Annotated in this window: 87 protein-coding genes and 1 pseudogene (1 of these 88 only partly in view); 57 read left to right on the forward strand and 31 right to left on the reverse strand. The window is 63.9% G+C overall.

Annotation, left to right across the window (positions count from 1 at the left end; all coding sequences use genetic code 11):
- The 4 genes in view from IVB31_RS00255 to IVB31_RS00270 are tightly spaced (at most 57 nt apart) and all read left to right on the forward strand, a layout consistent with a single transcriptional unit that may run on beyond the window.
- Positions 1-892, forward strand: the 3' portion of a protein-coding gene (locus IVB31_RS00255; RefSeq protein WP_247317221.1) for an ABC transporter ATP-binding protein. It extends 872 nt beyond the left edge of the window; 892 of the gene's 1,764 nt are visible here — the last part of the coding sequence; its start codon lies beyond the left edge, outside the window; the stop codon is at positions 890-892.
- A 57-nt stretch (positions 893-949) separates the two neighbouring features.
- Positions 950-3,154 (forward strand): amylo-alpha-1,6-glucosidase, encoded by a 2,205-nt coding sequence (locus IVB31_RS00260; protein WP_247317222.1) that lies wholly within the window; start codon positions 950-952, stop codon positions 3,152-3,154.
- A 21-nt stretch (positions 3,155-3,175) separates the two neighbouring features.
- Positions 3,176-3,700, forward strand: a complete 525-nt coding sequence (locus IVB31_RS00265; RefSeq protein ID WP_247317223.1) for a PRC-barrel domain-containing protein — start codon at positions 3,176-3,178, stop codon at positions 3,698-3,700.
- Positions 3,701-3,723: 23 nt separating this feature from the next.
- On the forward strand, positions 3,724-5,037 hold the full coding sequence (locus IVB31_RS00270; protein ID WP_247317225.1) for an MFS transporter: 1,314 nt from the start codon (positions 3,724-3,726) through the stop codon (positions 5,035-5,037).
- 8 nt (positions 5,038-5,045) lie between these two features.
- On the opposite strand, the gene IVB31_RS00275 is transcribed toward IVB31_RS00270, so the two are convergent.
- Both IVB31_RS00275 and IVB31_RS00280 read right to left on the reverse strand, forming a co-directional pair.
- Entirely contained in the window at positions 5,046-6,248 is a 1,203-nt protein-coding gene (locus tag IVB31_RS00275; protein WP_247317228.1) for an MFS transporter, read from the reverse strand.
- Positions 6,249-6,332: 84 nt separating this feature from the next.
- Complete coding sequence (locus IVB31_RS00280; protein WP_247317231.1) at positions 6,333-6,815, reverse strand: cupin; 483 nt, start codon at positions 6,813-6,815, stop codon at positions 6,333-6,335.
- A 261-nt stretch (positions 6,816-7,076) separates the two neighbouring features.
- Between IVB31_RS00280 and IVB31_RS00285 the strand changes: the two genes are divergently transcribed.
- Positions 7,077-7,793 (forward strand): peroxiredoxin-like family protein, encoded by a 717-nt coding sequence (locus IVB31_RS00285; protein ID WP_247317234.1) that lies wholly within the window; start codon positions 7,077-7,079, stop codon positions 7,791-7,793.
- 18 nt (positions 7,794-7,811) lie between these two features.
- On the opposite strand, the gene IVB31_RS00290 is transcribed toward IVB31_RS00285, so the two are convergent.
- A complete protein-coding gene (locus IVB31_RS00290; protein ID WP_247317237.1) occupies positions 7,812-8,699 on the reverse strand; it encodes a LysR family transcriptional regulator in 888 nt (295 codons plus the stop codon).
- A 201-nt stretch (positions 8,700-8,900) separates the two neighbouring features.
- Between IVB31_RS00290 and IVB31_RS00295 the strand changes: the two genes are divergently transcribed.
- Positions 8,901-10,037, forward strand: coding sequence for a patatin-like phospholipase family protein (locus IVB31_RS00295; RefSeq protein WP_247317240.1), 1,137 nt, complete (start codon positions 8,901-8,903; stop codon positions 10,035-10,037).
- Between the two features lie 93 nt (positions 10,038-10,130).
- Positions 10,131-11,077: pseudogene (locus IVB31_RS00300) on the forward strand (oxygenase MpaB family protein).
- 122 nt (positions 11,078-11,199) lie between these two features.
- Here the strand turns inward: IVB31_RS00300 and glgA are convergent.
- Positions 11,200-12,615 carry a glycogen synthase GlgA gene (gene glgA, locus IVB31_RS00305; protein WP_247317244.1) on the reverse strand — a complete coding sequence of 472 codons (1,416 nt, stop codon included), beginning with the start codon at positions 12,613-12,615 and terminating at the stop codon, positions 11,200-11,202.
- 206 nt (positions 12,616-12,821) lie between these two features.
- Between glgA and IVB31_RS00310 the strand changes: the two genes are divergently transcribed.
- From IVB31_RS00310 to IVB31_RS00320, 3 genes are all read left to right on the forward strand, one after another.
- On the forward strand, positions 12,822-14,018 hold the full coding sequence (locus IVB31_RS00310) for a CoA transferase (protein ID WP_247317246.1): 1,197 nt from the start codon (positions 12,822-12,824) through the stop codon (positions 14,016-14,018).
- An 80-nt stretch (positions 14,019-14,098) separates the two neighbouring features.
- Positions 14,099-15,166 carry an alcohol dehydrogenase gene (locus IVB31_RS00315; protein WP_247317248.1) on the forward strand — a complete coding sequence of 356 codons (1,068 nt, stop codon included), beginning with the start codon at positions 14,099-14,101 and terminating at the stop codon, positions 15,164-15,166.
- Positions 15,167-15,299: 133 nt separating this feature from the next.
- Positions 15,300-16,379, forward strand: coding sequence for an isocitrate/isopropylmalate dehydrogenase family protein (locus tag IVB31_RS00320; protein WP_247317250.1), 1,080 nt, complete (start codon positions 15,300-15,302; stop codon positions 16,377-16,379).
- Between the two features lie 143 nt (positions 16,380-16,522).
- On the opposite strand, the gene IVB31_RS00325 is transcribed toward IVB31_RS00320, so the two are convergent.
- On the reverse strand, positions 16,523-16,840 hold the full coding sequence (locus IVB31_RS00325; protein WP_247317252.1) for an antibiotic biosynthesis monooxygenase: 318 nt from the start codon (positions 16,838-16,840) through the stop codon (positions 16,523-16,525).
- Positions 16,841-16,896: 56 nt separating this feature from the next.
- Positions 16,897-17,190, reverse strand: a complete 294-nt coding sequence (locus IVB31_RS00330; protein ID WP_247317254.1) for a DUF1330 domain-containing protein — start codon at positions 17,188-17,190, stop codon at positions 16,897-16,899.
- 120 nt (positions 17,191-17,310) lie between these two features.
- On the opposite strand from IVB31_RS00330, the gene IVB31_RS00335 reads away from it, so the two are divergent.
- Complete coding sequence (locus tag IVB31_RS00335) at positions 17,311-18,210, forward strand: LysR family transcriptional regulator (protein ID WP_247317256.1); 900 nt, start codon at positions 17,311-17,313, stop codon at positions 18,208-18,210.
- A gap of 115 nt (positions 18,211-18,325) precedes the next feature.
- Here the strand turns inward: IVB31_RS00335 and IVB31_RS00340 are convergent, their stop codons facing one another.
- The 5 genes from IVB31_RS00340 to IVB31_RS00360 form a co-directional block, all read right to left on the reverse strand.
- Positions 18,326-18,607, reverse strand: a complete 282-nt coding sequence (locus IVB31_RS00340; RefSeq protein ID WP_247317258.1) for a hypothetical protein — start codon at positions 18,605-18,607, stop codon at positions 18,326-18,328.
- A 144-nt stretch (positions 18,608-18,751) separates the two neighbouring features.
- Positions 18,752-19,573, reverse strand: coding sequence for an enoyl-CoA hydratase (locus IVB31_RS00345; RefSeq protein WP_247317260.1), 822 nt, complete (start codon positions 19,571-19,573; stop codon positions 18,752-18,754).
- A gap of 118 nt (positions 19,574-19,691) precedes the next feature.
- Entirely contained in the window at positions 19,692-21,041 is a 1,350-nt protein-coding gene (locus IVB31_RS00350; protein ID WP_247317262.1) for a L,D-transpeptidase family protein, read from the reverse strand.
- Positions 21,042-21,381: 340 nt separating this feature from the next.
- On the reverse strand, positions 21,382-21,753 hold the full coding sequence (locus IVB31_RS00355) for a helix-turn-helix transcriptional regulator (RefSeq protein WP_247317264.1): 372 nt from the start codon (positions 21,751-21,753) through the stop codon (positions 21,382-21,384).
- Positions 21,754-21,782: 29 nt separating this feature from the next.
- Entirely contained in the window at positions 21,783-22,829 is a 1,047-nt protein-coding gene (locus IVB31_RS00360; RefSeq protein WP_247317266.1) for a LysR family transcriptional regulator, read from the reverse strand.
- Positions 22,830-23,311: 482 nt separating this feature from the next.
- On the opposite strand from IVB31_RS00360, the gene IVB31_RS00365 reads away from it, so the two are divergent.
- Complete coding sequence (locus IVB31_RS00365; protein ID WP_247317267.1) at positions 23,312-23,578, forward strand: hypothetical protein; 267 nt, start codon at positions 23,312-23,314, stop codon at positions 23,576-23,578.
- A gap of 206 nt (positions 23,579-23,784) precedes the next feature.
- Positions 23,785-24,516: a cytochrome c biogenesis protein CcdA gene (locus IVB31_RS00370; RefSeq protein WP_247317268.1), complete on the forward strand. Its 732-nt coding sequence runs from the start codon at positions 23,785-23,787 to the stop codon at positions 24,514-24,516.
- On the opposite strand, the gene IVB31_RS00375 is transcribed toward IVB31_RS00370, so the two are convergent.
- From IVB31_RS00375 to IVB31_RS00385, 3 genes are all read right to left on the reverse strand, one after another.
- A complete protein-coding gene (locus tag IVB31_RS00375; protein WP_247317270.1) occupies positions 24,513-25,649 on the reverse strand; it encodes a mandelate racemase/muconate lactonizing enzyme family protein in 1,137 nt (378 codons plus the stop codon). The genes IVB31_RS00370 and IVB31_RS00375 overlap by 4 nt on opposite strands.
- 16 nt (positions 25,650-25,665) lie before the next feature.
- Complete coding sequence (locus IVB31_RS00380; RefSeq protein WP_247319316.1) at positions 25,666-27,123, reverse strand: sensor histidine kinase; 1,458 nt, start codon at positions 27,121-27,123, stop codon at positions 25,666-25,668.
- Between the two features lie 344 nt (positions 27,124-27,467).
- On the reverse strand, positions 27,468-27,812 hold the full coding sequence (locus tag IVB31_RS00385) for a DUF1236 domain-containing protein (protein ID WP_247317273.1): 345 nt from the start codon (positions 27,810-27,812) through the stop codon (positions 27,468-27,470).
- Between the two features lie 138 nt (positions 27,813-27,950).
- Between IVB31_RS00385 and IVB31_RS00390 the strand changes: the two genes are divergently transcribed.
- The 4 genes from IVB31_RS00390 to IVB31_RS00405 all read left to right on the forward strand — a co-directional run bounded on the left by IVB31_RS00390 (position 27,951) and on the right by IVB31_RS00405 (position 31,476).
- On the forward strand, positions 27,951-28,184 hold the full coding sequence (locus IVB31_RS00390; RefSeq protein ID WP_247317275.1) for a hypothetical protein: 234 nt from the start codon (positions 27,951-27,953) through the stop codon (positions 28,182-28,184).
- Between the two features lie 377 nt (positions 28,185-28,561).
- On the forward strand, positions 28,562-29,560 hold the full coding sequence (locus IVB31_RS00395) for a TRAP transporter substrate-binding protein (RefSeq protein ID WP_247317277.1): 999 nt from the start codon (positions 28,562-28,564) through the stop codon (positions 29,558-29,560).
- Positions 29,561-29,644: 84 nt separating this feature from the next.
- Positions 29,645-30,160: a TRAP transporter small permease gene (locus tag IVB31_RS00400; RefSeq protein WP_247317278.1), complete on the forward strand. Its 516-nt coding sequence runs from the start codon at positions 29,645-29,647 to the stop codon at positions 30,158-30,160.
- Positions 30,157-31,476 (forward strand): TRAP transporter large permease, encoded by a 1,320-nt coding sequence (locus IVB31_RS00405; RefSeq protein WP_247317281.1) that lies wholly within the window; start codon positions 30,157-30,159, stop codon positions 31,474-31,476. Before IVB31_RS00400 ends, IVB31_RS00405 begins: the two co-directional genes overlap by 4 nt.
- A gap of 49 nt (positions 31,477-31,525) precedes the next feature.
- Here the strand turns inward: IVB31_RS00405 and IVB31_RS00410 are convergent, their stop codons facing one another.
- Positions 31,526-32,800, reverse strand: a complete 1,275-nt coding sequence (locus IVB31_RS00410; protein ID WP_247317283.1) for a serine hydrolase domain-containing protein — start codon at positions 32,798-32,800, stop codon at positions 31,526-31,528.
- Between the two features lie 174 nt (positions 32,801-32,974).
- Between IVB31_RS00410 and IVB31_RS00415 the strand changes: the two genes are divergently transcribed.
- Positions 32,975-33,892 (forward strand): dioxygenase, encoded by a 918-nt coding sequence (locus IVB31_RS00415; protein ID WP_247317285.1) that lies wholly within the window; start codon positions 32,975-32,977, stop codon positions 33,890-33,892.
- A 24-nt stretch (positions 33,893-33,916) separates the two neighbouring features.
- Here the strand turns inward: IVB31_RS00415 and IVB31_RS00420 are convergent, their stop codons facing one another.
- The gene (locus IVB31_RS00420) at positions 33,917-34,807 is read right to left on the reverse strand and encodes a LysR family transcriptional regulator (RefSeq protein WP_247317286.1); all 891 of its coding nucleotides are present in this window, start codon (positions 34,805-34,807) and stop codon (positions 33,917-33,919) included.
- Positions 34,808-34,910: 103 nt separating this feature from the next.
- On the opposite strand from IVB31_RS00420, the gene IVB31_RS00425 reads away from it, so the two are divergent.
- On the forward strand, positions 34,911-35,780 hold the full coding sequence (locus IVB31_RS00425) for an NmrA/HSCARG family protein (protein ID WP_247317288.1): 870 nt from the start codon (positions 34,911-34,913) through the stop codon (positions 35,778-35,780).
- 40 nt (positions 35,781-35,820) lie between these two features.
- Positions 35,821-36,480 carry an SDR family oxidoreductase gene (locus tag IVB31_RS00430; protein ID WP_247317290.1) on the forward strand — a complete coding sequence of 220 codons (660 nt, stop codon included), beginning with the start codon at positions 35,821-35,823 and terminating at the stop codon, positions 36,478-36,480.
- Between the two features lie 31 nt (positions 36,481-36,511).
- On the opposite strand, the gene IVB31_RS00435 is transcribed toward IVB31_RS00430, so the two are convergent.
- Both IVB31_RS00435 and IVB31_RS00440 read right to left on the reverse strand, forming a co-directional pair.
- Complete coding sequence (locus tag IVB31_RS00435) at positions 36,512-38,242, reverse strand: bifunctional protein-serine/threonine kinase/phosphatase (RefSeq protein WP_247317291.1); 1,731 nt, start codon at positions 38,240-38,242, stop codon at positions 36,512-36,514.
- 66 nt (positions 38,243-38,308) lie between these two features.
- Positions 38,309-39,142, reverse strand: a complete 834-nt coding sequence (locus IVB31_RS00440; protein WP_247319317.1) for a formate/nitrite transporter family protein — start codon at positions 39,140-39,142, stop codon at positions 38,309-38,311.
- 686 nt (positions 39,143-39,828) lie between these two features.
- Here IVB31_RS00440 and IVB31_RS00445 point away from each other — a divergent pair.
- From IVB31_RS00445 to IVB31_RS00490, 10 genes are all read left to right on the forward strand, one after another.
- Complete coding sequence (locus IVB31_RS00445; protein ID WP_247317294.1) at positions 39,829-41,283, forward strand: CmpA/NrtA family ABC transporter substrate-binding protein; 1,455 nt, start codon at positions 39,829-39,831, stop codon at positions 41,281-41,283.
- An 80-nt stretch (positions 41,284-41,363) separates the two neighbouring features.
- The gene (locus IVB31_RS00450) at positions 41,364-42,452 is read left to right on the forward strand and encodes an ABC transporter permease (RefSeq protein WP_247317296.1); all 1,089 of its coding nucleotides are present in this window, start codon (positions 41,364-41,366) and stop codon (positions 42,450-42,452) included.
- Positions 42,453-42,461: 9 nt separating this feature from the next.
- Positions 42,462-44,177 (forward strand): nitrate ABC transporter ATP-binding protein, encoded by a 1,716-nt coding sequence (locus IVB31_RS00455; RefSeq protein ID WP_247317299.1) that lies wholly within the window; start codon positions 42,462-42,464, stop codon positions 44,175-44,177.
- 326 nt (positions 44,178-44,503) lie between these two features.
- Positions 44,504-45,895, forward strand: coding sequence for an MFS transporter (locus tag IVB31_RS00460; RefSeq protein ID WP_247317301.1), 1,392 nt, complete (start codon positions 44,504-44,506; stop codon positions 45,893-45,895).
- A 178-nt stretch (positions 45,896-46,073) separates the two neighbouring features.
- Entirely contained in the window at positions 46,074-46,502 is a 429-nt protein-coding gene (locus tag IVB31_RS00465; RefSeq protein ID WP_247317304.1) for a globin family protein, read from the forward strand.
- A gap of 10 nt (positions 46,503-46,512) precedes the next feature.
- Positions 46,513-47,730, forward strand: coding sequence for an FAD-dependent oxidoreductase (locus IVB31_RS00470; protein ID WP_346730843.1), 1,218 nt, complete (start codon positions 46,513-46,515; stop codon positions 47,728-47,730).
- Positions 47,731-47,744: 14 nt separating this feature from the next.
- Complete coding sequence (locus IVB31_RS00475; RefSeq protein ID WP_247317306.1) at positions 47,745-50,450, forward strand: nitrate reductase; 2,706 nt, start codon at positions 47,745-47,747, stop codon at positions 50,448-50,450.
- A gap of 295 nt (positions 50,451-50,745) precedes the next feature.
- A complete protein-coding gene (locus IVB31_RS00480; protein ID WP_247317307.1) occupies positions 50,746-51,585 on the forward strand; it encodes an aldo/keto reductase in 840 nt (279 codons plus the stop codon).
- Between the two features lie 185 nt (positions 51,586-51,770).
- Positions 51,771-52,712 (forward strand): DMT family transporter, encoded by a 942-nt coding sequence (locus tag IVB31_RS00485; RefSeq protein WP_247319321.1) that lies wholly within the window; start codon positions 51,771-51,773, stop codon positions 52,710-52,712.
- A 60-nt stretch (positions 52,713-52,772) separates the two neighbouring features.
- Positions 52,773-53,852 (forward strand): zinc-binding dehydrogenase, encoded by a 1,080-nt coding sequence (locus IVB31_RS00490; protein WP_247317309.1) that lies wholly within the window; start codon positions 52,773-52,775, stop codon positions 53,850-53,852.
- 99 nt (positions 53,853-53,951) lie between these two features.
- Here IVB31_RS00490 and ppk2 read toward each other — a convergent pair whose 3' ends face one another.
- Together ppk2 and IVB31_RS00500 are read right to left on the reverse strand one after the other, a co-directional pair.
- Positions 53,952-54,866, reverse strand: coding sequence for a polyphosphate kinase 2 (gene ppk2 / locus IVB31_RS00495; RefSeq protein ID WP_247317311.1), 915 nt, complete (start codon positions 54,864-54,866; stop codon positions 53,952-53,954).
- 88 nt (positions 54,867-54,954) lie between these two features.
- Positions 54,955-55,416, reverse strand: coding sequence for an Lrp/AsnC family transcriptional regulator (locus IVB31_RS00500; protein ID WP_247317313.1), 462 nt, complete (start codon positions 55,414-55,416; stop codon positions 54,955-54,957).
- Between the two features lie 135 nt (positions 55,417-55,551).
- Between IVB31_RS00500 and IVB31_RS00505 the strand changes: the two genes are divergently transcribed.
- Positions 55,552-57,915, forward strand: coding sequence for a transketolase (locus tag IVB31_RS00505; RefSeq protein ID WP_247317316.1), 2,364 nt, complete (start codon positions 55,552-55,554; stop codon positions 57,913-57,915).
- Positions 57,916-58,205: 290 nt separating this feature from the next.
- Positions 58,206-59,636 (forward strand): aldehyde dehydrogenase family protein, encoded by a 1,431-nt coding sequence (locus tag IVB31_RS00510; RefSeq protein ID WP_247317318.1) that lies wholly within the window; start codon positions 58,206-58,208, stop codon positions 59,634-59,636.
- A 182-nt stretch (positions 59,637-59,818) separates the two neighbouring features.
- Here the strand turns inward: IVB31_RS00510 and IVB31_RS00515 are convergent, their stop codons facing one another.
- Positions 59,819-60,796, reverse strand: a complete 978-nt coding sequence (locus IVB31_RS00515) for an SMP-30/gluconolactonase/LRE family protein (protein WP_247317321.1) — start codon at positions 60,794-60,796, stop codon at positions 59,819-59,821.
- 89 nt (positions 60,797-60,885) lie between these two features.
- On the opposite strand from IVB31_RS00515, the gene IVB31_RS00520 reads away from it, so the two are divergent.
- Positions 60,886-61,710, forward strand: a complete 825-nt coding sequence (locus IVB31_RS00520) for an NAD(P)-dependent oxidoreductase (protein WP_247317324.1) — start codon at positions 60,886-60,888, stop codon at positions 61,708-61,710.
- 86 nt (positions 61,711-61,796) lie between these two features.
- Here the strand turns inward: IVB31_RS00520 and IVB31_RS00525 are convergent, their stop codons facing one another.
- The 3 genes from IVB31_RS00525 to IVB31_RS00535 form a co-directional block, all read right to left on the reverse strand.
- The gene (locus IVB31_RS00525; RefSeq protein ID WP_247317328.1) at positions 61,797-63,062 is read right to left on the reverse strand and encodes an MFS transporter; all 1,266 of its coding nucleotides are present in this window, start codon (positions 63,060-63,062) and stop codon (positions 61,797-61,799) included.
- 211 nt (positions 63,063-63,273) lie between these two features.
- The gene (locus IVB31_RS00530) at positions 63,274-65,265 is read right to left on the reverse strand and encodes an AI-2E family transporter (protein WP_247317330.1); all 1,992 of its coding nucleotides are present in this window, start codon (positions 65,263-65,265) and stop codon (positions 63,274-63,276) included.
- Between the two features lie 140 nt (positions 65,266-65,405).
- Complete coding sequence (locus IVB31_RS00535; protein ID WP_247317332.1) at positions 65,406-65,822, reverse strand: DUF1236 domain-containing protein; 417 nt, start codon at positions 65,820-65,822, stop codon at positions 65,406-65,408.
- Positions 65,823-66,244: 422 nt separating this feature from the next.
- On the opposite strand from IVB31_RS00535, the gene IVB31_RS00540 reads away from it, so the two are divergent.
- Entirely contained in the window at positions 66,245-66,658 is a 414-nt protein-coding gene (locus IVB31_RS00540) for a hypothetical protein (protein WP_247317334.1), read from the forward strand.
- Between the two features lie 230 nt (positions 66,659-66,888).
- Here the strand turns inward: IVB31_RS00540 and IVB31_RS00545 are convergent, their stop codons facing one another.
- Complete coding sequence (locus tag IVB31_RS00545) at positions 66,889-67,563, reverse strand: GntR family transcriptional regulator (RefSeq protein WP_247317336.1); 675 nt, start codon at positions 67,561-67,563, stop codon at positions 66,889-66,891.
- A 172-nt stretch (positions 67,564-67,735) separates the two neighbouring features.
- Between IVB31_RS00545 and IVB31_RS00550 the strand changes: the two genes are divergently transcribed.
- The 4 genes from IVB31_RS00550 (at position 67,736) to IVB31_RS00565 (ending at position 72,614) form a co-directional block, all read left to right on the forward strand.
- Positions 67,736-69,445 (forward strand): IlvD/Edd family dehydratase, encoded by a 1,710-nt coding sequence (locus IVB31_RS00550; RefSeq protein ID WP_247317338.1) that lies wholly within the window; start codon positions 67,736-67,738, stop codon positions 69,443-69,445.
- A gap of 82 nt (positions 69,446-69,527) precedes the next feature.
- Positions 69,528-70,523, forward strand: coding sequence for a TRAP transporter substrate-binding protein (locus IVB31_RS00555; RefSeq protein WP_247317339.1), 996 nt, complete (start codon positions 69,528-69,530; stop codon positions 70,521-70,523).
- Positions 70,524-70,698: 175 nt separating this feature from the next.
- Positions 70,699-71,277, forward strand: coding sequence for a TRAP transporter small permease (locus tag IVB31_RS00560; RefSeq protein WP_247317342.1), 579 nt, complete (start codon positions 70,699-70,701; stop codon positions 71,275-71,277).
- Positions 71,274-72,614, forward strand: coding sequence for a TRAP transporter large permease (locus tag IVB31_RS00565; protein WP_247317343.1), 1,341 nt, complete (start codon positions 71,274-71,276; stop codon positions 72,612-72,614). Before IVB31_RS00560 ends, IVB31_RS00565 begins: the two co-directional genes overlap by 4 nt.
- Before the next feature lie 9 nt (positions 72,615-72,623).
- Here IVB31_RS00565 and IVB31_RS00570 read toward each other — a convergent pair whose 3' ends face one another.
- The gene (locus tag IVB31_RS00570) at positions 72,624-73,418 is read right to left on the reverse strand and encodes an enoyl-CoA hydratase/isomerase family protein (RefSeq protein ID WP_247317346.1); all 795 of its coding nucleotides are present in this window, start codon (positions 73,416-73,418) and stop codon (positions 72,624-72,626) included.
- Between the two features lie 228 nt (positions 73,419-73,646).
- Here IVB31_RS00570 and IVB31_RS00575 point away from each other — a divergent pair, with 228 nt between their 5' ends.
- On the forward strand, positions 73,647-74,867 hold the full coding sequence (locus IVB31_RS00575) for an FAD-dependent oxidoreductase (protein ID WP_247317349.1): 1,221 nt from the start codon (positions 73,647-73,649) through the stop codon (positions 74,865-74,867).
- Here the strand turns inward: IVB31_RS00575 and rbsK are convergent, their stop codons facing one another.
- Positions 74,868-75,785, reverse strand: coding sequence for a ribokinase (gene rbsK, locus IVB31_RS00580; RefSeq protein ID WP_247317352.1), 918 nt, complete (start codon positions 75,783-75,785; stop codon positions 74,868-74,870).
- Positions 75,786-75,803: 18 nt separating this feature from the next.
- Complete coding sequence (locus IVB31_RS00585) at positions 75,804-76,697, reverse strand: sugar kinase (RefSeq protein WP_247317354.1); 894 nt, start codon at positions 76,695-76,697, stop codon at positions 75,804-75,806.
- 210 nt (positions 76,698-76,907) lie between these two features.
- Between IVB31_RS00585 and IVB31_RS00590 the strand changes: the two genes are divergently transcribed.
- From IVB31_RS00590 to IVB31_RS00630, 9 genes are all read left to right on the forward strand, one after another.
- Positions 76,908-77,756, forward strand: a complete 849-nt coding sequence (locus IVB31_RS00590; RefSeq protein WP_247317357.1) for a VOC family protein — start codon at positions 76,908-76,910, stop codon at positions 77,754-77,756.
- A 36-nt stretch (positions 77,757-77,792) separates the two neighbouring features.
- Positions 77,793-78,530, forward strand: a complete 738-nt coding sequence (locus tag IVB31_RS00595; RefSeq protein WP_247317360.1) for a TetR/AcrR family transcriptional regulator — start codon at positions 77,793-77,795, stop codon at positions 78,528-78,530.
- Positions 78,531-78,838: 308 nt separating this feature from the next.
- Entirely contained in the window at positions 78,839-79,648 is an 810-nt protein-coding gene (locus IVB31_RS00600) for an ABC transporter permease (protein ID WP_247317362.1), read from the forward strand.
- Between the two features lie 62 nt (positions 79,649-79,710).
- Positions 79,711-80,703 carry an ABC transporter substrate-binding protein gene (locus IVB31_RS00605; protein WP_247317365.1) on the forward strand — a complete coding sequence of 331 codons (993 nt, stop codon included), beginning with the start codon at positions 79,711-79,713 and terminating at the stop codon, positions 80,701-80,703.
- Positions 80,700-81,548 carry an ABC transporter ATP-binding protein gene (locus tag IVB31_RS00610; protein ID WP_247317367.1) on the forward strand — a complete coding sequence of 283 codons (849 nt, stop codon included), beginning with the start codon at positions 80,700-80,702 and terminating at the stop codon, positions 81,546-81,548. The genes IVB31_RS00605 and IVB31_RS00610 overlap by 4 nt, the downstream gene beginning before the upstream one ends.
- Before the next feature lie 203 nt (positions 81,549-81,751).
- Positions 81,752-83,149 (forward strand): hypothetical protein, encoded by a 1,398-nt coding sequence (locus IVB31_RS00615; RefSeq protein WP_247317368.1) that lies wholly within the window; start codon positions 81,752-81,754, stop codon positions 83,147-83,149.
- Complete coding sequence (locus IVB31_RS00620) at positions 83,146-84,297, forward strand: Gfo/Idh/MocA family oxidoreductase (RefSeq protein ID WP_247317369.1); 1,152 nt, start codon at positions 83,146-83,148, stop codon at positions 84,295-84,297. Before IVB31_RS00615 ends, IVB31_RS00620 begins: the two co-directional genes overlap by 4 nt.
- Positions 84,298-84,307: 10 nt before the next feature.
- Positions 84,308-85,513, forward strand: a complete 1,206-nt coding sequence (locus IVB31_RS00625; RefSeq protein ID WP_247317370.1) for a dihydrodipicolinate synthase family protein — start codon at positions 84,308-84,310, stop codon at positions 85,511-85,513.
- Positions 85,513-86,376: a sugar phosphate isomerase/epimerase family protein gene (locus IVB31_RS00630; RefSeq protein ID WP_247317372.1), complete on the forward strand. Its 864-nt coding sequence runs from the start codon at positions 85,513-85,515 to the stop codon at positions 86,374-86,376. The genes IVB31_RS00625 and IVB31_RS00630 overlap by 1 nt, the downstream gene beginning before the upstream one ends.
- A gap of 137 nt (positions 86,377-86,513) precedes the next feature.
- Here IVB31_RS00630 and IVB31_RS00635 read toward each other — a convergent pair whose 3' ends face one another.
- Positions 86,514-87,734 carry a cytochrome P450 gene (locus tag IVB31_RS00635; protein ID WP_247317374.1) on the reverse strand — a complete coding sequence of 407 codons (1,221 nt, stop codon included), beginning with the start codon at positions 87,732-87,734 and terminating at the stop codon, positions 86,514-86,516.
- A gap of 107 nt (positions 87,735-87,841) precedes the next feature.
- Between IVB31_RS00635 and IVB31_RS00640 the strand changes: the two genes are divergently transcribed.
- The 9 genes from IVB31_RS00640 to IVB31_RS00680 all read left to right on the forward strand — a co-directional run bounded on the left by IVB31_RS00640 (position 87,842) and on the right by IVB31_RS00680 (position 99,309).
- A complete protein-coding gene (locus IVB31_RS00640) occupies positions 87,842-88,396 on the forward strand; it encodes a phosphonopyruvate decarboxylase (RefSeq protein WP_247317376.1) in 555 nt (184 codons plus the stop codon).
- Entirely contained in the window at positions 88,393-88,983 is a 591-nt protein-coding gene (locus tag IVB31_RS00645) for a thiamine pyrophosphate-dependent enzyme (RefSeq protein ID WP_247317378.1), read from the forward strand. Before IVB31_RS00640 ends, IVB31_RS00645 begins: the two co-directional genes overlap by 4 nt.
- Positions 88,984-89,114: 131 nt before the next feature.
- Positions 89,115-89,816: a TetR/AcrR family transcriptional regulator gene (locus IVB31_RS00650; RefSeq protein WP_247317380.1), complete on the forward strand. Its 702-nt coding sequence runs from the start codon at positions 89,115-89,117 to the stop codon at positions 89,814-89,816.
- A 1-nt stretch (position 89,817) separates the two neighbouring features.
- Positions 89,818-91,011, forward strand: coding sequence for an efflux RND transporter periplasmic adaptor subunit (locus IVB31_RS00655; protein WP_247317382.1), 1,194 nt, complete (start codon positions 89,818-89,820; stop codon positions 91,009-91,011).
- A 74-nt stretch (positions 91,012-91,085) separates the two neighbouring features.
- On the forward strand, positions 91,086-94,181 hold the full coding sequence (locus IVB31_RS00660) for a MexW/MexI family multidrug efflux RND transporter permease subunit (protein WP_247319323.1): 3,096 nt from the start codon (positions 91,086-91,088) through the stop codon (positions 94,179-94,181).
- Positions 94,182-94,322: 141 nt separating this feature from the next.
- Positions 94,323-96,920, forward strand: coding sequence for an ATP-binding protein (locus tag IVB31_RS00665; RefSeq protein WP_247317383.1), 2,598 nt, complete (start codon positions 94,323-94,325; stop codon positions 96,918-96,920).
- Positions 96,917-97,306, forward strand: a complete 390-nt coding sequence (locus tag IVB31_RS00670; RefSeq protein ID WP_247317385.1) for a response regulator — start codon at positions 96,917-96,919, stop codon at positions 97,304-97,306. Before IVB31_RS00665 ends, IVB31_RS00670 begins: the two co-directional genes overlap by 4 nt.
- A complete protein-coding gene (locus IVB31_RS00675; RefSeq protein WP_247317387.1) occupies positions 97,303-98,553 on the forward strand; it encodes an adenylate/guanylate cyclase domain-containing protein in 1,251 nt (416 codons plus the stop codon). Before IVB31_RS00670 ends, IVB31_RS00675 begins: the two co-directional genes overlap by 4 nt.
- A 9-nt stretch (positions 98,554-98,562) precedes the next feature.
- Positions 98,563-99,309, forward strand: a complete 747-nt coding sequence (locus tag IVB31_RS00680; RefSeq protein WP_247317389.1) for a hypothetical protein — start codon at positions 98,563-98,565, stop codon at positions 99,307-99,309.
- Here IVB31_RS00680 and IVB31_RS00685 read toward each other — a convergent pair.
- Together IVB31_RS00685 and IVB31_RS00690 are read right to left on the reverse strand one after the other, a co-directional pair.
- Entirely contained in the window at positions 99,306-100,193 is an 888-nt protein-coding gene (locus tag IVB31_RS00685; protein ID WP_247317391.1) for an ABC transporter permease, read from the reverse strand. The genes IVB31_RS00680 and IVB31_RS00685 overlap by 4 nt on opposite strands.
- 3 nt (positions 100,194-100,196) lie before the next feature.
- On the reverse strand, positions 100,197-100,658 hold a 462-nt coding region (locus IVB31_RS00690), incomplete at its 5' end, for an ABC transporter permease (RefSeq protein ID WP_247317393.1).

A 100,658-nucleotide genomic window follows, 5' to 3' on the forward strand; every position in this document is an offset into this window, starting at 1 on the left:
CCTCTCCATTCTCAATGCGACGCGCGATCTCGCCGTAGCGCTGGTCGATGTCACCCAGCACGTTGCGCGGCTGACGGAGGCGATCGCCACGCTCCTGGTGCCGCACGAGTTGCGCGACCACCCCGAGGCCGAGCCGCTGGTCAAGAGCGGCGCCGCGATCGCGTACAACAATGTCACCTTTGGCTATCCCGGCGGCGAGAAGATTTTCGAGCGGTTCAGCCTGCGGCTGCAGCCCGGCCAGCGCGTCGGCCTCGTCGGCCAATCCGGTGGCGGCAAGTCGACGCTGTTCACGCTGCTGCAGCGCTTCTATGATACCGACGAGGGCAGCATCACCATTGACGGCCAGGATATTTCCAAGGTGACCCAGCTGAGCCTGCGCGAGGCGATCTCGGTGGTGCCGCAGGACATCTCGCTGTTTCACCGCTCGATCCGCGAGAACATCCGTTACGGCCGCCCGAACGCGACCGACGACGAGGTGCTGCGCGCGGCGATCGCGGCGCGCTGCGATTTCGTCGAGAGCCTGCCCGAGGGCCTCGACACCATGGTCGGCGACCGCGGCGTCAAGATGTCCGGCGGCCAGCGCCAGCGCATCGCGATAGCGCGCGCCTTCCTGAAGGACGCGCCGATCCTGCTGCTTGACGAGGCTACAGCCGCACTCGACAGCGAATCCGAGGAAGCGATCCGCGAGGCGCTGTCGCGGCTGATGCGCGGCCGCACCGTGATCGCCATCGCACATCGGCTCGCGACGCTGCGCAATTTCGACCGCGTGGTCGTGTTAAAGGGTGGTAAGATCATCGAAGACGGCTCGCCGGAGCGCCTGATGCAAGGCCACGGTCCCTATCGCGAGCTGGTCACGCAGGAAATGAGCCGCCTCGCGCAGGCTGCCGCGTAAATCAAAAGTCGCGTTCTCGAGTCGGTTGCGTTTCGAAACAAGCGCAGGGAGCAGCTCATGTCGGCGGAAGCCGTAACCCAATTCGTCCCCGTGACGCGAACCTCGGAACAGGTGGCGGAGCAGCCTTTCTATATTCCGATGACGGGACCGTCGGCGCGGCCGCGGCGCTCGCTCAAGCATGACGATACCTTCATCGTGCTCGACAGCCACGGCGACATCGGAGCGTCCGCGGGCGGACCGGACGGCTTGTTCCATCACGACACGCGTTACCTTGCGAGGCTGGAGCTCGTTCTTGACGAGCTTCAGCCGCTGTTGCTTGGCTCCAATCTGCGCGACGATAATTCGGCCCTGACCGTCGATCTCACCAACCCCGACATTTACCGTCAGGGAAGCCTCGTGCTGCAGAAGGATCTGCTGCACATCGTGCGCACGATCTTCCTGTGGCGCGGCACGGCCTATCAGCGCATCGGCGTGCAAAATCACGGCGACCGGCCGGCCGGCTTCACTTTGACGCTGCTGTTCGACAATGATTTCGCCGATCTGTTCGAGGTTCGCGGCGAGCGGCGCCCGCGCCGCGGCGTCGGCTCGAGCCGGCTGCTGGGCCCGACCGACGTGCTGTTCGACTACCGCGGTCTCGATGACGCCGAGCGCACCACCGGCCTGCATTTCGACCCGCGCCCGACGAAGCTGTCGGTGAATGCCGCGACCTGGCAGCTCGAACTCGACCCGCATGAGTCGAAATCGCTGTTCGTGGCCGTGTCCTGCAACCGGCCGATCGCTGAGAAGCCGGCGCGCTTCTTCCGGGGCCTGCTCGCCCATCGCCGCGAGATGCGGCAGTCGACGATCGGCGCCGCCAGCATCGAGACCTCCAACAACATCTTCAACGAGGTGCTGTGCCAGGCCATGGCCGACCTCAACATGCTGATGACGGAGACCCCGCAGGGCCGCTATCCCTATGCGGGGATTCCCTGGTACTCGACGACGTTCGGCCGCGACGGCCTGATCACCGCGCTGCAGATGCTGTGGGTCGACCCGCGGATTGCCAAGGGCGTGCTGCGGCGGCTCGCGCATTTCCAGGCCAGGGCGGTCGATCCGTGGAATGACGCGGCGCCCGGCAAGATCCTGCACGAGATGCGCGGCGGCGAGATGGCCGCGCTACGCGAGGTGCCGTTCGCGCAATATTACGGCAGCGTCGATTCCACTGCCTTGTTTGTCCTGCTCGCAGGAAGCTATTTCGAGCGCACCGGCGACGAGACGACGCTGCTCGAGCTGTGGCCGACAGTCGAGGCAGGGCTGGCCTGGATCGACGGCCCGGGGGACCCCGACAAGGACGGCTTCGTCGAATACCAGCGCGCCACCGAAAAGGGCCTTGCCAACCAGGGGTGGAAGGATTCCTACGACGCCATCTTCCATGCCGATGGCCAGCTTGCGGAGGGCAATCTCGCGCTGGCTGAGGTGCAGGGTTACGTCTTTGCCGCCAAGCGGCTCGCCGCGCGCTGCGCGCTCCGGCTCGGCAAACCTGATCTCGCCAAAAAGCTCGAGGCCGAGGCCAAGGCGCTGGCCGAGCGCTTCGAGACCGCGTTCTGGTGCGAGGAGCTCGGGACTTATGCGCTTGCGCTCGACGGCAAGAAGCGGCCCTGCAAGGTGCGGACATCCAATGCCGGGCAGATCCTGTTCAGCGGCATGATCCGCGAGGATCGCGCCCGTCTCGTCGCTGCCGATCTGATGGGCCCGCACTTCTTCTCGGGGTGGGGCATCCGTACCGTCGCGCAAGGCGAGGTCCGTTACAATCCGATGTCCTATCATGACGGGTCGATCTGGCCGCACGACAACGCGCTGATCGCGCTCGGGCTCGCGCGCTACGGCCTCAAGCACTCGGTCGCGCACGTCTTCAAGGGCCTGTTCGAGGCCGCGACCTACATGGACCTGCGGCGGCTGCCCGAATTGTTCTGCGGCTTCCGGCGCGAGAAGCGGCGTGGGCCGACGCTCTATCCGGTCGCCTGCGCGCCGCAAGCCTGGGCCAGCGCGACGCCGTTCACGCTCTTGGAGGCGGCGCTGGGCATCGAGTTCGATGTGGCGCGCGGCGAGATCCGGCTGCGCAATCCGCATCTGCCGGCGTTCCTGCACGAGGTGATTTTACGCGATCTGCGCCTCGGCGAGTCCAGCGTGGATCTGCGCGTCAGCCGCCATGGCGACGATGTGGCGCTGGAGGTGTTGCGCACGCGCGGCCAGATCCAGGTCTCGATCGTGCTGGCGCGCTAGCGCGCGCCGGGAGGAGGGTGCATGCGTACCGCCGGATGGCTGGTCCTGAGCGTGGCGATCGTCGCAGGATTGACGGTTGCCGTATCACGTGCCGCAGACGAGCCGCCTGCGGCAGCTCCGAGCGAAGCGAAAGCGCCCCCGACGGCACAGCCGCCGGCGTCAGCGGTATCCGTCACGCCAAAAGATGCCGCGCCACCGCCCTCGGTGACCATCATCGGCGCGAGCGATGCCCACGGCGTGCTGGGCCGTGACGTGCTCAGCGCGGCGAACGAGGACATGGGCCGCATCGTCGACGTCATCGTCGACCGGAGCGGGCGCGTGCGGGCCGCCGTGATCGATTTCGGCGGCTTCCTCGGTGTCGGCAGTCGCAAGATCGTGGTGGACTGGAACGCGATGCGGTTCGGCGCGATCGTCAACAAGAAGGACAGCATCACGCTGGAATTGACAAAGGCGCAGGTCGCGGCCGCGCCGGAATACAAGGAGGACACGCCGATGGTGGTGCTCGGCGCGTCCGGCAGCCTGCAGCCGCTGCAAGCGGTCCAGTGAGGCGCGGGGAGGGATGGCCGCCGGTGCTGTTGTCGAGAAAGCCGAACCATGCAGATCGCGAGGGCCGCGTTGAGCAGGACAATTTTGCCGCGCCACGGTCGGCCGACATCCCGGCCCCGTCGCGCCAGAGCCTGCGCGGTCTCGACTGGTTTATCTTCTTCCTCGCCGACGTGCAGACCGGATTCGGTCCCTTCATCGCGGTTTACCTGACGACGCAGAAATGGACCCAGGTCGAGATCGGCCTGGTGCTGTCGATCGGCGGCATCGTCGCGTTGATCGGGCAGATGCCGGGCGGCGCCATCATCGACGCCGCGAAGTCCGAGCGGCTTGTCGCGGGCCTTGCCATCGCCACCATCGGCTGCTGCGCGCTCGCCTATGCGGCAATGCCGATCTTCCCCGTGGTGGCGGCGGCGGCCACCCTGCACGCGGCGGCGAGCTGCGTGCTCGGACCGGCGATTGCGGCGATCAGCCTTGGTCTGGTCGGCCCGTTCGCGATCAGCGAACGGCTCGGCCGCAATGCGCGGTTCGCCTCTCTGGGCAACGGCGTCGCGGCGGCCGTGATGGGCACGGCCGGTTATCTGCTGTCGAGCCGCTCGGTGTTCCTGGTCACCTTTCTGCTTGCCATTCCGACCCTGCTCGCGCTCTCACGCATCCGCGAGCACGAGATCGACATCGCGCGCTGCCACGGCGAGATGCCGCGCGAGGCGGAGGATCGCGGCGACAGCAATATCTGGCACCTGATCCGGCAGCGGCCGCTCGTCGTCTTTGCGCTCAGCGTGCTGTTGTTGCAGCTGGCGAATGCCGCGATGATGCCGCTGATGGCGAGCGCGGTGACGGCGCGATCGAGCCAGTGGGCGACGGTGCTCGTCGCCTTTTGCATCGTCGTGCCGCAGGCGATCGTGGCGCTGCTTTCGCCGAGTGTCGGGCGCAAGGCGCAGGCGTGGGGCCGCCGGCCGCTGCTGCTGATCGGATTCACCGCACTGACAATTCGCGGTTTGCTGTTCGCGATGGTCCGAGATCCCTATTTGCTGGTGCTCGTGCAGGTGTTCGACGGCTTTACCGCGGCGGTGTTCGCTGTGATGATCCCGCTGATCGTGGCCGACGTCGCCTTCGGCAGCGGCCATTTCAACCTCGCGCAGGGCATCGTCGGCACCGCAATGGGCATCGGCGCGTCGCTGAGCACGGCGCTTGGCGGCTATGTCAGCGATAAGTTCGGCAATGCGACGGCGTTCATCGGACTGTCCGGCGTGGCTGCAACCGGGCTCCTGCTCATTCTTTTCGTGATGCCGGAGACGCGGCGCACGGGCATGACCGTTGCAAAGAAAATGGCCGGCTGAACGAAGCGCTAGCGCTTTAGGTTGAGCGTCAGCAGGGCCGCGACCGCGAGGGCCAGGCCCACGCCGGCCACGCAGGCATGCCAGCCATACGCGTCGAACAGCCGGCCGAGGACGGCCGTGCCGATGAGGCCGCCGCAGAAATAGCAGGCGAGATAGGTACCGCTGGCGATGCCGCGATTCTCGGCCGCAGCCTGTCCAACGTATCCCGTCGCAGCGACTTGCGCGGAAAAGGTGCCGACGCCGACCAGAACCATCCCGGCGAGCACCTCACCCAAATGGGGGGCCAGCATCAGCGGCAAGCCGATCCCGGCGATAGCGAGCGAGCCCCAGATCGTTGGACGCGTTCCGAGGCGCGATGCCACCTTGCCGGCCAGCAACGTCGTGACCACCGACGGCAGGAAAACGAAGTAAACGAAGCCGAGGTCCATCATGCCCAGCGATAGCGGCGGCCGAACCAGAACGAAATTGACAAATGTGAAGGTGCCGATGAATGCGAACAGGATGCAGAAGCCGATGCCGTAGGCGGCACGCAGCCGTGGATCGCGCCAATGCGCGATGGTGGCGGCAAGCGCCGACGCTGTCGGCAGCATTGCACGCATGGGCTGGACGCGCTTGAGGGTGAAATAGACCAGCGCGGCGCCGGCCAGATTGAGGGCCGCGAAGAAATAGAAGTTCCACGCCAGGCCAAGGCCATCGGCGACCGCGGCCGAGACCAGCCGGCCGACGAGATTGCTGGCGACGTTTCCGGTGATGTAGGCGGCAAAGGCGCCGCCGGCGTCCATTGCACTGCATTGCTCGCCGAGATGCGCCAGTGTCAACGCGAAGGCCGATGCCATGCAGAGGCCCTGCGCGACCCGCAGGCCGGTGAAGACGGCAAGATTGGGCGCAGCCGCCAGCAGGCTCGTCGGAATCGCGAGAAGGGTCAGGCTGAGCAGGATACCGCTCCGCCTGTCGATGTGGGGGCTGAAAAAGCCGACAACGAGGCCTGCGACGGCCATGCCGAAGGTGCTGGCGTTGACGGCAAAGCTCATCGCCGCCGGCGTGACGCCGTAGTGGCGCGTCAGCGAGGGCAGGATCGCCTGTGTCGCGAACAGGTCGACGACGGTCAGGAAGGCTGTCACTCCGATGACGAGCGAACGGAGCGCCGCGCCACGCGAATGCTCATTCATCGGCATTGCCGTCGGCTTGATGCGCGCGGACAGATCGGTCATGGCACGGCTCCTAACCCGGTTTCATTGTCATTCCGGGAGCGGATCCTCGAGCGGCCCCGGAATGACGAGAGCATCAAGTGCTCGTTACATGTTGTGGTCGTGCGGGTCCCTGCGGACGTCGCCGACATAGAGAATGACGGTCTCCTTGCCGAGGTTCTTCCACCAGTGCGAGGTGCCGAACACTTCGGGGCGGATGTCGCCGGCCTTGTGCACGATCGGATCGACGCAGTTGGAGGCGTGTTCGACGATCTCGCCCTGCTGCACGAAGATCAGGGCAGGGCGGTCGTCATGGCTGTGCCAGGGCACGATGCCGCCGGGCTCGATGGTCAATTTGCGGAAGCGCAGCTCGCGGCCCTCGATGTGTGCCGGCTGCTTGCCAAGGTCGATGGCGCCGAGCGTGACGTCGGTGACGCCGACCGGCTTATAGTCGACCATCTGCTGCGCGTTCGGCTTGATCTTGTCAGCCGGGCATTCGCCGGCGGAGACTGACTGCGCCGAGACTGTCAGCGCGCTGAAAATGGCAAGGCCCGGCCAAATGAGGCGCGACAAAGCGTGGCTCGTAGACATGGGGAGGTCTCCTGTGTTGACCGTGACCTCGCTGGTCGCCGGCTATGGCAGGAGCTTCGTCGAGACGGCGCCTATCTTGAAATGCCGGCTTGCTTTCGATGCGATAGCCCCGCGCTATGTTGATACGCGGCGGCTATCGAACCGATTGTGCATCGGCATTTCCGCTTCAGGGCCCTCCGGCGTCCGATGGCATCGCGGTCGCCCCTTGCGGGCGGCCGAGCCGGGAAACTAATATCCGCCCCAGGAATGCCGGAGCAGAAGATGACGTCTCTCTCGCCAGCCGACGCCGAACAGCTCAGGCTTGCCTTCCAGCGCTGCCGCGACATGGAAGGCACGCTGAACGAGCAACTCCGCGCCTATGCCGATGCCAGCCGCGAGGTCTTCCCGGCCTATGGCGAGGCCGTCGACCGCCTGGTGGCGCGATTGGGCGGGAACGGCGGCGGCGAGACCGCGCCGCGACCTGGGGACGCGATGCCGCCGTTCATGCTGCCCGACGAGGGTGGGCGTCTCGTCACCCTGTCCTCTCTGCTGGAGAGCGGCCCGGTCGCCGTGATGTTCTTCCGCGGCCATTGGTGCCCCTATTGCCGGCTCAATGTCCGCGCCGTGGTCCAGGCGCTGGACCGCATCGAAGCCATGGGCGCGCAGATCGTTGCGATCATGCCGGAGACGCAGGAGTATACAAGACAGCTCAAGGCGGATGCGGGGGCGCCCTTTCCGATCCTGACCGATCTCGACAATGGCTATGCGCTGTCACTCAATCTCGCGATCTGGCTCGGCGCTGACATCCAGAGCCTGTTGTCCTACCAGGACATGACGAAATTCCACGGTAATGATGGCTGGATGCTGCCGATCCCGGCCGTGTTCGTCGTCGGGCGCGACGGTTTCGTGAAAGCCCGCTTCGTTGATCCGGACTTCCGCAAGCGCATGGACGTCGATGATCTGCTTGAGGCGCTGGAAGGCGCGAGCAGGGGGTCTTAAGAGGGTAAGCAGCAAGCGCTACCCCGCAATCTCCCGCCAATCCGCACCGCGCAGCATGCGCATCACGGCATTGGCTACCGCCGTGCGCTGCCGGCCGGCCACCCCGTAAAGGCTGACGGTGCGACGGGCGTCCAACCCGGCGACCGCGGCGCGCGTCAAGGTCTCCGGCACGGGCGAGGTGTGCGGCACCATGGCGACGCCGATGTCGGTCTCGACCAGTTCGATCAGGTCGTGCTCGTTCCAAACTTCGTGGCCATGGCCGACATCGATACCGTGCTCGCGCAGGCTCGCAGAGATACGGCCGGAATGCTCGCAGAATGCCCGGCTCAGCAGCGGCTCCGCGCGCAAATCGTCCAATTCGATGCTGCTGCGGCCGGCCAGCCGGTGTTCCTCGCTGACGACGAGCTCGAAGCTCTCTGTGAACAGCGGCCAGACGTCGAGCCGATCCCAGGCCTCGTCGATCTCGGCAGCGATGCCGAGTTCGGCCTCGCCCTTCTTCAGGAATTCACCGACCTCGCGGCTCGTCCCGCGCAGGAAGCGGAATTCGAGCCGGTTGAACTGCCGCCTGATCTGGTTGAGATGCGGAATGAGCAGCGACAGGTCGATCGAATGCGTCAGTGCGATACGGAGCGCTCCGATCTCCCCGCTTCGGAACGAGGACGCGAGCGAGCGTGCGCCGATGGCGGCGTCAAAACACTGCTTCAGCAGCGGATGCATACGCTGGCCAAGCTCGGTCAGTTGCGCCGCGGGCCGTTCGCGGCGAAACAGATCGCCGCCGAGCTCGGCCTCGAGCTGCTTGATCGCGCGGGTCAGCGAGGGCTGCGTGACGTTGCACTCCTCGGCGGCCCGCGTGAAATTCAAGAGCTGCGCCACCGCGAGGAAATAGCGGACCTGGTGCATTTCCATGGATGGCTCCCCGGCAAGATCGACCGGAAATCTAGCCGATCGGGACGGGGAATGACATCCCGCCCGCGATAGCGCGCGGGCATGAATTCGAAAGCCAACCGGCATTCCAAAGGGTCCCACGATCTTCTAAAACGATAGCGCGTAACAAGACCGCCGCGTCCGACGAATATTCGACCGGGACGGGCTCACCAGGAGCGGACCATGAGCGGCATGAAGGGCAAAGGTGCGGATATCCCAGGTCAGGTCGTGCTGGTGCTGCAAGGCGGTGGTGCGCTCGGCTCCTATCAGGCGGGTGTCTACCAGGCGCTGCACGAGGCAGGCATCGAGCCGGACTGGGTCATCGGCACCTCGATCGGCGCCATCAATGCGAGTCTGATCGCCGGCAACGCACCGGAGCACCGGCTCGCGCGCCTGAAGGAATTCTGGAAGCGGATGGAGCAGAAACCGGTCTGGACTTTGGGCGGCGCTTTTCCCGACTTCAGCGAGAGGCTCGCTTATTGGTCGACCGTTACCAATGGCATTCCCGGCTTCTTCCGGCCCAATCCGCTGGCGCATGCAGGCGATACCTTTCCGCTCGGCGCCGATCACGCCGGCTTCTATTCGACCAAGCCGCTCGAGACGACGCTGCGCGAGCTCGTCGATTTCGATCTGGCCAATCGCTGCGCGCCGCGCCTGACGGTCGGTGCGGCCCATGTCGGCACCAGCGAAATGCGCTATTTCGACAGCCGCGACGGCGAACTGACGGTGAAGCATGTGATGGCCTCGGGCGCATTGCCGCCGGCCTTCCCGGCGATGCGCATCGACGGCGAGCTCTATTGGGACGGCGGTATCTTGTCGAACACGCCGACGGAAGCCGTTTTCGACGACTATCCACGCAGGGATTCGCTGATTTTCTCAGTGCATCTGTGGAATCCCGCGGGTGCCGAGCCGACAACGATCGCGGAGGTTCTGAACCGCCACAAGGATGTGCAGTATTCCAGCCGGATCGCGAGCCAGATCGTGCGCCAGCAGCAGGCCCACCGCCTGCGTCACGTCATCAACCAGCTTGCCGCGCGACTGCCGGAGAGCGAACGCAGCGATCCCGCGGTGATGGAGTTGATGAGCTACGGCTGTGCGACCCGCATGCATGTGGTGCGGCTGCTGGCACCGCAGCTTGACCACGAGACCCACACCAAGGACATCGACTTCAGCCCGTCCGGCATCATGCGGCGCTGGGATGCTGGCTATGCTCACACGAGGTCGGTGCTCGAGCGAAAGCCGTGGGTTGGCGAGTTCGATCCGCTCGCGGGCGTGGTGCTGCACGAGCATACGGACGTGCTGCCGATTGCGGCGGAGTGAGGGCCTTGGTCCGCTGTTGTTTTGCGCGGTGATAATTTTCACACTGGCGCGGTCTGGGCTATTGTCGCCGCGTCTTCGTCGCGAGGCTTGCAATTGGTCGCTGAGAAAGATCTGGAGGTAACGCTCGATCAGGTCCGCGCCAATGCAGCGGGACCGGTGGCCGGCGTGTTCGGCCCTGACACGATCACCTGGCAGATCGACCGGGAGGCCGTCATCTTCCTCGGTGCCGGCCGCGCGCTGCTGCTGCAACTGGCGCATCCCTGGGTCGCGGCCGCCATCGCCGAGCACTCCAAGACGTTCGCCGATCCGATTGGCCGCTTCCATCGCACCTTCGACATCGTCTTTGCCATGGTATTCGGCTCGCTCGACCGGGCGCTATTGTCGTCGCGGCAACTTCACCGGGCCACAGCATGATTGTCGGCGCGATGCCCGAGACGGTCGGTCCGTTCGCGGCGGGCTCGCGCTACTGTGCCAACGACATCCCGTCGCTGCGCTGGGTTCACGCGACACTGGTCGAGTCCGCGCTGATGGCGCACGATTTGGTGCTGTCGCCGCTCTCGGCCGAGGAGCGCGAGCGCTACTGGACCGAGAGCCGGACTTTTGGTGCGTTGTTCGGGTTGGCGGCGGATGATTTGCCGGCGGACTGGGCGGGCTTCGCGGCCTACACCAAAGCAATGGCGCAGTCGGACACGCTGACCGTCAGTCCGGCCGCGCGCGAGATTGCGAGACAGATTTTCAGCGGCGCGCGTCCGTGGTTGCGACCACCGCGATGGTATCGTGCGCTCACGGCGAGCTTGTTGCCGGAGCCTTTGCGCGCGGGATTCGGGTTTGAGCGCGACGAGCGCGACACCAGATCCGCCTTCAATGCGCTGAAATGGATCAGGCGCGTCTATCCGAAATTGCCCGACCGGCTGCGCTATGTCGGTCCTTACCAGGAAGCGCAGGCGCGGCTGAATGGCAGGACCGAGCCCGACTGGATGACCCGGTGCCTCAATAGGGCCTGGATCGGGCGGCCGCAGATGGACCAGCGCAAGAGTTGAGTCCCTCCGCCGCTGCCACAACCACCGTCATTGCGAGGAGCGCTTGCGACGAAGCAATCCAGACTGCTTCCTCGGAAACGATTCTGGATTGCTTCGCTGCGCTCGCAATGACGGAATGGCGCTCACACCGACGCTAGCTTCCGGTACAGCGCGTTGTAGCTGCCGGCCGAGATGCTCCACGAGAACGACCGCCCCATCGCGCTGCGGCGCATGGTGTCGAGCTGGTCCTGCGCCATGAACGCCTCGAAGGCCCGGCGGACGCCGCCGAGGAAGGATTCGTGCGAGGGTTTTGAGAACAGGAAGCCGGTCTCGCCGTCGGTGATGGTCTCGGCGAGGCCGCCGGTCTGGTGGCCGATCGGCAGCGAGCCGAAGCGCTGGGCGTACATCTGGCTGAGCCCGCAGGGCTCGAAGCGCGAGGGCATCAGGGTGAAATCACTGCCCGCGAAGATGCGCCTCGCCTGGGCATCGTTGAAGCCGATGGTGACGCCGATGGCGTCGGGGCGGCGACGATGCGCGTCGATCAGGGCCTGCTCGAGCGCTGGCTCGCCGGATCCGGTGACCACGATCTGCCCGCCGGCATCGACGATCTCGTCGGCCGCCGCCAGCACGAGGTCGATACCCTTCTGGTGCACCAGACGCGCGACGATGCCGAACATCGGGCCGCGCGACACCGCAAGCCCGAACTGCTTGCGCACATAGTCCGCATTGGCCTTCTTGCCGACCCAGTCGCCGGCGCCGAACTGCTGGGCTAGCTGCGCGCAGGAGCGCGGGTCCCAGCTCTCGTCGATGCCGTTGAGGATGCCGGTGAGCTCGGACGCGTCGGAGCGCAGGCGGAGCAGGCCTTCCATGCCGCAGCCGTACTCGGTGGTGGTGATCTCGCGCGCATAGGTGCCACTGACGGTGGTGAGGTGGGAGGCATAGACCAGCCCCGCCTTGAGGAAGGAGAGCTGGTCGTAGAACTCGACCCCATCGATGTGGAATGAGCTTTCCGGTGCGCCGATCCGTCGCAACGACTCCCTTGGGAAAAGTCCCTGATAGGCGAGATTATGGATAGTCAGGATCGACGGCAGCTTGGCTCCGCGCCAGGCAAGGTAAGCCGGCACGAGCGAGGCCTGCCAGTCATTGGCATGGACGAGGTCTGCTGCCCAATTCTTGTCCAGCTTGCCCATGGCAAGCTCAGCGGCCGCCGAGGCAAAGCGCGCGAAGCGGATGTCGTTGTCCGGCCAATCGCGCCCGGACTCGTCACCGTAGGGATTGCCGGGCCGGTCGTAGAGCTGCGAGCACAACAGCACATAAACCGGCAGGCCGTCCTTGGTCGCGGCCCGGCCGAGCGAGCAGGCGGGCATCTCCGCGAATGCCGGGCAGCGGCCGACGATCTGAATATGCGTGAGTTGCTTGATGATATCGCGATAACCGGGCAGCATGATCCGGATATCGGCGAAGGGACGAAGGGCTCTCGGAAGGGCCGCAGAAACGGCACCAAGTCCGCCAACGCGGACAAAGTCGTCCATCTCAGTCGTGACAAACAAGACCCTCAAGAACAGTCGCCCCCTGCTCGAGCCCGTTTGCTGCTATGCAAGAACGGGTCCAGTTGCCCTGAAATTTCCAAGCCCGCCTACGAGACGCGTCCGTTCGGTAAACACTTTCCTACGCAGCCGCCGCCCCTTAGGGTCGAAGTACCAACAACAGGGAACTTCGATAGTTCCTAAGTGACCCCAAGGACTGGACAAGGACGCAAGCAGGCATGCAGCTATCAGATAAGCATGAGGGGACGACGACAAAGGCCTTCGCCGGCCTCAGGGTCCTGGATTTTTCGACCACCATCGCCGGTCCCCACTGCGCCCGGATGCTTGCCGACATGGGCGCCGAGGTCATCAAGATCGAGACCGACGGCGGCGAGACGATGCGGACCCGGCCGCCGCTGCGCAAGGGCTGCAGCACCGTGTTCGGCCAGCTCAATGTCGGCAAGAAAAGCGTCGTGCTCGACCTCAAATCCGAGGACGGCAAGGAGGCGGTGCGACGGCTGGTCGCGAGCGCCGACATCCTGGTCGAGAACTTCCGCCCCGGCGTGATGCGCCGGCTGCGGCTCGACTACGACAGTCTGCGTCCGGTCAATCCCCGGCTCATCTATTGCTCGATCTCGGGCTACGGCCAGAGCGGTCCGTCCGCGGAGCTGCCGGCCTATGCGCCCGTGATCCATGCCGCCTCCGGCTACGACATGGCGCATCTCGCCTACCAGCCCGGCCGCCACCGTCCCGACTATTGCGGCATCTACCATGCCGACGTCGTCACCGGCACTTACGGGTTTGGCGCGATTGCGTCCGCGCTGTATCAGCGCACGGCCACCGGGCTCGGCCAGCACATCGACGTCTCCATGCTGGAGTCGATGCTGAGCTTGACGGTGATCGAATTGCAGAGCTCGCAATTCGCGGTGAAGCCGCCGCCGCGTCCGATGTTCGGCCCGACCGAGACCGCCAACGGCTATGTCATGATCACGGTTGCGAGCGAGAAGACGTTTCAGGGGTTGATGGGGGTGATCGGCCGCCCCGAATGGATCACTGACGCACGCTTCTCGGCCTATGCCGCGCGCCGCGACAATTGGGCGGACCTGATGGACGGCGTCGAAGATTGGTCGCGGCAGCTCACGACCGACGCCTGCCTCGTTGCACTCGGCACAGCCGGCGTGCCGGCCTCGGCCTACCGCACCGTGACTGAGGCGCTGCGGGATCCTCAGATCGCGCACCGGCAGGCGCTCTCGTCCGTGGAGGACGAAGGCGGCGCGTTCCAGGTCCTCAATTTGCCGTTCCGGATGTCGGGCGCCGACACCAGGCCGGGCCGGACGATGGCTGTGCTCGGCGAACACACGGGCGAACTGCGCAGGGAGATCGGCCTCACCGACGGAGCGCCAATTCCGTCAGGCAAAACAGGCGTGCAGGGCTGACTAGACAGGTCCGAATTTGTCTCGTCCCCCGGCCCGTGGCATGGTGGCAGCGACAACAAGAAGCATGCGGGAGGACGCCGATGAAGAGTTTCAAGGTCGCCGATTTCAAGGCGCCGCTGCAGGAGTTCGACGAGGCCACGCCGCAGCCGTCAGGCACGCAGGTGCTGATCAAGGTGAAGGCGGCCGGTGTCTGCCATAGCGATCTCCACATCTGGGAAGGCGGCTACGATCTCGGCCATGGCCGCAAGCCGCTGTCGCTGAAGGATCGCGGCATCAATTTGCCGCTGACGATGGGGCACGAGACCGTCGGCGAGATCCTTGCGTTCGGTCCCGACGTGAAGCCGACCGACCAGGGCGATCTCAAGCTCGGCGATGTCGGCCTGGTATACCCCTGGATCGGTTGCGGCAAATGCGCGACCTGTCTTGGTGGAGACGAGAACATGTGCCTGACGCCGCGCTCGCTGGGCGTCTATTGCGACGGCGGCTATTCCGACCACATGCTGGTGCCGCATCCGCGCTATCTGCTCAACCTGAAAGGACTCGATCCCGCGTCGGCCGCCCCCTATGCCTGCTCGGGCGTCACCACCTATAGTGCGCTGAAGAAGGTCGAGCAGCATTTCGACACGCCGATCGTGATGTTCGGCGCCGGGGGGCTCGGCCTGATGGCGCTGTCGCTGTTGAAGGCCATGGGCGGCAAGGGCGCGATCATGGTCGACATCGACGCCAGGAAGCGCGAAGCCGCGGAAAAGGCCGGCGCGCTCGCGACCGTCGATCCCAAGGCGCCGGATGCGCTGGAGCAGCTCGCCAAGAAGGCGGGCGGGCCGATCCGCGCCGTCCTCGATCTCGTTGGCAACGCCGCGACGACGCAGCTCGGCTTCGACTGCCTGACCAAGGGCGGCAAGCTCGTCATCGTCGGCTTGTTCGGTGGCGGCGCGACCTGGGCGCTGCCGCTGATCCCGATCAAGGCGGTGACGATCCAGGGCAGCTATGTCGGCAATCTGTGCGAGACGCAGGAATTGCTCGATCTCGTGCGAACGAAGAACATCGCGCCGATCCCGGTGACGAAGGCGCCGCTCGCCAAGGCCAATGATGCGCTGGTGCAATTGCAGCAGGGCGCCGTGGTCGGGCGAACGGTACTGACGCCGTAGTCGTTGCTCTATCCTTCGTCATTGCGAGCGAAGCGACGCAATCCAGACTGCCCCCGCGGATGCAGTTCTGGATTGCTTCGTCGCAAGAGCTCCTCGCAATGACGAGCTTCTCTCTCCTTCATTCGGAAACCCCATGTCCGCAAACAACGCCTTCCACATCGCCGTGCTCGCCGGTGACGGCATCGGTCCCGAAGTCATGGCGCCGGCCATAGAGGTCCTGCGCAAGATCGAGACGAAATCCGGCTTGAGATTCCGCTTTTCCGAGTCACCGGCCGGCGCCAACAATTATCTGGCGACCGGCAAGTCGATGCCGGATTCCACCATCAAGCTCTGCGAGGAAGCGGACGCGATCCTGCTTGGCGCCTGCGGCCTGCCGTCGGTGCGCTACCCCGACAACACCGAGATCGCGCCGCAGATCGAGCTGCGCTTCATTTTCGATCTCTATGCCGGCGTGCGCCCGGCGCGGCTGATTCCGGGCGTGCCCAGCCCGATCGTCGGCGCCGACCAGCGCGGCATCGATCTCGTCGTGATCAGGGAATCCACCGAAGGCCTGTTCGCGTCGATGGGCAAGGGCGTCGTCACCCATGAAGACGCGCGCGAGACCCTGGTGATCACGCGCAGGACCTCCGAGCGACTGTTCGAATTCTCGTTTCGCCTGGCCGAGCGGCGCAAGGCGCGCGGCAAGCCGGGGATGCTGACCTGCGTCGACAAGGCGAACGTGTTCAAGGCCTTTGCGTTCTTCCGCGGCATTTTTGACGAAATCGAGAAGCGCCATCCTGAGGTGAAGACCGACCGGCTCTATGTCGATGCCTGCTCGGCGATGCTCGTCAAGCGTCCCTGGGATTTCGACGTGATGGTGATGGAAAACATGTTCGGCGACATCGTCTCCGACATTACCGCGAGCCTGATCGGCGGTCTTGGCATGGCGCCATCGGCCGACATCGGCGACAAATACGCCGTGTTCCAGCCCTGCCACGGCACCGCCCCCGACATCATGGGGCAGGGCAAGGCCAATCCCACCGGCATGATCCTGTCGACCGCGCTGATGCTGGACTGGCTCGCCGACAAGCACGGCGTCGAGGGCGCGGCCGAAGCCGGCGAGCAAATCGAGCGTGCGGTGGACAAGGTCTATGCCGACGGCCTCAAGCCGATGGAGTTTGGCGGCAGCAACGGCACAGCCGACATCACGAAGGCGGTGCTCGCGGCGCTGTAGGCTCGCCGATCTCGACGCGATGGGCAAGCAACCGATATACCCATCAGCCTACATAGCGCCAGAACGCCTCCGCTCCAGACCTACGCGCCGCTTTCGAGGCTCCTACTCCGAGCGACTTAGCTGCCCTTTGATCGATGGCCAGTTCAAACGCAGCGGGTTGCCTTTACAGTCCACATTCGCTCCCGAATGACGCTGCAAATCTGGAACTTGAATTCGCTGAAAAACGCCTCGACCCCGCGCCGCTTTGCCTTGCCGTGCTCGGGATCAATCCGCCACTGATGAAGCGCTTCCTCGGTCTCGAACTCGACGATCGTCACTCGTTCCCCATCGTCCGCAACGAAACCCTTGTGCGAGATGTAACCAGGTATCGTTCGCGCGAGTTCGCTCATGCGTTTTGCCATTGGCCCATATTCATCCTGCACGCCGGGATTCATTCGAGTGCGAAATACGGTGACGATCATCAGACGAGCTCCTGTGTGGAACGAACTGTGTTGGTGCCTTTGCGGCGGCAGTCGCCTTAGTCGGCAGTGCCGTCAATGATGATGAAATCGGCGTCCGCATACTTTTGGCGAATCATCCGCGCGCTCTGATATTCGGCACTTGCGTAGCAGGCAGCAGCCGTCGAGCGATCCTTGAACTCGACCACGACGTTCCGCTCGCGGGCTTCTCCTTCCATTCTTTCGAACGCTCCGCCACGCACGATGAATTTTGCACCGAATTTCTTGAACGCCAGGTTAGCCGCAGCAAGGTACTCGGGGTAGTTTTGCTCATCGCGAACCGAGACGCGTACAATCCAATAAGCCTTCGGCACGTCATTCTCCGTTGTGTTTGCCGGATGGCGGAAGCCATCGTCCGTGCCGTGATCTTTACCTGAGGCGCGTAATCACTTATAATGAATAATTATGATCTAATTGATCACACTGAGAGATATATGGACCTGTCGGATCTGCGGATATTCGTTGCTGTCGTGCGCGAAGGCGGCGTGACCCGCGCGGCCGAGCGGCTGCACCGCGTTCAGTCCAATGTCACAACCCGTATCCGGCAGTTGGAGGAGGATCTCGGTGTCGCCCTCTTTATTCGAGAGGGTAAGCGTCTTCATCTGGCGCCCCAGGGGCAAGTGCTGTTTGGCTACGCCAACCGCTTGCTCGCGCTTGCGGATGAAGCACGCGATGCCCTGCAAGACGCAAAGCCCCGCGGTACGTTCCGCCTCGGGGCGATGGAAAGCACGGCGGCTGTCAGGTTGCCGGGACTGCTCAGCGAATACCACCGGCGACATCCGGGGGTCGTTCTGGAGCTTCGCACCGGCAATCCGCAGGTTCTCGCGAGCGCCATTCTCGCCGGCGATCTCGACGCAGCGCTCGTTGCCGAACCCATCGCCGATGAGCCGTTTGAGAAGGCGCCCGCCTTCGCGGAGGAGTTGGTGATTATTGCGGCTGTCGATCATCCGCCGATCGTCAAGAGGGGCAGCAACCTACCAGGTACCATCATCGTCTTCGAACACGGATGCCCGCATCGCAAGCGGCTTGAAGACTGGTACGCAAGGCGAAACGAAATGCCGGAGCGCATGATCGAGCTGGCGTCGTATCACGCAATGCTGGGCTGCGTCGTTGCGGGCATGGGTGTTGCCCTGATCCCCAAAAGCGTTCTGACCACTTTTCCGGACAGAAGGCTGTTGAGCGTCCACCCGTTGGGACGAACGGAGAATCGGGCGTGGACTGTGCTCATCTGGCGCAGGGGAGCGGGCTCCGCAAACATTCAGGCCTTGAAGGAGATCTTGCAGAAGTCCCGGTTGGCGAGTCACAGGGCCGCGACGACAGCCACGGCCCTATGAGACTGGACGGCGCTGCGTTTGCCAAATTCCTCGGAAGCGCCGTGTTATGGCGTGCCTTGTCGAACTGGCTGATGTCGGCGCCGACACGAGCGCCTTGCCACCGGCCCCTTGCAGTTCACCAGCGATGCCAGTGGCGGTGGCCCCAGCCCCACGGACGCGGGCCGTAGAAGCGTCGCGGACCGCCGTAATAGCCGTAGGCGCCATAATAGTTCGGACGCCAGAAGCAGCGACCCCAGGGGTTGCAGACCCAGCGCACCTGATCGACTTCGGCTGCCGGGCCGCTCGCGATACGGTCGGCCTGCGGAATGCCGTTCGACATTGCCGCGAGTGCCTGTCCTGATGCGAGCGCGGCGGCGCCCAGGGCAGCCAGACCAAGAACAGCAAATTTAAGTTTCATCGCAATCTCCCTCATTTGATGGCGAGAGAACTTCCAGCAAATCAGCTGGTTGCTATGGTGTTGCAGGGGCGTGGGAATTTAATCTTCCTGAATGCATGTTCACGTTGCCTGCCGTCGTTGCTTCGCGTCGTCGCAATAACGGAATCACCGCCCCTGGAACAGCGGCTTGCGCTTCTCCATGAAGGCCTGCCGGCCTTCGCGAAAATCCGCCGAGTCCATGCAGGCGGTGCCGATGGCCTTGATCGCATCCATGTCGCGCCCGCTTTCGTCCTTCAGCACCTGCGCGATGGTGAGCTTGGCGGCCTTGATCGCGAGCGGAGCGTTTTGCGAGATCGTCTCGGCGATTGTCATGGTCTCGCCCCAGAGCTGGTCGACCGGGAAGACGCGCTCGACCAGACCGATGCGCAGCGCCTCGGCGGAATCGATCCGCATGCCCGTGTACATCAGGAGCCGCGCCCAGGACGGGCCGACCAGTGACACCAGGTGCTTCAAGCCGTCATAGCCATAGGCGATGCCGAGTCTTGCCGCGGGAATGCCGAACTGGCTGCCTTGCGCGGCGAGGCGGATGTCGGCGAGCATCGCCACCTGCATGCCGCCGCCGAGACAGAAGCCGTCGATGCAGGCGATCGTCGGCTTGGGATAGGCGGCGAGCAGCGCCCGCTGCGCGGCGCTCCGCTTGCCGTATTCCTCCGATGCCGCCGCGTTGTGGCGCGTCTTCTCGAACTGGCTGATGTCGGCGCCCGACACGAAGGCCTTGCCGCCGGCGCCGCGCAGGATCACGACGCGGACCGCATCGTCGTCGCGCAAGGCCGTCAGCGCCTCGCCAAATCCTTCCCACATCTCCAGCGACATCGCGTTGCGCTTGTCGGGATTGTTGAAGGTGATCACGCCGACGCCGTCGGCTGTGTGCTGGAGGATCTTGCCGTCGGCGTAGGAGGTTTCGGTCGTATCGGAAATTTCTGGCATCGCGCACCCGCTTTTCTGTGGCGGGCGCAATGTGCGGCGGACGCGGCGCCGGGGTCAACCGCGGCAAGGCGGAGGGCTCGCCACCCGCCTGTGCCGTGATTGCATGGCGCAGTCGCGCTTACTGCATCATATGCGCGGTCAGCGGGTGGCTGCCGGCATTGCTGAAGAACGCCGCCTCTTCGGCGGTCGCCTCCAGCAGCTGCTCGTCCTGGTTATAGACGTCGTTGCGGAACTGGACCGTCTGGTCCTTGGTCATCCAGGCCGTGAGATAGATCCAGGCCACCGGCACTTTCTTGGCCATGGCAATCTCGAGATGCTGGCCGGTGGCGATGTCCGAGTCGATCGCGGCGCGGCTCCATTTCGGCTGGTCCTTCAAGAGCCAGGCGGCGAGATCGCGCACATTGTCGACGCGCGAGCAGCCGTGGGAATCGAAGCGGTAGTCGTCGCTGAACAGATTGCGCTGGTTGGTATCGTGCATGTAGACGGAATATGGGTTCGGCATGTCGATCTTCACCGCGCCGAGCGCGTTGAACGTGCCGTTTTGTTGGCGCACGGTGAAATTCGGCGTGTGCGTGCCGGACCAGTCGACCGAGTGCGGATCGATCGGATTGTCGTGGGCGTCGAGGACATCCATGTGCATGCGCGACAAATAGGTGGGATCCTTGCGCATATGCGCGGAGATCTCGGTCTTGGCGATCGAGGAGGGCACCGTCCAGGTCGGATTGAGGACCACGCTGCTGATCTGGGCGGTCAGCGTCGGCGAGGGCTTTTCGGTCTTGCCGACGATCACGCGATAGCGCCGCACCACGACGTCGTTCTCGACGGCCTCGGCGAAGGCGGCGGGGATGTTGACGACGACGTAACGCTGGCCGAAGCCGAAAGTCATGTTCTCGAGCCGCTGGAGCGAAGCCTCGAGCTGCCGTATGCGCTTCTGCACCGGCACGTTCATCGCCGCGATCGTGCGCGGCGTCAACGTTCCGGTCGGCGCGAGGCCGTGGCGGGCCTGGAAGCGTTTCACGGCGTCGGCGAGATCCTGGTCGAAGGCGCCGCTGGCCTTGTCGGTCGCGAGATCTCCGGAGACGATCAGCCGCTTGCGCAGCAAATCGTCGTTGGCGCCCTGAACGCCGACCGCGAATTTGGCATCCGCCGGGATCGTCGGCCAGCCGCCGCGGACTGCGAGGTCGGAATAGCTTAGGGCAGCGTCCTTGATACGCTGGGCGGAACCTTCGTCATAGGTCGGCTCGTGCGTCAGCGCGAGCGCAGCGGCCGAGCGGCTGTCTGCCGTCGAAGCGGACGCCGGCATGGCTGTTTTCGGTGCGGCCGCGTGGGCTGGATTGGCGGTGGCAGGCACCGCGCCTGCCGCGGGCGCCGGCTTGGGCCCGGCCTGTCCGATGGTCTCGGTCTGTGCAAGCGCAGAGGCGCTCGCGAGCATGCCGACGGCAATGATCATCGCATGGCGTTTCGACATGTGTCCCATCTTCCCCTTCGGTCATCGTGCTGATTCGAGAAATCGGCGGGAGGCTAGCGCCTCCCGGTTGCGGCTCCCTTAAGTACGGCGCATCGTGAGCCCCTCGCGTCGGACGCGCGGTCTCTGGATTGGGTCGCGACAGGCTCGGAATGGGTTCGCGAAAATCGCGGGCCGCGGCGGCAAAAACGTCAACAAAAAGGGGCGGTCATGCCGCCCCGAGAAAGACCGCGCGCACGCGCGCGAGCCCGAATATGTCTCATCCGGGTCTCGTCCAATCCGGCCGCGCCCCCGTGACGCGGCGGATTGAACATTGGCCGGAAAGGCGCGAACGCCGGTCGGCTCAGGCCTCGTTCGCTGCGATCGATTCCATCAGCGAGACGAGCTGACGCTGCACCGTCTGGTCCTTGATCTTGCTGTAGGCGCGCAGCAGGCGGAGGCTGAAGGCCGAGTCAAGGAACAGCAGGCTCTCGACTTCGCGCGCCTTGTTGTCACCGTCATAGAAGAAAGTCACGGGCACGTCGAGGGAGGTGGCGATCTGCTGAAGCCGAGCCGCGCCGACGCGATTGACGCCCTTCTCGTATTTCTGGACCTGCTGGAAGCTAACGCCGAGCTTATCGCCGAGCTCGGCCTGCGAGATCTTCATCTCGACGCGCCGCAGACGGATTCGCTTGCCCAGCTCAATGTCCGGCTTGCCGGCACTGCGCTGCTTCATTCTTTTCGCCGCTGTCTTCATCTTTTTTCTCATCGGTCTTCGGTTGAAAACCCCCCGAAGAGGTGGGTCAGGGGTTCGCCCATATACTCGTCCTTGAATTCATGCGGGTGCACGAATTCTTCCTTAAACCACGGGAATCGCGCTGGATTGAAAGCTTCGATCAGCCAGTCAATCATGTGCCGCACTCTCGGTATCCGGCCGCTACCGGGATGGTAGGACAACCAGATATCCAGCGGTCTGTTCAGCTCGACCTCCAGTGGAATCAGCTTCCCGCCAAGCGCAATGGCGTAGCTCGGGAATACGCCAATTCCGGCGCCATTCGCGACCGCCCAGTAGTTGGCGCTTGAGACGTTGGTCTTCATGACCAGCAGGTCACGTTCCGGAACGCCCGGGAAGAAGCTCTCAAAAGTTTCCTTGGCGGCGAGCTGGTCGGCGAATTGCAGCACCAGGCGGTGCTTGATCAATTCGTGGGCCGAGCGCGGCGTGCCGTATTTCTCGAGGTATTTCTCCGAAGCCCAGAACATCAGATGCATGCGCCCGAGCCGCACCAGCTTGACGTCGAGCGCGGAGGGGCGCGACAGATGGATCGCGACATCGGCCTCGTGGCGGGAGACGTCGGCCGATCGCATCGCGCAATGCAGATCGACCAGGATCTTCGGATAGGCCTGCTGGAATTCGACCAATCGCGGCGCGAGCCAGAACGTGCCCAGGCCCTCGGTCACGGCGACGCGAACCTCGCCGGACAGGGCACTGGCCGTCGAATCGCTGGCTCGCAACACGTCGAAGGCAGCCGCCTCCATACGCTCGACGGCGGAGACCACCAATGCGCCTTCGTCGGTCAGATGCGTGCCGTGGACGTCGCGGGTAAACAGGGTGGTGCCGGTCTGGCGTTCGAAATCGTCGATTCGGCGGCGGACGGCGTTGATCGACAGCGACAGGCGCTCGGCCGCCGAGCGGAAACTTCCGCGTCGGACGACTTCCAGGAAAATGCGCGCCGCATCCCAGTCCGAGAGGCCGCTGATGTTGATCTTTGGGCGTTCCTCCAGTGGAACGCCCCTTTCCGCCAAGGAGTGCATACAAGTCCCTTCGGGTCGCTAAACTGGCAGAATCTGGCGCAAACCACAACCACGGCGGGTTGGGGAACGACGAGTTTTGAACGTCATCCTTACTGTGTCGCAGGTGGTATCCAAGTGCTGCCAAGGGCTGGGGATCAGGCAGACCATCGCCTGAATGAGGGGTGTGGCGTGAGTTCCGTTGCGAGCCGTGACGTGGCTGCGGGATTGTCGGGGATGTCGGCAATGACCGTCCTTGCGCGAGAGCCGGCGCCGCCCTCCGGGATGGATCAATTGCAACACACCAGTCGTTCTACGACTGGGCGTCTCCACGAAAGCCGGCGGCGCAGCGACCCGATGTTCGCCGGAACCGCAGTTTCAACGCAGAAACACACTGAAATCATATTCAGGGGCGCAATGACCTCGTGCTATCGTCGGTACTCCATGGGGGCCGCGGGGATCGTCGCAAACACATCTCACAGGCCGAATTAACGGAAAGAACGCCGGTGTCGCATTCAGACGAACAGTTGCAGTCGGTGCTGGAAACGCTTGAAGAGTGCCGCAGGATCCTCAATGAGAGCAACGGCCAGGAGTCGGCCGAGCTGCTGTCCATTGTCATCCTCGACGTACGGATGAAACTCAAAGGAATTGACGGTGCCGATCTCAAGGCACTGTGCGACGAAATGCTGCGGAGCGCCGCAAGTGAACCGCCGCCCCCTTCCAAGCAGACGCAGGACCAGCCCCGGCGTCCGCTGCTCCGCGTGGTGAAGTAGCCGCGCCGCCGAGTCTCGCTTTTTGGCGAGATTCGTGCGCGTCCCGATGCCGCATCTGTGATTGCAGACGGCATCGGGAGGAGCCCTGGTTTTGTGCGCCTCTGTTGCGCATTCTCAGCCATCGGCTACACCAGAGCCGGTTTGGTTCCGGGCCGCGCGCAGTCCCCGTGCGCCGCGCCGGCGTCTGAGATGGCTATGACTGCATCATGCAAAATGTTTCGATCCCGGCGGCGCTGATTGCCGGCCTCGTCAGTTTCCTCTCCCCTTGCGTCCTGCCGCTGGTTCCGCCCTATCTGATCTATCTGACGGGCGCCACGATCGAGCACGTCGAGAGCGACGAGCCGGCCTCGGCCTCCAAGCGTGCGATCATGATGGCGGCGGTGCTGTTCGTGCTCGGCTTCTCCACGGTGTTCGTGGCGCTCGGGGCCAGCGCCTCGCTGATCGGCGGGCTGATCCGTGCCTGGTCGGCCGAGCTGTCGATCCTCGCCGGCATCGTCATCATCGTCATGGGCCTGCACTTCCTGGGGCTGACGCGCATCGGCCTGTTGATGCGCGAGGGTCGCCTGACGGCGCCCAAGCCCGTCGGCCTCTGGGGCGCCTATGTGATGGGGCTCGCCTTCGCCTTCGGCTGGACGCCCTGTATCGGCCCGATCCTCGCCGCGATCCTTTCGGTCGCCGCGGCCGAAGCGACGGTGACGAAGGGCGCCGGCCTGCTCGCGGTCTATTCCGCGGGCCTCGGCATTCCCTTCCTGATCGCGGCCCTGATGATCGAGCAGTTCTCAAAACTGTTCGCGCGCATGAAGGGGCACCTCGTCAATGTCGAGCGCGCCATGGGCGTCTTGATGGTGATCACCGGCATCGGCTTTCTCACCGGCGCGGTCTCGAATGTGAGCATCTGGCTGCTGGAGACATTTCCGGCGTTGCAGACGATCGGTTAGGCGCTCACCGCGAACCGCGCCAACGCCCCGCGATCGATCTCGATTCCAAGTCCCGGCCCCTCGGGTACCCGCACGATACCGCTCTCATGCTCGATCGGCTCCTTCAAAATCGCCTGCCGCATCGGATGCTCCGTGCGGTCGAATTCGAGCATCGGCTCGATCGATGACAGCGAGGTCGGCGTGTGCGAGGGCAGCACCGCGAGGAGCTGGAGCGAGGCCGCGATCGCAATCCCGGTGCCCCAGACATGCGGATTGTAGCGGATGCCGAACGCCTCGCTCATGTCGGCGATCTTCTTGCACTCGGTCAGGCCGCCGGCCGCGCAGGTGTCGGGTTGGGCGATGTCGAGCGCATGCGCGGCGAACAGGTCGCGAAAACCGAAGCGCGTGAATTCGCACTCGCCGCCGGCAATCGGAATGGTGAGTGCGGATTTCACCGCGCGATAGCCCGCGACGTCCTCGGGCGGCACTGGCTCCTCGAACCATCCGATGTCATGGCGCTCGATCATGCGGCCGAGCCGGATCGCGGCGACCGCGTCATAGGCGTGGTTCGCGTCGACCATCAGCGTGACGTCGGGGCCGATCGCCTCGCGGACCTCGCGGGTGACCGCGGCATCCTCCGCGACCCCAAAGCCGACTTTCAGCTTCACGGCGCGAAATCCCTCGGCGGCATAGCCGGCCGCTTCTTCCGGCAAATATTTGAGCGGATCGCCTGATTTGCGCCGGTACAGGCCCGTCGCATAGGCCTGCACCTCCTTGCGCGCCGCGCCGCCGAGAAGCTGGTGCGCGGGCACGCCAAAATGCTTGCCCTTGATGTCCCATAACGCAATGTCGATGCCGCTCAGCCCCTGGATCACGACGCCCTTCTGGCCGTGATCGCGCCAGCGTGCGTAGATCGTCTGCCACAGTACGTCGGTGCGTAGCGGATCCTCGCCGATCAGCCACGGCGCGATAGTTTGCACCACTGCGGCCGTCATCCGCGCCGGGCCGTAGCATTCACCCCAGCCGACAAGTTCGTTATCGGTCTCGATCTCGACCAGCATCGCGGTGCGCGTGTCGTACCAGGCCCGTGAATAGGCGAAGGGCTGCGAGAGTTTTGCTTCGAGAATGTGCGTGCGCACATTGGTGATCTTCATCGCCGCTGTCTCCCGCTCACCGTGCCTCGTCGAGCGCGCAAGTCACCGTGCAGACGACACCGCGCGGCAGGAAGTCGACCGTTGCCTCGCCGCCAAGCTGGTCGCGCGCGCTGCGCTCGATCAGGCGCGAGCCGAAACCGCGTTGAACTGGCGCCGTCACCGCCGGTCCGCCGTTCTCCGTCCAGATCAGGCGCAGCCGCGGCTTCGACGTGTCGGTGACGACCTCCCACTCCAGCGTTACCCGGCCGGTCTCGTTGGACAGCGCGCCGTATTTCGCGGCGTTGGTCGCGATCTCGTGCACGATCATCGACAGCACCACGGCGAGCCGTGGCGACAGCGGCACGGCGGGACCGGCCATGCGGATACGCTCGGGATTATTCAGCAGGAACGGCTGAAGCGCGCGAGCGATCACGTCCCTGAGTTCCGAGCCCGCCCATTTTTCCTGACTCAGCAAATTATGCGCTTCGGCGAGCGCGCCGAGCCGGCCTTCGAATTTAATCCGCTCGTCGCGGCTGGCGCTGCGGAAGGTCTGCACCGCGATCGCCTGCATCAAGGCCAGCGTGTTCTTGACGCGATGGTTGAGCTCGTCGATCAGGAGATCGTGCAGCATCTCGCCGCGTGCGATCGTGGTCGCCATCCGCACCGCGAAGGTCAGGCCGGTCAGCAGCAGGATGCCGCCGATCAGGCTGGTGATGGCGATGTTGCGCCAGAGCGGCGCGATCAGCGAGCTCTCGGCAACGCCGGTGGCGACGGTCCAGCGCGTCAGGTGCGAACGGGTATAGGCGGAGGCCAGGGCGACACCGTCGAGCGATACGGTCGGGATCGACGCTTCGTCGCTGCGGAACAGCTCGGCGTAAAGCGAGGGCGAAGCGCGCTTGCCGAATGTTTCACTGAGGTTCGGCACGCGCGCGAACACGGTTCCCTTGGCGTCCAGAAGGGACACCGTCCACTGCGGGTCAGGCCGCTGCTTCTCGACCAGCTCTTGAAAAATGCTGATCGGCGGGCTGAAGCAGAGGTCATAGACGACCTCGCCATCCCGGAATATCGGGACCTCGACAGTGAGAATCTGGCGCTGATTGATCGCGCCGGTGAACAGGTCGGAATATTGCGGCGACCTCGTCGCAAATACCTTTTCGATGATCTCGATATGACCGCGCGGCTGCAGGCTCGCGGTGTTCTCCGTGGCGGAAGAAAACAACAGCCGACCGCTGCGATCGGAGACCAGCACGAGGCCGCCCTTGCCGTACTGGTCGACGAAACCGAGCGCGATGCGGCGGAAGTTCTCGAAGTCGTCGTCGCGCAGCGAATTCGTCAGCGCGAGGACCTGCAAGCCGCCGGTCATCCGCTGCACCTCGGAATCCAGCACCAGGCGCATGCTGCGCACGTTCTCCAGCACCCGGCGGGTCGCGTCGTTTCGGTCCTGCTTGTAATTGTAGATGGCGATGCCGACCGCGAAGACGATCAGCGGCAACATCGTCCCCGTGACCAGAAGAGCGAGCCGGACCGGTAGGGTGAGCTTTGACAAACGCGGGCGTCCCGGTTCCAGCGCAGCGGCGCCGAAATTGATTTCGGGGGAGACCATACGGGCGAGATTTGCGCTGCGCCATGATTTTCGCATCGCGCGCGCCGTCCAGAGACAGATGTTGCAGCGCAGCCGTGACGCCTGCGCGTCAGCTCATGCTGATGGCGGTCAGCAGCAGGCACATGGCGTAGACGGCCGCCAGGCTGAGCCCAGCGATCTTGGCTTCTCGATGCGATGTCATGGGGTGAACTCCGGGAGGGCAGCCGCCTCCAAGGCGACCGCCCGCGCGACTTTGATCAGTCGATTTCCTGAACGACGGTGCGCGAGCCGGGATCCACCAGCATCACGCGATCGCCGGAATAGACATAGCGATATTTGGTGAGCGAGGGACCCCAATCGGTCGGAACCGCCTCGAGCTCCACGTCGCTTGGCACCGTCGCGCCGACGATGATTTTTTCCTTCGTCGTAACCGGGCGAACGCGGCGCTCGGTGACGTAGGATTGGATCCTGGTTCGGTATTGCGGTTCGATCTGAACCGCCGCCGCGTGACCGGTTCCGGTGGTGGTGACCACGGTGGATTGCGCGAAAGCGCCGGTCGAAATCAGGATGGCCGCGGCGGATAGCAGGAACAGCTTCTTCATATCGTTCTCCTCACAGAATAAGCGCTGCACCAACATCCCCACCGCAGGCGCTGTTCCCCGAAGTTGGGAACAAATTGCTACTTTTTCCCGTTTACGAATCGACCGGACTGAATGCCCGGCAACAGGAGGAGGAAGACCATGAAGATGAAGCTTGCGACTGCGGCGTTGATGATTACTGCATTTTCCCTGCCGGCGTTCGCGGCCGACGAGTTCTATGTCGTGCAGGACGTCAAGACCAAGAAGTGCACGATCGTCGACAAGAAGCCGATGGACACGTCGATGACCGTCGTCAGCCCGTCGGGCACGGTCTACAAGTCGCGCACCGAGGCTGAAAGCGGCATGAAGACCGTCAAGGTCTGCACGTCCAACTGAGGAGGATGACACAATGCCCGTTCTGATTTTGTGGGCTGTGCCGGCCGTGCTGGTGATCGGCGGCGGCATCTATCTGATCGGCCATATGCACTAGGCCTGTCTTGAAACGCGTGCGGGCCCGTGCGTGCAGCGCACAGGTCCGCACGTCCTCCGTCTCCTGCGAGGGCCGCCCCTGCGGCCTGCCGCGCGCCAGCAGGAATGCGAGTTGCAGTGCAACAGGACCTGCAGGGCTGGTCCTGCGACGAAGAGTACCTCCAGCGCACGCGAAATGACTTCCGTCCCGCCGACGTTTTTCATACGCTTCCCTCTCGCAAGCCGCATAACGGCTGCGCTCACGGCCCGGCTACAGGGCCGGAGCATCAAAGGGAGGGGAGACGATGAGGCGACGGTCATTTCTCGCTGGGATCGGTGCGACCACCGCGGCGGCTGCGATTGGCATGCCCTCGATCCTCCGGGCGCAGGCGCCGATCACGCTGAATGGCGCGGTCCAGTTCAACGACGAGCACGCTTTCAACCGGGCATTGCTCCGGTTCGAAGAGCTGGTGAAGAAGTATTACGGCAAGCCCGTCAACTTCACGCTGCACAGGAACTCCTCGCTCGGCCTCGAAAAACAGTATTTCGAGTACATGTCGCAGGGCAAAGCCGTCGATTACGGCATCGTCTCGCCGGCTCACATGTCGACCTTTGCCAAGGCGGCCCCATTCATCGACGCGCCTTTCGTCTTCAAGGGCATCGAGCATATGAACAAGGTCGTTGAAGCCAATATCCTGGCGCCGATCGCCGACGAAGTCGCGGCCAAGGCCGAAGTCGTTCTGATCGGCTATTCCGGCGGCGGCATCCGCAACATTTTCGCCAACAAGCCGCTCAAGAATCTCGCCGATCTCAAGGGCCTCAAGGTTCGCGTGCAGGGCGCCCCGATCTGGTCGAAGACCTTTGCGGCCGTCGGCATGAGCCCGACGGTGATCGCCTATAACGAAATCTACAACGCGATCCAGAACGGCGTGATATCGGCCGGCGAGAACGAGGCGGCCGGCGTCGAGGCGATGAAGTTCTACGAAGTGGCCCCGCATCTCAACCTGACCCAGCACGCCGTGTCGATCCGGCCGATCTGCTTCTCGGTGAAGACGCTGAAGACGTTGCCCAAGGAGTTGCAGGACGCGATCATGAAGGCCGGCAAGGAAGCCGGCGATTACGGCCGGCAACTGGAGTCGAGCGAGGAGGTCATCAAGCTCGACACGCTGGAAAAGGCCGGCAAGCTCAAGCGCGTTCCGTTCGAGGAACGTGACGCCATGAAGAAGCTCGCCGATCCCGTGATGGCGACCTACGCCAAGGAAATCGGCGCCGAGGGCATCTTCGAGAAGATCAACGTCGCCTGAGAATGGTCGCTGTCCACGCGACAGGAAGTCGGGGCAAGCCGGACGGCTTGCCCCGTTCCGTGATCGTGATCCCCCGGAGTCGTAATGACCGAAATATCGATGCCACCGAACCCGTCGCTATGGCGCCGAGCAACGGCGGCCTATGCAAAACTGCTGGAAATCCTGCTCGCCGCCTCTGTCGGCCTTCTGGTCATTCCCGTCACGTTGCAGATCATCTCGCGCTACACGCCCTTGATTCCGTCCTACATCTGGACCGAGGAAATGGCACGGTTCATGTTCATCTGGACGATCATGATCGGTGCCATGGTCGGCATCAGAGAGTCGCAGCATTTTGAAGTCGACGTCTGGCCTGACCTGTCACGCCGAAGCGAAGCCTTGGTGCGGATTCTCGCGCGGCTCGGCGTGCTGGCGCTGGCGCTGGTGTTCGTATCCGCTGGCATCGAGTTCACCCGCTTTGCCTGGAACAGAACGTCGGAGCTGGCCGATCTGCCGCTTTGGCTGATCCACGTCGCCTGGCCGGTTGCCGGCGTGACCTGGATCGTGTTCGCCGGTGAACAGATTATCGACGAGATACGGATTCTGGTTGGGGCAAATCAATGAGCGGCAATATTCTTTCTGCCGGACAGGCTGCGATGGTCCTGTTCGGGACTTTCGTTGGCCTGCTCATCATACGCGTGCCGGTCGCCTTCGCGCTTGGCCTTGCCTGCGTGCCGATCCTGCTGATCGAGCCGCATCTGTCGCTGATGGCGCTCGCGCAGGAAACCTTCAATGCCTACAATTCGTTCATCCTGCTGGCGGTGCCGTTCTTCCTGCTCACCGCCAATTTGATGAGCATCGGCGGCATCACCGACCGGCTGGTGGCGCTGTCGCGCTCGATGGTCGGGCACTGGCCAGGGTCGCTGGCGCAGATCAACGTCGTGCTGTCGGTGTTCTTTGCCGGCATCTCCGGCTCCTCCACCGCGGACGCGGCGAGCCAGTCCAAGATCTTCATCGATGCCCAGACCAAGGAGGGCTACGACCTCTCGTTCTCCATCGCGATCACCGCGGTTTCGGCCGTGCTCGCCGTCATCATCCCGCCCTCGATCCTGATGATCGTGTGGGGTGGACTGATCTCGACCTCGATCGCCGCGATGTATCTCGCGGGCATCGTGCCGGGATTGCTGATCGCCGGAGCGCAGATGGCGACAGTGCATATCTATGCCGTGCGACGAGGTTACCCGACCTATCCGAAGGACACCTGGAGGGAGATGTGCTGCGCCATCTGGCGCTCGATACCGGCGCTGATGACGCCCTTCATCATTGTCGGCGGCATCCTGCTGGGGTGGTTCACCGCGACCGAATCCGCCTGCGTCGCGGTGCTTTATTCCGTAGCGCTATCGACATTCTTTTACCGTGAAACCGGCGCGCGCGAACTCTACAAGGCTTTGCTCGACACCGGCCGTCTCGCGGGCGTCGCGCTGTTCTGCGTGGGCACCGCCAGCGCGTTCGGCTGGCTGCTGGCTTATTACAGGATCCCGCAGGAGCTGCTGGCCAACGTCTCGACCTGGGGCATGGGCGCGATCGGGGCCGGCTTCTTCATCGCGTTCTGCTTTCTGGTGGTGGGCTGCTTCCTCGACGCCATTCCGGCGATCATCATCGTCGGCACCGTTCTCGAACCGCTGGCGAAATCGGTGGACCTTCATCCGGTGCAGTTTGCGATCATCTCGATCGTCTCGCTCGCCTTCGGATTGGTGACGCCGCCTTATGGCTTGTGCTTGATGATCGCCTGTTCGATCGCAGGGGTGCGGCTGCGCTATGCGCTGAAGGACACGGTGATCATGCTGATCCCCATGCTGCTCGTGCTGGCGGCGCTCATCATTTGGCCCAGCGTTTCCCTGTTCCTGCCGCGCCTGATCGTGCCGGAGATGCTGAAATGAGCGAAGCTTGATCCCGCGGCTCTGATGCCGCGGGATCGGTGCATTTTTCTCAGAGATTGCTCTCGGTGATCGCGGCGTAAACCATGCTGCGCAGCTCGCGCCGGATCGGGTAGGCGCTCGACGGCAGCACCTGCGTCATGAAGATGGTGATCAGCTCCTCGGCCGGGTCGATCCAGAACGAGGTGGTGGCCGCGCCGCCCCAATTGTATTCACCGGGGCTGCCGGCGACCAGCGTCTCGGCCGGGCGCATGGTCACTGCGAAGCCGAGGCCGAAGCCGATGCCGTTGTAGGCGGCTTCCGCAAACAGCGAGCGGGACACTTCCGGCAGCGCGCGTCCACCCGGAATGTGGTTGGCCGTCATCAGCGCCAGGGTCTTCGGGCCGATCAGCCTGACGCCGCCGAGCTCGCCGCCATTGAGCAGCGCACGGCAGAACGTGAGATAGTCGGCAACGGTCGAGCACAAGCCGCCGCCGCCCGAGATGAAGGAGGGCGGGACGAGGAACGAGCTCGTCGCCGGATCGTCCTGGAGGGTCAGGCCCTCGCGCCGCTGGCCGGCATGGAAGGTCATGCCGCCGCCCGGATCGGCAGAGTAACAGGCGGCGAACCGGTGGGCCTTGGACGCCGGCACATGGAAATCAGTGTCGGTCATGCCGAGCGGATCGAGGATGCGTGTTTTAAGGAACTGCTCGAACGACATGCCGGAGATCTTGCCGACGAGGTAGCCGAGCACGTCGGTCGAAACCGAGTAGTTCCAGGCCTCGCCCGGCGAGAACTCCAGCGGAATTTTCGCGAGGCTCTCGATCATGGTCTGGAGCGTGCCTGACTTCTCGACCTCGCCGATCTTTTCAGCGCGGTAGGCGGCATCGACGTTCGAGCGCTGCTGGAAGCCGTAAGTCAGGCCGGAGGTGTGGCGCAGGAGGTCGACGATCAGCATCGGCCGCGACGGCGGACGGGTCAGGAAGGATGGCGCGGTGCCGGCGACGAACACGCCGAGATCCTTCCATGCCGGAATGTATTTGGCGACAGGCTCGTCGATCGCGACGAGGCCTTGCTCGACCAGCATCATGAAGGCGACGCTGGTGAGCGGCTTGGTCATGGAGTAGATGCGGTAGATGGTGTCGTCCTTGACCGGCAGCTTGCGCTCGACGTCGGCAAAGCCCTGAACGGAGCTGTGGGCGATCTTGCCGCGGCGATAGACCATGAGGTGCGTGCCCGGGAAGCGGCGGGCATCGATGTACCGGCCCTTCAGATGCGCATCGATACGGTCGAGTGCGGCCTTGGATATGCCGACGGATTCGGGTGAGGCGGGGGTAGGGGCGAGCATTGGTTCCTCCGGGCAGTTTCTCGGAAGGTTGATAGCCGAAATGGTGGCCTCATTCCAAGCCGGTCCGGCTTAACGCGACCCGGCCGACTGGTGTAGGCTCCCACCTTGGAACGCCTCCAAGGAGCCCCAAGGCCCCTTCATGGGGCCAACGAGAAAATCGCAGGCAAACGCACCATGACCCAGTTCAACGAGACCGAACTCACCGAGGCCGTCGTCGGCAGCTTCGACAGAACGCCGAACCCGCGCGCGAAATTCCTGCTCCAGGAATTGGTGAAGTCGCTGCACGATTACGTGAGCAAGACCGGTCTCACCTTCGAGGAATGGGACTACGCCATCGATTTCCTGACCCGCACCGGCCAGAAATGCACGGACACCCGGCAGGAATTCATCCTCCTGTCCGACGTGCTCGGCGTCTCCATGCTGGTCGACGCGGTCAATCACCGTGAGCGCGAGGGCGCCACCCAGACCACCGTGCTCGGGCCGTTCTATGTCGGCGAGCACAAGGTGACGGCGCACGGCACTGACATCTCTCCGAACAATCAAACCGGCGAGCGGATGTTCGTGCAGAGCCGCGTCACCGACCTCGCGGGCAAGCCGCTTGCAAACGTCCCCGTCGACGTCTGGCATGCCGATGACGATGGCTTCTACGATTCACAGAAGCCGAACTATGACGAGGTCGGCGCCTCGGCACGGGCGCGCTTCATCACCGATGCCGACGGCCGCTTCTTCTTCCGCACTATTTTGCCGTGCAGCTATCCGATCCCGACAGACGGACCGGTCGGCGAGATGATCATGCAGACCCACCGTCATCCGATGCGGCCGGCGCATGTGCACTTCCTGGTCAATGCCAAGGGCTACGAGCCGCTGATCACCCACGTCTTCATGGATGGCGACAAATATCTCGATTCCGACGTGGTGTTCGGGGTCAAGGACGAGCTCGTCGCCAAGGTCGAGGCGCGCAACGATCCGGCGATGCCTGATGGCAGCAGGGCGAACGGCCGGTGGCATTTGATGAGTTACGAATTCCACCTCAAGCGGGGCGGCGGCATGGCGCCGAAACCGCTGGGGGTGAAGAGCGAGGAGCCGGCGTGAGGCTCGGTATCTCGGGATGTATGGTCATCCCGCGATGTAGGCCGCGAGCTCGTCGGGCGTTCCCTTCGGGAAGGCTTCCTTCAGATAATCGAGAAAGGCGGACACGCGCGCACTCAGCAATCGCCGCGATGGGTAGAGCGTCCATAGTGCGATGTCGGATCCGACATCGCCCCAGCGGACCAGCGTGCCGGCGGCCAGATCGTGACTGACGAGCGACAGAGGCAGCCGTGCAGCGCCGACGCCGGCTCGAACCGCGTCGCGAACCATCATGAGCGATGATAGACGAAGCACCGGATCGACGGCGATACGCGACGTGCCGCTTGGTCGCCTGATGTCCCACGCCGCAGCCTCGTCGCCCGTTCCGCGCACGATAGCCGGCACGGTGAGGTCGTTCTTCGGCCGTTTCAGCGTGGGGCTGGCTACGACCACCAACCGGTCACGCAAAAAGATGCGTCCGACCAGGCTTTCATCCGGGTCGGGATTGACCCGGATCACGAGGTCAAAACCTTCCTCGATCATGTCGACATGCCGATCATCCGTCGTGACCTCGAGCCGGACTTGGGGATGCCTGAGCGCGAAGCCGGCCGCGAGCCGGCCCATCGCAGTTTGCGAAAAGAGCATTGGAGCGCTGATCCGTAACCTGCCTTTTGGCTTGTCGCCGCCCGAGGCGATTGCTGCCGCCGTCTCGTCCAGCTCGGTAAGAAGCGCTCCCGTCCGCTCGTAGAGCGTTCGTCCTTCCTGGGTGAGCTTGAGCGTGCGTCCGCCGCGCTCGAAGAGACGCAAATCGAGGCTGCTTTCAAGCTCGGACACGCGCCGGGACAAGGTCGCTTTTGGACGTCCCGCTGCGCGGGCGGCCTTTCCGAACCCTCCGTGACGGGCGACGAGATTGAAGTCGGCGAGGGCAAGCAAATCCATCTGTTCCACCAATGAGACGGTATGTCCAAATATAGCGTCTATCGGCTCGCATGTGGATCACTAATTTCCGAGGTGTCTTCTGACCCCAACCCGGAGTGATCCCATGACCATCCTCGTTACCGGCGCAACCGGCGCCGTTGGCCGCCAAGTTGTCGAACAGCTCGTCAAGCGCGGCGCCGATGTCCGCGCGCTCGCACGCGATCCCGCGAAGGCAAACCTTCCGGCAGGCGTCACCGTCGTGCAGGGCGACCTGCTCGATGTCGATTCGCTGCGCGGCGCGTTCGCGGGCGTCTCCACCCTGTTCCTGCTCAACGCCGTCGTTCCCGATGAATTCACCCAGGCGCTGATCGCGCTCAATTTGGCTCGCGAGGCGGGCGTCGAGCGGATCGTTTACCTCTCGGTGATCCATAGCGATCGCTACGTGAACGTGCCGCACTTTGCGGGCAAGTTCGGCGTCGAGCGGATGATCGAGCAGATGGGCTTCAACGCCACCATCCTGCGCCCGGCTTACTTCATGAACAACGATCTCACGATCAAGGACGTGGTGACCGGATACGGCATCTACCCGATGCCGATCGGCAGCAAGGGGCTGGCCATGATCGACGCGCGCGACATCGGTGAGATCGCGGCAATCGAGCTCATTCGCCGCGAGCGGGCCGCAGCGCCGCTTCCGCTTGCACGGATCAATCTCGTCGGTCCCGATACGCTGACCGGTGCGACAGCCGCAGCCGTCTGGTCCGAGGTGCTGGGTCGCACGATCGCCTATCCCGGCGACGACACTGCCGGCTTCGAGAAGAACCTCAGGCAGTTCATGCCGAGCTGGATGGCTTTCGACATGCGGCTGATGAGCGAGCGTTTCCTCACCGAAGGAATGGTCCCCGAGGCCGGCGATGTCGAGCGCCTGACCGCGCTGCTCGGCCGTCCCCTGCGCTCCTATCGCGACTTGGTCTCCGAGATCACGACCGCTGCCTGACGGCAGCGGCATCACCGGGCCACCAACAAGGAATTCCATCATGACCTATTCGACTGCCACCACTGCCCCGCCGAACATCCTGGTCCTTGGGGCGACCGGCCCCACCGGCCGCCTGATCGTCAGCCAGGCCGTGGCGCGAGGGTACGACGTCACGGTGCTTGTGCGTTCAGCCGGGAAGGCGAGCAACCTGAAGGGGGCGAAGCTCGTCATCGGTGACGCTCGCGACGAGACCGCCTTGCGGCAGGCGCTCAAAGGCCGCGACGCCGTCGTCAGCGCGCTCGGCACACCGGCGAGCCCCTTCCGCGAGGTGACGCTGCTCTCGGCGGCATCACGCGCGCTTGTGAGCGCGATGAAAGCCGAGCAGGTCTCGCGTCTGGTTTGCATCACCGGGATGGGAGCTGGTGACAGTGCCGGGCACGGCGGCTTTCTTTTCGACAAGCTGATCTTCCCGCTGCTCCTGCGCAAAGTATATGCCGACAAGAACCGGCAGGAGGCTGTCGTCAGAGACAGCGGGCTCGATTGGGTTCTCGTTCGCCCTTCGGTGCTGAACGACAAGCCCGGCCGCGGCGCCGTCAAAGCGCTCACCGATCTCGCGGGCTTCCATGGCGGAACCATATCGCGGAAAGACGTGGCGAGATTCGTCCTGGACCAGGTGCGCGCGGATACGTGGCTGCATCGTTCTCCACTGATCACGTGGTGACCTCCGCGCCTTTGCGAGGCTTCACTCTCGATCAGCGCGCGTGCAGCAGCGCCAGCAGCACGACGACCGCGCAGGCGAGCGCCGCCGAGGTCAGCTTCCAGAACATCAGCGGGCTGCGCTCCAGGAGCGGCGTGATCCGCGTGTCGAGATAGGCCGGGTTGGGCGTGCGAAGTTCGTAGACGAACTCGGACAGATCCTCGTGCCGCTTGTAGGGATCCGGATGGAGCGCGCGCCTGAGTGCGCCATCGACCCACACAGGCACGTTGTGGTCGCCGTCGGCCGGGCGATATTTGAGCCTCCGCACGTCGGCCTTTTGCCGGATCCTGGCGATTTGGCTGCCGTAGGGAAGCTTTCCGGTGAGCATCTGGTAGCAAATCACGGCGAGCGAAAACATATCGGAGCGCGGCGAGCCGCCTTGCCCGAGAAAATACTCCGGCGCCGTATACTGGACCGTTCCCAGGATGTCGCCGGTCTCGTCCTGCGGCGCGGCCTCGGTCACGCCGGCCACCCTGACCGATCCGAAGTCGATGATTTTCGCCGTGCCGGTCTTGTCGATCAGGATGTTGTCGGGCCTCAGATCCTGATGCAGCATCTCCATGCGGTGGAAAGCGCGCAGGCCCGCGGCGATCTGCTCGACCAGTCCGCGGACGGTTTCGAGATCGGGGCGCGGATTGTCGGTCATCCACTGCGTCAGGGTCTGCCCTTCGATGAACTCGGTCGCAACGTAGAGGTAGCTGCGCCGTCTCGACTGTGACAGCGGCTTCAGCACGTGCGGGCTGTCGATCCGGCGCGCGATCCATTCCTCCATCAGGAAGCGCTTGCGATAGGCGGCATCGTCGCGCAGGTCGATCGACGGCAGCTTGAGCGCGACCGGCGCGTCGGTCTCCGCATCGACGGCAAGGTAGATATGACTGCGGCTGCTGCCGTGGATCTCCCGGACGATCCTGTAGCCGTCGAACATCGCTCGCGGCTCCGGCAGCGCCGGAAGCGGCAGTTCGGAGGTCCGGTTGAAGATGCCGGCGGGGTCCCGCTGCGGCACCGCATCGATGCGGAGGATCTGGACGGTGATGTTGTCGTCGCTGCCGCGCCGGTATGCTTCCTCGACGATCGCCTTCGCCGCTCCGTCGAGCTCGCCTGCATGTTCGCCGAGCGCGCTGGTGACGAAACGGGGATCGACGAATTCGTAGGCGCCGTCGGTTGCCAGGATGAAGGTATCGCCAGCCTCGATCTCGAACGCCTGGTAGTCGATCTCGAGCTGCGGATTGATGCCGAGCGCGCGGCCGAGATAGGTCTGCTCCGACGAGACGATGATCCGGTGGTCGTCGGTCAGCTGCTCGAGCGCCTTGCCGGCGACGCGATAGACGCGGCAGTCACCGACATGGAAGATGTGCGCGGTGGTCGCCTTGATGACCATCGCGGTCAGGGTGCAGACGTAGCCCTTGTCGCGGTCATAGGCGAATTGGCTCTTCCGCGTCTGCGCGTGCAGCCAGGAATTGGTGGCTTCCAGCACACGGCGGGCGGACGTCTTCACCGTCCAGGTTTCCGACGTGCAGTAATAGTCCATCAGGAAGCTCTTGACCGCCGACTCGCTGGCGATCTGGCTCACCGTACTGCTCGAGATGCCGTCGGCCAGCACGGCGGCCATCCCCTTCAGGCTCAACAGCGGCTCCGCCGGAATGAGGACGCCGTGAAAATCCTGATTGACCGGCTTGCGCCCCTTGTCGGAGTGCTGCCCGATCGAAATTTGCAGCCCGCCGCTCATCCTCGCCACCAATACAAAGGGAGCCTCACCTTAACAGGCGAGGCTCCCTTGTTGAGCATGAATTGATCAGGCCGCGGCGCGGCTTTTCGCAACCGGCTCGCGCTTCGGCTTCGTGAGCACATGCGTGGCATAGAGGGTCAAGCCGGTGAAGGCGAGGCCGCCGACGAGGTTGCCGAGCACGGTCGGAATCTCGTTCCAGATCAAATAATCCATGATCGAGAATTTCGCATGCAGCATCAGACCCGACGGAAACAGGAACATGTTCACGACGGAATGCTCGAACACCATGTAGAAGAACACCAGGATCGGCATCCACATCGCGATGACCTTGCCGGGAACGGACGTGGAGATCATGGCGCCGACGACGCCCGTGGAGACCATCCAGTTGCAGAGCATGCCGCGGATGAACAGCGTCGCCATGCCGGCTGCGCCGTGCGCAGCGTAGCCGAGCGTGCGGCCCTCACCGATATTTCCGATGGCCGTGCCCACCTTGTCCGGATCCTGCGTGAAGCCGAATGTCGTGACGAAGGCCATCATGAAGGCGACTGTGAGCGCGCCCGCGAAGTTGCCGACGAAGACCAGGCCCCAGTTGCGCAGAACGCCGCCGAGCGTGACGCCCGGACGTTTGTCGATCAGGGCCAGCGGCGCTAGCACGAACACGCCGGTCAGGAGGTCGAAGCCCAGGAGATAGAGCATGGAGAATCCGACCGGAAACAGCAGCGCGCCGATGATCGGCTGGCCGGTATTCACGTTGATCGTGACGGCGAACCAGGCCGCGAGTGCCAGGATCGCGCCGGCCATGTACGCGCGGATGATGGTATCCCGGGTGGACATGAAGATCTTGGATTCACCCGCGTCGACCATTTTGGTGACGAATTCCGAAGGCGCGAGATACGACATCATGTTTCCTTTTGCTCGTGTGAAAAGATAGCGCGGCGGTTTCGGACGGTGCCGTTGTCAGGACACTGCCTCGCGCGTACCGGCGAACCGGGAACGTACGGGCCAAAGGAATTCGAAATCTCGCATGGGATCGCGTAACGACGACTGCGCCCAATGGGCTCAGCGAAGCAAAATTGCTCTCCCCGAGTTTCGGCCTTTGCGGGCCTCAACATTTCGGTGAACCGCAGTCGTCGTTGACTGAGTGATGACTTCAAAAGCAATCCACGTGCCACAGAATAGGAAGTGGCATCTCAGCCGCCCAACGGGCGATTGAGGCCGCATTTGTGGGTCTTCCGGGGCTGAGCGGCGCTTTGAGCGGTCAGCCGCTCGATGCAATGGGAATGGCCTTGCCTAATTATTGTGCGACGCACAAAGACTGGGCGGCTCGCCAGATTTGAGAGCGTCTTTGGCTTCCGCACCAAATTCGGTTCCGGTGCAATCCCTTGTTTTCGTGATGTATTATGGAAATTGGCGATCTGGCACGGTTCTTGTTTGGCAAGGGCTGACGCCATCGATGCCGTCCCTCGAAGATCTCCATCCGAATTGTGCCTTCCGCCATCCGGGATCTCCGGAGACGCGCCGCCGTGCGCGTCTTGTGGCCGGCATGCGCGGATGGCTGCTCCGGTCACAAAGGATCATCACATTCAATGACGAAAACAACTGATCAGTCCTCGCGCGGCGGCCGACACTCCGATGGAGCTGGCGCGAATGCGCCTGCGCCCTTCGACCGCCGCACGTTCCTCGCTGCAGGTACCGCCGCTGCGGCGTTTGCGATCGTTCCTGGTCGAGTCCGCGCCGCCGCACTCAAGCCCGAGAAGGAAGAGCTGAAGTTCGGCTTCATCAAGCTCACGGACATGGCGCCACTCGCAGTCGCAAAGGAGAACGGGTACTTCGAGGACGAAGGTTTGTTCGTCACGCTGGAGGCGCAGGCGAACTGGAAGGTTCTGCTCGATCGCGTCATCGGCGGCGAACTCGACGGCGCGCACATGCTTGCCGGCCAGCCGCTCGCCGCGACGATCGGCTTCGGCACCAAGGCGCACATCATCACGCCGTTCTCAATGGACTTGAACGGCAATGCGATCACGGTGTCGAACGAAATCTTCGCAATGATGAAGCCGAATATTCCGAAGGATGCGAGCGGCAAGCTCATTCATCCGATCAAGGCCGATACATTGCGGCCGGCGATCGACAAGATGAAGGCGGACGGCAAGTCCTTCAAGATGGGCATGGTCTTCCCGGTCTCGACCCACAACTACGAGCTGCGCTACTGGCTTGCGTCGGGGGGCATCAATCCCGGCTACTATTCATCCGGCGACGTGACCGGAACGGTCGCGGCCGAAGCACTGCTGTCGGTGACGCCGCCGCCGCAGATGCCGGCGACGCTCGAAGCCGGCACCATCAACGGCTACTGTGTCGGCGAGCCCTGGAACCAGGCCGCCGTGTTCAAGGGCATCGGTGTGCCCGTGATCACCGACTATGAGATATGGAAGAACAATCCGGAGAAGGTGTTCGGCATCACGGCGGCTTTCGCCGAGAAGAATCCGAATACGGTGCTTGCCTTGACCAAGGCGCTGATCCGCGCCGCGATATGGCTGGACGAGAACGCCAACGCCAACCGGACGAAGGCGGTCGAGCTATTGTCGAAGCCCGAATATGTCGGGGCTGACAAGGCGGTCATCGCCAACTCGATGACCGGCACTTTCGAGTACGAGAAGGGCGACAAGCGCTCCATTCCCGACTTCAATGTGTTCTTCCGCTACTTCGCAACCTATCCCTACTATTCCGACGCCGTCTGGTATCTGACCCAGATGCGCCGCTGGGGGCAGATCGAGGAGGCCAGGGACGATGCCTGGTACGCGGCAACGGCCAAGAGCGTGTACCGCCCTGACATCTATCTTTCCGCGGCAAAGCTCCTGGTCGCCGACGGCAAGGCGAAGAAGGAGGATTTCCCCTGGGAGACGGACGGCTACCGCGCGCCGACCTCCGAATTCATCGACGGGGTCACCTACGACGGTCGCAAGCCGAACGCCTACATCGACAGCCTGAAGATCGGTCTCAAGAGCAAGCAGAAGATCGATGGCGCCAAGGTCATCGACGGCTGACGCGGAACGAGCCCGGCCGCCGTCAGGCCGGCCCGGCCTCCTCACTCTAAGCCGGGCGATGAACGCCAAGGAACAAGGCTATGGCAGTGGTTACCGACTACATCGACCTCAGCGCGGAGGACCGCAAGCGCGCCCGCCGGGAGCGAGTGTTCGCACGCATCAACGGAACGGCGATCTATCTTAACATCCTCGGACTGGGATGGCTCGCGCCGCTGGCCCGCATCGCGGCCGGTGACAGCGTCAAGCCCCAGTTGAAGGAACTGCGTCAGGGATTGCTGGTGCCGCTGATCGGCATCGGCGTCTTCCTGTTGGCATGGACCTGGGCTGCGCCGCGGGTCAAGACGTCGCTCGGCGCGATCCCGGGTCCCGCCGCGGTCTGGACCCAGGCCGGAAACCTCTACGCCGACCACCTCGCCGAGCGCGCCAAGCGGGCGGCCTTCTACGAGCGTCAGGATGCGCGCAATGCCAAGTTGACAGCCGACGGTCATCCCGAGGATGTGCGGCATCGCGGCTATGCCGGCAAGCCCACGTATTTCGACCAGATCCTGACCAGCCTCGTGACGGTGGCACTCGGCTTCGTCGTGGCGACGCTCGTCGCGGTGCCGCTCGGTATCCTCTGCGGCCTCTCCAGGACCATGAACGGTGCTCTCAACCCGCTGATCCAGATATTCAAGCCGGTGTCGCCGCTGGCGTGGCTGCCGATCGTGACCATGGTGGTATCGGCGCTTTATGTGAATCCGTCGGAGTTGCTGCCGAAGTCGCTGGTCATCTCCGCCATCACGGTGACGCTGTGCTCGCTATGGCCGACGCTGATCAACACGGCTCTCGGGGTGGCCTCGATCGACAAGGACCTCCTCAATGTCGGGCGCGTGCTGCAGCTTCCGACATGGCGCACCGTCACCAAGCTGGTTCTGCCGAGCTCGCTGCCGCTGATCTTCACCGGGTTGAGGCTGTCCCTCGGTGTCGGCTGGATGGTGCTGATCGCAGCCGAGATGCTGGCGCAGAATCCGGGCCTTGGAAAATTCGTCTGGGATGAATTTCAGAACGGCTCGTCGCAGTCGCTGGCACGGATCATCGTGGCCGTGCTGACCATCGGCATCATCGGCTTCCTGCTTGATCGCGTGATGTACGCGCTCCAGTCCGCCTTCACCTTTTCCAGCCAGCGTTGAGGAGCCCTGATGTCGTTCCTGTCGCTGAAGGGACTTTGCAAGAGCTACGGTACCGGCGCCCAGCGCACGAGCGTGCTGTCGAACGTCGATCTGGAGGTCAACGAGGGCGAGTTCATCGCCATCGTGGGTTTCTCGGGCAGCGGAAAGACGACGCTGATCTCGGCGATCGCCGGGCTGGTGCAGCCGGATGCCGGCGAGATCACGCTCAAGGGCAAACCGGTGACGGGGCCCGGACCGGACCGTGGCATCGTGTTCCAGTCCTACTCCCTGATGCCGTGGCTCACCGTGCGCGGCAATGTTGCACTTGCCGTCGATCAGGTGTTTGCCCGCGAAAGCAAAGCCCAGCGCACCGCGCGCGTCGAGCGCTACATCGACATGGTCGGATTGTCGCATGCGGCAACCCGCCTGCCGGCCGAGCTGTCCGGCGGCATGCGCCAGCGCGTCGCCGTTGCCCGCGCGCTTGCCACGAGTCCGGAGATCCTGCTGCTTGACGAGCCGCTGTCGGCGCTCGACGCGCTGACGCGCGCCAAACTGCAGGACGAGATCGTCGACATCTGGTCGCGCGACAAGCGCACGGTGGTGATGGTTACCAACGACGTCGACGAGGCGATTCTGCTCGCTGATCGCATCATTCCGTTGTTGCCAGGCCCGAACGCCACGCTGGGCCAGCAGTTCACGGTGGACCTCCCGCGGCCGCGCGACCGATCCTCGATTAACGAGGATACGCATTTCAAGCGGTTGCGGCAGGCCGTCACCGGCTATCTCATGGACGTCGTGAACGAGCGCTCGGCCCACGCGGACGCGACGGTCCGCACGCTGCCCAACGTTGTGTCCATCACGCAGATGGAGAAACCGCCGCCAGCCTACCAGAAGGCTGCCACCGCGGTGACCTTCAACACCGATCGTTATCTCGAATTCTCCCAGCTCTCGAAGGTCTACCCGACGCCGACGGGTCCGCTGACCATCGTGGAGAACTTCGATCTCAAGGTCCGCAAAGGCGAGTTCATCTCGGTGATCGGTCATTCCGGCTGCGGCAAGTCGACGGTGCTGTCGATGACCGCAGGTCTCAACGAGGTCTCGCTCGGGGGCATCATTCTTGACGGCCGGGAGGTGACGACGGCCGGTCCCGACCGTGCGGTCGTATTCCAGGCGCCATCGCTGTTTCCCTGGCTCACGGCACGCGAGAACGTCGCGCTCGGTGTCGACCGTGTCTATCCGCACGCCACGCGGCGGCAGCGCGACCAGATCGTCGACTATTATCTCGAGCGGGTCGGACTCGCGGACTCATTCGACAAGCCGGCCGCGGCGATGTCGAACGGCATGCGCCAGCGCGTCGGCATCGCGCGCGCCTTTGCGCTGTCGCCAAAACTGTTGCTGCTGGACGAGCCGTTCGGCATGCTCGACAGCCTCACCCGCTGGGATCTCCAGGAGGTGCTGATGGAAGTTTGGAAGCGCACGCAGGTGACGGCGATGTGCGTGACCCATGATGTTGACGAGGCGATCCTGCTTGCGGATCGGGTGGTGATGATGACCAATGGGCCCAACGCCCGGATCGGTCACATCATGGAGGTCGACATTCCGCGACCGCGCACGCGGAAGGCTCTGCTCGAGCATCCCAATTACTACCGATATCGTCGCGAGTTGCTCGACTTTCTCGAAGCCTACGAGCATGGAGCCGCACCCAAGGCGCCGGCGACGCCCGCGGCCAATCCGGAAGCCGCGTGAGCGCAATCGCATGCGCGCTTAAATCCTTTGCATCAAGCTCAATCCTTGTGCGCCGCACAAGGATTGAGCGAATCGCAAAATTTGCATGCGAAAATGGTCTGCGAAAATTTCGGGCCGATTCAACAAGCCTCTGAATTCCCTGTATTTCTAGATCGCGCGCAACTGGCACGGAAATTGAAACACCAGTTGCGACGCCAACGACGACGTCCCTCAACATCATCAATCAGCATCGTGAACTCGCCACCGGGGCTTGGCCTCGGCGCGCGCCTCCTTGCCTGGAGGCTGAGCCTGCAACGACGCAGCGGTGAGCAAAGAAGGGATTAGCAATGACGACGGATCCGACTCCGAAATCAACTTGGATTTCTGACTGGCGCCCCGAAGACGAGGCGTTCTGGAATGCAGGCGGTAAAGTGATCGCCCGGCGCAATCTGATCTGGTCGATCGTGGCCGAACATATCGGCTTCTCGGTGTGGCTGATCTGGAGCATCGTTGCGACCAAGCTGCCGCAGGCGGGCTTCCACTACTCCACCGACGAGCTGTTCCAGCTCGTGGCGGTGCCGGGGCTGATTGGCGCATTGATGCGCTTTCCCTACACCTTCGCGGTCACGACCTTCGGCGGTCGCAACTGGACCATCTTCAGTGCGGCGATCCTGTTCATTCCGACGCTGTCGCTCGCCTATTTTGTCGGCCAGCCCGACACACCGTTCTGGCTGATGCTGCTGATCGCCTCGACCGCAGGTCTCGGCGGCGGCAATTTCGCCTCCAGCATGACCAACATCTCGTTCTTCTTCCCCGACAGGATGAAGGGATGGGCGCTGGGGCTGAACGCGGCCGGCGGCAATATCGGCGTCTCCAGCGTGCAGCTGCTGACCCCGATCCTGATGACGCTCGCGGTCATCAATCTGTTCCAGGCAAACCCCGTCGGCGGCGTGTATCTGCAAAACGCCGGCCTGATGTGGGTGCTGCCGATCGCAATCGCGGTGTTCGGCGCGGTGTTCTTCATGAACAACCTCACCACGGCCAAGTCGTCGATCAAGAACCAGCTTGCCATCGTCAAGCGCAAGCACACCTGGATCATGGCGTATCTCTATATCGGCACGTTCGGATCCTTCATCGGTTACTCGGCTGCGTTTCCGCTGCTGATCAAGACGCAGTTTCCGCAGGTTACGATTGCGATCGCGTTCCTCGGACCGCTGGTCGGCTCGCTGTCGCGGCCGCTTGGCGGCTTGCTTGCCGACAAGATCGGCGGCTCCATCCTCACCTTCTGGAACTTCATGGCGATGGCGGCAGCTACGGTCGGCGTGCTCTACTTCGTCGGGCACAAGGATTTCATCGGCTTCCTCGTGATGTTCCTGATCCTGTTCGTGACCACAGGCATCGGCAACGGCTCGACCTACCGCATGATCCCCTCGATCTTCCGCGAGCAGAACCTGTTCAAGGTCCGCGGCAAGGGCGATGCGGCGCGCGCGGCTGCCCTGAAGACGGCGAGCATCGAGAGCGGTGCGGCGGTCGGCTTCATCGGCGCGGTCGGCGCCGTCGGCGGCTATCTGATCCCGAGCGGTTTTGGCAAGTCCATCGCCATGACCGGCGGGCCGTCGCTCGCGCTCGCGATCTATCTCGGCTTCTACGCGTCCTGCCTCGCTTTGACCTGGTGGTTCTACCTGCGTCGCAGCCCGCAGGGTGAAGGCGCGTCAAGCCTCGCCGGAGCGCGGGTGTAGAGCATGATCCGGAAAAGTGTGCAGCGGTTTTCCGGCAAGATCATGCTCAAAAAATAGAGAGTGGTACGAATCTCGCTTCTCCCCGTACGCGGGGAGAAGCATTGCCCGACAGTTTGACCCATGAACCTGGTTCGCAACGGCGCGCACCAAGGCAAACCGAAACAGGCAGGAGACCATCATGACGCCCGAACAGATCACCCTCGTCCAGCAGAGCTTTTCCAAGGTCGCGCCGATTTCCGAAGCGGCCGCGGTGCTGTTCTACGATCGCTTGTTCGAGGTCGCACCGTCCGTGCGCGCGATGTTTCCCGAGGACATGACCGAGCAGCGCAAGAAGCTGATGGGCATGCTCGCCGCCGTCGTCGGCGGCCTGTCGAATCTGGACTCGATTCTTCCCGCCGCCTCGGCGCTTGCGAAGCGGCACGTCGGCTATGGCGCCAAGGCCGAGCACTACCCCGTGGTCGGCGCGACCTTGCTGTGGACCCTAGAGAAGGGTCTTGGCGAGGCCTGGACACCCGAACTCGCCACGGCCTGGACCGACGCCTATGGCGTGCTGTCCGGCTACATGATTTCCGAGGCCTACGGCGCACAGTCGCAGGCCGCCGAATAGGAGACGCCTTGTGAGTGAACCGCTGGTCATCGTCGGTAACGGTATGGCGGCCGCGCGGCTTGTCGATGAGCTCGCCAAGTTCGCGCTGGGCCGCTACGCTGTTGCCGTTATCGGCGATGAGCCGCGGCTCGCTTACAACCGCGTGCTGCTCTCGTCCGTGCTTGCCGGCGAGACCGGCTCGCACGAAATCGAGCTCAGGCCCGCCGATTGGTGGCGCCATCGCGGCGTTACGGTGCGCTACGGCTATCGCGTCACCGAGGTCGATGTCGGCCGCCGCGAGCTCAAGATCGAGGGCGAAGAGAGCATGGAATATTCCAAGCTCGTGCTCGCCACCGGCTCGACGCCGCTGCGGCTCAACGTGCCGGGCGCCGATCTCGCCGGCGTGCACACCTTCCGCGACACCCGCGACGTCGACCTGCTGCTGACGCTGGCAGCGGCGAAGAAACGCGTCGTCGTGGTCGGCGGTGGCTTGCTCGGGCTTGAAGCGGCCTACGGGCTGGCCAAGGCCGGCGCGCCGGTGACGTTGCTGCATCTGATGGACCGGCTGATGGAGCGCCAGCTCGATCTGCCGGCCGCCGACCTGCTCAAGACGCTGGTCGAGCGCAAGGGCATCCGCATCCTGCTCAACGCGAGCACCAAATGCATCCATGGCGAGGACCATGTCGAAGCCGTCGAGCTTGCCGACGGCACTCGCATCGAGGCCGACGCCGTGATCTTCGCCGCCGGCATCAGGCCCAACATCGCGCTGGCCAGGGACGCCGGCATCGCGGTCAACCGCGGCATCGTCGTCAACGACGAGATGCAGACGGCCTCGCCCGACATCTACGCGCTCGGCGAATGCGCCGAGCATCGCGGCACCTGCTATGGCCTGGTCGAGCCGGCCTACGAGCAGGCGCGGGTGCTGGCGCGGCATCTCGCCGGCCGGCCCGCCTCCTACCAGGGCAGCGTGGTCTCGACCAATCTGAAGGTCTCGGGTGTGAGCGTGTTTTCAGCCGGCGACTTCATGGGCGGGGAGGGCAGCGAGAGCCTCGTGCTCGCCGACCGCAGGCGCGGCACCTACAAGAAGCTCGTCATTGCCGACGGCCGGCTCACCGGCGCCGTGCTGATCGGCGATACCGTCGATGCGCTCTGGTATCTCGAGCTGATCCGCAATCGCGAGAAAGTCGCGGCGATCCGCACCGACATGATGTTCGGCCGCGCGCTCGCGCGTCCTTCCAAGGCAGCTTGACGGGGCGGCTCGAGATGACGGTGATCGATCCAACGCTGCGCGCCACCAAGACGACCTGCCCCTATTGCGGCGTCGGCTGCGGCGTGCTGGCAACGCCCGACGGCAAGGGTGCTGCTGCAATCGCGGGCGATCCCGATCATCCCGCCAATTTCGGCCGGCTGTGCTCGAAGGGCTCGGCGCTCGGCGAGACCGTCGGGCTGGAAAGCCGGCTGCTCTATCCGATGATCCGCTGCAAAGGCGTGCTCGAACGCGTCGCCTGGAGCGATGCGCTCGACCACGTCGCCCACCGCATGCAGCACATCGTCGCGCGCGACGGCGCCGACGCGGTTGCATTCTATCTCTCCGGCCAGCTCCTGACCGAGGACTATTACGTCGCCAACAAGCTGATGAAGGGATTCGTCGGCACGGCCAATGTCGACACCAATTCGCGGTTGTGCATGTCGTCCTCGGTCGCCGGCCATCGCCGCGCCTTCGGTGCCGACACCGTGCCCGGCTGCTACGAGGATCTCGACCAGGCCGATTTGCTCGTCTTCGTCGGCTCGAACGCGGCCTGGTGCCATCCGGTGCTGTTCCAGCGCATGATCAAGAACCGGCAGGAGCGCGGCGCGCGGATGATCGTGATCGATCCGCGCCGCACCGATACGGCGGGCGACGTCGATCTGTTCCTGGGCCTCAAGCCCGGCACCGACACCGCGTTGTTCTCCGGTCTGTTCGTCCATCTCGCCGACAATGGTGCACTGGACCGGGACTACATCGCGCGCAACACGTCGGGATTCGACGATGCGCTGGCGCGTGCGCGCAGCATCGCCGGCAGCGCGACCGCGACCGCGCTTGCCACCGGCCTCACCGAGCAGGACGTCGCAAGCTTCTTCAAGATGTTCCGCGACACGCCGCGTGTCGTCACGCTGTATTCGCAGGGCGTCAACCAGTCGGCGCAGGGCACCGACAAGGTCAACGCGATCCTCAACTGTCACCTCGCCACGGGGCGTATCGGCAAGCTTGGCGCTTCGCCGTTTTCGCTCACGGGCCAGCCCAATGCGATGGGCGGCCGCGAGGTCGGCGGCCTCGCCAACCAGCTCGCCGCGCATATGAATTTCACGCCGCCCGACATCGACCGCGTGCGGCGGTTCTGGAAGGCGCCGCGCATCGCCACCCATGAGGGGCTGAAGGCGGTACAGCTGTTCGAGGCGATCAACCGCGGCGAGGTCAAGGCGCTGTGGGTGATGGGCACCAACCCGGTGGTGTCGCTGCCCGACGCCGACTTCGTGCGCGAGGCGCTGAAGAAGCTCGAACTATTCGTGGTCTCCGAGAACGTGCTCTCCAACGACACGGTCGAGGCGGGCCCGCATGTGCTTTTGCCCGCGCTTGCCTGGGGCGAGAAGTCGGGCACCGTCACCAATTCCGAGCGCCGGATCTCGCGCCAGCGCGCGTTCCTGCCGGCGCCGGGCGAAGCGCGGCCGGATTGGTGGGTCGTGAGCGAGACCGCCAAGCGCCTCGGCTTCGGCGACAGTTTTGACTACAAATCGGCCGCGGATATCTTCCGCGAGCATGCCGCGCTCTCGGCCTTCGAGAACAATGGCAGCCGTGATTTCGACATCGGCGCGCTCACCGGGCTGTCCGACGAAGCCTTCGATGCGTTGAAGCCCGTGCTTTGGCCCGCGCGCGAGGGCGAGGCGCCCGGCGAACGGTTCTTTGCCGAGGGCGGCTTCTTCACCAATGACGGCAAGGGCCGTTTCATTGCGCCGGAAATGCCGGCGTTGCGCGGCGAGACCGGCCCGTCGCGGCCGCTACGGCTCAACACCGGGCGCATCCGCGACCAGTGGCACACCATGACGCGCACGGGCCTGAGCCAGCGGCTGGGCGCACATCTGCCGGAGCCCTTCGTCGAGATCCATCCCGACGACGCTAACAAATACAACATCGCTCACGGTGGCTTTGCTCGCATCACCACCGACCACGGCCAGTGCATCCTGAAGGTGGCCGTCAGCGAGCGGCAGCAGCGCGGCACGCTGTTCGCGCCGATCCACTGGAGCGCGATGAACGCCTCGCACGGCCGCGTCGGCGCGCTGGTCGCTCCCTTCACCGATCCGTTCTCGGGGCAGCCGGAGTCGAAGGCGACGCCGGCCGCGATCGCGCCGTATGAATACGTCTTCCGCGGCTTCGCGCTGTCGCGCAAGCAGCTCGATCTGCCGTCCAACCTGCTGTGGACCCGCGTCACGGTCGCCGGCGGCTTCGGCTATCTCTTCGCCGACAATGCGGATCTTTCGCGCTGGCCGGCCTGGCTCGATGGCGTCGCGGGCGAGGATGTCGCCGACTACCGCGACTTCGGCGGCGGGGTCTATCGTGCGGCGTCTTTCGCGGGCGACCGCATCGAGACCTGCCTGTTCGTCGGCCCCGCGCATGATGCTGGCGACTGGGAGGTGGTGAAGAGCCTGTTCGTCGCCGATCACGTCACCGATGAGCAGCGCCGCATGCTGCTCTCCGGCAAATCCAGCGAAGGCGCCGCCGCGACCGGCCCCATCGTCTGCGCCTGCTTCGGCGTCGGCCGCGGCACCATCTGCGAGACCATCGCCGCCGGTGCGCGCACGGCGGCCGAGATCGGCGTAAAGCTCAAGGCCGGCACCAATTGCGGTTCCTGCATCCCCGAACTGAAGCGCCTGATCGCGACGACGGAAGTGGCGCCTGCGAACCAGGTCAAGCTCGCGGGCGCGGCGGGGTAGAAACCCTCCCTCTTCTCCTCTTGTAGCCCGGATGCAGCGAAACGAAATCCGGGACCTCGCTGCCGCCTCGCGAGAAACCCCGATTGCGCTTCGCTGCATCCGGGCTACGAGGTCCTTCGGTGTTGATGCAGCCAAGCGCGATATCTCCTTATCGTCGTCCTGGCGAAAGCCAGGACCCATTAGCCCGGGTTAGTGTTGTTAAAGCACGGTGTGGCCACCATCTACCGCGGCAACATCTGCTTGTGGTAATGGGTCCTGGCTTTCGCCAGGACGACGTCTGGAGATCGGAGCAGACATGAAGACCAAACCCTTCGGCAAAACCAGCACCAACGTTTCCGTCATCGGGCAGGGCACCTGGTATCTCGACCACGGCGACCGCAAACGCGCGATCGCGGCGCTTCAGCGCGGGCTCGATCTCGGCATGACCCACATCGACACCGCCGAGATGTATGGCGATGCCGAGCTCGTCATTGCCGATGCGATCGCGGGCCGTCGCGACGAGGTGTTTCTGGTCTCAAAGGTGCTGCCGAGCAACGCTTCGCGGCGAGGAACCATCACCGCCTGCGAGCGCTCGCTGAAGCGGCTGAAGACCGATCGGCTCGACTGCTACCTGCTGCATTGGCGCGGCTCGTATCCGCTGGAGGACACCGTCGCCGCGTTCGAGGATCTAGTGAAGGCCGGCAAGATCAAATCCTGGGGCGTCTCCAGTTTCGATGCCGACGATCTCGATGAAATTCTCGACGTTGCCGGCGAAGACCGCATCGCCTGCAATCAGGTGCTCTATCATCTCAAGGAGCGTGCGATCGAGCATGCGGTGGTTCCGTGGTGCGAACGGCATGGCGTCTCTGTGGTCGCCTATTCGCCGTTCGGCCACGACGATTTCCCGACGAGCAACAGCAAGGGCGGCGCCGTGCTTGCGCGCATCGCAGAAGCACGGCTCGTGACGCCGCGTCAGGTCGCGCTGAGTTTCCTCACCCGTGCGACTACGGTGTTTGCGATCCCGAAGGCTTCGTCGGCGGAACATGCCGGCGAAAATGCGGCCGCTGGCGATCTTGAGCTGACGAGAGAAGAGATTGCCGCGCTCGACGCGGCGTTTCCGCGAGGTCCGAAGCCGCACGGCCTGCCCATGCTGTAGCGCACAAAAGCCTATTATTAATGGAGTCTTGACGCGCGCGGACGTGAGCGCATATCGGCATCCTGTTTTCGGAAGTTGTGAAAGCGGCGCAATTGTCGTTTTTTACGACCGTTCCCGATTCGCATTTCCCAGGTTTAGCCGTGACCCCGCCGCCCGCCGTAGCCGCAAGGCTCGACAGTATTCCCATGCCCGTGCCGGAGAAGAAGCAGGAGGCCCGCCGCGCGCCTGCGCGCGTCGATCATCCCTTCAAAGGCATCGCGCTGATCCTGCTGTCGACCGTGTTCCTCGGCTGTTCCGACGTCACCGCGAAATATTTGTCGACGAGTCTGCCCTCGATCGAGATTACCTGGATCCGCTTTCTCACCTTCGCCCTGATCATGGTGCCGGCGATGCTGCCGGGCTCGCCGCTCTATGCGATGCGCACCAAACGGCTCGGCACGCACGTGATGCGCGGCGCGGCGCTGCTTGGCTCCTCGCTGTTCTTCATCACCGGACTTGGCTTCCTGCCGATTGCGGAGGCTTCGGCGACCGGCTTCGTCGCACCGCTGTTCGTCACCGCGCTGTCGATCGTCTTCCTCGGCGAGAAGGTCGGCTTGCGCCGCTGGTTCGCCACCGCGCTCGGGCTCGTCGGCGTGCTGATCATCCTGCGCCCCGGCACCAACGCGTTTCATGCGGCCGCGTTCTTCCCGGTCGTCTCGGCGGCGTGCTGGGCCGGCACGCTGATCCTGACGCGCATGATGAGCGGCCGCGAGGCGGTCATCACGACCATGGCCTATTCATCGCTCACGGGCCTCGTGATCCTCACCGCGATCGTCCCGTTCGTCTGGGTCACGCCGTCCTGGAGCGCGATTGCGCTCGGCATCTTCATCGGCGTCGCCTCCACCGCGGGGCAATGGATCGTCGTGCTGGCCTATCGCTATGGCGATGCCTCGGTGCTGGCGCCGTTCTCCTACACGCAATTGCTGTGGGTCAGCATTTTGGGCTTCTTCATCTTCGGCGAATTGCCCGACGTCTGGACCATCACCGGCGCGGCCTTCATCGTCGCCAGCGGTCTCTACATCGCCCATCGCGAGCGCGTGCGCCGCACCCAGCTCCTGGTGCTCGAAGAACGTTCGCCGAACGCCTGACGCAATATCCCGAACCCGGCTTCGTGCTATCAACGGCCCCGACGAAGCGGGAGGAGCCGGATGCGCGCTGCGATTTTCAGGAACGGAGAGATTGTCGTCGACCGGATGGCTGAGCCGAAGCCGGGCTCCGGCCAGGTGCTGGTCAAGACGCTTGCCTGCGGCATCTGCGGCTCCGATCTGCATGCGCGCCAACACGCTCACCGCATGGTGGAGATGGCGCGGAAGACCGGGCGCAAGCCGATGGATCTCACCCGCGACGTCGTGTTCGGCCATGAATTCTGCTGCGAGGTCGTCGACTACGGTCCCGGCACCGCGCGCAAGTTCAAGCCGGGCACGCGCGTATGCTCGCTGCCGGCCCTGGTGACGCCTGAGGGTATCGAGGGCATCGGCTATTCCAACGACAATATTGGCGGCTATGCCGAGGCGATGCTGCTGAGCGAAGCTTTGCTGCTCGAGGTGCCCAATGGTCTCGCGCCGGAGCATGCCGCGCTCACCGAGCCGCTCGCGGTCGGTGTTCACGCCGTGGCCAAGGCCAATATTCGCGGCGGCGAGGTGCCGCTGGTGATCGGCTGCGGCCCGGTCGGGCTCGCGGTGATCGCCGCGCTCAGGATCAGGGGCCTGCACCCGATCGTCGCCGCCGACTATTCACCGGCGCGGCGCGCGCTTGCCGCCAGGCTCGGCGCCGACATCGTCGTCGATCCCAAGGTGTCGCAGCCCTATGCGACCTGGGCCGAGCACGCGCAGATGTCGGACGCGGAGAAAGCGGCGCGGCCGCCGCTCCAGGCCATGCTCCCGGCACTGAAGCCCGCGATCATCTTCGAATGCGTCGGCGTGCCCGGCCTGTTGCAGCAGGTGTTCGAGGGTGCGCCGCGCGATGCGAGGATCGTCGTGGTCGGCGTCTGCATGGAGAGCGACAGAAGCGAACCCATGCTCGGCATCATGAAGGAGCTCAACGTTCAATATGTGCTCGGCTACACACCGGACGAATTCGCGGCATCGCTGCGCCTGATCGCGGAAGGGCAGGTGGATGCCGCGTCCATGGTGACGGCGGAAGTCGGTATCGACGGCGTCGCAAAAGCCTTCGCCGATCTCGCCAGCCCTGAAGCCCACACCAAGATCATCGTGCAGCCGTGGCGGTGACGGCTGGTAGGGTGGGTTAGCCGCGGGCGTAACCCACCTCTTATGCGGCAATAAAAGCGGTGGGTTACGCTTCGCTAACCCACCCTACGAGGCCTCTGGTCAATACTTCGACGGCACGTACATCTCCGGCGGAATCGGGCCGCGGTGATAATCGGGATTGCGGACGCGCGGCGGCAGCACCACCGGCGCGCGGGCAACCTCCTGGTACGGCATCTGGCTCAGGAGGTGCGAGATGCAGTTGAGACGCGCGCGCTTCTTGTCCACGGCATCGACGATCCACCACGGCGAGTCCGGCAGGTGCGTATGCTCCAGCATCGTCTCCTTGGCCTTGGTGTACGCCTCCCAGCGGCTGCGCGCCTCGACGTCCATCGGGCTCAGCTTCCACTGCTTCAGCGGATCGCGGATGCGCATGGTGAAGCGGAACTGCTGCGTGTCGTCGGTGATCGAGAACCAGTACTTGATCAGGATGGTGCCCGAGCGGATCAGCATCCGCTCGAATTCCGGCACCGACTGGAAGAATTCCTGGTACTGCTCGTCGGTGCAGAAGCCCATCACGCGCTCGACGCCGGCGCGGTTGTACCAGCTGCGGTCGAACAGCACGATCTCGCCGCCCGCGGGCAGATGCGACACGTAACGCTGAAAGTACCATTGCGTGCGCTCGCGCTCGCTCGGCGCCGGCAGGGCCGCGACACGGCAGATGCGGGGATTGAGGCGCTGGGTGATGCGCTTGATCACGCCGCCCTTGCCTGCGGAATCGCGGCCTTCGAACAGCACGACGACCTTCTTCTTCTCGCTCTGCACCCAGTCCTGGAGCTTGACAAGCTCGCCCTGGAGCCGGAGCAATTCCCTGAAATAGAGCCTGCGATCCACCGTCGGAGTGAGCGTGCCGGTCTCGTCCAGAAGCTCATCGAGACGGGCGTCGTCGAGCTCCATCTCCAGCTCCTCGTCGAGATCATCGGCCATCTCCCGGAGGATGCGCTCGCGCTTGGCGGTTTGGGAGGTGCGGTCGGTCATGGGCTCTTCTCTCGGCTTGGATACGCGTGATCCACGACCATCAGCGGGGTTTGTTGCACGCATGTGACAGCGGTGGCTCGATAGGCTGTCACACCGGCAGCGCGATCGAATATTTCACCTGGCTGAGCGCAAAGCTCGACTCGATCGAGGCGATGCCGTCGAGCCGGGTCAGCTTGGTCTTGAGGAAAGTCTCGTAGGAGGCGAGATCGGCGGCGACCACGCGAAGCAGATAGTCGCGGTTGCCGGTCATCAGATAACACTCCAGCACCTCGTCCCATTTCGAGATCGCGCGGGCAAAGCGGTTGAGATCCTCCTCCTTCTGCCGCGCCAGCTTGATAGAGATGAAGACGCTGACATGCAGCCCCAGCGCCTTCTGGTCCACGGTCGCGATGTAGCGCGAGATCACGCCGCGCTCTTCCAATAGCTTGACGCGGCGGTGGCAGGGCGAGACCGAGAGCCCGACCTTGTCGGCGAGCTCCTGCATGGTCAGCCGGCTGTCGTTCTGGAGCAACGCGAGGATTTTTCGGTCGATGGTGTCGAGCGCGGTCATTGGGATGATACCTGTAGTTTTGGCGTATTTATTGGAATGATATCCCAATATCTGCGGGTATGACGCGAAAAATTGAGAAATCTGGTGCCTCCCGCAGGCGTATCATCGCGTGACCTGTTTTCCGGGAGCATTGCCATGCCCGTTGATTCCGCTCGTCTCGAAACCCTGTCCGCGCTGGCCCGCAAGGCCTTGTGGCTGTCGTCCTGGACCATTCATCACGCCAACCACATCCGCTCCAATTCGGACGGCCTGAAGGTCGGCGGCCACCAGGCCTCGTCGGCCTCGCTCGCCACCATCATGTCGGCGCTGTATTTCCATGTGCTGAAACCTGAGGATCGCGTCGCGGTGAAGCCGCATGCGAGCCCGGTGTTCCACGCCATCCAATATCTGTTCGGCCGGCAAACCCGCGAGAAGCTGGAGAATTTCCGCGGGTTCAAGGGCGCGCAGTCCTATCCCTCGCGCACCAAGGACGTCGACGACGTCGATTTCTCGACCGGCTCGGTCGGCCTCGGCGTCGCGCAGACGCTGTTCGCCTCGCTGGTGCAGGACTACGTCAAGGCGCATGGCTGGATGAAGGATCGCCGCGAAGGGCGGATGATCGCGCTGGTCGGCGATGCCGAGATGGATGAGGGCAACATCTTCGAGGCGCTCGCGGAGGGCTGGAAGCACGGCCTCCGCAACACCTGGTGGGTGGTCGACTACAACCGCCAGTCGCTCGACGCTGTCGTGCGTGAAGGTCTCTGGGAGAAGTTCGAGACCATGTTCCGCAATTTCGGCTGGGACGTGGTGATCGTGAAATACGGCCGCCTGATGCGCGAGGCCTTTGCCGAGTCCGGCGGCGAGGCGCTGAAGCGCTGGATCGACAATTGCCCGAACGCGCTCTACGCCGCGCTGTGCTTCCAGGGCGGCGCTGCGTTCCGCAAATATCTGCATGACGAGATCGGAGATCAGGGGCCCATCACGAAACTGATCGACAAGCGCAGCGACGACGAGCTGCTGGCTCTGATGTCGAATCTCGGCGGCCACGACATGGCGAGCGTGCTGGAGGCGTTCGAGTCCATCGACCACGATCGCCCGGTCTGCTTCATCGCCTACACCATCAAGGGCGTCGGCCTGCCGTTCCAGGGCCACAAGGACAACCATGCCGGCCTGATGACGGTCGCGCAGATGGAGAAATATCGCGAGAGCCAGAATATCCGTCCCGGCCACGAATGGGACAGATACGAGGGCCTCGCGCAAGGCGCCGCCGAGCTCGACGCCTTCCTCGCGCGCGTGCCGTTCAACCAGGATGGCCGCCGGCTGACCGCCCCCGTCGTCGAGGTGCCGGCGCAGCTTGCGTTCAAGCCGGCGACGCAGATGTCGACGCAGCAGGGTTTCGGGTTGGTGCTGAACGAGATCGCGCGGGGCGACAGCGAATTGGCCAGGCGCATCGTGACGACGTCGCCAGACGTCACCGTCTCGACCAATCTCGGCCCGTGGGTCAACCGGCGCGGCCTGTTCGCGCGCGGCGAGAAAGCGGACTTATTCCGCAGCGAGAAAATTCCGTCCACATTCAATTGGGACTTCTCGCCCAAGGGTCAACATCTCGAGCTCGGCATCGCCGAGATGAATTTATTCATCATGCTCTCGGCACTCGGTCTGTCGCACCAGATCAATGGCGAGCGGCTGTTGCCGGTCGGCACGCTCTACGATCCTTTCATCGAGCGCGGCCTCGATGCGCTGAACTATGCCTGCTACCAGGATGCGCGCTTCATGGTGGCGGCGACGCCGTCAGGTATCACGCTTGCGCCCGAAGGCGGCGCGCACCAGTCGATCGCGACGCCGCTGATCGGCATGGCGCAGGATGGCCTCGCCTCGTTCGAGCCCGCCTTCGTCGACGAGCTCGCCGTGATCATGGGTTGGGGATTCAACCACATGCAGCGGGATCCGGGCGAGGGCGGTTCCGTCTATCTGCGCCTGTCGACGCGCAGCATCGAGCAGGCGCAGCGCATCATGTCGCCGGAACTGCAGCAGGGCATCACCGAGGGCGCTTACTGGCTGCGCAAGCCGGGCCCCAATGCCGAACTCGTGATTGCCTATACCGGCGCCGTCGCGCCGGAAGCGATCGAAGCCACCGGCTTCATTGGTGAGAGTCGTCGCGACATCGGCCTGCTCGCGATCACCTCGGCGGATCGCCTGCATGCGGGCTGGACCGCCGCACGGACATTGCGCCGTGATCGGAGAGGCGTGCAGCACCTCAGCCACATTGAAAAACTGCTGGCGCCGTTGCCGCGCGACTGCGGCATCGTGACCGTGATCGACGGCCATCCGGCCGCGCTCGGCTGGCTCGGCAGTGTCCGCGGCCATCGCGTCGAGGCGCTCGGCGTCGAGCAGTTCGGCCAGACCGGCACGATCGCTGATCTCTACCGTCACCACGGCATCGACGCCAACGCCATCATCGATGCGGCCGAAAGCCTCACCACTGGAGCGCCGGTGCTGCATCGGAAGATGGCGGTGTAGTGGACGTAACCGGGTCGCGTGGGCCCCGGCTCTGCAGCGCACCGCTGAAGTAGCGCTGCGCTGCGTCCGGATGATCCGGCTCGGTGCAATCTCGTGTCCCGGACGCGGCGCGGCATGAAATGACGCGACGCTGAGCCGGGACCCACGGCGCTTGCCCCGGTTCAAACCAAGTCCCATATTCCGCCCGTCCGCCGCAACGCTGGCCCCGCATATGGCGGGTTCAATTGCCGGCGCTTTCGTGCAAGGATGCCTGCCGAAACGCCCCCTCCAAGCCCAAGAAGAGGTTCACAATGGTCAATCGCTTGCAATTCTACATCGACGGCGCCTGGGTCGATCCCGCCGTCAAGAAGTCCACCGCTGTCGTCAATCCGGCGACGGAAGAGGCGATGTACGAGGTTGCGCTGGGCTCCAAGGCTGACGTCGACAAGGCCGTTGCCGCCGCCAAGCGCGCGTTCGTGACGTTCTCCCAGACCAGCCGTGACGAGCGCGTGGCGCTGCTTACGAAAGTGATCGAGATCTACAAGGGCCGCCTCAAGGAGATCGGCGCCGCCGTCTCCGACGAGATGGGCGCGCCGCTGCCGATGGCCGAAAAGCTCCAGGCCGGCGCCGGCCTCGGCCATCTCATGACCACGCTCGACGTGCTCAAGAACTACCATTTCGAGGAACCGGTCGGCACCGCCATGGTGCTGCGCGAGCCGGTCGGCGTGGTCGGCATGATCACGCCCTGGAACTGGCCGCTCAACCAGATCGCCTGCAAGGTCGCGCCCGCGCTCGCTGCCGGCTGCACCATGATCCTGAAGCCGTCGGAGTTCACCCCGACCTCGGCGCTGATCTTCGCGGAAATCCTCCATGAAGCCGGCGTGCCGAAGGGCGTGTTCAACCTCGTCAACGGTCTTGGTCCCGAGGTCGGCGCCGCCATGAGCGAGCACCCCGACATCGACATGATCTCGTTCACCGGCTCGACCCGCGCCGGCATCGACGTGGCCAAGCGCGCGGCTCCGACCGTGAAGCGCGTCAGCCAGGAGCTCGGCGGCAAGTCGCCGAACGTCATCCTCGAAGGCGCCGATTTGCAGAAGGCGGTGACCGGCGGCGTGATGCACATGTTCAACAACTCCGGCCAGTCCTGCAATGCGCCCTCGCGCATGATCGTGCCGCTGTCGAAGATGAAGGACGTCGCCGCGATCGCCAAGGCCGTCGCCGACAAGACCAAGGCGGGCGATCCCCGCGCCGAAGGCACCACCATTGGTCCGGTCGTCAACCGCGGCCAGTGGGACAAGATCCAGGGCCTGATCAAGAAGGGCATCGACGAGGGCGCAACGCTCGTCGCCGGCGGCCCGGGCCTGCCCGAAGGCGTCAACAAGGGCTTCTACGTTCGTCCGACCATCTTCGCCGACGTCACCCCTGACATGACGATCGCCCGCGAAGAGATCTTCGGACCGGTGCTGACCATCATCGGTGCCAAGGACGAAGCCGAGGCCGTGCACATCGCCAACGACACGCCCTACGGGCTTGCCGGCTATGTCTCGGGTGCCTCGGTCGAGGACGCCAAGCGCGTCGGCCGCCAAATCCGTGCCGGCAACGTCAATCTCCAGGGCGTGCCCAACGATCGCAGCGCGCCGTTCGGCGGCTACAAGCAGTCGGGCAACGGCCGCGAGTGGGGCAAGTACGGCCTCGAGGACTTCCTCGAAGTGAAGGCCGTCGCCGGCTTCAACGCGGCATAAGTTTTAGCGCCTGAACGAACATGACGCCGGAGTGGGAAACCGCTCCGGCGTTTTTTGTTTTTGCTGACTTTCGTAGGGTGGATTAGCGAAGCGTAATCCACCACTTCTCTCTCCGGCGAAGCGGGCATTGGTGGGTTACGCCTTCGGCTAACCCACCCTACGAGATCGTCACAGCGAAAGCGCTATCCCCCAACCGCGCCCTGCGTATTCACATACAGCGCATAGATCGACTGGCTCGCCGCCATGAACAGGCGGTTGCGTTGGACGCCGCCGAAGCAGAGATTGGCGCAGCGTTCCGGCAGCGCGATGCGGCCGATCATGACGCCGTCGGGCGCGAACACCACGACGCCGTCGAGCTCGGGGTCGCCCATGCCCCAGCCGCACCAGAGATTGCCGTCGATGTCGCAGCGCATGCCGTCGGGCGTGCCAGGACCTGCATCGATGAAGACGCGCTTGTTGGAGATCGTGGCGCCGTCGGCCGAAACGTCATAGGCGAGGATTTTTCGGTTTGGCACCCCGCGGGATTCCACGACATAGAGGATTTTCTCGTCCGGCGAAAAGCACAGGCCGTTCGGCCCGAGCACGCCTTCGGCGACGATGGTGGCCTTGCCGGTCGCGGGATCGAGCCGGTAGACATTCGGCTCGATCTCGGGCTCGGCCTTGTAGCCCTCGTAATTGCCGAGCAGGCCGAAGGTGGGATCGGTGAACCAGACCGCGCCGTCGGATTTGACGACGACGTCGTTGGGCGAGTTCAGCCGCTTGCCGCCAAACGAATCCATCAGCACCGTGATGGTGCCGTCATATTCGGTGCGGGTCACGCGTCGGCCGCCATGCTCGCAGGTGACGAGCCGGCCCTGACGGTCGCGCGTGTTGCCATTGGCGAAGTTCGAGGGCTTTCGGAACACGCTGACAGCGCCGGTCTCCTCCTCCCACTTGATAATGCGCTGGTTGGGGATGTCACTGCACAGGAGATAGCGCCCGTCACCGAACCACACCGGACCCTCCGCCCAGCGCAGCCCGGTCGCCAGCCGCTCCACGGCGGACAATTTCAACCAGTATTTTTCGAAGCGGGGATCGAGGGCGTGAATGGCCGGATCAGGATAGTAGCTCGCCGGCCGCCAGCCCGACCGCTCCTGGGTGTGAGACGATGCCTCATTCATGTCGGTTCTCTCGTTTCGTTCCCTCTGGACAATCCTGCTATCATTAGAGACACGTGACGGCAAATTGGTCACCAACGGCGAGGGAAGACATGCCGCGTATTTTGATGACGGGAGCTTCGGGCGGGATCGGAACGCGCTTGCGCAAACTGCTGCCGCCGATTTATCCGGACCTGCTGCTCTCTGACATCCGCCCGCCCAAGGATCTCGGGGCGGACGAGCAGTTCAAGGCGGCGGATCTGGCCGACCTCGCGCAGTGTGAGGCGCTCTGCGAGGGCGTCGATGGCATCATCCATTTCGGCGGGTACTCCGTCGAGGGCCCCTGGGACGATATTCTCCAGGCCAACATCATCGGCGGCTACAATCTGTTCGAGGCGGCGTACCGCAAGGGCGTCAAGCGCGTGGTGTTCGCCTCGTCCAATCACGTGGTCGGCTTCTACCCGCGCCACCACAAGATCGGCACCGACGTCACCGTGCGCCCCGACGGCCGCTACGGCGTCAGCAAGGTGTTCGGCGAAGCCGTGGGCGCGCTCTATGCCGACAAGCACGGGCTGAAGGTGACCTGCATCCGCATCGGCAATTGCGACGAGCGGCCGCTCGACCATCGCCGCATCTCGATGTGGCTGAAGCCGGAAGACCTGGTGCAGCTCTGCCAGATCGGGCTCGAGCATCCCGACATTCATTTCGAGGTGTTCTACGGCGTGTCCCTGAATGAGCGCGCCTGGTGGGACAATCACCGCGCCTACGAGTTCGGCTACCGCCCCACGGGTCGCTCCGAGGATCACGTGACGCACGCGATGGCCGAGCAGGCCAAGCTCAAGCCCGATCCGATTGCAGAGCACTATCAGGGCGGCTCGTTCGCCAGCCTGGAGTTCGATGGCGATGCAAGTCGCATCATCGACTGGACCAAGCGGTAGCTGTTGTCGGGATAGATCGAGCTGCGCCCCCGCACGCAGGCGGACTCCCTCGCCCCGTTCTTACGGGAGAGGGGAAAACCGCTGCCTTAAACCACGCGCTTGCCAGCTTTTGCCGCGATGGGCCTCTGCACGAAATACATCAGGACCAGGGACATTACCGCCGTCGTCACGACGACGTATCCAAGCCGGTCGAAATGCCGGAGCGTGCCGTCGGCATCCTGTGCGATGAGGGCTGCGGCGAGCACGGAGCCGAGCCCGCCGGAGAGTTGTTGCAAGGAGGCGCCGACCGCACTGAAGGAGCCGCGTTGCGACGGCTCCGGGATTGACGAAATCAACGCCTGCGACGGGATCATGCGTGAGAAGATGCCGACGAACATCAGGACGTTGACCAGGATCGCAACCGTCAAACTCACCTGACCGAGATGCGTGTAGATCAGCACCATGACGATGGACATGGCGCTGCCGAAGGCAAAAACGGGGTATTTGCCGAAAGCATCGCTCGCGCGTCCGACCAAGGGGCCGATGACGATGCTGAACAGGCCGGAGACGAGATAGATCGTCGGTAGGTGAACGATATCGATGCCGAGGTTGTGCACCGTGTAGGCGCTGCCGAACGGCATCAGCATGTAGCCGCCGGTCGCCAGCAGCGTCGTCACCGCGAATGCCATCCAATAGCGTGGCTGTGCCACCGTTGCGATGAGGTGCCGGAACGGGTTTCTATCCTGCTTCAGCAGCAGATGGCCGTTCACCGGTTTCATCAGGAACAGCACGGCGACCATCCCGATGACCGACAGGCCGACCAACGCGCCGAACGCGACGTGCCAGCTCCAATGGTTGGAGAGAAAAAGACCGGCCGGGATACCCAGCACCTGGCTTGCGGCGAAGGCGGTCTGCACGAAGCCCATGACGCGACCGCGCAATTGCAGCGCAAAGAGATCGGTCACGATGGCGAGCACGACGGAGCCGATCACGCCGCCGAACAAGCCGGTCACGATCCGCCCGAGCAGCAGCACATGATAGTTGGGCGCCATCGCGCAAAGCGCCGTTCCCAGGGTAAAGCCGACATAGAAAAACAACAGCAGCCATTTGCGATCGAACTGGTCGGCGAAGCCGGCCGCCAGGATTCCGGAAATGCCCGCGCTGAATGCGTAGGCCGAAACCGCCACCCCGAACTGGGCGGCTGAAATATCGAGCGCCGGCATGATGATGGCGCCGAGCGGCGACATGATCATGAAGTCGATGATGATGGTGAACTGGACCATCGCCAGCAGCGCAACGAGAATTGACTGGTAGCGCGAAAAGCCGCGGGACAGCGGCTCAGCAATCGGCTCAGTCAGGGTTTGTTCGGTCATGGCATTTCATTCGGGAGGGAAGAGGGGTGTGGACGTCGGATGCGCCGTCGGACGCCGGTCCCTATTTAGTTTCGGCTCCACCAAATTTCGACGGCTTGACAAAACGGTTTTAATGCCTGCCGCCGACCCGGCAAGTTGGATCGGCTCGGTATGGACGATGGCAAGAGCCGCCAGCCGGGCGCTTTTTCGGTCGCAGGCCCCCGAAAACGTCTCAAGCGGCGGCGGTGGTGGACTTTTCCTGCGTAGAGGCCGCGATGGACTGCTGCGCCGCGGCCGCAGCTTCTGTGCAAAGCTTTACAGTCTGCCCCAGGCTCGCTGCTGCCAGATCGGCCTTGGCGTTGTCCCGCAACACTTCCAGCGCGTCTGGATCGATGTCTTTGACCCAGCAGCCCAGGATAATGGTTGCCTTCGGGAGCTTGCGCCGAAGGCGCCGAACCGAGTAGCGCATATGCGCGGGTCCACTCGAATCGAGATAGACCAGGACGACGATTACGACGCCGGTGGCCTCGAGCCGGAAAACGTTCGTGCTTGAGAGCGAGTCGGCGCCTTCGACCCTTGCCGCGAGACCATGTGCGGTCGAAAGCTGGGCAAACATGATCGCAGCCGCTTCGTCGATGAGACTGCGTCCAGCCAGGCAGAGGACTGGATACTCGCCGAGCCAATCGGAGGGCAGGTCTTCCTTGCTGATAACGGGCAGGTATTCGTCGGCGGCATTTTCGGCGACGCTTTCCAATGCAGACGAGGCTTCTGCATCGGTGGTCAATTGAAGTCTCGCCGACGGCCTGTCGTCTTGATCGGCAACGTCGCTCGAGAATTCTCTGACTGCATCCCGAATTTTCGTGAGACGCTCAGGGTCCAGGGCTCCGCGCGCGGCATCAATCTGCGCCAGTTGCAAACCCTTCAAGGCGACCTCGTCATAATACGAGGCCAGAGAACGTTCCTTCAGGAACTGCTCGGCCTTTTCGGCCGCTTCTGCCGGGTCGCCCGCAAGCATGCGCTGGTAGAAGATTTCGGGCGGAGAAAGGGCCGGGCGGTCCCCGAACATGACGTCAAGGAACTCCAGGCGTTCGACATGGCGCCCGAGTACGACAAGGCATACCGTCAAAGGCGTGGCGAGGACGAGGCCAATCGGTCCCCAAAGTGCGGTCCAGAACGTGGCCGCCGCAACCACGGCAACGGGAGAAAGCCCGGTGCTATGACCATAGACCATCGGCTCGATGACGTGGCCCACGATCGGCTCGACGGTGAGAAAGAGCGCGAGCGTCCATAACAGCATGGTCCAGCCAGGATCGACCGCGACGGCTAGCGCAAGCGGGAATGCGGCCGCGATGACCGCGCCGATATAGGGCACGAAACGAAGGACCGTCGCCAGAATGCCCCACACGATCGCGCTCGGCGTGCCGATGACCCACAGGCCTAACCCGATCACGACGCCGAATGCGCTGTTCAAGATAAGCTGGGTCAGGAAAAGCCGGCTAAGGCGTCTCGCCGCGTCGTCCAGCGCCGCGGTGGTTCGCTGCAAGTCGTAGGAGCCGGCCAGACGAATGAGCCGATTACGGAGATCTTCACGTTGCAGCAGAATGAAGATCACGAAGATGATGATGATGCCGGTTGTTGCGAGGGGGTGAACAAGCGGAGAGATCAAGGTCCGCAGGTTCTCCAGAGCACCGGGATCGGGCAGGCGTACTTCGACCGGAACAGGGACCGGCGATCCCGAGGTGCTCGGACCGACCATCGAGTTTGGTCCGCGCGCGGATCCAGACTCTTTCGGCCGATCGATCTCTTTGCTGAGATCTTTCAACATATCGGAGGCACGTTCAAGCGTGCCTCTACCGGCTCTTGTATCTCGAAAAGCCTGTATTTTTTCGCTGATCGTCGATTGATATCGTGGGAGATCTCCTGCGAGCTGCGTCAATTGCGTCGCGAGTAGGCTCCCCATTGCAAAAATGAATGCGAACGCAAGCAGAGCCACACTCACGACTGCTAATCCGCGCGGCACGTGGATGCGCTGCAGTATGAGGACCGCCGGCGCCAAGACGAAGCTGAGAAGAATCGCCAATGCGACGGGCACGAAGATTTCACGGCCAAAGTAGAGCATCGCGACAATGATGACAGCCAGGATGGCGGTGGCCACTGTGCTGAGCAACGCCACAAGCTCGTCGGTCGTGCGCGCTTTGAACGGTTGTCTGGATACAGGCGTCATCTGCTCGCCCAGCCGGTTGTCGCGAATGATTTTATATAGCGCGCTCGGGCACGGCATCGCGTTGGAAGAACATGAGACGCGCCCCTGTGCCGTTTAGCCGTCAGCAACGAAAGGCCGCCCCGAAGGGCGGCCCATGGTTGTTATTCGACAATCTCGACGATCCGGCGTGTTCTTGGTTCGACGAGTACTGTGCGACCATTCACCACCGTGTAACGATACTCGCGGGCGCCATACTCGGGCGGCACCTCGTAGTAGCTAACCCCCTCTTCGGGAAGCACAGCTCCAACTCTTACATCTTCGCGATATTGGTACGACGGGCGCCTCTGCTCGACGACGTAGGAGTGAAAGTGAGGACGCTGGTCGACACCAAGGACCCCTGCTACGCCGCCAACGACGCCGCCGACCACTCCACCGACAACTGCTCCGACCGGGCCTGCTGCTCGCTCACCATCCCGCGCACCCCGCTCGACGCCTCCCGGGACACCCTGGGCTTGGGCCGCTAAGGGAAGTAGGACCGCGACAGCAATAGCGGCGGCTCCGACAAAACGGCCAATCATGATAGCTCCTAAGGTGTGGGATTAGTGAGTAGACAAATACCAAGGGAGCAATAGGTTCCTTCAGATTTCGGAAATGCTGCGGAATCCGTTCACGATACCGGTTGGTGACCGCCGGTAGCCTTTTGGGGCGAACAGGGTCCCACGGTTGATAACGAAAGATCAGCCAGGCTGTCGCGATCTCGCAAAGCGAGACGCTCCAGGACCCATCGACATTCATCGCATCCAGATCGTGTTCTGGTTCTGCATGATTTCGACGGCTTGAAAAACAATCTTGATACCGCTCTCGACGCCGTAGGCCGACCGTCGCTGCCCATTGATTTAGATCAACGCGGCTCAGGACGTCGTCTGGCTCTAGATTTGTGCGATCGTAATTCAGCAGCTGCCTTGACCGCGGTTCAACGGCGCCGGCGAGAGCCACGACAATGAAGATCAAACTGCCAGCCGTTGCGATGCTCGCGATGATCGTGTCAGGACCGGCGCGAGCCGCGACACTCAGCGACGCCGAAACAACCTTCCTCGACCAGCTCGTCACCGCATCCGCAGTGCTCGAACAGCGATGCGACGGGTACGAGGTCGACGGTGCCGGCAGCGTTCAACTCGGCGCCCGGCTTCTCGGCAGCCCTGATGCGGCGATGGCGATGATCGACGCCTTTTCCGCGGCGATAAAGGTCCGCGATGGTGAGAGCTATGATCCCGGCAAATTCCGCAGCGAGGTGTCCGAGGCGGCCAGCAAGACGTTCAGGCGAGTCCGGGCGCATTTGATCGACGAGCCGAAAGGAGCGTGTGCCGACTATGGCGATACCAGCGTGGAGCGCGGCCTGCTGAGACGGTACTGAATATTCGAGGACGACGTGCAGCCCGCCATGGCCAAGCAGGCCGGGCTGGAGCCGGATCTGATCGGTGACTATTTCCAGGCGATACGCTCTGCAGCAACGAGTTCGATGGTGACACAAGTCGGATCACTGGAATAAGTGGTAGGGTTCGTAATCATGCGATACCGCTCCTCTGCTGACCCAGGCACGAAAAAGCCAATTTCTAAGAAGTCCGTCAGAAAGAGGAACGTGTCCTATTCGCCCGCAATCCGCGCCAGATAATCCTTCTTGCTGAATTGCATGTGATCCACGCAAAGCTGCGCCAGGGCCCAGCTGTCGCGGCCCTTCAGAAGCTCGATCATCAACTCGTGCTGGCGCCGCGACTGCGCCAGCCCGTCGCGGTCGGCGAGGTTCTTCGCACGCATCGGCAGCGTCAGGTTCATGTAGTCCTGGAGCGAGCGCACCAGATACGGGTTTCCGCAGGCCGCAAACAGCGTGACATGGAAGGCGTCGTTGGCCTCGTGGATGCCGCGCAAATCCTGCACATCCGCCTTCGCGCAATATTGCCGTTGCAGCACGGTCAGCTCGTCAGTCAGGCTGTGTGGCGCGGGCAGGGGGATCATCAGCGCGGCCTGCCGCGTCAGCATCTCCCGGACCTCGTAGATCTGCCGGACCTCGTCAGCCGAGTAGAACCGCACGGTGGCGCCGACGTTCTTCTCGCGGCGGACGATGCCGCGGCGCTCGGCATCGACCAGCGCCTGGCGCACGAAGTGCCTGGAGGTGCCATAGGCCGACATCAGCGCGTCTTCGGTGAGGCGCGCCCCCGGGGGCAGGCGCCCGAAGATGATGTCCTCTTCCAGTCGCGCGACAACGTCGTCCGGATCGTCGCGCCGGACCGGCAGTGCCTCAGCGGTGCGAATGTCGGACATGCCCTCTGCCTCCCGGCGCCTGGGTGCATCCTGTGGAGCAGGGAAGTTGGCGATTGTCAATAATTTGATCGTTTGACAGCGCGGTAGTCCAGATTTGTCAACGTAGCCACCTATCTTATTGACAATCGGGGGGTAGGCTGTACGACAATAGCCGGGTGAATGGAGTGGCATGATGACGAGTGGCTTGCGCAAAGGGCTGACGAGCTATGGCGATGCCGGCTTCTCGCTGTTCCTGCGCAAGGCATTCATCAAGGCCATGGGCTATTCCGACGATGCGCTGGAGCGCCCGATCGTCGGCATCACCAACACTTATAGCGATTACAATCCCTGCCACGGCAACGTCCCGCAGATCATCGAGGCCGCCAAGCGCGGCGTGATGCTGTCGGGCGCGATGCCGTTCGTGTTCCCCACCATCTCGATCGCCGAAAGCTTTGCGCATCCGACCTCGATGTATCTGCGCAATCTCATGGCGATGGACACAGAAGAGATGATCCGGGCCCAGCCGATGGATTCGGTGATCGTGATCGGCGGCTGCGACAAGACCTTGCCTGCGCAGGTGATGGCCGCGATCAGCGCCGATTTGCCGACCGTCGTCATTCCGGTCGGGCCTATGGTGGTCGGCCATCACAAGGGCGAGGTGCTTGGTGCCTGCACCGATTGCCGGCGGCTGTGGGGAAAGTATCGCGCCGGCGAGATCGACGACGTCGAGATCGAGGCGGTGAACGGCCGCCTTGCGCCCTCCGTCGGCACCTGCATGGTGATGGGCACGGCGTCGACCATGGCCTGCATGATCGAGGCCATGGGCCTGTCGCTGCCGATGAGCGCGACGATCCCGGCGCCGCATGCCGAACGCTTTCGCCTCGCCGAAGCCAGCGGCAGGGTTGCCGCCGAGATGGCCAAGACCAAGGGGCCGAAGCCGAGCGAGTTGCTGACGCCGGCCTCGTTCAAGAACGCGCAGGTCGTGCTCCAGGCGATCGGCGGCTCGACCAACGGCCTGATCCATCTCACCGCGATGGCGCACCGTTCGCCGCACCGGCTCGACCTCGGGGTATTCGACCAGATCGGCCGCGAGGTGCCGGTGCTGGTCGATCTCAAGCCGTCGGGCGAGCACTATATGGAGCATTTCCACCACGCCGGCGGCGTGCCGAAACTGCTGGCGCAGCTTGGCGACCTCGTCGATCTCGACGCGAAGACGATCATGGGCCAGAGCCTGCGCGATGTCGTCGCCAATGCAGAAGACGTGCCCGGCCAGGACGCGATCCGTCCCCGCAGCAATCCGATCAAGAAGGAAGGCGGCCTTGCTGTCCTGCACGGCAATCTCGCGCCGCGCGGTGCGGTCATCAAGCAATCCGCCGCGAGCCCGAAGCTGTTGCAGCATACGGGCCGGGCGGTGGTGTTCGAATCCGTCGAGGACATGACGTTGCGGGTCGATGATCCCGATCTCGACGTCACCGCCGACGACGTGCTGGTGCTGCGCAATGCCGGCCCCAAGGGCGCGCCGGGCATGCCCGAGGCGGGCTATCTGCCGATCCCCAAGAAACTCGCGCGCGGCGGCACCAAGGACATGGTGCGCATATCCGATGCGCGCATGAGTGGCACGGCGTTCGGCACCATCGTTCTCCACATTACGCCGGAATCCGCCGTCGGCGGGCCGCTGGCGCTGGTGAAGAATGGCGACATGATCCGGCTCGACGTTGCAAAACGCAGCATCGAGCTGCTGGTCGATCCCGCTGAGCTGGAACGTCGACGCGCCGCGTTGAAGCCGGTGGCTGCGCCGGACGAAGCGCGACGCGGCTACGCCTGGCTGTTCAACGAGACCATCATGCAGGCCGACGAGGGCTGCGACTTCGATTTCATGCAGAGAACTGGCAAGACGACTTAGAAGCAGACGGAGAAGGGGTGATCAACCACCCGAACGAGCGCTCAGACCGCACAAGCGGCGGGCGATAAAACAGGGGGAAACGATGATTGCACGATCCATGCGTGGGTTGGTGGCCATTGCCGCCGTTCTTTTCGTCACCGGGGCCGGCGCGCAGGAGGTGAAGCATTATCGCTTTGCCTACGACCAGCCGCGCAACACCGGCTATTCCATCGCAGGCGACCTGTTTGCCGACAAGCTCAAGGAATTGAGCAAAGGCACCATGATCATCGATCAATATCCGGGCGCGCAGCTCGGGCAGGAGCCGCAGGTGCTCCAGCTCGTGAAAGCGGGCGACGTCGAATTTGCGATTATCTCCTCGGCGAACACCGCGACCATTTCGCCGCAGGCGGGCGTGATGTCGTTGCACTTCCTATTCCGCGACGAGAACCACGTGGTCAAGGGTCTGGCCGATCCAAAAGTGTTCGACGCGCTCAAGACTATGATCGACGAGACCACGCAGGGCTTGCATGTGATCGCGACGGGCTCGCAAGGCGTGCGCCACATGTACTCGAAGCGGGAGATCCACAATGTCGGCGACATCAAGGGCCTGAAGATCCGCGTGCAGGCGACCGCCACCGAGGACACCATGTTCCCGGCCTATGGCGCCCAGACCGTGCACATGCCGTTCGGCAGCGTCTACACGAGCTTGCAAACCGGCGTCGTTGACGTCGCCGAGAACAGCATCAACGTCTATCTCGTCAACAAGCACTACGAGGTCGCCCCTGTCCTGAACATCACCGAGCACGAGGCCAACAACGCGCTGGTGTTCATCTCCGACAAGCTCTGGCAGAGCCTCTCGGCAGAGCAGAAGGGGTGGGTGCGGGCGGCGGGGAACGAGGTCAGCTCCAAGGAGCCGCAGAAGGCCTTCGACCTCGAACGCACCGCCGCCGAGAAGCTGAAGAAGATGGGTGTCAAGATCGTCGACAACGTCGACAAGAAGAGTTTTACGGCGATCGCCGATCCCTATCTCGACAAGCTCGCCAAGGATCTCGGCCCGCATGCCGAGAAGATCAAGGATCTGATCCGGTCGATTAATTAACGCGATTCCGGATGACGGTGCGCCCCCTCTCCCGCCTGCGGGAGAGGGTCGGGGAGAGGGGTATCACCGCAATGGGATACTTCCCCCGAGGAAAGAACCCTCACCCGCGTCGCTTCGCTCCGCGACCTCTCCCGCAAGCGGGAGAGGTGTAGCCAACCCGCAGCCGAGAGCAACAATGGCCATCGCCGACAAACTGCTGGTGCAACGGCAACGTCACCTGAAGTGGCGCAGGCTCGACTGGCTCGAGCTTGCGCTCATGATCCTCTGCGGCGTGCTCTGCTTCGGCTTCTCGCTGTCGGTCACCGCCGACATCGTCACCCGCACCATCGGCCATCCCTGGCTGTGGCTCCAGGAGGTCACCTCGACGCTGTTCATCTATGCGATCTTCGTCGGCACGGCAGCCGCAACGCGCCGCAACGATCACCTTTATCTCACCGCGATCTCCGAGGCGATGCACGGCACGCCGCGGATCGTCGTCGAAATCATCATCCGCCTCGTCGTCCTCGGCGTTGCCTTCTGCCTGATCTGGTACGGCTATCAGAACTATCTTCGCGGTTTCGGCAGTTTTCGCCTGCCGTCGGGCACGCCGATCGCCTCGCTCTACGCGATCATCCCGTTGTCCGGCGTGCTGATCGGCCTCTTCACCATCGAGCAGCTCGTCAATGGCCTGCGCAACGGCTTTGACCATCCCGAGCCGCCCGACGAGGATGCAGTGCCGGTCGTGACCGACGCACAGATGAGGGCGCAGCCGTGAGCGCACCCATCGTCCTGACGCTGATGACGATCTGCTTCCTGTCCTTCGGCTATCTCGGCGTGCCCGTGCCGTTCTCGCTGATGGCCGGCGTTTTCATCGGCGCGATCCTGTCGGACGTGTCGCTCGCCGCGATCATCCAAAAGATCTTTGACGGCGTCGATTCCGAGGCGCTGCTGGCGATCCCGTTCTTCCTCCTGGTCGGCGAGCTCATGAGCTCGGCGAACGTGGTGGTGCGGATCGCCAACCTGTCGGTGTCGCTGGTCGGGCACATCAGGGGCGGGCTGTCGCAGGTCGTGGTCGTCTTCAGCATGTTCTTCTCGGAGATGTCGGGCTCGACCACCGCCGACGTCGCCGTGATGAGCCGCGCGCTGGGCGGCCCGATGAAGCGCGAAGGCTACGAGCCCGCCTTCATCGCCGCCATCATCGCATCCGCCTCGACCATCGCAGCGCTGGTGCCGCCGAGCATCACAGCGGTGGTCTACGGCGCCGTCGGCAACGTCTCGATCGCCGGCCTGTTCATGGCGGGTGTCGTGCCGGGCCTGATGATCGGCTTCGGTCTGATGATCTACTGCTATTTCTTCGGCCCGTCGGGTTTGCGCAAGCCGCGCGCCCCGCTGCGGCAGGTGGTGTTCGCGGCCGGCGATGCCGCGCTGCCGCTGATGATCCCGGTGATCCTGTTAGGGGGCATCCTGACCGGCTGGTTCACGCCGACGGAAGCCGGCGTCGTCGCGGTGGTCTGGATCGTCGTCGTCGTGATCCCCGCGCTCAACCGCGGACACTTCAGGAAGATCCCCTACGATTTCTGCCTCGCCGGCCTGATCTTCTCGCTGCCGCTGATCACGATCGGCGCTGCCAACGCTTTCGGCTGGATGCTCGCTTATCTGCGCGGTGCAAGCTACATCGCCGAGATGATCACCTCGATCGCCGGCAACGACCCGCATCTGATCATGCTCCTGATGGTGCTGCTGTTCACCGTGGTCGGCGACTTCATCGAGCCGGTGCCGACCATCATCATCTTCATGCCGCTCGTCAACACACTGACGGAAGCGGGCGACATCAACGGCGTCCATATGGGCGTGGTGCTGATCGCGACGCTTGCCTTTGGGCTGATCACGCCACCCTATGGACTTGTGCTGCTGATGGCGTCGAAATTCGTCGGCGTCAGTTTTGCCAAGGCGCTGCGCGCGGCGCTGCCCATCTATGTCGTCTTCTTCGCCACCATCGCGTTCGCGATCTACTTCCCCAGCGTCGTGCTGTGGCTGCCGCAACATGTGCTGCCGGAATCGGTCGGCTGCTTCAAATCGCCGGCGGGGACCGGCTACATCTGTCCCAAGTGAGCGCTGCGCTCACTTCCCCTTGCTCGTGAATTTCTTCACGGCGGCGCGGAATTCGTCGGTGTTCATCGCCATGATGATCTTGTGCTCCTCGGCGTCGAGCTGCTGCTTCACCGACGTCGTGGCGGCCTGGTAGACCAGCGATTTTGTTCCCGCGATCGCGGCTGGCGGGTTTTGTGCGAGGCGCTCTGCGAGTTGCCGCGTCGCGGCTTTCAACTCCGCCGCGGGGACGATCTTGGCGACCAGGCCCCATTCATAAGCCTGCTGCGCGGTAAAATTGTCCTCGGCCAGGAAGATCTGGAGCGCGCGGCGGGAGCCGACCGTGTTGACGATGCCGACCGTCGAGCCGCCGTCCGGCGAGACGCCGATCTTGGCGTAGGCCGGCGTGAATCTGGCATCTTCCGCGGCGATGCAGAGATCGGTGACGAAGGCGAGGCCCATGCCGGCGCCGGCGGCCGAGCCGTGGACGCTCGACAGCGAGATTTTCGGCATGCGCCGGATGATCTCGATGAACGCGTGGTAGTGCTTCAACAGTTCGCCGACGACGGGCGTCACAGTATTGGCCTCGGCCGCAGCGCCGATGGTCTGCAGATCGCCGCCGGCCGAGAAGGCGCGGCCTTCGCCCTCGATCAGCACGACTTTGATGTCATCAGCGCTTTCGATGTAGGCCGCGAGCTGCTCGAGCTTTTGCGCAATCGCCAGATTGATCGCGTTGAACGCGGCGGGACGGTTGAGCGTGATGGTCGCGATCGGGCCGTCGATCCGCAGCAGAGCGGGGTCGTTGGGTTGGGAGATTGGAGCTGGCATCTTGAAAATCCCCGGCATGAGGTCGCTGCTGCAACTAAATCGCAGAAGGCGAGGGGTGACAATCCCCGCGGACCGCCCTTGCGCATCACGGAATGATGGGCTCAAATGGGCCTGCCTTTGCCAAGGGACGGACACGAGCGCCGGCTCCTCGTAAGGCCAGCAAATCAAAATCAGCGAGAGAGGAGACGACATGGGTCACGCTCGTGCCTCCGGAAGTGGGCTGTTCCAATGACCGACGGTCCGGTCATCATTGTCGGGGCCGGCCATGGCGGCTACCAGGTCGCGGCGTCCCTGCGCCAGGCGGGATTTTCAGGGCGCATCTGCCTCATCAATGACGAAGCGCATCTGCCGTATCAGCGGCCGCCTTTGTCCAAGGCCTATATCAAGGGCTCGGCCGGGCCGGAGAGCCTGATGTTCCGGCCGGAGAAATTCTACCAGGACCAGACCATCGAGCTGATCGCCGGCCGCGTCGTGTCGATCGACCGCGCGGGGCGCAAGGTGCTGCTCGCGTCGGGCGAGACGCTGCCCTATGGCCACCTCGCGCTGGCGACAGGCGCCCGCAACCGGCTGCTCGACCTGCCCAACGCCAATCTGCCCGACGTGAAATATCTGCGCATCCTCGACGAAAGCGATGCGCTGCGACAGATCATCCCCTCGAAGACGCGGGTGGTGGTGATCGGCGCCGGCTTCATCGGCCTCGAATTCGCGGCCACTGCCCGCATCAAGGGGCTGGAGGTGGACGTGCTCGAGCTCGCCCCGCGCGTGATGGCGCGCGCGGTAACGGCGGAGGTCTCCGATTATTTCCAGCAGCGTCATCGCGAGGCCGGCATCCGCATTCATCTCGGTGTGCAGGCAACCTCGATCGAGGTGGAGAGAGGTAAGGTCACCGGCGTCTCCTTGAGCGACGGACGGCATTTGCCCGCCGATCTCGTCGTGGTCGGCGTCGGCGTGCTGCCGAATATCGAGCTCGCGGCCGAGGCGGGGCTGCCGGTCGCCGCCGGCATCATCGTCGACGAATATCTTGCGACGGCCGATCCCGATATTTCCGCGATCGGCGATTGCGCGTTGTTCGCAAGCCCGCGCTTCGGCGGATCACAGCGGCTGGAATCGGTGCAGAACGCCACCGATCACGCCCGCTGCCTCGCGGCGCGGCTGACCGGCGACCGGAAGCCCTATGACAGCCATCCCTGGTTCTGGAGCGACCAGGGCGAGGACAAGCTCCAGATCGCAGGCCTCACCACTGGCTACGACCGTGTCGTGCTGCGGGGGAGCATTACGAACAAGGCGTTCTCGGCGTTCTGCTACAAGGGCGACAAGCTGCTCGGCATCGAGTCCATCAACCGCGCCGGCGACCATATGTTCGGCCGCCGCCTGTTCGGCATGGACCGCTCGATCACGCCGGAGCAGGCCGCCGATGAAAATTTTGACCTGAAGAGCGCGCTGGCGTGATCAGTTCGCATTGAGAACGGCGGCGACTTCCGCCGCCGTCGGCATCGACGGCCCCGCGCCCATGCGCTGCACGGAGATCGAGGCGGCGGCGTTGGCGAAGGCGAGGGCGGCGCGCAACGCTCCGCCTTCGGCCAATTGCGCCGCGAGCGCGCCCACAAAACAATCGCCCGCGCCTGTAGTGTCGACCGCCTGCACCGCGCGGCCGGGCACCGAAATCTCCTCGCGTCCGGCGAGCGCCAGCACGCCGCGCTTGCCGAGTGTGACGCAGATGGTCTGGTCCTCGCGCGCCTGAAGTTTTCGCGCCACGTCGATGATCCGCGCAGCTTCGTCACTCTCAGACAACTCCGCGCCGGCGAGGAAGCCGAGCTCGGTCTCGTTCAGCACGAGGATGTCGACGAATGCGAGCAACTCGCCGGACATGTTTTGCGCCGGCGCCGGGTTGAGCAGCGTGGTCGCGCCAGCCTCACGCGCTCGCGCAAAGAATGCTGCAATCGTCGGCAACGGGATCTCGAACTGGCTGACCGCGACATCGCCCTTTGCCAGCGCAATTTCCGCGACATCGTCGGCGCTGACCAGCGCATTGCTGCCGGGAATGACGACGATGGTGTTGTCGGCCTCCGCCACCGTGATGATGGCGGTGCCGGTATGCGCCTCGGTCATTTGCACGACGTGGCCGAGGTCAATGCCCTGCGCGCCGAGAAAGGCCTTCAGCTCGGCGCCGAAGGAATCTGTCCCCAGCCGCCCGATCAGCGTGGTGCTCGCGCCAAGACGTGATGCCGCGACCGCCTGGTTCGCGCCTTTGCCGCCGGGAAAATACAGTACCTGCCGGCCGGCCACGGTCTCGCCGACCTTGGGGTGGCGATCGGCCGTCGCCACCACATCCATGTTGATGCTGCCGGCGACGAAGACGCGCCCCATCGGAAACCCCAGCGAAGCCTACACCTTGACCTCGAACTCGTGCCTGACCTTGGCGATGTCGACGAGGGTCGGCAGGCCGGCCTCGTTGCCGAGGCGCTGGATCTTGAAAGTCGAGGCAGCGCGGGCAAAATCGAAGTGCTCGCGCCAGCTTTTGCCGGGATGGGCGAGGTAGGAATAGACATAGGCGCCGTGGAAGACGTCGCCGGCACCGTTGGTGTCGATCACGCGCTCGCGCGGGATCGGCATCGCCGGCATTGTCTCGACCGTACCTGTTTCATTGTACCAAAGCAGGCCCTTCTCGCCCATGGTGATGCCGCCGATCTTGCAGCCGCGGCTCTTGAGATAGTCGAGCATCTTCTCCGGCGTCAGGTCCATCTGCTCGCACAGGCGCTCGGCAACGATGGCGACGTCGATGAATTCGAGCAGCTCATGGGTATTGGTGCGCAGGCCACCGCCGTCGAGCGAGGTCAAAATGCCGGCCTCGCGGCACACCTTGGCATAGTGGATCGCGGCATCCGGCTGATGGCCGTCGATGTGCAGCACCCGGCAGCCGCCGAGGTTGAGCATCGGGAACGGATGGATGTGCTCGTCGTCGCGGCAGCGGACGATGGCGCGCTTGCCGTCCTTGGGCATGATGAAGGAGAGCGAGGACTGGTTCACCTTCCGCCCGTGCAGGGAGATCGCGTATTTCGCGCACATGTCCTGGAACATGCGCCCCAGCCAGTCATTGGCCGCCGTGGCGATCAGGTCGGGCACGATGCCGAGCTTGGCGCAACAAAACGCCGCCGTCACCGCATTGCCGCCGAAGGAAACCGCGTAGTCGGAGGCCACGTGCTTCTCGTCGCCGGTTGGCATGTGGTCGGTAATGAAGACGACGTCGATATAGGTCTGTCCGATAAAGAGAGCCTGCATTGCTTGTCCGTGATGCGCTTTGTGGTCCCGGCCGGCGCGCTTACTGTAGCACCGGTTCCGGTGAGAGGCCGCTGAAATTATTCGCAAAACTGCCGTCCGAAGCGCTTGAGGTCGGCATGGTGCCGGAATACGACCATGACAGCGTCATGCCAAGCCCGGGCAAATGCCGTGTTTCGGCCCATGGTTCCGGGCCGATCAAAGGGGGGGAATATGATCACCGGCCTCGATCACGTCGTCGCTCTGGTCAGGGATATCGGTGCGGCCAAGGCGGCTTATCAGACCCTATTGGGGCGCGCGCCGGCCTGGCAGAATTCGGGCGAGGGTGCCGACCGGGTGCTGTTCACCCTCCAGAACATGACGATCGAGTTGATGGCGCCGAACGGCTTCAGCGTGACCGCCGACCGGATGCGCGCGCTGCTCGACGACCAGGAGGGCGTGCTTGCCAGCATGTGCTTTCGTGTCGCCGACATGGGCAAGATGCACCGGCGGCTGGAGCGGGTGGCGCTCAAGCCGGATGGTGTCGCCGAGGTCGAGAGCTGCGACGCGGAGAGCGGCGCGGTGCTGCATTGGAAGCGCACGCGTGCCGCCACGGAGCTCACGCGCGGCGTGCGCCTGTTCTTCCTCGAACTGGCTGACGAGCGTCCGCTCTCGCCGGCGACCGAGATCGCGCCGATCGACGCGCTCGACCACGTCGTCATCACCACCGAGGACTCAGAGCGCGCCGCCGCGCTCTACGGCGCGCGGCTCGGGCTCGATCTGGCGCTGGATCGTTCGCACCAGGATTGGGGCCAGCTGATGTTCTTCCGCTGCGGCGATCTCGTCGTCGAATTGGTGCGCCGTCCCGTCGCGGGCGGCGACTCCCTGCATGACCGTCTCTGGGGCCTGAGCTGGCGGGTGTCCGATATCGACGCCACGCGCGCCCGCCTGATCGCCGCCGGCCTCGACGTCACCGAAGTGCGCAACGGCCGCAAGCCGGGCACGCGGGTGATGACGGTCAGGACCGGCACCTGCGGCATCCAGACGGTGCTGCTGGAGCGCTCGCCGAAGCCGGTGGATTGACGAACTATGCGGCGCGCCGCGTGCATGATAAACGCGATGTCGACGGTCACCCAGCGAGCAACCGGTTTGGCAAAGGCAAAGCGAACTCTGAAATGGCAGCGCGACCCTGAAGGCATGCGGCTGCGCATTCTCGAAGCGGCCAAGCAGGAGTTTTCCGCCCACGGGCTTGCCGGCGCGCGCGTCGACCGCATTGCGGTCAAGGCCGGCGCCAACAAGCGCATGCTCTACTATCACGTCGGCAACAAGGACGAACTCTATCTGGCGGTGCTCGAAGGCGCCTATGACAAGATCCGCAGCGAGGAGCGCGGGCTCGACCTCGAACATCTCGACCCACCCGAGGCCATCAGGCGCCTGATCGAGTTCACCTGGAATTATTTCCTGCGCAACCCGGAATTCCTGTCGCTGCTCCAGACCGAGAACCTCGCGCGCGCAAAGCACCTGAAGCGGTCGACCAAGGTCAAGTCGATGCACTCGCCCTTCGTCGAGATGATCCGCACCGTGGTGCGGCGCGGCGTCGACAGCGGCGACTTCCAGGTCGCGGTCGATCCGGTGCAGCTATACATCTCGATCGCCGGGCTTTGCTTCTTTTATCTCTCGAACTCGGCGACGCTCAGCGTGATCTTCGGCCGCGACCTGCTGGACAAGAAAGCCAAGGACGAGCGGCTGGACCACATGGTCGGCCTGGTGCTTGCAGCGCTTACGGGGCAGTCGGCCGCGCTGTTAGCCATGACGAAGGCGCCGAGGTCGCGCGCCGCGGTGGCGCAGACGGTTTAGTGCTGCTGCCGCTTCGTCTCGTTGTTTGAGGCGATCTGCGTCCTCAACGTCGTCCTGGCGAACGCCAGGACCCATACCGCGTGATCCATCGATCGCGCGTGGTGCCAATCCCGAACGACCAGCCTTCGCCAAACTTCACCCTGTGGCTATGGGTCCTGGCGTTCGCCAGGACGACACCGGGGATTTGGCACGGTCTTCAAATCCCAGCCCGAAACCCCCGGCGCAAAACGTCACAGGAAAACCTCTGGACAGTATTTATCCAATCGGTTAATTTCTCCCGCAAGGAACAAGACGACCGGGAGTGAGGCGTGGCTGAGCTAAAGCCGCAGAGTGCGGTGTCCAAGATGCTGAACGCGGCCTGGATTCGGCCGTTCCTGTTCCTGGTCTTCATCGTCGTGGCCTGGGATCTTGCGATCCGGCTGTTCAGGATTCCCGCCTACCAGATCCCGTCGCCCCTCGACGTCGTCGCGGTGCTGCGCACGGAATGGCCGGAGCTGCTGCGCCAGTCCTGGCCGACCACCTACGCGACCGTCTGCGGCTTCCTGCTCTCGGCGCTGTTCGGCATTCCCGTCGCGATGCTGATCGCGGGCTCAAAGACGGTGGAGAGCTACGTCTATCCGCTGCTGGTGTTTTCCCAATCCGTGCCGAAGATCGCGATCGCGCCACTGTTCGTCGTGTGGTTCGGCTTCGGCATTATTCCAAAGGTGATCTCGGCGTTCCTGCTCGGCTTTTTCCCCGTCGTGGTCTCGGCCGTGCAGGGCTTCAAATCGGTCGACCCCGACATGGTCGACCTCGCCCGCGCCATGCAGGGCAGCCGCTTCCAGGTATTTTGTGCGGTGAACCTGCCCCATGCGCTGCCGGCGATCTTCTCCGGTCTCAAGGTCTCGGTGACGCTCGCCGTGGTCGGCGCCGTCGTCGGCGAGTTCGTCGGCTCCAATTCCGGCATCGGCTATGTGATGCAGCGCTCGATCGGAACCTTCGACCTGCCGACGATGTTCGCAGCCCTCGTGATCTTGGCGCTGCTCGGCGTGATCCTGTTCTGGATCGTTGACCGTATCGAGAAGCTGATCATTCCCTGGCATGTCAGCCAGCGCGAGGACGTGATTTTCGCCTCTTGAACAACACTAAAGAAACGAACGGCCATCAACGGCCGACGCAACAACGACAAGGGAGAGTGACGATGAAGCGGTGGATAGGAGCTGTCTCTGCGGCGCTGATGGTATTTGCGGCGATGCCGGCGCAGGCGGCCGACAAGGTCGTGCTGATGCTCAATTGGTACGTCTATGGCGAGCATGCGCCGTTCTATTACGGCAAGGCCAAGGGCATCTATGCGGCCGAGGGTATCGACCTCGAAATCCAGGAAGGCCGCGGCTCGGCGGCGACCACGCAGGCTGTTGCCGCAAAGACCGCCGATTTTGGCTATGTCGACGTCCCCACCATGATGCGCGCCGCGATCAAGGGCGCGCCTGTGGTCGCGACCGGCGTGCTGCTCCAGACCAGCCCGATGTCCGCCATGGGTTTCGTCGACAAGAACATCAGGAAGCCCGAGGACATCAAGGGCAAGACGGTGGCGATCACGCCGGCCGATTCCATGACCCAGATCTGGCCGCTGTTCCTGAAGAAGACCGGCCTGAAGGAGAGCGACTTCACCACCGTTGCCGGCGATGGTCAGACCAAGCTCAACGCCGTCATCAATGGCCAGGCTGACCTGCTGCTCGGCTACGTCATGGACCAGTCGATGAAGATCAAGGACGCCACCGGCAAGGACGTCTATCCGATCAAGTTCGCCGACTACGGCATCAACATGGTCTCCTCGGGCATCATCGCCAATGCTGACTATGTGAAAACCAATGCCGATCTGGTCCGCCGCTTCATGTCGGCGACAACGAAGGCGGTCGAAGCAGCCGAGAAGGAGCCGAAGGCGGCGGCACAATCGATCCTCGATGCCAATCCCAAAGGCGGCAAGATCGACACCCTGACGCAGGGCTTTGAGCTGACCATTCCGCTCTACCGAACCGCGGAGACCAAGAGCAAGCGGCCGTTCCAGGTGACCGACCAGAATATGACGGATTCCGTCAACCTGATGGTCGAATATGGCGGGCTCGATGCCAAGGCCAAGGAGAACCCGAAGGTCTTCTACACCAACGATTACCTCCCGAAGAGCGGCTCGTGAAACAAGCCGCAGTATCGAGTGAAACCGGGCAGCCGGCCGCGCATCTGAGACTGGTGAGCGACCGGGCGGCCGGCGAGGCGTCAGGCATCAAATTGTCCGGCGTGTCCAAAACCTACCGGACACGCGACGGCGACGTGCCGTCGTTGCGGCCGCTCGATTTCCACATCAACGACGGCGAGTTCTTCGTCGTGGTCGGCCCGTCCGGTTGCGGCAAGTCCACGCTGCTCAAGCTGATCTCGGGATTGCTGCCGCCGACATCAGGCGAGATCCTGGTCGAGGGCGAGAAGGTGACGAAGCCGCACGGCAATGTCGGCATCGTCTTCCAGAACGCGCTGTTGCTGCCCTGGCGCAACATCCTGTCCAACGTCATGCTGCCGATCGACATGAAGCGGCTGCCGCGGCAAACATATCTCGACCGTGCCAAGGCGCTGTTGAAGCTGGTCGGGCTGGAGGGTTTCGAGAAGAAGCTGCCGTGGCAACTCTCCGGCGGCATGCAGCAGCGCGCCTCGATCTGCCGCGCGCTGGTGCACGATCCCAGGATCATGCTGATGGACGAGCCGTTCGGCGCGCTCGATGCGCTGACGCGGGAGCGCATGAATGTCGAGCTGATGCGGATCCAGCGCGAGACCAGGAAGACCGTGCTGCTGATCACGCATTCGATCCCCGAGGCCGTGTTCCTCGCTGACCGTGTGCTGGTGATGACCGAACGGCCCGGCGCGATCGCCGCGATCTACGACGTGCCGCTGCCGCGCCCACGCTCGCTCGATGTGATGGCCGACCCTGTCTTCACCGAGCTCGTGCAACGCATCCGCAAGCATTTCTTTTCGCAGGGTGCATTGGATTAGGACGATGATGTGTCCTCCGACCGCAACCGCACGAACGGTGCGCTCCCTCCCCCGCCTGCGGGGGAGGGTTGGGGAGAGGGTATCTCCGCTCGCGAGAACCCCCCAGAGAACAAAACCCTCACCCGGCACTTCGTGCCGACCTCTCCCGCAAGCGGGAGAGGTGCACCGCCGCCTGAGCCGCATCTCGGGAGCCAAGTAGCACCATGTCACCCCGCCTGAAGCTGCGAGACATCGCATTCTTCGAACGTCCCGTGCATTTCGCGCGGCCGTTCCGCTTCGGCGCGATCACCATCAACGCGACGCCGCAGCTGTTCGTGCGGGTCGAAATCGAGGTCGAAGGCAAGGGGACCGCGGTCGGTGCCAGCGCCGAGCTTCTGGTGCCGAAATGGTTCGACAAGCGACCGGAGCTATCGCCGACGCAGACGGTCGATGGCTTGCGCCGATCGCTGCAGATTGCGCGCGGGCTTTATCTGGCGCGGACGGGATTCCTGACCGCGTTCGATCTGCATGCCTCGTGCATCGGTGCCCAGGTTGCGATGTGTGCGAAAAAGAACATTCCAGCGCTTGCTGCGGCTTATGGCCCCGCCGAGATCGACAAGGCGATCCTCGATGCGCTGCTGCGCGCCGCCGAGACGAACTTCTTCGACGGCATGGCCGGCAACATTGCCGGCATCGATGCGCGGCTTTCGCCTGACCTGACGGAAGCGGATCTTGCGACGTTTCTCGCCGATCGGAAACCGCTGCCGCGCGTGGCTATCAGGCATACCGTCGGTCTCGATGACACCGTGGAAGGTGAGGGCGGTGTTGCCGATGCCCGTGAGAACTCCGGTGCAAGATACTTCAAGCTGAAGCTGTCGGGTGACCCCGTGGCCGATGCGACGCGGCTGGCGCGCATCGGCAAGGAGCTCGATGCGCTGGATCGTGACACCAAGGTGACGCTCGATGCGAACGAACAATATGCCGATCTCGCAGCGCTGCAGGCGCTGATCGACCGGCTCAACCATGATCCCGCATTGCGACCGATCACGTCCCGGTTGCTTTATGTCGAGCAGCCGATGCCGCGCGACATCACGCGGCAGGCGCCGCTCGGCTCGCTTGCCGCGCGCGGCTTCATCATCGATGAAGCCGACGATTCCTATGACGCCTTCCCGGCGGCGCGCGCGCTCGGCTATCGCGGCATTTCCTCGAAATCCTGCAAGGGCCTGTACAAGTCCATCGTCAACGCGACGCGGGCGGCGAAATGGAGCGCAGGCGGCGAAAAGTTCTTCGTGACCGGCGAGGACCTGACCTGCCAGGCCGGCCTCGCCGTGCAGCAGGATCTCGCGCTCGGCGCGTTCATCGGCGTCACCCACGCCGAGCGCAACGGCCATCACTATGTCGACGGTTTTGGCGAGACGCCTGCCGCCGAAGCGCAGGCGTTCGCGGCCGCGCATCCCGATCTCTATGCCGATGCCGGGCGAGGCATCCGGCTTTCCATTCACAAAGGCGATCTCCTGACGGGATCGCTTCACAGCAAGGGCTTTGCGACGTCGGTCCATCCGGACTGGTCGGCGCTCGCCCTGCTCGAACAGCCAAAATCACCTCAGGAGCAATTGGCATGACCACCCAACGCCTCGGCCTCATCATGAACGGCGTCACCGGCCGCATGGGGCTCAACCAGCATCTGATCCGCTCGATCGTCGCGATCCGCGAGCAGGGCGGCGTCCTCTTGAAGAATGGCGACCGCGTGATGCCCGATCCGATCCTGGTCGGCCGCAGCGCCGAGAAGGTCGAGACGCTTGCCAGGCGCTACAACATCACGCGCTGGACCACCGATCTCGACGCCGCGCTCGCCGACAAGAACGACACCATGTTCTTCGATGCCGCGACCACGCAGGCACGGCCGGGCCTTCTGACCCAGGCCATCAATGCAGGCAAGCACGTCTATTGCGAGAAGCCGATCGCGACGAACTTCGAGGCGGCGCTCGAGGTCGTCAAGCTCGCCAATGCCAAGGGCGTCAAGCACGGCACGGTGCAGGACAAGCTGTTCCTGCCCGGCCTGAAGAAGATCGCCTTCCTGCGCGATTCCGGTTTCTTCGGCCGCATCCTCTCGGTGCGCGGCGAGTTCGGCTATTGGGTGTTCGAAGGCGGCTGGCAGGAAGCGCAGCGGCCGTCCTGGAACTACCGCGACGAGGACGGCGGCGGCATCATTTTGGACATGGTCTGCCACTGGCGCTACGTGCTCGACAACCTCTTCGGCGAGGTCGAGAGCGTGAGCTGCATCGGCAACACCGATATCCCCGAACGCTATGACGAGCAGGGCAAGAAGTACAAGGCGACGGCCGACGACTCGGCTTATGCGACGTTCCAGCTCAAGGGCGGCGCCATCGCACATATCAACATGTCCTGGGTGACGCGCGTCTATCGCGACGACCTTGTCACCTTCCAGGTCGACGGTACGCTCGGCTCGGCCGTCGCCGGCCTGTCGGACTGCATGATTCAGGCGCGGCAGGCGACGCCCCGGCCGGTGTGGAATCCCGATGAGAAGCGGCTGCATGATTTCTACGGCGACTGGCAGAAGCTGCCGGACAACGTCACCTACGACAACGGCTTCAAGGAACAGTGGGAGATGTTCATCCGCCACGTCTACGAGGATGCGCCCTACAAGTTCACGCTGCTCGAAGGCGTCAAGGGCGTGCAGCTCGCCGAATGCGCGCTGAAGAGCTGGAAGGAGCGGCGCTGGATCGACGTCGCCCCGATCAAGGCCTGAGGAGGGACACATGAACAAGCCCGTCCTGCCCAAACCTGTTCCTTCAATGTCGTCGTTGTCGTTGAAATTGCCGAAAGCCGATCGCTCGATCGAGACCTACCGGCTTGCGGCCTCACGAACGTTCCCGGCAAAGCTTGAGGGGCCGCTGAACCGAATCGCCTTCTCGGCGGTGCATACCGTGGTCGATCCCTTCGCGGACAACGATCCCTGGCTTTCGGTTGCCGTTGACTGGGACAAGACCATCGCCTTCCGCGAGCACGTCTGGGACCTCGGGCTCGGCGTCGCCGAAGCCATGGACACCGCGCAGCGCGGCATGGGTTTGGACTGGCCGACCTCGCTGGAGCTGATCACGCGTTCGGTATCAGCCGCCAAGCGCCGCAACGCGCTGGTGTTCTCCGGTGCCGGCACCGATCACCTCGCGGTCGAGGACGCCAAGAGCCTCGACGACGTGATCCGCGCCTATGAGGAGCAGATCTCGGCTGTCGAGAAGGTCGGCGGCCGCATCATCTTGATGGCGTCGCGCGCGCTGGCGAAGCTGGGCCGCAATGCCGACGATTACGCAAAAGTCTATGACCGCGTGCTGTCGCAGGTTCGCGAGCCTGCCATCATCCACTGGCTCGGCGACATGTTCGATCCGGCGCTGACGGGCTATTGGGGCACCAACGATCTCGACAAGGCGATGGACACGGCCGTCACCGTCATCAACGGCAACGCGGCCAAGATCGACGGCGTCAAGGTCTCGCTGCTCGACAAGCAGCGCGAGATCGACATGCGCCGTCGTCTCGACAAGCGCATCAAGATGTATACCGGCGACGACTTCAATTATGCGGAGCTGATCGCCGGCGACAGCGAAGGCTTTTCGCACGCGCTGCTCGGCATTTTTGACGCGATCGCGCCGGCGGCGTCGTACGCCTTGTCGCGGCTGGCAGCGGGTGACGAAGCGGGCTTCCACGACGTGCTTGGGCCGACGGTGCCACTGTCGCGGCACATCTTCAAGGCGCCGACGCGGTTCTACAAGACCGGCGTGGTGTTCATGGCCTATCTCAACGGCCACCAGGATCATTTCACCATGGTCGGCGGGCAGGAGAGCACGCGCTCGACGCTGCATCTGGCCGAGTTGTTCCGGTTGGCTGACAAGGCCGGGCTGCTTGCCGATCCGGAGCTGGCGACGCGGCGGATGAGGGCGGTGCTGTCAACGCACGGAATCGAATCCTGATGCGCGATTTTTCCTCCGACCACCGCTGGCTGTCGCTCAACACGGCGACAGTTCGCAAGCAGGGTGATTTGGTCGAGATCATTGATGCTTGCGCCAGGCATGGCATCCGCGCCATCGATCCCTGGCGCGACCAGGTCGCGGCCGTCGGGCTGGAACGTGCCGCGCGCGCGGTGCGCGATGCCGGTCTCGAGCTGTCGGGCTATTGCCGTGGTGGCATGTTCACCTCGGATGCGTCGCGCCGGGGCGAGGTGCGTGACGACAACCGCCGCTGCGTCGATGAAGCCAAGGCGCTGGGCGCGCCCTGCATCGTTCTCGTCGTCGGCGGCCTGCCGCAATATTCGCGACCGGGCAGCGAGGCGTCCAAGGACATCGTTGCCGCGCGCGGGCAAGTCGAGGAAGCTCTCGCCGAGATGCTCGACTACGCCAGACAGGCAAAGCTGCCGCTCGCGATCGAACCGCTGCATCCGGCCTATGCGGCCGACCGGGCCTGCGTGAACACTACAAAGCAGGCGCTCGACATCTGCGACCGGCTCGATCCCAGCCGTACCGGCCTGCTCGGCGTCGCGCTCGACGTCTATCACATCTGGTGGGACCCCGAGTTGCTGGGGCAGATCGCGCGCGCCGCCCGAGACCGCCTGCTCGCCTTCCATGTCTGCGACTGGCTGGTGCCGACAAAAGACATCCTCAACGACCGCGGCATGATGGGTGACGGCGTGATCGACATCAAATCGGTGCGCGAAGCGGTCGAAGCGCAGGGCTTTGCCGGCTATTCGGAGATCGAAATCTTCTCCAACGAGTGGTGGAGCAAACCCATCGACGAGGTGCTGCAAACCTGCATCACGCGGCACAAGACGGCGGTTTAGGCCTTTTCGGAATTGTTGCGCGCAACGGCGCCGATGGCCTGAGATGTCAAATGGTTGCGCGGGATCACCGGCGCATCGCGCGGCGGTGACCTTCTACTGTGCATGGGGTTGTTTTCGCGTTTTTATGTTTGAGGCCCTCAGCCGATCGTGCAGGGCACGCTCAAAAAGCCGCGGAACCGTACCCGTCCGCCCCGCACCGGCTTTCCGCTCACGGTGTAGTTCGGGAAGCGCGCCAGAAAGCGCGAGACCGCGATGGCGCCTTCCAGCCGCGCCAGCGCCATGCCGGCGCATTGATGCGCGCCGGTGGCGAAGGCGAGATGCCGGTTCGGCGTGCGCGCGATGTCGAAGCGCTCGGCGTCCGGAAACTGCGCCGGATCGCGGTTGGCCGCACCGATGCACAGCGTGATCGATGTGCCGGCATCGAGCATGACGCCGCCGAGTTCGACCCGCTCCGTGGTCATGCGGTTGCCGAGTTGGTTCGAACTCTCGTAGCGCAGCATCTCTTCGACGGCGGTCTTGATCATGTCGGGATTGTCGATCAGCCGCCGCTTCTGGTCCGGATTCCGGTCGAGCGCCACGAGGCCGTTGCCGATCAGGTTGGTGGTGGTCTCGTGGCCGGCATTGAGCAGGAAGATGCAGTTGTGCAGCAGCTCCTTCTCGGTCAGCCGCTCGCCGTTCTCCTCGCCCTGTATGAGACGCGTCAGCACGTTGCGCTCGGGATTGCCCGGCCTCTCGCGACGGCGTGCGACCAGCGTTGCGAGATAGGTGAGAAAATCCGTAACTGCCTTGTTGCCGCGCGCGGCCACGTCAGGCGGCACCACGGGTTCGAGTGCGCCGAGGATCGCCAGCGACCAGTCGCGCAGCGGCTCACGTTCATCGTGGGGCACGTCGAGCAGATTGCCGATCACCTCGATGGGGATCGACGCTGCAAAGTCGTCGATCAGTTCGCAAGCGCCCTTGGCGGCGATGGCGTCGAGCAGGCCGTCGACCAGCTTGACGATATCAGGCTCCATCCCGGCGATCGCGCGCGGCGACAGCGCGCCCATGATCAGGCGCCGCACACGCGTATGCGCCGGCGGATCGTTGAAGACGAGGCTCGTGGTGTGGTGCTCGTAGAGCGGGGTGTCGCCGTATTTCGGCGCGAACTCGCGCTTCTTGTCCGAGCTGAACGATTTTGTGTTCTTGTAGGTCGTGACGAGATCGTCATAGCGGGTCAGGAACACGGTGCCGTTGCGCAGGCGCTTGACCGGCTCGTTCTCCCGCAGTGCACGATAGGTCGGATAGGGATCGTCGTAGAATTCCGCCGTCAGCTTCTCCAGATCGAACTTGGCCGCCAGTTCTTTCGCATCTGCGTTCATGCCGCCATACTCGCCGGTTGAGACCGATATGCTGTTTTCGCTCTTTCGAGCAGCGCGGGTCACCGTCTACAGTCGAGCCGTGATTTGCAAGCCGACCGGACAGGAAAATGCACGCCCGCGCTGACGCTGCCGACACGGCCACCGAATCTGGCACTCGTTGGCCCGACGATATTTTCGCGACCTTGCAACGCTTCGACGTTCGCCAAGTGCCTTACGTGCCCGATGCCGGCCATGCGACGCTGATCCAGCGCGTGCTGGAGTCGCCGACGATGCGCGGCATTCCGCTGACGACGGAGGAGGAGGGTGTGGCGCTTCTCGCCGGCGCCTGGGCCGGCGGCCAGCGCGGTGTCTTGCTGATGCAGTCGAGCGGTGTCGGCAATTGCATCAACATGCTCTCGCTGATCCCGATCCTGCGCTTTCCGTTCCTCACGCTCGTGACCATGCGCGGCGAGTGGGGCGAGTTCAATCCATGGCAGGTGCCGATGGGATCGACCACGCAGGGCGTGTTCGAACTCTCGGGCGTCAAGGTGCTGCGGGCCTCGAACGCAGCCGACGTGCCGGCCGTGTTGGAGGCCGCCGCCGCCCAGGCCTACAACGCGCTCACCCCGACCGCTGTCCTGTTGTCGCAGCGCCTGATCGGCGCCAAGGTCTTCACCAAATGAGCAAGGCCAATCTTCTCGACCGCCGTCAGGTGGTGTCCACGCTGCTCGCGGACCGCAAGGACGTCGTTGCCATCGGCGGCCTCGGCGCCTCCACCAACGACATCTGTGCGGCCGGCGACCATGCCCGCAATTTCTATCTCTGGGGCGGCATGGGCGGCGCTGCGATGATCGGGCTCGGGCTCGCGCTGGCGCAGCCGAGGCTGCCGGTGCTGGTCATCACCGGCGACGGCGAGATGCTGATGGGGATGGGCAGCCTCGCCACAATCGGCCTGCAAAAGCCGTCCAACCTCTCGATCGCGGTGCTCGACAATGAGGCCTATGGCGAGACCGGCGGCCAGACCAGCCACACCTCCGCCGCCGTCGACCTCGTCGGCGTTGCCGGGGCCTGCGGCATCAAGGACAGCCGGGCTGTCACGACCATGGCCGAGGTCGAGGCCTTTGCGAAGGCGGTCCATGACGTCGCCACCGGGCCGCGCTTCGCCAATATCAAGATCGACAGCGCCAACGTTGAACGCATTCTGCCCACCCGGGACGGGACCTACATCGTCAACCGGATGCGCGGCGATCTCGGCTTCCAGCCAATCTGATTCCACCCGCCTCGGGCGCGCCCCGCCCCCAGGGAGAAGGCACGGCCGTTTTCTGTTGAATCTACAACCCACTTAGGTTGCGATGCAGCATTCTGCTTGACTTTTGCGTGGGTGAGTGCTTACTCACTCACATGAGCTCATTGCGTATGACGAGCGACCTGAGGCGTCAATTGATCCTCGGCGCCGCAAAGCGCTGCTTTGCCCGACACGGCTATACCGGCACCACGACCAAGAGCGTGGCGGCCGCCGCTGCCATTTCCGAAGCGCTGCTGTTCAAGCACTTCCCGTCCAAGGCCGCGCTTTACGCCGAAATCCTCAGCGACGAATGCGAGGCCGATCCGGCGCTCATGGATCTGCTCGAGCGGGAGCCCTCGACCGCCACGCTGGTCGAACTGATCCGCGGCATGGTCCAGCATTTCCTTCACATCGCCGACGGGCCCGACCAGCAAGAGGCCCAGCGCCTGCGACTGATGGCCACGAGCCATCTGGATGACGGCGAATTCGCCCGTTTGCTATATGCCAAGATCGAGACGCTGATCGGGGCGGTCTTCGTCGCCTCGCTCGAGCATGCGGTGGCCGCTTGGGACGCGCGGCCATTCAGTGGCGATCCGCTCAACCTGTTCTGGTTTGCGCATCACACCGTGATGACGGCTGCGCTGACCAGGCTGCCGGCCACGCCGTGTCTCGCTTACGGCAAGGCGGACGACCTCGAGCGGCAGCTCTGTGAGTTTCTCCTGAGGGGTATCGGACTTAACGACGCCGCAATTGCTTCGCATTTGGGCCGCGATCAGGCCGCGGGTGCGGGCAAGACGGCGATTGCAGAAAGCGCATGACATGAACATCGTAACCGAGCACAAGATTTCGGGCGAACCGATCGACAGCAAGGCTCCCAAGCGTCCGGTCCGGCCGGTGCTGTGGTTCATCATCGTCGGCACGCTTCTTGGCGTGCTCGTCGGTGGCCTCGTCTGGTTCAATTATTTCCGCGGCCAGATGATCAAGCAGTTCTTCGCCAACAACAAGCCGCCGCCGACAGCAGTCAGCGCGGCCGAGGCGAAGTCCGAAGTGGTGCCGAACCTGCTCACCGCGGTCGGCAGCCTCGTCGCCGTGCATCAAGTCGACGTCAGCGCCGACGTCAATGGCCGCGTCACCGAGATCAAGTTCGAGCCGGGCGCGCATGTCGAAGCCGGCATGCCGCTGGTGCAGCTGTTCGACGCTCCGGATCAGGGCGACCTCGCCAACTATAAGGCGCAGTCGACCGTCGCGCAGCTGTCGCTCGACCGCGCCAAGCAACTGGCATCGCGCCAGTTCGGTCCGCAGGCGACCGTCGATTCCGCGCAGGCCGCCTACGACCAGGCGCAGGCGGGCATCGCCAAGACCGAGGCGCTGATCTCGCAGAAGCTGGTGCGCGCACCGTTCTCCGGCGACCTCGGCGTCCGCAAGGTCGAGGTCGGCCAATATCTCACCGCCGGCACGGCCATCGTGTCGCTGACCGATCTGTCGGAGCTGTGGGCCAACTTCACCGTGACGGAAAAGGACTCGGGCAACCTCAAGGTCGGCCAGGCGGTTCGCCTGAAGGTCGACGCCTATCCGGGCCGCATTTTCGACGCCAAGATCACCACGATCGAGCCGCAGATCTCGACCGACACCCGCAACATCCGCGTGCAGGCGACCGTCTCCAATCCGGAGAAGATCCTGAAGCCCGGCATGTTCGTGACCACCACGGTGGTGCTGCCGGACAAGCCGGCGGTGATCACCGTGCCGGAGACGGCGGTCGACTACACGCTGTATGGCGACTCGGTGTTCGTGATCACTGAGAAGAAGGGAGAGGACGGCAAGACCAGCCTCTCCGCGGTGCGCACCTTCGTGCAGACCGGCAGCCGGGTCGAGGGTCGCGTCGAAATCATCAAGGGCGTCAAGCCGGGCGACAAGGTCGTCGCCGTCGGCCAGCTCAAGCTGCAATCGGGCGCGGCGGTGTCGATTTCGACCGACCCGGCCCCGCAGATCCCGGCGCAGCCGCCCCGCTACTGACCGCTCACGTCGCAGCATGATCCGGCACGGCCGGGTCATGCGCTTTGCAAGTCAACGAAATCGAGATCGCCGCGATGCGCTTCACTGATATTTTCATCAAACGCCCGGTTCTGTCGGTCGTCGTCAGCCTGCTGATCCTGCTGATCGGCCTGCGCGCGGCGATGGTGCTGCCGATCCGGCAATATCCGAAGCTGTCGAACACGGTCATCAACATCACGACCGTCTATCCCGGCGCCTCCGCCGACCTGATCCAGGGCTTCATCACCACGCCGATCGAGCAGGCCGTCGCGTCCGCCGAGGGCGTCGATTACATGACTTCGTCCTCGGTGCTCGGCACCTCGACGATCCAGGTCTACATCAAGCTGAACTTCGATCCGAGCCAGGCGCTCACCGAGGTGCTGGCCAAGACCAACTCGGTCAAATATCTGATCCCGAAGGAATCCAACGACCCGATCGTCACCAAGACCACAGGCCAGACCACGGCCGTGATGTATCTCGGCTTCTCCTCCGAGGAGCTGTCGGGCTCGGCGATTTCGGACTATCTCACGCGCGTGGTGCAGCCGGTGCTGTCGACCGTCGACGGCGTCGCGTCCGCCGACATTCTCGGCGCCCAGAATTTTGCGATGCGGCTGTGGCTCGATCCCATGAAGATGGCCGGCCGCAACGTATCGCCAGCGGATGTGTCGGCTGCTATCGCCGCCAACAACTTCCAGTCCGCGGCAGGTCAGACCAAGGGCTATCTCATCGTCTCGAACATCTCGACGAACACGGGCCTGACCGACGTCAACCAGTTCAAGAAGATGATCGTCAAGGCCAAGGACGGCGGCTTCGTGCGGATGGAGGACATCGCATCCGTCGAGCTTGCGGCGCAGAGTACCGATGCGAGCGTCGCCTTCAACGGCGAACACGCGATCTTCATCGGCGTGCAGGCGACCCCGCAAGGCAACCCGCTGACGCTGGTCAAGGGCGTGCGCGCACTGTTCCCCGAGCTCGAACGCAACCTGCCGCCGTCGATGAAGATGAAGGTCGCCTACGATTCGACCAAGTTCATTCAGTCCTCGATCGACGAGGTCGAGAAGACGCTGGGCGAAGCTATCATCATCGTGATCGTGGTCATCTTCCTGTTCTTGGCCTCGTTCCGCTCCGTCATCATTCCGGTCGTCACGATTCCGCTGTCGATGATCGGCGTCTGCACCTTGATGCTGGCGCTGGGCTTCAGCTTCAATCTCTTGACCCTGCTCGCAATGGTGCTCGCGATCGGCCTTGTGGTCGACGATGCCATCGTCGTGGTGGAGAACATCCATCGCCATCTGGAAGAAGGGAAGACGCCGGTCCAGGCGTCGCTTGAGGGGGCGCGCGAAATCGTCGGGCCCGTCGTCTCGATGACGATCACGCTCGCGGCCGTGTACGCGCCGATCGGCTTCCTCGGCGGCCTCACCGGTTCGTTGTTCCGCGAATTCGCCTTCACGCTCGCGGGTTCGGTGATCGTCTCCGGCATCATCGCTCTGACGCTGTCGCCGATGATGTGCTCGGTGCTGCTGAAGAACACCGAAGAAGGCCGCTTCGCCAAGCTCGTCAATAAGGTGTTCGGCGCGCTGACCCGCTGGTACGGGCGCAGGCTCGATCGCTCGCTCGACTACAAGGCGATCACCGGCCTGTTCGCCGTGACGATCCTCGGACTCGTCGGCTTCCTCTACATGCACACCTCGAAGGAGCTGGCGCCTGAGGAAGACCAGGGCATCGTGTTCGCGGTCACCAAGGCGCCGAAATATGCCAACATCGACTATGTCGATTTCTATGGTGACAAGCTCGACAAGGAATTCCAGAAATTCCCCGAGACCGATCTGCGCTTCGTGCTCAACGGCATCAACGGCCCGCAGGGCGGTATCGCCGGCATGCTGCTGAAGTCGTGGGACGAGCGTAAGCGGTCGTCGATCGCGTTGAAGCCCTTGGTCCAGGCCGAACTTTCCAAAATCGAGGGCGTGCAAGCTTTCGCTTTCAACCTGCCGCCGCTGCCGGGTGGCCCGGGCGGTCTGCCGGTGCAGATGGTCATCAACTCCACCGCCAGTTTCCAGACTGTTTATGAGCAGATGGAGAAGCTGAAGGACGCTGCGCGCAAGAGCGGCATGTTCATCGTCTCCGACAGCGACCTCGCCTATAATCAGCCGAACGTGCAGGTCACGATCGACCGCACCAAGGCGCAGGATCTCGGCGTCAACATGCAGAACCTCGGCAGCACGCTCGCGGTTCTGCTCGGCGGCAACTACATCAACCGTTTCAATCTCGAGGGCCGTTCCTATCAGGTGATCCCGCAGGTGCCGCGCGGCCAGCGGCTCTCGCCGGAATCGCTCGGCGGCTATTATGTGACCACTAATAGCGGGCAGCAGCTTCCGCTGTCGACCGTGGTCTCGATCAAGACCAAAACCGACCCGAATTCGCTGACGCACTACAATCAGCTGAATTCAGCGACGTTCTCAGCCGTGCCGATGCCCGGCGTGACCGTCGGCGCTGCGGTGGACTTCCTCGAGGGCGAAGCCAAGAAGATGCCGCAGGGCTTCAGCCACGATTATCTCGCCGATAGCCGGCAATATGTTCAGGAAGGCAACCAGCTCGCGGTCACCTTCGGCTTCGCGCTGGTCATCATCTTCCTGGTGCTGGCGGCCCAATTCGAGAGTCTTCGCGATCCGCTCGTCATCATGATCTCGGTGCCGATGGCGATCGTGGGTGCGCTGATCCCGCTGTTCTTCGGCATGGCGACCATGAACATCTACACTCAGGTCGGCCTGCTGACCCTGGTGGGCCTGATCACCAAGCACGGCATCCTGATGGTGGAGTTCGCCAACGAACTCCAGGTCAATGAGCGGCTCGACCGCCGCTCTGCGATCGAAATGTCGGCCCGTATCCGTCTCCGGCCGATCCTGATGACCACGGCCGCGATGGTGACGGGCCTTATCCCGCTCCTGACCGCGACCGGCGCGGGCGCGGCCAGCCGCTTCTCGATCGGTCTCGTGGTCGTCGCCGGCATGTCGATCGGCACGCTGTTCACGCTGTTCGTGCTTCCTGCGGTCTATGTAGTGCTGGCGACCGACCATCGCGCGGCGGCGGATTCCGAGCGAAACAAGCAGGTCAATGAGATTGACCTCGATTCCAAGGTGCTGCGGCCCACTTGAGGCCGCAGGCAAGCTAACTTGGGGGGCGGCAGCGGCCGCCCGCTGCCGCCCTTTTCTATTTGCCGCGGGCACCGCGGCTGGCATTAGCCTTTCCCGCGCTCGCGAGAGACAAGGTCCGGTCTTCTTGCTAGGTTCGGCAGGATGAGCCTTTCCCTCCATCCCGGCACCCCGCAAGCCAGGACGCTGCCGAGCGCGGCGCCGGATGGCGCCGCATCTGGCACGACGCCAGGGCAGGGGATCAGGACGCGGCTTTTCACCAAATATGTCGCGCTGTTCGTGGCCGTCGTCGCCATCGCGCTACTGGCCAACGGCTTGTTCGAGGTCTTCTTCTATTATCGCGAGCACAAAGCCGCGCTGATCCGGGTCCAGCATGAGCAGGCCGAGGCGGCCGCGGCCAAGATCGGTCAGTTCGTCAAGGAGATCGAGAGCCAGCTCGGCTGGACCACCCAGCTGCCCTGGTCGGCGGGTTCGATCGAGCAGCGCCGGTTCGACGCTCTGCGGCTGCTGCGCCAGGTGCCCGCAATCACCGAGCTCGCCCAGGTCGATTCGGCCGGCAGGGAGCGGCTGCGAGTCTCGCGGCTCGCCATGGACGCGATCGACAGCGGGATCGACCTGTCGGACGACCCCAAGTTCACCGAGGCGGTCGCGCACAAGGTCTATTACGGGCCGGTCTATTTCCGCAGGGAGTCCGAGCCCTACATGACACTGGCGCAGGCCGGGTCGCGCAAGGACGCAGGCGTCAGCATTGCGGAGGTCAATCTCAAGTTGATCTGGGACGTCGTGTCCCAGATCAAGGTCGGCGAGCACGGGCACGCCTACGTGGTCGGCCCGGAGGGGCGCCTGATCGCGCATCCCGATATCAGCCTGGTCCTGCGCAATACCGACATGTCTGGTCTGGCGCAGGTCCGCGCTGCGCAGGCTGGAGGCGGCACCATCTCCGACGTGCTTCCTGAAGCGCGCAACATCCAGGGCCAGACGGTGCTGACCGCATCAGCCCCCATTGCGCCGCTGCACTGGACCATGTTCGTCGAGCTGCCCGTCGAGGAGGCCTATGCCGCGCTCTATGCCTCGTTGCAGCGGCTCGCGATCGTGCTGCTCGCAGCGTCCATCTTTGCGGTGCTTGCCGGGATATTTCTCGCGCGCCGCATGGTGGGCCCGATCCAGGCGCTGCGCAGCGGTGCCGAGCGGATCGGGGGCGGCGATTTCTCCCAGCGCATCAAGATCAGGACCGGTGACGAACTCGAAGGGCTCGCCGACCAGTTCAACGACATGGGCGCGCGTTTGCAGGAATCCTATGCGGATCTTGAAAAAAGGGTTGAGGTACGGACGGCTGAATTGACCGAGTCGCTCGAGCAGCAAACAGCTACTTCCGAGGTATTACAGGTGATCAGTTCGTCTCCCGGCGAACTCACACCGGTGTTCCACAAGATGCTCGAGAATGCCACGCGGGTCTGTGGCGCGAGTTTCGGCATCATGAATCTGTGGGACGGTGAAAGCTTTACCATCGCGGCGGATTACAACGTGCCGGCTGCGTTCGCGGCCTCGCGAAAAGACGTGGCGATCCGGCCTCGTCCGGAGAGCGGGCTCGCGGAGGTCGTCAGGACACGTGCGGTCGTCCATGTTCACGATGTGCGAAACACGCCTGCCTATCTTGCCGGTGGACCAGCCGTTCGCGCGATCTCGGACGTCGCCGGCGCCCGTACCATCGTCATCGTGCCGATGCTGAAAGAGAGCGGGCTGATTGGCACGATCGCGGTCTATCGCAAGGAGGTCCGTCCGTTCACCGACAAACAGATCGCACTGGTCGAGAATTTCACCAAGCAGGCTGTGATCGCTATCGAAAACGCTCGGCTCCTCAAGCAGCTCCATGAGCGTACCAAGGAGCTGTCGCAGTCCCTCGACGAGCTGCGCACCGCGCAGGACCGGCTCATTCAGACCGAGAAGCTGGCCTCGCTCGGCCAGCTCACCGCGGGCATCGCCCACGAGATCAAGAACCCGCTCAATTTCGTCAACAATTTCTCTTCGGTCTCCACCGAACTGATTGACGAGCTCAACGATGCCCTGAAGACAGCCTCGCTCGACGGCAAGACCAGGGAGGAGGTCGACGAGCTGACCAGTCTGCTCAGGAGCAATCTGGAGAAGGTGGTGCAGCACGGCAAGCGTGCCGATTCCATCGTCAGGAACATGCTGCTGCATTCGCGCGAGGGCTCCGGCGAGCATCGCGTCGTCGATATCAACGCGATCGTGGAGGAGAGCCTGAATCTGGCGTATCACGGCGCGCGCGCGGAGAGGCCCGGCTTCAACGTCACGCTCCAGCGTGACTTCGACCCGGCCGCCGGCATGGTCGATATCTATCCGCAAGAAATCACGCGCGTCCTGCTGAATCTGATCTCGAACGGTTTCTATGCAGCGACCAAGCGCAAGGAGAGTTCCGGCGACGGCTTTGAGCCGACCGTGAGCGCGACGACGAAAGACCTCGGCGGCGGCCTCGAGATTCGGATCCGCGACAACGGCACCGGGATTCCGCCCGAAGTGAAGGAGAGGATGTTCGATCCCTTCTTCACCACCAAGCCGGCCGGCGAGGGCACGGGGCTCGGCCTTTCCATGAGCCATGATATCGTCGTGAAACAGCACGGCGGCACGATCGACGTGAACACCGAGCCCGGCGTATTCACCGAATTCATCATCAGACTGCCGCGCATGATGGCGGCGGGCGGCACTCCTGGAGGCAGGACTTGAACGTTTACATTCTGGTCGTCGATGACGAGCCCGACGTCGAGGCGCTGTTCCGGCAGCAGTTCCGGCGCGACCTGCGCGCCGGCCGCTTCCAGATGGAATTCGCGCCGTCCGCGCCCGAGGCGCTGAAGCTCGCCGCCGAGGTTCGCGATCCCTCGTTGATCCTGATCCTGTCCGACATCAACATGCCCGGCATGAGCGGGCTCGACATGCTCCCGAAGGTGCGTGACGCGCATCCGAGCGTCCCCGTCATCATGATCACCGCCTACGGCGACGCCGAGACGCGCCGGAAGGCGATCGAGCGTGGCGCGGTCGGGCTCCTCACCAAGCCGATCGATTTCGCCCTGCTGCGGCAGGAGATCGACACGAGGCTCGAGCAAGCCGCATGACCGCGACCATCCTCTTCGTCGATGACGAGCCGGACCTCGAGGCGTTGGTTCTGCAAAAATTCCGCAGGCAGATTCGCGATGGGCTGGTGACCATCATGTTTGCGCGCGACGGCCTCGAGGCGCTGCAATCGCTCGAGCAAAATCCACACGTCGACATGGTGGTCTCCGACATCAACATGCCGCGGATGGACGGGCTGTCGCTGCTGGCGAAGCTCCAGGAAGCCGAAGACAAGAAGTCCACCATCATCGTCTCGGCCTATGGCGACATGAGCAATATCCGCACCGCCATGAACCGCGGTGCGTTCGACTTCCTGACCAAACCGATCGACTTCGCCGATCTGGAGATGACGATCCAGAAGACCATCCGTCACATCGAAATGCTGCGCGAGGTGCGCCGCCGCCAGGCGGAGGCCGAACGCGCCCATGCCTCGCTGTCGCGTTTCTTCTCGCCGGAAATCGCCAGGCGCCTGGCGGCGGATGTCGAGGGCAACGGCATGGAAGTGCAGTGGCGCGATGTCGCGACCATCTTCACCGATATCACCGGCTTTACATCGCTGGTTGAGACTGCGCCGCCCGAGACGCTGGGTGAACTCCTCAACGAATATGTCGGCGGCATGACCGAGATCGTCTTCGCGCATGAGGGAACGGTCGCAAAAATCATCGGCGATGCGATCCAGGTGCTCTTCAACGCGCCCGGCGATCAGCCGGATTATGCGACACGAGCGGTCGCCTGCGCCCACGATCTCGATGCCTGGGCGCAGGATTTTTGTGCGCGCTGGAAGGCCAGGGGCGTAAATTTCGGCACCACCCGGATCGGCATTCACGCCGGGCCGGCACTGGTCGGCAATTTCGGTGGCAATCGGTTCTTCGACTACACCGCGTATGGGGACTCCATCAACATCGCGGCCCGGCTGGAAGCCGCGAACAAGCATCTGGGAACGCGCATTTGCGTCAGTGCCAGCGTCGCCAAGGCCGCCGAGAGCTTTCAAGGGCGCCCGGTCGGTGAGCTGATGCTGCGCGGACGCAGCGAGTCGTTGCGCGCCTTCGAGCCGCTGGCGCAAGCCCAATTCGCTGCGCCGGAAACGGCGCTGTATTCCCAGGCTTTTGCCAAGATGGAGGCCGGGGATGCCGCCGCCATGCCGGCCTTCGCCGCGCTGGTCGGGATGCATGCCGACGATTCCCTGGCCGGCTTTCACCTGAAACGCCTGCTCAATGGCGCCAAGGGCATTCGTATGCAACTGGAATAGGAGTCCGACATGACGCGCGAATTCTCCGCCGGCAATTACCGCTTCATTCCGTCTGTGTTCCAGTATTCGGCCGGCGCGGCCGCCGATGCCGGCTACGAGATCGAGCGCGTCCGCTTCGACCGTCTGGTGCCCTTGGCCGAGGGATTTGCGCTCGCGGCGAAGTATATCCAGGAAGCCGGCCGGCCGTTGACGGCGTTCTGTGCCTGCGAGCTGCGCTCACCGGCGGCCTTCAGCGAGGAAGGCTTTCGCGCGTTCAATCTGCATTATGTGAAGACGCTGTCCGAATGGGGCATCTTCGACGGCACCACCAATCCGGTGGCGCGCAGCAATGTCTGTCCCGAGATCGACCCGCCGTCCGAGCCGTCGTTCTATGCCTTCTCCTTCACGCGCCCAACAAGCGCGAAGGCGCCGAGCTTCGTGATCGCTGGCGGCGCCGAGGCGCGCGAGGGCAGCGGCAGCTATGTCGAGCGCACGGTGCGCTACCGCGACCTCAGTCCGGAAGGCCTGCGCGAGAAGGTCCGCTTCACCACCACCTCGCAGATGGAGAACCGGCTAACGGCATTTGGTTTCGGCTGGAAGGACACGACCGGCGTGCAGGCCTATTCCGTGCACGACTTCCACCACGCGCTGGTCGACGAACTCGTCCGCCGCGGCGCGTTGCGCTCCGGCCTGACCTGGCATTTCGCCCGCCCGCCGGTGGTCGATCTCGAATACGAGATGGATTGCCGCCGCGTGATGCGCGAGACCGTGATCTAACGCTGGCGCGGATCGAGCGCGTCGCGCAGGCCGTCTCCGAGCAGGTTCAGCGACAGCACCACGAGGAAGATCGCAAGCCCCGGCCACATCGCCATCCAGGGCGCTTGGGTCAGGAAGCGTTGCGCGGCATTGAGCATGCTGCCCCAGGACGGCGCCGGCGGCTGCTGGCCGAGGCCGAGGAATGACAGCGCGGCTTCGGCGATGATGGCGGTGGCGATCGAGAGCGTGGCCTGCACCAGCAGCGGGGGCAGGATGTTCGGCAGGATATGCGAGAATGCGATACGCCAAGGCGGATTGCCGAGCGCGCGGGCGGCCTCGACATAGTCCTCGGCCTTGACGTTCAACACCAGGCCGCGGGTGAGGCGGATGAAGATCGGCGTGGCCGAGATACCGATCGCGATCATGGCATTGCCGAGGCTGGGCCCGAGGAATGCGGCCAGCGCGATCGCCAGGATCAGGAACGGGCAGGCCAGCATTGCATCGGTGATCCGGCTGATCAGCGCATCCGTGAAGCCGCCGCGATAACCGGCGAGCAGGCCGAGGGGCACGCCGATGCCGAGCGCGATCGCAACCGAGATGAGGCCGGCAAGCAGCGACGCGCGCGCGCCATAGACGACGCGGCTCAGGATGTCGCGGCCGAGCTCGTCGGTGCCGAACCAGTGCGCCGCGGTGGGCGGCTTGCGAACCAGGCTCCAGCTCGTCGCGATGGGATCATAGGGCACCACGAGCGGCGCGAGGGCCGCAAGCAGGATGAACGCAGTGATCACGACAAGCCCGAACACGGCGGCCTTGCGCTTGAACAGCCGCCGCCGCGCGCGGCGCGCCGGGCTATCCAGTTCGTAGGCTTGATTGGCGGGACTGGCCGGCAGCGCAGTGTCGGTCATCGCCTAGCCCCTTAGCCGCGGATTGACGAGGATGTAGGCGACGTCTGCGACCAGGTTCAGCATGATGTAGACCGTGGCCGTCACCAGCACCACGCCCTGCACCACCGCGTAGTCACGGTTGAACACGGCATCCACGATCAGCTTGCCGAAGCCGGGAATGGAGAAGATCTGCTCGGTCAGCACGGCACCTGACAATAGCGTGCCAAGCTCGAGCGCGCCGAGCGTGATGATCGGCGTCAGCGCGTTGCGCATGGCATGCTTGAGGATTACCGAGCGCTCGGACAAGCCCTTGGCGCGCGCGGTACGGACATAGTCGCTCTCCAGCACCTGGAGCATGGCGCTGCGGGTGTGTCGCATCAGGATCGCGGAGATCGCATTGCCGAGCACGAAGGCCGGCATGATAGTGGCGGCAAGGCTCGCCCGCCAGTTCTCGGTGAGCGGGACATAGCCCGAGGCCGGCAGCCA

The organism is Bradyrhizobium sp. 21 (genome assembly GCF_023073335.1).
GTDB lineage: Bacteria > Pseudomonadota > Alphaproteobacteria > Rhizobiales > Xanthobacteraceae > Bradyrhizobium.

Coding starts and splice junctions, on each gene's coding strand:
- IVB31_RS00285 (WP_247317234.1), top strand. CDS start 7,077: ATGACGTCTCTCTCGCCAGCCGACGCCGAACAGCTCAGGCTTGCCTTC.
- IVB31_RS00505 (WP_247317316.1), top strand. CDS start 55,552: ATGCCCGTTGATTCCGCTCGTCTCGAAACCCTGTCCGCGCTGGCCCGC.
- IVB31_RS00665 (WP_247317383.1), top strand. CDS start 94,323: ATGAGCCTTTCCCTCCATCCCGGCACCCCGCAAGCCAGGACGCTGCCG.
- IVB31_RS00295 (WP_247317240.1), top strand. CDS start 8,901: ATGAGCGGCATGAAGGGCAAAGGTGCGGATATCCCAGGTCAGGTCGTG.
- IVB31_RS00655 (WP_247317382.1), top strand. CDS start 89,818: ATGAACATCGTAACCGAGCACAAGATTTCGGGCGAACCGATCGACAGC.
- IVB31_RS00675 (WP_247317387.1), top strand. CDS start 97,303: ATGACCGCGACCATCCTCTTCGTCGATGACGAGCCGGACCTCGAGGCG.
- IVB31_RS00480 (WP_247317307.1), top strand. CDS start 50,746: ATGAAGACCAAACCCTTCGGCAAAACCAGCACCAACGTTTCCGTCATC.
- IVB31_RS00475 (WP_247317306.1), top strand. CDS start 47,745: ATGACGGTGATCGATCCAACGCTGCGCGCCACCAAGACGACCTGCCCC.
- IVB31_RS00620 (WP_247317369.1), top strand. CDS start 83,146: ATGACCACCCAACGCCTCGGCCTCATCATGAACGGCGTCACCGGCCGC.
- IVB31_RS00645 (WP_247317378.1), top strand. CDS start 88,393: ATGAGCAAGGCCAATCTTCTCGACCGCCGTCAGGTGGTGTCCACGCTG.
- IVB31_RS00585 (WP_247317354.1), bottom strand. CDS start 76,697: ATGCAGGCTCTCTTTATCGGACAGACCTATATCGACGTCGTCTTCATT.
- IVB31_RS00640 (WP_247317376.1), top strand. CDS start 87,842: ATGCACGCCCGCGCTGACGCTGCCGACACGGCCACCGAATCTGGCACT.
- IVB31_RS00410 (WP_247317283.1), bottom strand. CDS start 32,800: ATGCTCGCCCCTACCCCCGCCTCACCCGAATCCGTCGGCATATCCAAG.
- IVB31_RS00525 (WP_247317328.1), bottom strand. CDS start 63,062: ATGACCGAACAAACCCTGACTGAGCCGATTGCTGAGCCGCTGTCCCGC.
- IVB31_RS00340 (WP_247317258.1), bottom strand. CDS start 18,607: ATGAAACTTAAATTTGCTGTTCTTGGTCTGGCTGCCCTGGGCGCCGCC.
- IVB31_RS00380 (WP_247319316.1), bottom strand. CDS start 27,123: ATGTTGCCGCTGATCGTCTTCGCGGTCGGCATCGCCATCTACAATTAC.
- IVB31_RS00390 (WP_247317275.1), top strand. CDS start 27,951: ATGAAGATGAAGCTTGCGACTGCGGCGTTGATGATTACTGCATTTTCC.
- IVB31_RS00550 (WP_247317338.1), top strand. CDS start 67,736: ATGACGAGTGGCTTGCGCAAAGGGCTGACGAGCTATGGCGATGCCGGC.
- IVB31_RS00570 (WP_247317346.1), bottom strand. CDS start 73,418: ATGCCAGCTCCAATCTCCCAACCCAACGACCCCGCTCTGCTGCGGATC.
- IVB31_RS00415 (WP_247317285.1), top strand. CDS start 32,975: ATGACCCAGTTCAACGAGACCGAACTCACCGAGGCCGTCGTCGGCAGC.
- IVB31_RS00630 (WP_247317372.1), top strand. CDS start 85,513: ATGCGCGATTTTTCCTCCGACCACCGCTGGCTGTCGCTCAACACGGCG.
- IVB31_RS00430 (WP_247317290.1), top strand. CDS start 35,821: ATGACCTATTCGACTGCCACCACTGCCCCGCCGAACATCCTGGTCCTT.
- IVB31_RS00465 (WP_247317304.1), top strand. CDS start 46,074: ATGACGCCCGAACAGATCACCCTCGTCCAGCAGAGCTTTTCCAAGGTC.
- IVB31_RS00520 (WP_247317324.1), top strand. CDS start 60,886: ATGCCGCGTATTTTGATGACGGGAGCTTCGGGCGGGATCGGAACGCGC.
- IVB31_RS00515 (WP_247317321.1), bottom strand. CDS start 60,796: ATGAATGAGGCATCGTCTCACACCCAGGAGCGGTCGGGCTGGCGGCCG.
- IVB31_RS00350 (WP_247317262.1), bottom strand. CDS start 21,041: ATGTCGAAACGCCATGCGATGATCATTGCCGTCGGCATGCTCGCGAGC.
- rbsK (WP_247317352.1), bottom strand. CDS start 75,785: ATGGGGCGCGTCTTCGTCGCCGGCAGCATCAACATGGATGTGGTGGCG.
- IVB31_RS00280 (WP_247317231.1), bottom strand. CDS start 6,815: ATGTCTACGAGCCACGCTTTGTCGCGCCTCATTTGGCCGGGCCTTGCC.
- IVB31_RS00440 (WP_247319317.1), bottom strand. CDS start 39,142: ATGTCGTATCTCGCGCCTTCGGAATTCGTCACCAAAATGGTCGACGCG.
- IVB31_RS00355 (WP_247317264.1), bottom strand. CDS start 21,753: ATGAAGCAGCGCAGTGCCGGCAAGCCGGACATTGAGCTGGGCAAGCGA.
- IVB31_RS00685 (WP_247317391.1), bottom strand. CDS start 100,193: ATGACCGACACTGCGCTGCCGGCCAGTCCCGCCAATCAAGCCTACGAA.
- IVB31_RS00490 (WP_247317309.1), top strand. CDS start 52,773: ATGCGCGCTGCGATTTTCAGGAACGGAGAGATTGTCGTCGACCGGATG.
- IVB31_RS00320 (WP_247317250.1), top strand. CDS start 15,300: ATGTCCGCAAACAACGCCTTCCACATCGCCGTGCTCGCCGGTGACGGC.
- IVB31_RS00615 (WP_247317368.1), top strand. CDS start 81,752: ATGTCACCCCGCCTGAAGCTGCGAGACATCGCATTCTTCGAACGTCCC.
- IVB31_RS00510 (WP_247317318.1), top strand. CDS start 58,206: ATGGTCAATCGCTTGCAATTCTACATCGACGGCGCCTGGGTCGATCCC.
- IVB31_RS00345 (WP_247317260.1), bottom strand. CDS start 19,573: ATGCCAGAAATTTCCGATACGACCGAAACCTCCTACGCCGACGGCAAG.
- IVB31_RS00260 (WP_247317222.1), top strand. CDS start 950: ATGTCGGCGGAAGCCGTAACCCAATTCGTCCCCGTGACGCGAACCTCG.
- IVB31_RS00315 (WP_247317248.1), top strand. CDS start 14,099: ATGAAGAGTTTCAAGGTCGCCGATTTCAAGGCGCCGCTGCAGGAGTTC.
- IVB31_RS00405 (WP_247317281.1), top strand. CDS start 30,157: ATGAGCGGCAATATTCTTTCTGCCGGACAGGCTGCGATGGTCCTGTTC.
- IVB31_RS00420 (WP_247317286.1), bottom strand. CDS start 34,807: ATGGATTTGCTTGCCCTCGCCGACTTCAATCTCGTCGCCCGTCACGGA.
- IVB31_RS00605 (WP_247317365.1), top strand. CDS start 79,711: ATGAAGCGGTGGATAGGAGCTGTCTCTGCGGCGCTGATGGTATTTGCG.
- IVB31_RS00385 (WP_247317273.1), bottom strand. CDS start 27,812: ATGAAGAAGCTGTTCCTGCTATCCGCCGCGGCCATCCTGATTTCGACC.
- IVB31_RS00540 (WP_247317334.1), top strand. CDS start 66,245: ATGAAGATCAAACTGCCAGCCGTTGCGATGCTCGCGATGATCGTGTCA.
- IVB31_RS00650 (WP_247317380.1), top strand. CDS start 89,115: ATGAGCTCATTGCGTATGACGAGCGACCTGAGGCGTCAATTGATCCTC.
- IVB31_RS00500 (WP_247317313.1), bottom strand. CDS start 55,416: ATGACCGCGCTCGACACCATCGACCGAAAAATCCTCGCGTTGCTCCAG.
- IVB31_RS00400 (WP_247317278.1), top strand. CDS start 29,645: ATGACCGAAATATCGATGCCACCGAACCCGTCGCTATGGCGCCGAGCA.
- IVB31_RS00530 (WP_247317330.1), bottom strand. CDS start 65,265: ATGACGCCTGTATCCAGACAACCGTTCAAAGCGCGCACGACCGACGAG.
- IVB31_RS00635 (WP_247317374.1), bottom strand. CDS start 87,734: ATGAACGCAGATGCGAAAGAACTGGCGGCCAAGTTCGATCTGGAGAAG.
- IVB31_RS00545 (WP_247317336.1), bottom strand. CDS start 67,563: ATGTCCGACATTCGCACCGCTGAGGCACTGCCGGTCCGGCGCGACGAT.
- IVB31_RS00575 (WP_247317349.1), top strand. CDS start 73,647: ATGACCGACGGTCCGGTCATCATTGTCGGGGCCGGCCATGGCGGCTAC.
- IVB31_RS00290 (WP_247317237.1), bottom strand. CDS start 8,699: ATGGAAATGCACCAGGTCCGCTATTTCCTCGCGGTGGCGCAGCTCTTG.
- IVB31_RS00460 (WP_247317301.1), top strand. CDS start 44,504: ATGACGACGGATCCGACTCCGAAATCAACTTGGATTTCTGACTGGCGC.
- IVB31_RS00555 (WP_247317339.1), top strand. CDS start 69,528: ATGATTGCACGATCCATGCGTGGGTTGGTGGCCATTGCCGCCGTTCTT.
- IVB31_RS00375 (WP_247317270.1), bottom strand. CDS start 25,649: ATGAAGATCACCAATGTGCGCACGCACATTCTCGAAGCAAAACTCTCG.
- IVB31_RS00590 (WP_247317357.1), top strand. CDS start 76,908: ATGATCACCGGCCTCGATCACGTCGTCGCTCTGGTCAGGGATATCGGT.
- IVB31_RS00660 (WP_247319323.1), top strand. CDS start 91,086: ATGCGCTTCACTGATATTTTCATCAAACGCCCGGTTCTGTCGGTCGTC.
- IVB31_RS00485 (WP_247319321.1), top strand. CDS start 51,771: ATGCCCGTGCCGGAGAAGAAGCAGGAGGCCCGCCGCGCGCCTGCGCGC.
- IVB31_RS00325 (WP_247317252.1), bottom strand. CDS start 16,840: ATGATCGTCACCGTATTTCGCACTCGAATGAATCCCGGCGTGCAGGAT.
- IVB31_RS00445 (WP_247317294.1), top strand. CDS start 39,829: ATGACGAAAACAACTGATCAGTCCTCGCGCGGCGGCCGACACTCCGAT.
- IVB31_RS00370 (WP_247317268.1), top strand. CDS start 23,785: ATGCAAAATGTTTCGATCCCGGCGGCGCTGATTGCCGGCCTCGTCAGT.
- IVB31_RS00425 (WP_247317288.1), top strand. CDS start 34,911: ATGACCATCCTCGTTACCGGCGCAACCGGCGCCGTTGGCCGCCAAGTT.
- IVB31_RS00595 (WP_247317360.1), top strand. CDS start 77,793: ATGTCGACGGTCACCCAGCGAGCAACCGGTTTGGCAAAGGCAAAGCGA.
- IVB31_RS00310 (WP_247317246.1), top strand. CDS start 12,822: ATGCAGCTATCAGATAAGCATGAGGGGACGACGACAAAGGCCTTCGCC.
- IVB31_RS00435 (WP_247317291.1), bottom strand. CDS start 38,242: ATGAGCGGCGGGCTGCAAATTTCGATCGGGCAGCACTCCGACAAGGGG.
- IVB31_RS00395 (WP_247317277.1), top strand. CDS start 28,562: ATGAGGCGACGGTCATTTCTCGCTGGGATCGGTGCGACCACCGCGGCG.
- IVB31_RS00680 (WP_247317389.1), top strand. CDS start 98,563: ATGACGCGCGAATTCTCCGCCGGCAATTACCGCTTCATTCCGTCTGTG.
- IVB31_RS00335 (WP_247317256.1), top strand. CDS start 17,311: ATGGACCTGTCGGATCTGCGGATATTCGTTGCTGTCGTGCGCGAAGGC.
- IVB31_RS00360 (WP_247317266.1), bottom strand. CDS start 22,829: ATGCACTCCTTGGCGGAAAGGGGCGTTCCACTGGAGGAACGCCCAAAG.
- IVB31_RS00625 (WP_247317370.1), top strand. CDS start 84,308: ATGAACAAGCCCGTCCTGCCCAAACCTGTTCCTTCAATGTCGTCGTTG.
- IVB31_RS00455 (WP_247317299.1), top strand. CDS start 42,462: ATGTCGTTCCTGTCGCTGAAGGGACTTTGCAAGAGCTACGGTACCGGC.
- IVB31_RS00265 (WP_247317223.1), top strand. CDS start 3,176: ATGCGTACCGCCGGATGGCTGGTCCTGAGCGTGGCGATCGTCGCAGGA.
- IVB31_RS00450 (WP_247317296.1), top strand. CDS start 41,364: ATGGCAGTGGTTACCGACTACATCGACCTCAGCGCGGAGGACCGCAAG.
- IVB31_RS00560 (WP_247317342.1), top strand. CDS start 70,699: ATGGCCATCGCCGACAAACTGCTGGTGCAACGGCAACGTCACCTGAAG.
- IVB31_RS00535 (WP_247317332.1), bottom strand. CDS start 65,822: ATGATTGGCCGTTTTGTCGGAGCCGCCGCTATTGCTGTCGCGGTCCTA.
- ppk2 (WP_247317311.1), bottom strand. CDS start 54,866: ATGACCGACCGCACCTCCCAAACCGCCAAGCGCGAGCGCATCCTCCGG.
- IVB31_RS00275 (WP_247317228.1), bottom strand. CDS start 6,248: ATGACCGATCTGTCCGCGCGCATCAAGCCGACGGCAATGCCGATGAAT.